The following is a 109,362-nucleotide window of genomic DNA, read 5'->3' as shown; positions in this document are numbered from 1 at the left end:
GCTAAAGCACCCGAACTTTATGTTGGACCGTCACATCCGGGTCGCCCTGTGTTGCCGCTACGCTCCATGCTCGCTGGTTTTTGCGGGGCGACAATTCCGGCTGTGATGGTCAACTAAATAGTTAGCCCTTGCTTAACAATCGCTACGGAGCATTCATGAATTCAAATGCCCTCAAGGTTTCCCGTTTCAACCATATGGTTTCGAAACCAGACGGAACAGCACTTGGATATAACTTCCTCTGGCGATCACTTGTACTTCTGGATAAGAATGAATCCCCCGCATTTGAGAAGCTGATTCGAAGTCAAAACGACTTTGATGTTGAGTCGCTGAACACGGTGTTGGACTTTTCTCTACTTAAGAAATTGCGCTTTCTAATTCCTTCCACTTTTGACGAAATAGAGTTCTTCAAAAAGAGCTATGAGAAAAGCATAGCTCGTCCAGTGTTAACGACAATGATTCTGCCGACACTTAGGTGTAACTTTGATTGTCCGTATTGCTTTGAGTTCAAACATGATGTTGATCTTTCCGACGAAACCTCCGATGCAATCAAGTCATGGGTGCGCTCTCGATTGCATGACAAACGGCATTTTCATATTACATGGTTCGGCGGAGAGCCGCTGCTTGCCAAATCGCGTATTGAAGAGCTTTCAACTTTTGGAATAGATCAAGCGCACCGTTTGGGAATTAAATTTAGCTCATCAATAACAACAAACGGATACCTACTTGATCCTGAAACGGTGGGCCTTTTGCAGAGGCTCCAGGTCAACAACGTCCACATAACCCTTGACGGAGATGAAGATGCTCACAACACGACTCGGTATCTCATTGGGGGTGGGCCGAGTTTCGATCGCCTTGTGGAAAACATTGAAATGTATTGCCGTGTCTCAAAAAGCCATTTACCTCTAAGTATTCGAGTGAACGTCACAGACAATAACTTCGACGGGATTTCTAAACTGCTGAAGCGTTTCAGCCAAACCGTCAAACGTGGCAGTAGGGTGTACTTCAGATGGGTGTGGGCGAATGAGGCGAGTGGATTTCAACAGTTTGTTGTTAAGCAAAAGAGGCCTTTCGAAAAGCTCGCCCTTCTATATGGATTGGCCGCAGATGAGGGATTCATAATTGATAACCCGGTCGACGATACTCAGTTCAACTACTGCGAAGTGGATTTTGAGCATCACTTCACGATCGACCCACGTGGGTATATCTATCTCTGTAGCCATAAGTTCGATCCATCCGAGGCTATTGGTCACGTAATTGACGATCCAAACGTAGAGTCAGATCAATTCTTCGAGAAATGGATTTCCGCTAATCCATTTGGAGATTCAAGATGCTTGGACTGTAAGTGTTTACCGATATGTAAAGGTGGATGCCGCAAGGCGCGTGTCTTTGGTTCGAAGGCCTGTATTGAAGAGCGTTTTTCAATGGACAAGTATGTCGAGTCCCAGTATTCGAAGCACAAAGTGCAAACGTTGTACAGTGGTCTAACCAAGAGTGAAAGGAGCGATGGAAATGCAAGTGCTATCTGAGGGCTATAAACCCACACTGGAACTGGTTGACGCAAATTTGGTAGCCGTCGCCATTTCCGATGATTATTCGGTCATTGGATCGGGGAACGATGCTGATTGTGGAAAATGCGGTGACTGCGGTAAGTGTGGTGACTGTAGCAATTGTGGGTGCGGCTGAGCCACATCAAATATTCTATTGACAGCTTTTGTAATCGAGGAGATTTGAGAATGGAGATACTAAACGTCGGCGTATTCTGTAACGACAACCTTAGTATGGACAGTGTTGACGAGCTCATGTCCAGTCATGTGGAGTCCATGTCAGCATACGATGGGGATTGCGGTAGATGTGCTGATTGTGGCAAATGTGACAACTGTGGTCGTTGCAGTTGCGTAGAAACGTAGTTTCGTCAGGGCTAACCCGGCGGTGCAGGGGACGCTACGCGATAAAGCCGCGCAGCGCCCCTGACCTTGAACGTTAGGCCTTAAATTTCTTGAGAGATTTTCCATGCCATATGAACTCGAAACCGCAATTGCAACCGCCGTCTCCGCCGCAATTTCTGGCGCCTCGGTTATTATCGCAACTTGGCAACTGGCAATCCAGCGCCGACATAATCAACAAGGAGTCACTCCACGACTTGCAGGAGAGAAAGAATCATTCCAGCACAGCATTTTCAAATGGGAGTTGGTTAACCGCGGCGTGGGGCCTGCCGTCATCAAGTCATTCTCATTTGAATGCGAGGGGGCTCGTTTTGATGCACCAACCACTGAAGCGATTGAAAAGCAGCTTTCCAACCATGGCTACTCCGATATCGTAGGTAGCGGCGATTTATCCCCAGGCGATTTTATTAGTCCCGGGGAGGTTTTTCGACTGCTCGAAATCCCACGAGAAAATGCAGCAAAGGTAAAAAACTTGTTGAAAAACACAAAGTGGACCGTGACTTACAAGTGCATCTACGGAAAGGAATACACGACGGAGCTTCGTGTTTAAAGCCACGCACAAGGCAACCACTTCACTTATCCGTGTTCTCAACGCCCTCTACTACGCGCGGCACGCCTAACTGTACTACAAGGACTTCCCCATAAGTCAACTTGAGTTCAACCCTCAAGACGAATTCAATCATCGATCAAACGGGTGCGATGGTTTCAGCACCAGCACAGAGAACAGACTGCACATCGATAAACGGCCTTGTTGCACCTTTCTTCGGCGCGGGCCCAGATTCGAACCGATCAGCAGGACTCCATTCGTTCGTCGTCAGAGATCCCCTTCGGGATAGCCTCTGACATCGGGTTAGTCGAGCTCACCTGCTGCCGGTCTGACCTGTGTGATGGATCTCCATTCGCACGTCTTCGAGAGATGCTTGTCTTCGCCCAACGGCTTCAAGCCGGACTATTTGGCGTGGGCGTCAAGACCGTTGGCGCTGGTTGATCGGCCACCCAATTCGCATCAAACCGATCCCCTCGCGCCAACACGGCCCACAAAATGCGGGCGTTCTTGTTGGCCAGCGCAACCACCGCTTTTTGCCATCCCACTGCGAGATGCAGTCACTGCGCTTATGCATCGCCCCGGGAATAGAGGAGGCTCAAACTCTTGAGAAGAGAGAGCCATGAACAAGTCCACCAAGTTCTCACCCGAGGTCCGTGAGCGAGCCGTGCGGATGGTGCATGTCCTCAAGTCGCGTACACCGCATACCTTTCAATACTCCAACCGATCCGGTCGAATCTTGTTGAGGAAGATGGTGGCGACGTCTCCGACGCCTTCGCGTTGCATCAGGCGTTCAGCGTCGTTCGTTTTCTGCGGCAGCGATCTGCTTTTATGAGGCGGTGAGGCAGGACTGGTCGTAGGGCTGAGGTTCGTGGATGGAGGGTTCTGTGGCGGCTTGAAGGGATTGGTTCAGGATGCGAGCCAAGATGGCGGGGACTTCGAAGACGGCGCGGTTGTTGTAGCGGTGTACGTTGGCGCGGAGTTCGTCAAGGCGGATCAGCATGTTATCGACGGCTGGGCGCATTGCGCCAAAACGCTTGCAAACCAAGCCGAAGCCGTTTTCGAGCACCCAGTCGGTGTTGTAACGTTCTTGGGGCATGGTCCAAGCGTTGCGGACCACGATCACCGGTAGGCCGAGGTGCACGGCTTCGCTGAGACTGCCTGGGCCGGGTTTGCCGATGAAGAAATCGGCCATGTGCATGATGTCTGGGATGTCACGCCTGAAACCCAGGACCAGCTTGGGGGCGGTGCTGGGCAAGGCTTGCAGTTGTTGGGCCAAGGCTAAGTTGTGACCGCAGACAAAGATCAGTTGATGGTTGGGGAGTTGCCGGGCGATTTGCAGCATCGTTGAAGAGCCGTGCCCCCCGAACATCACCAAGCCGGTTGGGCGCTTCGGGTCGAGACCGTGGTGTCGGCGCGCATCGGCCCGATTCACCGTGGGAGGCTGGTAAAAATCGGGCCGCAAAATCATGCCCGAGGTGGGGTGGATGCGGCTCCAACTGTGGCCCATCTCGCGGGCCTGCACCACCGCCTTGGGGGTGCCGCAGATGAAATGCTGGGCCTGATCGGGCTCGATCCAGAAATGCGGTGGATGGTCGGCCAAATCGGTGAGCAAGGTGACATAAGGGACCCCCGGCAGGGTGGTGCTCACGCTCTCAAACAAAGCCCGGTTGAAATTGGGGATGAGTGAGACGACCAGATCGGGTTCGGTCTTGAGCCAATGTTGTTGCAAGCGCCTGACCAGTGTCGGGTGAGCCAGCCGGATCATGCTTTGCAGGATTTTCAACTCTTGGGCCAAACCCAGCGTCCAGCCGCGTTTGAGCCGCTGGTTGTAGAGATCCTCGGGGGCAAAGCCTGTGATGCGCTGAAAGCTGTGATTCGGGTCCATGACATCGAAAAGATGCACCAGCCGTATGCGCCAGCCCGGGCGCTCTTTGTGCAGCACAGCTTGCAAGGCCTCGGCAGAGGCGCGGTGCCCCCCACCGGCGTTGAAATACACAAAGTCGATGGTTTTCACAGGGAGTATGGATTGAGAGGATCTCCTCAACCCGAATCAGTTGCGCCAGCGCCGAGCATAAGTTTCGATATGTGACAACGGTGTGACGCTGGTGCTCTTTTTAACCTGTCATCGCTTTGACATTTAACGGTTATGTAATGGCTGTTGGCATATGCCAATCCGAATATTGTTGAAAGTGGCCGATGAAAATAGCCATCGTGACAGATGCGTGGGAACCTCAGGTCAATGGCGTGGTGGTGACTTTAAAAATGACCTGCCGCGAACTTGAGGCCATGGGTCATGAGGTCGTGATGATCACGCCGGCTGATTTTAAAAGTCTGCCTTGTCCGACGTACCCAGATATTCGTTTGGCCATGGCTTCTCGGCATGCCGTGGAGCAAAGACTCGATGCCATGAAGCCTGATGGTTTGCATCTTGCGACCGAAGGCCCCTTGGGTTGGGCCGCTCGGGCGGTGGCCATCCATCGTGGGTGGTTGTTCACAACGGCGTATCACAGCCGGTTTCCAGAATATCTGCATCTGCGCACTCGGGTGCCGCTTTCTTGGAGCTACGCCGCTTTACGGCATTTCCATCATGCGGGTCATGCCACCTTGGTGACGACGAACAGCATGATCGACGATCTGGTGGAGCGCGGTTTTGATCGTTGCCATGTCTGGACCCGGGGGGTCGATTTGGATGCTTTTTCGCCCCATGGTGCACGCTTGGATCGTGGCAAGGCGCCCGTTTTTCTCTATGTGGGTCGTTTGGCCGTGGAGAAAAACATCGATGCTTTTCTCAAACTGGATCTTCCCGGCGAGAAATGGGTGGCTGGCATCGGCCCAGAAGAAGCGCGCCTGAAACGCTGTTATCCGGGTGTCCGTTGGTTTGGCGTGCTACGCGGGGATGACTTAGCAACCTTGTATCGAACGGCCGATGTGGTGGTGTTTCCCAGCCTCACCGATACCTTTGGCTTGGTGATGGTGGAAGCCATGGCCTGCGGCACGCCTGTCGCCGCCTTTCCCGTCACGGGCCCGAAGGACGTGGTGGATGACCAAGGCCTTGGCGGTATTTTGGATCCCGATTTATGGCGGGCCTGCATTCACGCGCTGGGCTGTGACCGTGACAAGGTGCGAGCCCACGCTGAGCAATATCACTGGCGCCGAGCCACGGAGCAATTCATGGCGCATTTGCCGCTGATTGTCCATGGTGGCTCGAAGGTCTCGGTCGACAGGGCGATGCAGGCCACGTTCAACTGAGCTTGACGGCGGGTTGGTTCAGTTTGGACCACTCGATGATCTCCAGCTTGCCGTCTTGATGTTCGACCAGCGCTGTCAGACTCTCGACCCAATCACCATCATTGGCGTAAATAAAGCCGTCGATTTCGCGCAGTTCAGCGTGGTGAATATGACCGCAGACGACGCCATGCACGTTTCTTTTGCGGGCCTCTCGGACGACGGCCAACTCAAAGTCACTGATGAAGCTGACCGCACGTTTGACTTTGAATTTCAGATAACGCGAGAGTGACCAATACGGCAAACCCATCCGAGCGCGGATGCTGTTCAGGTGGCGGTTGAGTCGCAGCGTGAATTCGTAGAGGCGATCACCCACATGGGCGAGCCAGTTGGCGCACTGGATCACGCCATCGAACAAATCGCCATGCAGAACCCACAAGCGCTTGCCATCGATGGTGTGGTGGATGTGATCTTCGGTGATTTCAATGCCACCAAAGCTGTGGCCGGCATAACGACGGGCAAATTCATCATGGTTGCCAGGAACCAGAACCACCCGCGTGCCTTTGCGGGCTTTGCGAAGGATTTTTTGCACCACGTCGTTGTGCGACTGGGGCCAATGCCAGCGGCGCTGAAGTTGCCAGCCATCCACGATGTCACCGATGAGGATGAGGCATTCGCATTCCACTTTTTTCAAGAAATCAAGCAGCGCTACCGCTTGGCACTCAGGCGTACCCAAGTGCAGATCAGAAATGAACACGGTGCGCACTTGGAGGTGCGGTGTGTCGTTCCAAGGATTGGTCGATGTGGGGGGTAGCTCGGATGGGTTGGGCGGCAAAGGATTCATCGGCGCATCGTCGCGTCCTTTCGTGACCGCATCGTGACCCCCCCAAAAACCTCACCAGAGGAGTTGGTGTTCCACCGGGCATGAACCACGGCAGAGCAAGGTAAAGACCTCGTCTTGGCCGGTTGCCATCATCACGACATAGCCTTTTTGGTCCTTGATCAGGATTTGTTCAAGCTCACCGCGTAAAAGCGCATGGGCAGTTCGCTCACCCAGCGATTGAACAGCGGCACTCATGGCTCCAATTTCATCTTCCCGGTGATGACTGGGCAGCGATGACAAATAAGATTTGTCCATCCAAGGAAAATATAGCGGAAGCTTCTATTTCAACAGTTAATGGCGGTATATCTTGTGTAAGAGCGGCCTGAGAATTGATCATGATTGAATACCCTTTCATAGATTTGATATGAATTCAGTCTATGAATGCGATATGTCAATCATGTGACAATGATGTTTGTGCTACGGATGGTTTCATGCAAGGCCATGAAATACGTGCCGTATTTAACACCTCTTCAGAAGTGATGTATAAAAAAGACATCACATACCAGTCCATCAATACTCCAACCGATCCGGTCGAATCTCATTGAGGATGGTGGTGGCGATTTCTTCGATGGATTTGTGGGTGGATGAGAGCCAGGCGATGCCTTCGCGTTTCATCAGGCGTTCAGCTTCGTTGATTTCCATGCGGCAGTTGGCCAAGGCGGCGTATTTGCTGCCGGGGCGGCGTTCGTTGCGGATTTGGCTGAGGCGGTCGGGGTCGATGGTCAGGCCGAAGCATTTGCGTTTATAGGGTGCAAGCATCGAGGGCAGGTTGCCGCGTTCGAAGTCGTCGGGGATGAGCGGGTAGTTGGCGGCCTTGATGCCGTGCTGCATCGCCAAGTAAAGCGAAGTCGGTGTTTTGCCGCTGCGCGAAACGCCCACCAAGATCACGTCGGCCACGCTCAGGTTGCGTGAGGATTGGCCGTCGTCATGGGCCAACGAGAAATTGATTGCCTCGATGCGGTCGTGATACTGCTGGCTGCGCGTGACGTCGGAAAAACGGCCCACGCGGTGATTGGACTTGATGCCGAACTCGGCTTCGAGCGGCTCGATAAAGCGCTGAAACATATCCATCACCAAGGCGTTGGCTTGGTTGCTCAGGATCTGGCGCACGGTTTCGTTGATCAACGTGAGGAAAACGATGGGCCGGCGGCCTTCATCGTTGGCCATGGCGTTGATCTCGCGCACCACCTGCTCAGCCTTCTCGATGGTGTCGATGAAAGGGCGGCGCACGTGGCGATGTTCGATGGCGAATTGCGCCAGGATCGAGTTGCCAAAAGTCTCTGCGGTGATGCCAGTGCCATCGGAGACAAAGAAGACGGTGTGATTGGGCATGGGACTGCTGCCGGGTTGTTGCCAAAAAGGCTGTGGATGTCGATCAACGGGCAAGAACTATGACAGGAAACGGCAGGTTTGCCCCCGTAGAATGGTGCCGATTCAGGTGCCTCGCTGCGCCGCACAGGTTTTCTTTTCTTCATGGAGTTTGTGATGTCCCAGGTTGATTTGGCGACCGCCTTGGTGGCGCCGTTTGAGCAGTTGCGCATGAGTGATGTCGAGACGGTCGGCGGCAAGAACGCCTCGCTCGGCGAGATGATTTCGCAACTGGCCGCCTCAGGCGTGCGTGTTCCCGGCGGCTTTGCCACCACCGCTCACGCGTTTCGGCGCTTTCTGACCGAAAGCGGTTTGACCGATCGCATCAATGCCCGTTTGGCCGCACTCGACATTGAAGACGTGCGCGCGCTGGCTGAGGCCGGTGCGGAGATCCGGGGTTGGGTCGAGCACGCTGTGTTCCCCGCCGATTTCGAAGCGGCCATTCGTGGCGAATTTGCTCGCCTGACTGCGGGCAATCCGGGGGCTTCGTTTGCGGTGCGCTCGTCAGCCACGGCCGAAGACTTGCCGGACGCCTCGTTCGCCGGTCAGCAGGAAACTTTCCTGAATGTGGTCGGCATCGACGACATCCTGCACAAGATCCGCGAAGTGTTTGCCTCCCTCTACAACGACCGCGCCATCAGCTACCGCGTGCACAAGGGCTTTGCCCATGCCGACGTGGCCTTGTCGGCCGGCATTCAGCGCATGGTGCGTTCGGACTTGGGCGCAGCCGGTGTGATGTTCACCATCGACACCGAAAGCGGTTTCCAAGACGTGGTCTTCATCACCTCCAGCTACGGGCTGGGCGAAACGGTGGTGCAGGGCGCTGTGAACCCTGACGAGTTCTACGTCCACAAGCACGCTTTGCGCGCGGGCAAGCAAGCGGTGATCCGCCGCAGCTTGGGCTCGAAGCTGATCCGCATGGAATTCGCTTCGCCCGAAGAGAAAGCGGCTTCCGGCAAGCTGGTCAAGATCACCGACACCCCGACCGAACTGCGCAACCGCTACTCGCTCAGCGACGAGGACGTGACGGAGCTGGCGCGCTACGCCTTGATCATCGAGCAGCACTACGGTCGCGCGATGGACATCGAGTGGGGCAAGGACGGCGGCGACGGCTTGCTCTACATCTTGCAAGCCCGGCCTGAAACGGTGAAGAGCCAAGCCGCTGGCAAGGTCGAGCACCGCTACAAGCTCAAGGGCGGCGCGGACCGTGTGGTGCTGGCTGAAGGCCGCGCCATCGGGCAAAAGATCGGCACCGGCCCGGTGCGCTTGGTCGATTCGATCGCCGAGATGGACCGCGTGCAGCCCGGCGACGTGCTGGTCACCGACATGACCGACCCGAACTGGGAGCCGGTGATGAAGCGCGCCAGCGCCATCGTCACCAACCGGGGTGGCCGTACCTGCCACGCCGCCATCATTGCGCGTGAACTGGGCATCCCGGCCGTGGTGGGTTGCGGCGATGCGACCGAAACGCTCAAGGACGGTCAGCTCGTCACGGTGGTTTGCTCGGAAGGCGACACCGGCCGCATCTATGACGGCTTGCTGGACATGGACATCAGCGAAGTCAGCCGAGGCGAGATGCCTGCGAGTCCCGTCAAGGTGATGATGAACGTCGGTAACCCGCAGCTGGCCTTCGATTTCTGCCAAATGCCCAACAGCGGTGTGGGTCTGGCGCGCCTTGAATTCATCATCAACAACAACATCGGCGTGCATCCGCGCGTCATCCTCGACTATCCGAATGTCGATCCCGACCTGAAAAAGGCGGTCGAATCGGTGGCTCGTGGTCACGCCAGCCCGCGCGCGTTCTACGTCGATAAGCTCGCCGAAGGCATCGCCACCATCGCCGCAGCCTTCTGGCCCAAGCCGGTGATCGTGCGTTTGTCCGACTTCAAGTCGAACGAGTACCGCAAGCTCATCGGTGGTAGCCGCTACGAGCCCGAGGAAGAGAATCCCATGCTGGGTTTCCGGGGCGCGGCGCGTTACCTGAGCGAAGACTTCGCCGAAGCTTTTGCCATGGAGTGCAAGGCCTTGAAGCGCGTGCGCAACGACATGGGTCTGACCAATGTCGAAGTGATGGTGCCGTTTGTGCGCACCTTGAAGCAAGGCGAGCGCGTGGTGGGCATGCTGGCCGAGCAGGGCTTGAAGCGCGCGGCTGACGGCGGCACCGACGGTTTGCGCGTCATCATGATGTGCGAGATCCCGAGCAACGCCATCTTGGCCGACGACTACCTGAAGTTCTTCGACGGCATGTCGATCGGTTCGAACGATCTGACCCAGCTCACTTTGGGGCTGGACCGGGACTCAGGCCTAGAGCTGCTGGCGCACGATTTCGACGAGCGTGATCCTGCCGTCAAGGCGCTGATCTCGAAGGCCATTGCCGCTTGCCGTGCCCAGGACAAGTACATCGGTATTTGCGGCCAAGGCCCCAGCGACCATCCCGACTTTGCCCAATGGCTCATGCAAGAAGGCATCGTCTCGATCTCGCTCAACCCCGACACGGTGGTTGAGACATGGCAGCTGCTGGCCCGGACGTGATGCTCGGCCGATGCCTTTGACCGCAACCCCTTCGGTGCGCTACTGGGCCCGTGTTCGACGGGCCACGTGGGGTTTGTTGGGGTTGTGGCTCACCGTCACCGTGGCTTTGCCGTGGTTTGCCCGTGATCTGGACGCGTGGCACGTGGGCGGTTTTCCGCTGGGATATTGGATGTCGGCCCACGGCGCGATTCTTTTCTTTCTGATGGTTCTGGTGATCGATGTGCTTTTGATGGAGCACATTGACCGCCTCGAACGGCGCGATCGGCAGCGCGCCTCGGCTGCCTCCGGTGAACATGCGTAATCAACCGCCCTTGCGCGTGGGTGTGTTGCACTGGCGCTATGCCTTGTTCACGCTGGGGGTGGGCTTCTTTGTGGTGGCCTTGACGGCCCTTGAAGAAATGGGCTGGTCGCGCAACAGCATCGGCGGCCTGTTCATGACCGCCACGGTGGTGGTTTATGCCGCCATTGGCTTGGCCTGCCGCACCACCGACGAAGCCGAGTACTACGTGGCCGGGCGTTCCGTCCCTGCCTTCTACAACGGCATGGCCATCGCGGCGGACTGGATGTCGGCGGCATCCTTTATCGGCACAGCTGGTGTGATCTACCTCCAAGGCTTCGACGGCCTCGCCTACATCTTGGGCTGGACAGGGGGGTTTTGCATGGTGGCAATGTTGCTGGCGCCCTATTTGCGACGCTTGCGCATTTACACCATTCCCGATTTTTTGGGCCACCGCTACGGCGGCCAAGGGCCGCGTTTGATGGGGGCGGCCGCTGCGGTTTTGGTGTCCTTTGTTTACTTGGTGGTGCAGATCTATAGCGTCGGTCTGATCACGTCGCACTTGACGGGCTTCAATTTCGAGATGGGCGTGTTCGTGGGCCTCGGTGGGGTGCTGATTTGCTCCTTCTTGGGGGGCATGCGGGCTGTGACTTGGACACAGGTGGCGCAATACATCATCTTGATCATTGCTTATCTGACCCCGGTGGTTTGGTTATCCATCCAGCAAACCGACAGCATCCTGCCCCTGCTGAGCTACAGCCAGCCGTTGCAAAACGTGACGGCGCGGGAGAAGGTTCTGCGCGATGACCCGGCGGAGCGTTCCGCGCGGCAGCACTATCAACAGCGAGCTGAGCAAGCCGAGCGCAAGTTGCAAAACGTGCCTTTGGCCATGCAGGAGGATGCGCTTCGTTGGGCTGAACAAGCCAACGTTTTGCGCGAACAAGATGCACCGCAGGTGCAGGTACAGCACGCCGAGCGCCTCTACGCCAATCGTCCCCGCACCGAAGCGGAAGCACGGGCACGCTATGAGCGCGAGCGTGATAGCGCCCGAACCCATGCTCAACCCTTGGCCGGCATGCCGCCCCAAGCTCAGCCTTATGCCGTCTCTGGGGACCCTGCGTCGCAGACCGACGTTGATCAGCACGCTTATGAGGTGAAACGACGCAACTTTGTGGCGCTGATGTTGTGCTTGATGCTAGGCACTGCGGCCATGCCGCATGTGTTGACCCGTTTTCTGACCACCCCCACGGTGTCGGAGGCGCGGCGTTCAGTGGCGTGGTCGTTGTTTTTCATTGCCTTGCTTTATCTGGCGACACCGGTGTTGGCGGTGATGATCAAGGCTGAAGTCTTCACCCATCTGGTGGGCACGCCTTTTGAAGACTTGCCGAGCTGGATCAGGCGCTGGGCGCGCATTGATCCGAGCTTGGTGTCGGTTGAGGACATCAACGGCGATGGCCTCTTGCAGTTGGCGGAGCTGCATCTGGGGGGCGATCTGATCGTGCTGGCGGCACCCGAGATTGGTGGTTTACCGTTGGTGGTGACCTATTTGGTCGCGGCGGGCGCGTTGGCCGCCGCCCTCTCCACGGCCGATGGATTGCTACTCAGTATCTCGAATGTGCTTTCGCACGACATCTATCACCGCTTGATTCACCCGCATGCACCGCCCTTGCGACGGGTGATGCTTTCCAAGTTCTTGGTGTTGGTGGTCGCGCTTTTTGCGGCGTTCATTGCCTCGTTGCACTTTGCCGACATCTTGCAATTTGTGGCCGCCGCCTTCTCGATCGCAGCCTCGGCCTTCTTCCCGGCGTTGGTGGTGGGCATTTTCTGGGCCCGAGCCACCCGTCGAGGGGCCTCCGCAGCCATGGCTGCCGGTTTGGTGACCTGTTTCTATTACATGGCCACCACCCACGAGGCTTTGCGCACTTTGTTGGGCATCACCCGCCCGGTGGCTGACTGTCGCTGGTGGGATGTCGAACCCATGGCGGCAGCGATCTTTGGGGTGCCGGTGGGGTGCTTGGTGCTGGTGCTGGTGAGCTGGTGGGATCACCCACCGGGGCGGCACGAGCTGGCGGTGCTGGCGCGGCTGCGTCAACCCTCCGAAGGGTTGCGCTATCAAGAGCCGCCCGCCGATGCGTCCTGAACAGTGAACGGCGATGCTCACATCCCTTTGAATCGTCCGGTGTAGAGCCGACTGACGGCCAGTTTTTCGGGACGTTGGCGCAGGCTCAGGATCAGTCGGCCTGATTCATCCCGCACCGCTTGAGCGATCTGGCTGGCGCGCACCACCGTGCCACGATGCACCTGCCAAAACAGCGCGGGATCAAGCTGGGCCAAGAGATCACGCAAAGCGGTGCGGATCAGCCATTCGCGTTCGGCCGTGATCACCCGGATGTATTTGTCGGCGGCTTCGAAATAGATCACCTCATCCACTGGCACCAAATGAATGGCGTTGCCGCTGCTGACTTGGATCACGCTCAGACGCTCGCTGGCCGGGGCCGGTTGGGTCAGCAGCTGGCGCAGCTGTTGCAGCAAAGCATCCTCCCCCACACCACCCCCACGTTGGCTCAGAAGATGGCGCAAGCGCTGGCACGTGGTGGCCAGTCGGGCGGGTTGCACGGGCTTCAACACATAGTCCACCGCGCTGGCTTCAAAAGCCTGCACCGCGTATTGGTCGTAGGCGGTGACAAAGACGATCAGCGGCAGAACAGCGGCGGTGGGCCAATCTTCCACGATCGTCTGAGCCACCTCCAGCCCGCTGCGACCGGGCATGCGGATGTCGAGAAAAAGCACATCGGGCTGCTGCGTCAAAGCGCGCTCCAAGGCTTCGTCGCCGTCGTGGGCTGGGGCCAAGAGCCGTAGCTCGGGCCAAGTGCCCAGCAAATCCATGGCAAGGGCTTGAGCGAGCAGAGGTTCGTCTTCTGCGATCAAGGCGGTGGGGTGCGTTGTCGTCATGGTGTCATGGCATGGCATGGGCTGGTCCGGGCGACTCAAGGGGCAAAGTCACCGTGGCTCGGGTGCGGGCTTCATGGGGGTGGCCCTCGGTCGCGTGCACCCGCTGCAATTCAAAATGGGCTTGATCGCCATAAAGGGTTTGCAGTCGCTCACGGACCAAGGTGGTGCCAAAGCCGCCGTCGGTGGTGCTGGAGCCTCGGCCTAAACCTTGGCCGGTATCTTCCACGCATAAGTGCAGCTGATCGTTGACGATCTGGGCGCTTAGACCAATGTGGCCGCCTCGGCGTTGGGGCTCCAAGCCGTGTTTGATGGCGTTTTCCACCAAGGGTTGCAGCAACAACGGCGGTACAGGCTGCGTGGCCAGTTCAGGGGGCAAGTCCAGCGTCACGCTCAGGCGTGAGCCCATGCGCACCTGCATCAGGGCGAGGTAATCGGCCACCCGGTCAAATTCGGCTTGGAGGGGATGCAGGCTGGCTTGGCTGGCGCTGAGGGTGGCGCGCAGAAAGTCGATGAGCTGATCCAGCATCTGCTGAGCGCGTTCGGCATCCACCCCGATCAAGGCGCGCAAATTGGCCAAGGTATTGAACAGCATGTGCGGCTCAAGCTGACTTTGCAGCAGGCGCAGCTGCGTTTGGGCGGCCGTGCGGGCGGCGGCTTCGGCAGCGGCTTGGCTGGCTGCCATGCTGGCTCGGGTAAAAAACAGCCATGTCACGCCGAGCGACGCGCCGGTCGAAATGAGCAAAATCGCCAACCAGCCTTGCCAGCTCTGGCCGGTGGGCATGTCGCCGACGTGATCGGTGAGTTCTGCGGCCAGCCAACTGCCGAGCGCATAGCCCAGCAAACTGCCGACCACCACCAAGGGAATCACCCAGCGCCAGCCCGGCCAGCCGTTGATCAGCTCGGCCTGCGGCGTGTGCTTCTTGCCATGCAAAAGCCACATGGAGACGCCCCAGCGTCCACCGTTGATGAACAGCGAACTCAGGTTGCCGATGATGAGCGAGTAGATCAAGTTGATCCAACCATCACCACCGATCAAGCTGAGCAAAAGGGCGATCGCCAAGCAGATCAGCTCGGTGATGACAATCATCTTGCCGAGGGCCAAGGGTCTCATCAAGGTGGGTATGTTCATCGGAACCATCGTCACATTCAAACCCATCCCAACGTGTGATGCCAGAGTAAGTTGCCCAAGTAACGCCCGGGCAGCAGGGTGAAGGCGCCAGCACCGATGCAGCCGCTCAGGTAGACACGCCACATGGTTTGGCGGTGTGCGGTGATTCGCCGTTGTCGGATGTGCCACAACCCACTGCTGACACCCACCAAGGTCAGCACGGTCAGTACATGGATGGGGGTGTAGCCCGCGATGTTGGGCAGATGGCGATCGCGGATGAAGGCGCTTGATAGCGCGGCTCCCAACATCAACATGATCCAAACGTAGCCTGAGCTGCGGTGTAGGCCCGAGCCCTTGCGAGCGCGCAAAGTGAAGGGCCCGAGCAACAGAGCGCCAACAGCCAACATCAGATGAACAAGGATCACCCAAGGAAGGTCAAGGGGACTGATCACAGAGGGGTTGTGCATAGGAGGTCACTCTTAAAAAGCCCGGGTCAGCGCCAGCAAGCCGAGGTGTTGGCTCGGTTGCTGGAGAACCACCGCGCCGGTGGGTCCGCCGTAGTGTCGCCAAGCGAGGTTCACTTTCCACATGTTGCCCTGCCATTGAAGGCCGGCGCTGGTGATGAGGCTGCGGTCCGCAGTTTGCTGGAGGGCGTCGAGGCTGAGTTGCCAGTCTTCGACTTGCCAAGCGAGCCGGGCGTAAAAGTTGTCCCTGGCTTGCAGGACGTCGGGGGCCGTGCCGTCATGCCAAGCTTCGACCAGCAGGCTTTGCTGCTGATCGCCGGTCCACTGTGCGCCCACCAGCACCTGTGTGGTGGCATGGGATGGCAAGGAGGGCGGGGGGCCGACCAGCACATCAAAGCGTTCTAACCAGCGACCACTGGCGTGCAGTTCCAAGGTGTCGGTGGCGATCCAAGCGGCCGCAGCGCCCAAGCTCGTGCCGGTGTGCTGGCCTAGACGCGCAAAGCCATGCAGATCCAGTGCGCCTTGGTGCAGGTAATGGTGCAGGGCCAAGGCACTTTCTTGGGGGCCGCGTTGGCGCTCTGGGGGTTCGTGGAGCTGTTGGGGCTGCACCCACACCATGCTGGTCGATTGTTCAGCTCCAAAGTGTTCGGCTTGCAGGAGCGGGCGGCCTTCGAGGGTGGTGATCAACAGGCTGCGGCGCACTTCCTGCTGCACCACATCGTTGGGTCGAAAGCCGTAGCCCACGTCCCAGCTGACGATTTTTTTGCCCGCACTCAGCTGCCATGCCCCCAGATCAGCGCCAGCGTGCAGTTCGTTGAACCGCGCCCTGGAGTCACTCACAAGTGCATTGGCATGCATCCAGCGCCAGCTGGCGCGCAGCTCGGCCTCGCCCACGGTGCGGGTGTCATGGGGGTCATGACTGTCGGTGGTGGTGTGCAGCACGCGTAGCTCACCGCCGATGTCTTTGAAATCCGGGGTGGTCTGCGCATGGGCGGGGATGAACCCACCCAGAAGGCCCCATCCGATCCCCATCCCGAGGCCCATCCTCTGAATCCAGCCAAAGTGCCATCGCATGGTTGCTTACTCTTCAAGGCTGGGGTTGTGGGCCAAGAACATGGGGTTGAGCCACGTTGCCGGCACCTGTTTGCCCCGGCGTTCTAGGTACTGGATGCGGGTGAGCTTGTGGGTGCTTAAGCGGTCTTGTAGCTGCATTTCGTCCACTTCGGTGCCGGCTTTGTTCAGCACAAAACGGGCTTGCTTGGCCAGTTTTTCACTTTGCACATAGAGGTCGGCGCGCACCGGCTCATGCTTGATCTTTCCCAGCCACAGCTCGATGCGCTGGTAGCTCACCCCTTTGCGGATGGCGCTGAGCGTGAGGTGCTGGCAACCGCGCGGCGGGGTGCTTTCGACGGGGCTGGCCTCGCAAGGCTCTTCACCCACCAAGGTGCCGCCGTAGTCCTCGGACCAGTTGAGGGTGGCGATGTCGCCGGTGGAGGCATCGCCCAACAGTTTTTGCGACGGCGTGATGCGCATCGGCCGTTGGCTGCCGGGCATCAGCAGCCAAAAGTCATCGCCCAGCATCAGCACTTTTTGACCGGCCTCGGCGGGCGAGCGCATCAGCACCAGCGAACGGTGCTGATCTTGCACAAACACGGTGTAGCGGCGTTCTTTGTCGGTGCTGCCGTCGGATTTTTGGGTGGTGACCAGCGTTTCGACTTGCACATGGCTTTGGCCGGTGCGGAAACGGTCAGCGGCTTTGAGCAGGGGGGTGATATCGATCTCGGCGGCTTGAGCTGCTGTGAGCATCAAGGTGCCAAGACCGACACAGCTCAGGAGGAAGGTGCGTTTGTTCATGTCAGGATCCTTGAGAGCTTGGGGCTCAAACATGCGCTAGGGCATCCACCACCGGGCGGCCCACGGTGCGCCGCGCGACCAAGGCCGAGGTCAGCATGGCCAGCAGCACCATGGCGATGAGGGTTCCGGCATAGAGCCCAGCGTCCATGGTGATCAGGAGCGGATAGCCTTCGCTGCGCCCAGGGGGCGGCGGCATTTGCATCGGAAAAAGGATCAAGCCCACCGAGACGGTCAGCGCCAGCAGCGCACCCAGCAAGGTGCCCACGCCGCCCAGCACCATGCCTTCCAAAGCGAAGCTGCCCACCAACTGGCCGGGCAGGGCGCCCAAGGCGCGCAAGGTGCCGATTTCGCGGGTGCGTTCGATGATGGCCATGGCCATGGCATTGGTGACCACAAAGACCACGATCACACCGATGATCAGGCCCAGCGCGCCAAAGATACGGTTGTACAGATCCTTCACGCTGCGATAGAACACCGCCTCTTCCACCCACGTGCGCACTTTGAGCGTGGGCAGGGCGGCTTGCAGGCGTTGCCGGGCGGCGTCGGTGGCGTCCATCTCGTTCAGGTACACGCCGAGGCTGGAAACCCGCTCGGTCACCAGCAGTTTTTGGGCGGTGGTGACATCGATGTAGACCAAGCGCTGGTCCATCTCGGGGGTGCCGGTCGAGAAGGTGCCTTTGACCGTCACATCCAGCGCGTTCAAAGCCCCTTCGGTGGTGCTGGCCAGCAAGGTCAGGCTGCTGCCCGGTGTGGCTTTGAGACTCCGGGCCAAGGCTTCGCCCAGCATCACCATGCCGTGCTTATCGCTGCTGAGGACATGGCCGGCCTTCACGCTGAGGAAAGGGCCCTTGACCGCCCATTCAGCGTCCGGATCGATGCCGGTGGCCATCATCACGGTGGATTTCTCGCCGTTGCTGATCAAGCCGCTGAATTCGACGCGCGGCAAGATGCTGCGCACTTGGGCATCTGCCAGCAACTGGGCCCGCAGCTCGGGGTAGCCATCTAGGCCATGTTGCAGGGGCGTGTCCTCATCTTTTTCAAACTGTTCAGGCTTGGCCACGATCAGGTGGCCGGTGGTGCGCGCCGACATCTGTGCCAGTCCCTCATAAGTGGAGAGGGCAAAGCCTCCAGCCAGCAACATGGCGGCGGTCCCTAGGGCTGCGATGCTGACCGTGACGGCTGAGCGCCGACGGTTGCGCAAGGTGTTGAGCCACGCAAAACGCAGCCAAGCCAAGGGGAAGAATGAGGCGGCATTCATGCGGTCTGGCCCTCGGTGGTGTGGATATTTGCAACCAGCAAGCCATCTTCCAAGGTGATGACACGGTCGCAGCGGCGCACGGCGCGAGCGTCGTGGGTGGCCATCAAAAAGGCCGCACCTTGGGCGTGGCACAGCTCGCGCATCAAGCCCAGCACTTGATCGGCGGTGTGGCTGTCAAGGCTGGCGGTGGGCTCATCGGCGATCACCAGCTTGGGCCATTTCACCAAGGCGCGGGCAATGGCCACGCGCTGGCGCTGACCGCCGGAGAGCGCGTCGGGCAGATGCTCGGCGTGCGCTTGCAAGCCCACGCGCTCCAAGGCTTGGCGCACCCGCTCGCGGCGCTGGGCGGCGGGCACCTTGGCCAGAAAGAGCGGGTAGTCCACGTTGTCGGCCACCGTCATCACCGGCACGAGGTTGAAGCTCTGGAAGATAAAACCGATGGCGTCGCGGCGCAGCAAGGTGCGAGCGGTGTCGTTCAGTCCGGTCATGGCTTGGCCGTTGAAGGTGATCTGACCCGCATCGGGTGTGTCGATCAATCCGGCCAAGTTCAGCAGGGTGCTCTTACCACTGCCCGAAGGGCCGGTGAGCGCGAGCATTTCGCCGGGGAACACATCCAAGTCAACGCCTTGCAGTGCTGGCACGGTGTGTCGGCCCAAGCGATAGGTTTTGTGCAGGCCACGCAGGCTCAGAACGGCATCCATGCTCACTTCCCTTGCATGCGTTGTTGGGTTGTGAGCACCGCAGCTTGAAAAGGTGGCGGTGAGCTCTTGAGCAGCGGACTGGACGCGACTTCTGCGAGCAGTTTGAGGCCCCGATTTTTGCGGTTGAAAAAGCCTGGCAGGGCCAAGAAGGTGTTGGCGGCGGTGAACTTGACGTCCAGCACAGCCGGTGTGCCCCGGTAGATGGGTGCTGCATGGGCCGGGGTGAGCAGGGCCAGTGATTTGTCCAGCATGGCCAAGCCTTCGTCGGCAAAGGCCATTTTTTTCCACGGCCAGAAGGTGGTGGTGGCGCGCATGGCGGTGGCCGAGCCGGCATAAGCCATCAAGACCACATCGCTCGGGTATTTCTGACTGAGTTGCCTCAAAGCGTGGGCGGTCGGCTCAATGAGCGCTGAATCACCTTCTGAAGCACGCACAAAGTCGGCCAAGAGCGCCTCCGTGGATGACGTCACGGCTTGCGGTTCAGCGGCATGGGTGCGTGGGGGGGCTGTGCTCAGCAGCAGACTACTGCCAAGCAGTGCTGCGGTGATCACGAGACGGCGAGGTCCAATCAGGATCGGGCGATGGGTTTTCACGCTGGGGCTCCTTGCGTCGAAGCTTAAAGGGCTAAGGACATGGCCTTGATGATCTCCGTCGCCTCGCTTGGGGTCCAGACCGATGCGACCACCTGCATCCGGATGTCGCCAACGGCCATCTGGAGGGTGTGAGTGGCCCGGGTTGAAGCGCCGAGTCCAAGCGGGAACATCGTGGATTTGGCACCAAGCTATAATCGCCGGTTTTCCATTGCCGCACCTGTCAGTGTGATGCGACAGGGTGGCTTCTCGATCGGAATGTTCCGCTCGGGAAACCGTAAGGAGTGTTTATGCGTCATTACGAAATCATTCTTCTGGTTCATCCGGATCAGAGCGAACAAGTGCCGGCCATGCTGGAGCGCTACAAGGGCTTGATCACGACGGCGGGCGGTCAAGTCCATCGCGTGGAAGATTGGGGCCGCCTGCAATTGGCTTACCTGATCAACAAGCTGGCCAAGGCGCACTACTTGCTGGTCAACATCGAATGCACCAAGGAAACCTTGGCTGAACTCGAAACCGGCTTCCGTTTCAATGACGCCGTGTTGCGCCATTTGACGGTCAAGAAGGACAAGGCCGAGACCGGTCCGTCCGTCATGATGCGCCGCGTCGAGAAGGAAGACGCTCGCAAAGTGCCCCAAGAAGCCAACGCTTGATGGCGTGGTGATGACGTGATGCGCATCACTTGGCCGTGAGTCGTCCCGCCTGTAAACCTGTGAATCAGGTGGTGTTGACGGCTCAATTGGTCGAGCGCGCGTCCTTGCGCTACACCCCGGCAGGCTTGCCTGCGCTGGATGTCAAGCTGGCCCATAGCGGGCCCACCGAGCACAACGGTGTTTTGCGAACGGTCTCCTTTGAGCTCCACGCAACCGCCCTTGGTGACACCGTAACCACCCTCCATCGGATGGAAATCGGTGCCGCAGCCCGGTTCAGTGGCTTCTTGGCCAAGCAGCGCAACGGTCGCGGAGTGATGTTGCATGTGCGTCAGATCGACGGTATCGACAACGTTCCAGTTCTCTCAGATTCGAATTAACGAGGTCCCACATGGCACCCCCACGTTCCCGGTTCTCCAAAGATCGCAAGAACAAGCGCACACCGCGCAATCAGCAATCGCTGCTGTTCAAGCGCAAGCGCTTCTGCCGCTTCACCGTCGCTGGCGTCGAACAAATCGACTACAAAGACATCGACACCTTGCGTGATTTCGTCGGCGAAAACGGCAAGATCACCCCGGCTCGTCTGACCGGCACCCGTGCGATCTTCCAGCGTCAGCTGACGGTCGCGATCAAGCGCGCGCGCTTCCTGGCCATGCTGCCGTATTCCGACCAGCACAAGGTCTGAGGAGAAACACGATGCAAGTGATCCTGCTCGAAAAAGTTGCCAACCTCGGCAACCTCGGTGATGTCGTCAAGGTCAAGGACGGCTACGCTCGCAACTTCCTGATCCCGACCCGTGCCGCTCGTCGCGCCACGGCCGCTGCGATCCAGGAATTCGAAGCCAAGCGCGCTGAAATCGAACGCGTCCAAGCTGAGCGCATCGCTGCTGCTCAAGCGCTGGGCGAAAAGATTGCCGGCCTGCGCGTGGTCATCACGCAAAAGGCGGGTGTGGATGGCCGTTTGTTCGGTTCCGTCACCACCGCTGACGTGGCAGCCTCCCTCAAGGCCCAGGGCTTTGACGTGGCCAAGACCCAAGTGCGTCTGGCCAATGCTCACCTGAAGACCGTGGGTGAATCCACCGCTTCGGTGGTGTTGCATACCGATGTCGTTGTGGACATCACTTTGGCAGTGGTCGGCGAAACCGCCTGATCGCTTCCGATGGATCGATCAACGATCTCGATCCGCTGAAAGGCCGACGCAAGTCGGCCTTTTTTCTTCTCGGCTTTGTTGTGTGGGGTTGCTTGGCTCATGGACTCTGATCTTCCCGATCTACCTGCGGCGTACTCCGCACAGGGGCCACAGGGGCGTCAGAAAGACGCTGATGTCGCCCGCTTGAGGGTGCCGCCCCAATCGATTGAGGCTGAGCAAAGTGTGCTGGGCGGCCTGCTGATCGACAACAGCGCTTGGGACCGGGCCGGTGATCTGCTCAGTGATCACGATTTCTATCGCTACGAGCACAAGCTGATTTATGCCGCCATTGGCGCTTTGGTGGGTGCCAGTAAGCCAGCCGACGTCATCACGGTGCACGAGCAGCTGCAAAACCTTGGCAAGGCCGATGCGGTGGGCGGTTTGCCCTATCTCAACGCGCTGGCGCAGAGTGTGCCGAGTGCTGCCAACCTGCGCCGCTACGCTGAAATCGTGCGTGAGCGCTCGATCCTGCGCAAACTTGTCGAAGCCAGCGACGAAATTGCGACCAACGCCTTCAATCCCCAAGGCCGGACGGTCTCCACCATCCTCGACGAGGCCGAAGGCAAGATTTTTCGCATCGGTGAAGAGGGCTCGCGCAACAAGCAGGGCTTCCAGTCGATGGATAACTTGGTGGTTCAGCTGATCGACCGGGTTCAAGAATTGGCTGAAAACGGCGCGGGCGACGTCACCGGCGTGCCCTGTGGCTTTTTCGACCTCGACCGCATGACCGCCGGACTCCAACCCGGCGACCTGATCATCTTGGCCGCTCGGCCGTCGATGGGGAAAGCACAGCCTTTGGATGCCCGTGTTCGGACTTTGACCGGATGGAAGGCCATGGGTGAGTTGGCGGTGGGCGATGCTCTGGCCTCTGTGGATGGCCGCTCGTCCATCGTGGCGGGTGTTTATCCACAAGGTGAGCGTCAGGTTTATCGCATCACTTTCTCTGATGGGCGCAGCACGGAATGTTGCGCCGAGCATCTGTGGCGCATCCATTCACGGCACTGGAAAACCGCCCGCGTTGTCTCGACGACTGCACTGATGCAGCTTTTGCAGTGCCAGCGCCATCAAGGGCGTCTTTGGATTGATCGTGCCAGCGGTGATTTTGGTCACCATGAGCCGTTGCCGGTGGACCCTTGGGTTTTGGGGGCCTTGCTCGGAGATGGTTGTTTGACAGGTACAGGGAGCGTGCGGTTCTCGACCGCAGCCCCCCAACTACTGGCTGAACTGGAAGCGAGGGTCGGTGACGGTATGGCTGTGACCCATGCTGATCGCTATGACTACCGCATTGTTCGAGAAGACAGGGGGCATGTTCTCGGTGTACGAGGGACTCAAGCGAATCCGCTGCGCACAGCACTGGAGACCTTGCAAATTTCCGGTCTGGCCAGTGATGAAAAGTTCGTTCCCAAGCTCTATCTGCATGCCCATAAAGCCGCACGGCTTGATGTGTTACGCGGGCTGCTCGATACCGATGGTTGGGTTGAGAGCTGGGGGAGCGTTCGTTTTTCAACGGCAAGTCGCCAGTTGGCAGCGGATGTGACCGAGCTGGTGCGTTCGTTGGGTGGATGGTGCTCAACTTCTGTCAAGCAGCCGCACTACCGCGATGTTGCTGGGATGCGTCTTGCTGGCCTTCCCGCTTATGTTTGCCATATTTCGCACCCTGAGCCGCGCAGTTTGTTTCTCCTGTCTGAGAAACAGGCTAGGGCACCGGAGATATGGGAGCGTCAAAAACGTCTGACTATCACGTCGATTGAGCCGACCCGCCGCACAGCGTGCCAGTGCATCGCGGTGAGTCATCCGGATCGGCTTTACATCACCGATCAAGATGTGGTGACGCACAACACGGCCTTTGCGTTGAACATCGGTGAGCACGTGGCGGTCAAGGAGCAGTTGCCGGTGGTGGTGTTCTCGATGGAAATGGGGGCGTCGCAGTTGGCGCTGCGGGTGGTCGGCTCGTTGGGGCGGATTGACCAACAGCACTTGCGCACCGGGGCTTTGCGTGACGACGAGTGGGGGCGCTTGTCGGAGGCGGTGGATCAGCTGCGCAACGCCAGCATCTTTATTGACGAGACCCCCGCTTTGAATCCGGCTGAACTGCGGGCTCGGGCGCGGCGGCAGGCGCGCCAGTGCGGCAAGTTGGGTCTGATCATCGTGGACTACTTGCAGTTGATGAGCGGCACCAACAGCAGCAACGGTGAAAACCGTGCAACCGAAATCAGTGAAATCTCGCGCGGCCTGAAGGCCTTGGCCAAAGAATTGCAATGCCCGGTGATGGCGCTTTCGCAGCTCAATCGCTCGGTCGAAACCCGCACCGACAAGCGGCCGATGATGAGTGACTTGCGCGAATCGGGCGCGATTGAGCAGGATGCAGACGTCATCATGTTCATCTACCGTGACGACTACTACAACAAGGAGTCGAAGGAGCCGGGCGTGGCGGAGATCATCATTGGCAAGCAGCGTAACGGCCCAGTCGGGACCGTCAAACTGGCGTTCATGAAGCCACTGACCAAGTTTGAAAACTTGGCACCCGGCAGCTATGACGACCCTGGTTTTTAAGTGAACAGCATGAAAAAGGGCCCCGCGGGGCCCTTTTTGTTGAACGTGGCAGAGATGAGATCAGTCGCGTTCACCGCCGAACACACCCAACAAGGCCAGCAGGTTCTGGAAGATGTTGAAGATGTCGAGATAGATCGCGGTGGTGGCTGCGATGTAATTGGTTTCGCCGCCATCGACCACTCGTTTGATCTCAAACAGCAAGAAGCCCGAGAAGATGGCCACAGCCATCACTGACAGGGCGATCATCATGGCGCTGGACTGAACGAAGATGTTCACCAAGCCGGCAGCCAAAAGGACGATCGTGCCGATGAACAGGAACTTGCCCATGTTCGACAGGTCGCGCTTGATGACCGAAGCCAAAGAAGCCATCGCAAAGAAGACCCCCGCCGTGCCCCCAAAGGCCAGCATGATCAGCGAGCCACCGTTCTTAAAGCCCAGTACCGCCGAAAGCAGGCGCGACAGCATCAGGCCCATGAAGAAGGTGAAAGCCAGCAGCACCGCCACGCCTGTGCCAGATTCCTTGGTTTTTTCGATGGCATACATGAAGGCAAAGGAGCCGGCCATGAAAAATACCAGCGACATCATCATGCCCATGGCGGCGATCACCCCAGTGGTGACACCGATCCAAGCCCCGAGGGCGGTGGGGATGAGGGACACTGCCAGCAGCAAATAGGTGTTGCGCAGCACACGGTTGCGCTCAGCGAGGCTGGGAACACTGAAGCCATAGTCGGCTTGGACGGCTTGGTAGTTGTCGTTCATGAGGGTCTCCGAAAGCAAGGTTGCAATGCACCAGAAGAAACAGGGGGGGCAGAACCCGTGAGCGCGATTCTAAGTTCCGTCGCCTTAGGCTGCCATGAGGGTTCCCGCAAGGGGTACGGATGCCGCCCATATGTGGGGCATCTGGTGCGGCTTCAATGGCTAAGCGCAAGCGTCCGACTATAATTAACGGGTTTACCCCAAAAATACGCCACCTAGCGAACTTCTCACTGTCTCATGCTGGGCAACGCTCGACACGTGCGAGCCGAGTTGAGCTAGGTGCGCATCCAATATCGGAGTCCACCCGTGCTGCCAGTCTTGCCTCCTGCTCTTCTCGCTCTTGCAGACGGCACGGTCTTTCAAGGCATCTCGATCGGCGCTGCCGGTCAAACGGTCGGGGAAGTGGTGTTCAACACCGCCCTGACCGGCTACCAAGAAATCCTCACTGACCCGAGCTATTGCCGGCAGATCGTGACCCTCACGTATCCGCACATCGGCAACTACGGTGTCAATGCTCAGGATGTCGAGGCTTTGAAAGTCCATGCCGCTGGTTTGATCATCAAAGATCTGCCTATCCGTTCTTCCAACTTCCGCCAGACCCAGACCCTGTCTGAGTACTTGGTGCAAGCCGGGACTGTGGCCATTGCGGATATCGATACCCGCAAGCTGACACGTTTGCTGCGTACCACCGGAGCACAGAACGGTTGCATCGTTGCCTTCCCTGTCGGCACGGTGATCACCCAAGTGCAGATTGACGAAGCGATCGCCTTGGCCCGTCAAGCACCCAACATGGCCGGCCAAGATCTGGCCCAAGTCGTGACACGCACAGCCCCGGAAGTGTGGCTTGAGACAGAGTGGCAGCTTTTCGCCAGCGACGGCAAGCCGGGTTTCGGCCAAGTCACGCATCCTGTTTTCCATGTGGTGGCGTATGACTTTGGCGTCAAGCGCAACATTTTGCGCATGCTGGCCGAGCGCGGCTGCAAGGTCACCGTGGTGCCCGCCAAGACCCCGGCCGCTGATGTGCTCGCTCTGACGCCGGACGGCATTTTCTTGAGCAACGGCCCAGGCGATCCGCAGCCTTGCGACTACGCCATCAAGGCGGCTGCTGAGCTGATTGAAACCGGTATTCCGACCTTTGGCATCTGCTTGGGGCACCAGATCATGGCACTTGCCAGTGGTGCCAAAACCTTCAAGATGAAGTTCGGCCATCACGGTGCGAACCATCCGGTGAAGGATCTGGATAACGGGCGGGTGTCGATCACCAGCCAGAACCACGGTTTTGCGGTGGATGCTGATTCGCTCCCCGCCAACCTGCGCCCGACGCACATCAGCTTGTTTGATGGCACCTTGCAAGGCTTGGCCCGCACCGACAAGCCGGCGTTTTGCTTCCAAGGTCACCCGGAAGCCTCGCCGGGACCGCACGACATCGCCTACCTGTTTGACCGTTTCACTGCGCTCATGACCCAGAAGAAAGCGGAGAAGAAGAATGCCTAAGCGCAGCGACCTGAAATCCATCCTCATCATTGGTGCCGGCCCGATCATCATTGGCCAAGCCTGCGAGTTCGACTATTCGGGTGCCCAAGCCTGCAAGGCGCTGCGCGAAGAAGGCTACAAGGTCATCTTGGTCAATTCGAACCCGGCCACGATCATGACCGACCCGGCCACGGCCGATGTGACGTACATCGAGCCGATCACTTGGCAGGTGGTCGAGAAGATCATCGCCAAGGAGCGTCCCGATGCCGTGTTGCCCACCATGGGCGGGCAGACGGCGCTCAACTGCGCGCTCGACCTGCACAAGCACGGCGTGTTGGCCAAGTACGGCGTTGAGATGATCGGGGCCAACGAGCATGCGATCGAAAAGGCCGAAGACCGTCTGAAGTTCAAGGACGCGATGACCAGCATCGGGCTGGGCTCGGCCAAGTCGGGCATCGCGCATACGCTCGAAGAAGCTTGGGCCGTGCAAAAAAGCATCCAAGCCGATATCGGTGGCTCCGGCTTTCCGATGGTGATTCGTCCCAGCTTCACGCTCGGTGGCACCGGGGGTGGTATCGCCTACAACCCGGAAGAGTTCGAAGAAATCTGCAAGCGCGGTATCGATCTTTCGCCCACCAACGAGTTGCTGATTGAAGAATCGCTGATTGGCTGGAAAGAGTACGAGATGGAAGTGGTTCGCGACAAGGCGGACAACTGCATCATCGTTTGCTCGATCGAAAATCTCGACCCGATGGGCATTCACACGGGTGACTCGATCACCGTGGCCCCGGCTCAGACGCTGACCGATCGCGAATACCAGCTGCTGCGCAATGCCTCGATCGCCATCTTGCGCGAAATCGGCGTCGATACGGGCGGCTCGAATGTGCAGTTCTCGATCAACCCGAAGGACGGCCGCATGGTCGTCATCGAGATGAATCCGCGCGTGTCGCGCTCATCGGCCTTGGCTTCCAAGGCCACGGGTTTCCCGATTGCCAAGATCGCCGCCAAACTGGCCGTGGGCTACACGCTCGACGAGTTGAAGAACGACATCACCGGCGGCGCCACGCCCGCGTCGTTCGAGCCGTCGATCGACTATGTCGTGACCAAGATTCCGCGTTTCGCCTTCGAGAAGTTCCGCGAGGCCGATCCGCACCTGACGACGCAGATGAAGTCGGTGGGCGAAGTGATGGCCATGGGCCGCACTTTCCAAGAGTCGTTCCAAAAGGCTCTGCGTGGTTTGGAAACCGGCATCGATGGCTTGACCGAACGTTCGACCGATCGAGATGAAATCATCGAAGAGATCGGCGAAGCGGGTCCCGAGCGCATCTTGTTCGTGGGCGACGCCTTCCGCATCGGCATGACGCTGGATGAAATCTTCGAAGAAACCGCGATTGATCCGTGGTTCTTGGCGCAGATTGAAGACCTCATCGCCACCGAAACTCAGCTCAAGGGCCGCACGATCGCGACCTTGTCTGCCACCGAGATGCGCTATCTGAAGAAGAAGGGCTTCTCGGATCGCCGTTTGGCCAAACTGATGGGCACCAATCAGCACGATGTGCGCCGTGCGCGCCACGCATTAGGCGTGCGACCGGTTTACAAGCGGGTCGATACCTGCGCGGCTGAGTTCTCGACCCAGACGGCGTATCTGTACTCGTGCTACGAGAACGCAGACGGTGAATGCGAAGCTGAACCGACCACCAAGAAAAAGATCATGGTGCTGGGCGGTGGTCCGAACCGTATCGGCCAAGGCATTGAGTTCGACTACTGCTGCGTCCACGCTGCACTCGCCATGCGCGAGGATGGTTTTGAGACCATCATGGTCAACTGCAACCCGGAAACGGTTTCGACCGACTACGACACCTCCGATCGCCTCTACTTTGAGCCGGTGACGCTCGAAGACGTGCTGGAGATCGTCGATAAGGAGCGTCCGGTTGGTGTGATCGTGCAGTACGGTGGTCAAACGCCGCTCAAGCTGGCGCTGGACTTGGAAGCCAATGGCGTGCCGATCATCGGCACCAGCCCCGATTCGATCGACATCGCTGAAGACCGCGAGCGTTTCCAGCAATTGCTGCACACGCTGGGTCTTAAGCAGCCGCCGAATCGCACGGCCCGAACCGAAGACGCCGCCCTTGCGCTGGCCAACGAAATCGGCTATCCGCTGGTGGTGCGCCCGAGCTACGTGTTGGGCGGCCGGGCGATGGAAATCGTCCACGGCGACAAGGATCTGGAGCGCTACATGCGCGAAGCGGTGCGCGTCAGCGAGAAGTCGCCCGTGTTGTTGGACCGCTTCTTGGACGACGCCGTTGAAGTCGATATGGACTGCATCAGCGACGGCAGCGATCGCGAAGACGGCGTCATGATCGGCGGGATCATGGAGCACATCGAGCAAGCTGGCGTTCACTCGGGTGACTCGGCCTGCTCACTGCCGCCCTACACCTTGTCCAAGGTGCTGCAAGACGAGCTGCGTCGCCAGACCATCCTCATGGCCAAGGCCTTGAAGGTGGTGGGGTTGATGAACGTGCAGTTCGCCATCCAAGGCGATGTGACCGGCTCGCTGGATGCGTGCACGGTCTACGTGCTTGAAGTGAACCCACGTGCCTCGCGCACGGTGCCGTTTGTTTCCAAGGCGACGGGTCAGCCGCTGGCCAAGATCGCAGCGCGTTGCATGGCCGGGCAGCTGCTTTCTGAGCAACGTGGTCTCGATGGCAAGCCGCCGCACGAAGTGATTCCGCCCTATTTCAGCGTCAAGGAAGCCGTCTTTCCGTTCAACAAGTTCCCTGGCGTGGATCCGATCCTTGGCCCGGAAATGCGTTCCACGGGCGAAGTGATGGGCGCGGGCCGTACTTTCGGCGAGGCGATGCTCAAGAGCCAGCTTGGTGCGGGTTCCCGTTTGCCGACCAAGGGTACGGTGGTGATCACGGTCAAGGCCAGCGATCACGAACGCGCCGTGGGTGTGGCGCGTGATCTGCATGCGTTGGGCTTCACCATCGTGGCGACCAAGGGTACGGCCGCAGCCATCGCTGCGGGTGGGGTGCCGGTCAAGGTGGTGCACAAGATCAAGGAAGGGCGACCGCATATCGCTGACCTGATCAAGGCGGGCGAAATTCAGTTGGTTTTCACCACTGTGGATGAAACCCGTATGGCCATTGCGGATTCGCGCTACATCCGTACGGCTGCGCTGGCCAATCGGGTGACCTACTACACCACCATGGCAGGCTGTGAAGCGGCCACGGAGGCTCTGAAGCACCAAGCGGGTCTGTCGGTCCTGTCCTTGCAAGAAATGCACGCTGAGCTGATCTAAACTGCGCGCTTTTTTGGCGGCAACCCACCGCCGCTGGCTCCATCGAGATCGTTGGAGCCGGTGGCGGTTCTTTTTATTCCACGCATTCGAACCTCGATCCGAACCGGATTCCTCATTCCATCATGGCAACCATTCCCCTGACCAAACGTGGCGCCGAGTCGCTCAAGCAAGAGTTGCACCGACTCAAGACAGTCGAGCGTCCTTGGGTGATCAATGCGATTGCCGAGGCGCGGGCCCAAGGGGATCTGTCCGAAAACGCGGAGTACGAAGCCGCCAAAGATAAACAAGGTTTCATCGAAGGACGGATTCTCGAAGTCGAAAGCAAGCTGGCGATGGCTCAGATCATTGATCCGAGCACCTTGGATGCCGGTGGTCGCGTGGTGTTTGGCTCCACGGTAGACCTTGAAGAAGAGGAAACCGGCGAGGCCGTCACCTACCAAATCGTCGGTGAAGACGAAGCTGATCTGAAAGTGCTGCGTATTTCGATTGGCTCACCCATTGCCCGGGCTTTGATCGGCAAAGAGGCTGGTGATGTGGCGGAAGTTCGTGCTCCTGGGGGCATCAAGCGCTACGAAATCATCAACGTTCGCTATATCTGAGGCTGAAGGCGTGTTGCCCGTGTTGTTGTTGCGTTTCCAAGCTGTGTTGGCGGCTCTTTGGTTTGGCTTGGTCCTGATTTTGGCGCTGATGGTCGCACCCATGCTGTTTGCCATGCTGGAGCGTCCGTTGGCCGGCCAAGTGGCGGGCGCCTTGTTTCGGATCGAGGCGTATGCTGCTTTGGGTGTGGCTGTGGCGCTTTTTCTGATTGAGCGCCGTCAGGCCAATATGCGTGCTGTCTGGGGACGCAGTTCCCGTTTTTCAATCGAACTCGGGCTGATCCTTGCAGCCCTTTTCTGCACGATCTTCGGTTATTTTGGGCTTCAACCCATGATGGAAGAGGCGCGTGCGGGGCAGGGATCGTTCAGCTTTGGGCTGTTGCACGGGGTTTCCAGTGCATTTTTCGCCGTCAAAGGACTGATCTTGGTCGTCCTGACTTGGCGCCTCATCACCCGACTCGGTCGCCGGGGTTGAGTCGAGCCGCCCGTGCAGGCCTAGGCCAGCAGGCGGCTATTGACGCATCAGGTCGAGCCGAGGGCGCGCTTTTTCTGACTGATTTGATGGGGTTTGGCGCGCTTGACGCTGCCGCTCGAAGTCAGGCGCTCGTTGCCGAGCACCGTCAGCTTCTTGACTTGGGGGCGGTGAGTCGGTGTTTTGGCGGGTTTGACGACGCGCACGACCCGGGGTCCGGGCATGCGGTGCGTGGGCTCGGCTTTTTCTTTCTCAACCGTTGGGCGCCAGAGCACCAGCAATTTACCGATGTGCTGAATCGGTGCAGCGTTGAGCTGATCGGCCAAGGCTTCCAAAAACGCACCGCGTTCGGTGCGGTCGTCACTGAAGACGCGGATCTTGATCAAGCCGTGGGCGCTCAAGGCGGCTTCAGCCTCCTTGAGAACCGCTGGCGTCAGGCCTTCGGCCCCGATCATGACGACGGGGTTAAGGTGGTGGGCCGCAGCGCGATGATCTTTGCGTTGGGCCGGAGTCAAATGAATGGCAGGCATCCCTCTATTATCCGTCCATCATGAAAATCAAGACAAAAAGCAAGAAGCTCAATAAGGCGTGGTTGCACGATCACATCAGCGATCCGTACGTGCGATTGGCCCAAAAAGAGGGTTTTCGCGCTCGTGCTGCGTACAAGTTGAAGGAAATCAACGAGACCCTTGGGCTGCTCAAGCCCGGTCAAGTGGTGGTCGATTTGGGGGCCTCGCCAGGCGCTTGGAGCCAATATGTACGGCGCCAATTTGCGCCCAAATCCGCCGGTAGCGGCGGTGCGGCGGTGGGTGAGTTGGTTGGAACCATCATCGCCTTGGATCTGCTCGAATGCGAGCCCATTGAGGGGGTGATCTTTTTGCAGGGTGACTTTCGCGAAGCGGCTGTGGTGGCTCGGCTTGAAGAGGCCTTGGGTGGGCGGCCCGTCGATGTGGTGATTTCGGACATGGCGCCCAATTTGTCCGGGGTTGGCAGTGCCGATGCAGCCCGGGTGGCTCACTTGGTTGAATTAGCCGTGGATTTCGCCCAAACGCACCTTCGTCCCGAAGGGGCGTTGGTGTGCAAAGTGTTCCATGGCACCAGTTACAACGAGGGTGTGGATCTGTTCAAGAAGACCTTCAGGGTGGTCAAACCGATCAAACCCAAGGCGTCACGCGATCGATCCTCAGAGACTTTTCTGGTTGGGATGGGGCTGAGATCGGTGCCTGCGCCTCAAAGGGGTTGACTCGACTAAAATCGTCCCCATCTACTGCGACGGTATCGATGGCACATTGGGTGCGGTCGGGGTTCCCTGAGCGGGGACGCGTTGAGATTACAAAAGGAGCTGCGGTGAACAATCAATGGTTCTCCAAGGTCGCTGTCTGGCTGGTGATCGCCCTGGTTTTGTTCACTGTCTTTAAACAGTTCGACCGTGTTACGGTGGGTGGTAACCAAATCGGTTACTCCGAGTTTTTGGAAGAGGTTCGTGCCAAGCGCATCCGTGAGGTGGTTCTTCAAGAGAACCCCGGTGGCGCTGAGATCGAGGCCCTGACCACCGACGACAAAAAAATCCGCACCACCGCGACCTATTTGGATCGCGGCTTGGTCGGTGACTTGATCAACAACGGCATTCGTTTTCGCGTCAAGCCGCGCGATGAACCGTCCATGTTGACCAGTTTGCTGATCTCGTGGGGGCCGATGGTGCTTCTGATCGGCGTCTGGGTCTATTTCATGCGCCAGATGCAAGGTGGCGGCAAGGGCGGTGCATTCAGCTTTGGCAAGTCCAAGGCCCGCATGCTCGATGAAGCCAACAATTCGACCACCTTTGCCGATGTCGCTGGTTGCGATGAAGCCAAGGAAGAGGTCAAGGAGCTGGTGGATTTCTTGAAGGATCCGCAGAAGTTCCAGAAGCTCGGCGGGCGTATTCCGCGTGGCGTGTTGCTGGTGGGTCCTCCGGGGACCGGTAAGACCTTGCTGGCCAAGGCCATTGCGGGCGAAGCCAAAGTGCCGTTCTTCTCGATTTCAGGTTCTGATTTCGTCGAAATGTTCGTCGGTGTCGGTGCGGCCCGTGTGCGTGACATGTTCGAGCAAGCCAAGAAGAGCGCGCCTTGCATCATCTTTATCGATGAAATCGACGCGGTCGGTCGTCATCGTGGGGCCGGTGTGGGCGGCGGCAACGATGAGCGCGAACAAACCTTGAACCAGATGCTGGTCGAGATGGATGGTTTTGAAACCAATCTCGGCGTCATCGTGATGGCCGCCACCAACCGGCCTGACATCCTTGATCCCGCGCTGTTGCGTCCGGGCCGTTTCGACCGGCAGGTCTACGTCACGCTGCCCGATGTGCGCGGTCGCGAACAGATTCTTAACGTGCATGCGCGCAAGGTGCCGATTGGTCAAGATGTCCGTGCCGATATCTTGGCTCGGGGCACACCAGGGTTCTCGGGGGCTGATTTGGCCAACTTGGTCAACGAAGCCGCGCTTTTCGCTGCCCGGCGCAATGGCCGGTTGGTGGAAATGCAGGACTTCGAGAAGGCCAAAGACAAGATCATGATGGGGCCGGAGCGCAAGTCGATGGTCATGCCCGAAGAGGAGCGTCGCAACACGGCGTATCACGAATCAGGGCATGCCTTGGTGGCTCGTCTTCTTCCTAAAACGGATCCGGTTCACAAGGTCACCATCATTCCGCGCGGCCGGGCTCTGGGCCTGACCATGCAGTTGCCGGAGGGTGATCGCTACAGCATGGACAAGGATCGGATGCTATCGACGATCTCCGTCTTGTTTGGTGGCCGGATCGCTGAAGAAGTGTTCATGAACCAGATGACCACCGGGGCCAGCAACGATTTCGAACGCGCGACGCATATCGCGCGTGACATGGTGACCCGTTATGGCATGACCGAGGCTTTGGGGCCGATGGTCTACGCTGAAAACGAAGGTGAGGTTTTCCTGGGCCGTTCCGTGACCAAAACCACCAGCATGAGCGAGCAGACCATGCAGAAGGTGGATGCGGAAGTGCGTCGGATCATTGATCTGCAATACGCAGCCGCCCGTCGGTTGATCGAAGATCATCAAGACAAGATGCACATCATGGCGCAGGCTTTGCTTGAGTGGGAAACGATCGATGCTGAGCAGATCGAAGACATCATGAATGGTCGCGCCCCGCGGCCACCGAAGGATGGCAGTCCCTTGACAGTGAAAAACAACCCTGGAAGCACGAATCCGCCCGTGGCTCCGGGTGGTGCTGCGGCCACCCCTGTGTAAGGGTGTGCTTTGAGCGTGATTTGGCAAGCCGGGCGTTTTGCCCTTGATTTGACGAGGCCCCGCATCATGGGGATCGTCAACGCCACGCCCGACTCCTTTTCAGATGGGGGTCGGAGCTTGGCTGAGACGCTCGCTCACTGCGATCGTTTGGTGGCTGAAGGTGCCGATATCCTCGATATCGGTGCCGAATCCAGTCGGCCCGGTGCGCAAGAAATTTCAAGCGCTCAAGAGCTTGATCGTTTGATGCCGGTGCTCGAAGCTGCGCTCAAACTGGGTGTTCCGATTTCTATCGATACGGCCAAGACCGAGGTGATGCGTGTGGCCTTGACCATGGGTGCCGATGTCATCAACGATATCGGCGCGTTGCGCGCTCCGGGCGCCTTGGACGTGGTGGCGGCTCATCCGTCTTGTGGCGTTTGTTTGATGCATATGCGTGGGGAGCCACGTTCCATGCAACAAGCGCCGCTCTATGACGATGTGGTCTTTGATGTGCGCGAGTTTTTGCGCGATCGCACCACTCAGTTGTTGCAGCGAGGGGTAGACGCCTCGCGCATCGTCTTGGATCCAGGCATTGGTTTTGGTAAATCGGTGGCGCACAACTTTGCATTGCTGCCGGGTCAGCAAGCCTTGTTGGCCTTGGGGCGACCGATTTTGGCCGGGTGGTCACGGAAATCTTCCTTGGGTGCCATCACGGGCCGAGCCGTGGCCGAACGTTTGCCTGCTAGTCTGGCCGCAGGCTTGGCTGCGGTGATCTGGGGTGCGCGGGTGTTGCGTGTCCATGACGTCGCTGCCCATGTGGATGCCTTGAAAGTCTGGAAACAAGCTGGATTGCTCGAAAAAGCCCCGTCTGTGTCGCTTTCTGTTGCACCTGTGTGAAGCCGTTGCGAGCCGTTGCTCACAAGAGCTCGACGATTCATCGCCGTCCAAGGGACAATCACCCTCCTTGATCAAGATGAGGGTTGATGCATGAGCAGGCGCTATTTCGGCACGGATGGCATTCGAGGTTTGGTGGGGCGCGAGCCGATCACCCCCGATTTTTTCCTACGGTTGGGCCATGCCGTCGGCCATGTGTTGCGCGCGGAAACCGACCGACCGACGGTTCTTATTGGCAAAGACACCCGTATTTCTGGCTACACCCTGGAGTCAGCCTTGGAGGCTGGGCTCAATTCCGCCGGTGTGGATGTGGTCTTGACGGGGCCTTTGCCGACACCAGGGGTCGCCTATCTGACCCGGGCTTTGCGGCTGAATCTGGGTGTGGTCATCAGCGCTTCGCACAACCCATTTGCCGATAACGGTATCAAGTTTTTCTCCGCACGCGGTGAGAAGTTGCCGGATGCGTGGGAAATCGAGGTCGAGAAAGCTCTGGAGCAGCCCCCACGTTGGACCGACTCACGGGCGCTGGGGCGCGCACGGCGCTTGGATGATGCACCGGGGCGATACATCGAGTTCTGCAAGTCCACCTTCTCGCATGATTTGTCCCTCAAGGGACTGAAAATCGTGGTGGATGCCGCTCATGGTGCGGCGTATCACGTCGCCCCGGATGTGTTTCATGAACTGGGGGCCGATGTGATCCGCATTGGTTGTCAGCCAGATGGGCTGAACATCAACGATGGTGTGGGCGCAACTTCGCCAGACTTGCTGGTGCGCACGGTGAAGGAACATGGGGCCGATTTTGGGATCGCCTTGGACGGGGATGCCGATCGGCTGCAACTGGTGGATCGCCAAGGCCGGCTTTACAACGGTGATGAACTGTTGTTTGTGATGGCCCAAGATCGCCTAGACCGTGGTGAAAGCATTCCCGGGGTGGTGGGGACGCTCATGACCAACATGGGTGTGGAAGTGGCCTTGCAGCAGCGCGGCGTTGGTTTTGTGCGCGCCAAGGTGGGCGATCGTTATGTGCTTGAAGAGCTGACTCGACTCGGTTGGCAGCTGGGTGGCGAAGGCTCCGGGCACTTGCTGGCACTGGATCGTCACACCACCGGTGATGGCATTGTCAGTGCTTTGCAAGTCCTGCAAGCGCAGCAGCGCAGCGGTCGTTCGCTCTCCGAGTTGCTGGCTGATGTGGTGTTGTATCCGCAGACCATGATCAATGTGCGTCTAGCTGCTGGTAGCGATTGGCGGCAGAACACTCGGCTGGCCGCAAAGCAAGAGCGCATGGGCCGTGAGTTGGGTTCCAACGGCCGGATCTTGATTCGTGCCAGCGGCACCGAGCCGCTGCTGCGTGTGATGGTGGAAGCGCGAGACGCTGCCATGGCGAAGCACTACGCTGAGGTGTTGGCTGACGTGGTGCGCGCCGGATAAACCGTGGTGGGCAAGTCGCTGAAAAGTTGGTAGCGATTCTTGCCCGACTCTTTGGCCCGGTACATGGCTTGATCGGCGTGACGCAGCAGGGTATCGGGGTCGGAGTCATCTTGGGGAAAGATGGTGACACCGATGCTGGCTGAGATAGAAACCTCGGTTTGGCCCAATTGAACAGGGCGCGTCACCGCTGACAAGGCCCGCTGGATCACCTCGTGGTAATCGTGCTGCTGCTCCATCTCATTGAGCAGCAGCACAAATTCATCGCCACCAAGGCGGGCGACTGTATCGCCATGTCGCAGGACTTGCTGCAAGTGGGTGGTGACGGCGACCAAGAGTTGGTCGCCTTTTTCATGGCCCATGTGATCGTTGACGGTCTTAAATCCGTCCAGATCAAGGTAGCAAATGGCCAAAGAGCGGCCACTTCGGCGGGATTGTTGGACGGCTTGGTCCAGATGACGCGAGAGCAAGCGGCGGTTGGGGATGCCGGTCAGTGGATCGAAATGAGCGATCCGTTCCAGCTCGGACTGATGTTCTTTCAAACGACTGATGTCGGAAAACACGCCGACATAGCGCAACACTTGGTGCCGATCGTTCAACACGCGTGCAATCGAGATCAGTGCCGGGTAGGTCTCACCGTTCTTGCGTTGATTCCAGACCTCGCCGCGCCACGCCCCGACCGAATTCAAAGCCGCCCACATCTTTTCAAAGGTGCTTCGGTCCTGTCGGTTTGAACCCAGACAGCGTGGATTGCGGTGCAGCACATCGTGACGCTCATAGCCGGTGATGGCGGTGAATGCCGGATTGATGTCGATGATCCGATGCTCAGCGTCGGTCACCATGATGGCCTCCAGACTGGTTTCAAACACGCTGGCAGAGAGTCGAATCTGTTCGTCAGCTTGTTTGAGCGTCGTGATGTCAGAGACCAAGACGCACAGTCCTTGGATCTCGCCATCCACCACGTCCGGCGTGTAGTGCACCAGCACATGCCTGGATTCACGGGTGGACGCGGCGGGGATCACGCGTTCAAAGATTTGAGGCTCTCCAGCCAAGGCGCTCTCAAGGTGTGGCATGTTGCGTTCATACATGACCTCGCCCAAGACTTCGCGAATATGGACGCCTTCGAGAGCAGACGGGTTCACATCCCACCACGTTCGATAAGCGGCATTGCAAAACCGGTTGCGTAGCGATCGATCCCAGTAACCGATGGTTGAAGGAAGTTGATCCAACAAGGCCTGAAGGTCATGTTCTCGGCGGCGTAAGTTGACCAAGGTCTGTGCTTGGTCGGACAAAGCATTCTGGGCCTGGACCAGCGCTGCTTTGAGCCGAGTGTTTTCTTCTTGAAGAGCGATCAGCAGCAAGGGGTCCGCAGGAAGATGCTTGGCCATGGTGGGGGGAGAGAATGTGCCTCAAATTATCCCTGCTTGAGATGTCATCAAAATGTCATATGGCCCACCTACATTGCTCGCTGTTTCAATTTGTAGACAACCTGGATCATTCCCATGACGGCTTTTGTGCGTTCTTCCCTCGCTTTGTTCTCTCTGACTTCATTGACTGTTTGGACGGCTTGTGCACACGCCGAGGACGTCACAGGTGCGGGTGCCACATTCCCCGCTCCGATTTATGCCAAGTGGGCTGACGCGTTCCACAAGGAAACAGGCGCTCGGGTCAATTACCAATCGGTGGGCTCAGGCGCAGGTTTGAAGCAAATCAAAGCCAAGACGGTGGATTTCGGCGCTTCGGACATGCCTTTGAAAGATGAAGATCTGAACAAGGATGGCCTGATTCAGTTCCCGACAGTGATCGGTGGCGTGGTGCCGGTGGTCAACATCAAGGGTATTCAGCCTGGGCAAATCAAGCTGACCGGAACGTTGTTGGCCGACATTTACTTGGGCAAGATCACCAAGTGGAATGACCCAGCGATCATGACCTTGAACCCGGGTTTGGCCTTGCCGGATGCCGCCATTGCCGTGGTGCGTCGTGCCGATGGTTCGGGCACCAGCTTCTTGTTCACCAACTATCTCTCCAAGGTGAGCCCGGAATGGAAGGCCAAGGTGGGTGAAGGTACCGCTGTCGAATGGCCGATGGGCTCGGGTGGTAAGGGCAATGAAGGCGTGGCTGCTTTTGTGCAGCGCCTGCCCAACTCGATCGGCTACGTTGAGTACGCCTACGTCAAACAAAACAAGATGAACTACGTGCAGTTGCGGAATGCTGACGGTCAGTTTGTTGAGCCGGATGATGTCAATTTCAAGGCTGCGGCCGCCACGGCCGATTGGACACGTAGCTTCTATCAAGTCCTGACCAATCAGCCGGGCAAGGCAGCTTGGCCGCTCACAGGCGCCACCTTCGTTTTGATGCACAAATTGGCGGAAAAGCCCGCCAACTCGGCTTCGGTGCTGAAGTTTGTTGATTGGGCTTACAAGCCGACTGGTGACAAGATGGCCACCGAACTGGAATACGTGCCCTTGCCGGACAGCGTCAAGGACTTGGTTCGTAAGCAGTGGGCTTCGGTCAAGGGCGCTGATGGCAAGAGCGTGCGCTGATGAAGGCATCGAGCTCTGGAGAAAGTTGACCGATGGCCGATACACTGCACGCTTTGCGACTTGAGGATTTGCCGATGGATCGTGCGCCATCCCGCACCGGAGCTCTGACCCGCCGGCGGTTTTCACGCTGGCCGGACCGGGTCTTTGCTGTTTTCAGCACAGGCGCAGCGTGGCTCACGTTGGCCATGCTGGCCGCCATCATCATTTCGTTGGTGATCGGGGCCATGCCGGCCATCCGTGAATACGGTTTAGGGTTCTTGATCCGGGCAGAGTGGGATCCGGTCAACGAGCACTTTGGTGGCTTGGTGATGATCATCGGCACCTTGGTGACCTCGGCCATTGCTTTGCTGATTGCTGTGCCGGTGAGTTTTGGCATTGCTCTGTTTTTGACCGAGTTGTCGCCGTCTTGGTTGCGTCGTCCCTTGGGCATCGCCATCGAGTTGCTTGCGGCGGTGCCGTCGATCGTCTACGGCATGTGGGGTCTGTTGGTTTTTGGCCCCTTGCTGGCGCAGTACGTCCAGCAGCCCTTGCAAGCCAGCTTGGGCAAAGTGCCCGGGCTGGGGACGCTCTTTCAAGGACCGCCAGTGGGGTTGGGGTTGCTGGCTGCGGGCATCTTGCTGGCCATCATGATCATTCCGTTCATCGCTTCGGTGATGCGCGATGTTTTCGAAGTCACGCCGGCGATGCTCAAAGAGTCGGCCTACGGTTTGGGTTCGACCACGTGGGAAGTGATTTGGCGGGTGGTTCTGCCTTACACCAAGAGCGGTGTGCTCGGCGGCATCATGCTCGGTTTGGGGCGCGCCTTGGGTGAGACGATGGCCGTGACCTTTGTGATCGGCAACATGAATCAACTCAACTCGATCTCGCTCTTTGAAGCCGCCAACAGCATCACCTCCGCTTTGGCCAACGAATTTGCAGAAGCCAACGAGGGGCTGCATCAAGCCTCGCTGATCTATCTGGGGCTGATCCTGTTCTTTATCACCTTTGTGGTGTTGATCGCTTCCAAGCTGCTGCTGCGTCAACTCAAGAAAGGGGAGGGCCTGTGATGCGTGCTTCATCGCAGAATCCGGCCTTGGCCGCTCGCTTGGCCATGCACCGGCGTCGCAAATGGGTCAATGCGCTGGCGCTGAGCCTATCGGTGGGTGCCATGGTCTTTGGGGTGTTTTGGTTGGTTTGGATCCTGTTGGAAACGTTCCAACTGGGTATTGAAGGGTTGAATCTGGCCGTCTTTACCGAGATGACCCCACCGCCCCAAGCGGAGGTTGGTGGCTTGGCCAATGCCATCTTCGGCTCACTCAGCATCGTGGCCTTGGCCACATTGATTGGCACGCCGATTGGGTTGTTGGCCGGTATTTACTTGGCGGAATATGGTCGCCGCAGTCTCATTGGCCGCCTGACGCGCTTCATCAATGAAATCCTGCTTTCGGCACCATCGATCGTGATTGGCCTGTTTGTCTACACCGTTTGGGTGGCGCGCGCCAAGAGCTTCTCGGGCTTTGCGGGGGTTTTTGCCTTGGCATTGATCGTGATTCCAGTGGTGATTCGCACCACCGAGAACATGCTTAACCTGATTCCAAACGCCTTGCGCGAGGCGGCGTATGCCTTGGGCACGCCGAAGTGGAAGGTGATTTTGTCGATCACGCTCAAATCAGCGCGGGCCGGCGTTTTGACCGGTGTGTTGCTGGCGGTGGCCCGGATCTCGGGTGAAACAGCGCCCTTGCTCTTCACGGCGTTGTCAAATCAGTTTTGGACCACCAATTTGGCCGAGCCGATCGCGACCTTGCCCGTGACCATCTTCAAGTTCGCCATGAGTCCCTACGAAAATTGGCAAAAACTCGCTTGGGCGGGAGTGTTGCTGATCACCATGGGGGTGCTGCTGCTGAACATCTTGGCGCGTACCTTGTTGCGTAATAAACACTGAGTTGGGCAACCAGCTCTGACCACTGCATAAAGACATGACCGTGAGCAACGAATCGGCCCAAAACGGGGATCGGACCAAGATCAAGGTCCGCGATCTGAACTTCTATTACGGCCACTTTCATGCCCTGAAGAACATTCAGCTGGATATTCCCGAGAAGAAAGTGACCGCCTTCATCGGTCCTTCGGGTTGCGGCAAGTCCACCTTGCTGCGCACCTTCAACCGCATGTTCGAGCTGTACCCCGAGCAGCGTGCCGAAGGGCAAATTCTGCTCGACGACCAAGATATTTTGAGCAGTCGTGACGACGTGTCCCTGATTCGGGCTCGGGTCGGCATGGTGTTTCAAAAACCCACACCGTTTCCGATGTCGATCTACGACAACATCGCTTTTGGCGTGCGTTTGTTTGAAAACCTGCCGCGCGTCGAGATGGATGAGCGCGTCGAGTGGGCGCTCAAGAAAGCGGCGCTGTGGAACGAAGTGAAGGACAAGCTCGGCCAAAGTGGGGCCGGTTTGTCGGGCGGGCAGCAACAGCGCCTGTGCATTGCGCGCGGTATTGCGATCAAACCGGAAGTTTTGCTCCTTGATGAGCCCTGCTCAGCGCTGGACCCGATTTCAACCGGCAAGATTGAGGAGCTGATCGACGAGCTCAAGAGCGATTACACCGTGGTGATCGTGACCCACAACATGCAGCAAGCGGCGCGTTCATCCGATTACACCGCCTACATGTACTTGGGGGACTTGATCGAGTTCGGGCCGACGAACGATTTGTTCATGAAGCCGCAGCGCAAAGAAACCGAAGACTACATCACCGGCCGTTTTGGCTGAGCCCCGTCCCTTACCGACCACCATGAGCGATAAACATCTTTCCACCCAGTTCGATAGCGAGCTCAGTGCCATCTCGACCCGCGTGCTTGAAATGGGCGGCTTGGTTGAATCCCAGGTGAATCAAGCGATCCATGCCTTGACCGAGTTCAGTCAGGAAGTAGCTTCCCAAGTCCTTCAAGGTGAGGTGCGCGTCAATCAGTTGGAAATTGAGATTGATCGGGATCTCCAGACCATCATTGCCCGCCGCCAACCCACGGCCCGCGATCTGCGTTTGCTGATCGCCATTTCCAAGACCGTGGGTAACTTGGAGCGAGTCGGCGACGAAGCGGCCCGCATTGCGCACACCGTGCAGCGCCTCATCGATGTTGGCGTGATTGGTCGCATGCGCATGCCCATCACCGATTTGTCCTTCGAAGCGAGTTTGGCCACCGCTTTGTTGCATCGGGCTTTGGATGCCTTTGCCCGTCTCGACACGCAGCAAGCGTTGCAAGTGCTCAAGCAAGATCACGAGATCGATCAGGAGTTTGAGGGACTGATGCGCAAGCTCATCACTTACATGATGGAAGATCCGCGCACCATTTCAGCCAGCATCGACTTGGTGTTTGTGGCCAAGGCGATTGAGCGCATTGGGGATCACGCCAAAAATCTTGCCGAGCAGATCATCTACATCGTCAAAGGCAAGGACGTGCGCCACAACTCACCCGATGCGGTTGAGTCCTTGGTCCGTTGAGGGCATGGCGGAGACCACCGCATGAGTAGTCGCATCCTCGTCGTCGAAGACGAGTACGCCATTGCCGCTTTGATTGCGATCAATCTGCGGCATGCCGGTTTTGAGGTGCTTTTGGCGCGCGATGAGGTGGAGGCCCGAGGGCATCTGGACACGGTCTTGCCGGATCTCATCTTGTTGGATTGGATGTTGCCCGGCCAAAGTGGACTGTCCTTGGCCAAGCGTTGGCGCACCGAAGTGCGTACACGGCATCTACCGATCATCATGCTGACGGCCCGCTCAGAAGAAAGCGACAAGATTGCTGGGCTTGACGCTGGGGCTGATGACTATTTGGTCAAACCCTTCTCGATCAACGAGCTGCTGGCCCGTATTCGTGCTGTGCTGCGCCGCCGTGCACCCGAAACGGCCGAGATGGCCTTGGAAGTGGCTGGCCTGCGCCTTGATCCGGCCTTGGTTCGGGTCACCCGAGGCGGGCAAGAGCTCAAGTTAGGTCCGACCGAATTTCGGTTGTTGCGCTACCTCATGAGCCACCCCGAGCGGGTGCACAGTCGTGCACAGTTGCTTGATCGGGTTTGGGGCGATCAGGTGGACATTGAAGAGCGCACCGTCGATGTCCATATCAAGCGTTTGAGAGAAGCCTTGGCCGTGGCGGACTGTGCCGCGTTGATCGATACCGTGCGGGGCGTGGGCTATCGATTTTTGCGTGTTCTCCCTCCTTCTACGGCCGGGTAACGATGGGCATGACACGCTTGGTACGTGCCGTGCTGCTGATGACGGCCAGTGCGGCTTTGGGGTATCTCTTGGGGTATTGGGCGGGCTATCCGCTCTTGGGCACGTGGTGTGGCGCAGCCTTGGCCGTGGTGGTGCAGGGTGCCCGCGAGCTCCTTGGTGCCGGGCGCCTGATCCATTGGTTGCAGCGCATGCAAGAAGAGGGCTTGGGCGGTGGGGCTGCCACCGCACCACGCGATCGGGGTCTGTGGGGTGAACTTGGCTACCGCGTCGAAAGACTCTTGCGCCAGCATCAATCCGCACTCATCTTGGAAAAAGCCCGGTTGGCTGATTTTCTGAATGCGATCGAGGCCTCGCCCAACGGGGTCATGCTGATCAATGCGGACGACCAAATTGTGTGGTGTAGTCGAGTTTCGGCGCAGCATTTCGGACTCGATCCCGAACGAGATTTGTATCAGCGGGTCACCAATTTGGTGCGCAATCCGGTTTTTGTGGCCACCTTGCAGGCCGCGTCCCCAACGGATGGCGCTGAACCGATGTCTTTGCTCGCACCAGCGGGCGGCGTGATTTCTGTGTTGGTGCGCGCATATGGGGGGCAAGGCCAACGGTTGGTGCTCTCTCAAGACATCACTGAGCGGCAGCGTATGGAGACGATGCGGCGCGATTTTGTCGCCAATGTTTCGCACGAAATCCGCACACCCTTGACCGTCTTGGCCGGTTTTGTCGAAACCATGGCTTCTGTGCCGTTGCCTCATGACGAGCAGCAAAAGGTGTTGGGATTGATGAGTCAACAAGCGCAGCGCATGCAGTCCTTGGTGGCTGATTTGCTGACTTTGGCCCAACTTGAAGGCAGCCCCCGGCCTACGGTCGATCGTTGGGTGCCGCTTGTGCAGCTTTTGCAGCAAGTGGAAGTGGAGGCCCGTGGGCTTTCGGGCGGGCATCATCAATTCGAGTTTCCTGATCTGGCGGATTCGTCGGTGCAGGGCTTGGAGATTGCCGGTCATCCGAGCGAGTTGTTGTCGGCCCTGACGAATTTGGTCAGCAATGCGGTGCGCTATACGCCACCGGCCGGTCGCATCAGCGTGACTTGGCATTTCCAAGCCGATGGACGGGGTGTTTTTGGGGTCAAGGACACCGGGATTGGCATCGGACGTGAGCATCTGCCTCGATTGACCGAGCGTTTTTACCGGGTGGATGGCAGTCGCTCGCGTGAAACCGGGGGCACGGGACTGGGGCTATCCATCGTCAAGCATGTGGCGCAGCGCCATGACGGCGAATTGCAGCTCGACAGCGAATTGGGTAAAGGATCGCAATTCCGGTTGGTCTTGCCAGCCGTCCGGCTGCGGCGGGTTTGAGTTCAGGCGCGATTTGATCGCGTATCATCCGCCGCCTTACCTGTCGTTACCGGTGTTGGCCTACCGCGCTGGTGCGGTGGTGCCTTGCCAAACTGCCCTGTGTCGATTCCGACGGACCTCTGCCGCTCCCATCTCTCCGATGCCCCGATGTTGATCGCCGAGTTTGCTCGACGGTGGCTGGGGTCCGTGTTGGGAGGGCTGCTGGTGATCGGATGGTTGTGGACCTTGGGTTCACGCAGTTTGTTTTCGCCCGATGAGGGGCGTTATGCCGTGCTCGCTTTGGCCATGGCAGAGAGCGGTGACTGGGTCACACCGCGACTCAACGGTCTGCTTTATTTCGAAAAACCGCCGCTGCAATATTGGCTGGGGGCCGTGGCCTTCAAGCTGTTTGGCGTCAGTGCGTTCAGTGCACGCCTTTGGCCAGGGCTCTCTGGTTTACTCACTGTGGCTTTGCTGGGCGGAACGGCTTGGCGCTTGTGGGGGCGTGAGGCTGGCCTGCGGGCCGGGTGGATGGCTGTGGGGACCACGTGGATCGTGGTGAACAGCCATTTCCTATCGTTGGACGCCGGGTTGATGGCGATGCTGACGTGGGTGCTGTGCAGCGTTTTGCTGGCGGAGCAGCCCGGGATCTCACCGCAGCAACAGCGGCGGTGGATGTGTCTGGCGTGGTTCGGACTGGCGTTGGCCGTGCTGAGCAAGGGCTTGATTGGTTTGATCGTGCCTGGGGCCATGCTGGTGTTGGGCAGCGTGCTGCTGCGTGATGCCTCGATCTGGCGTCGTTTGCAATGGGGTTGGGGTGGGCTGATCTTCTTGGGCTTGGTGGTGCCTTGGTTCGTCTTGATGGCACAACGGCACCCTGACTTTGCGCACTTCTTCTTCATCCATGAGCACGTTGAGCGTTACCTGAGCAGCAGCCATCGCCGCGAAGGTGCTTGGTGGTATTTCATCCCGGTGTTGCTGCTCGGATTCATGCCGTGGACCAGCGCCTTGCTGGGGTTGTTGCGTCGGACCGGGCCGCAGCCTAAGGCGACTGCGCGAGCGTTGATATGGCTGCGAGTCTGGGCGCTGTTCATCTTGGTCTTTTTCAGTTGCTCGGGCTCCAAACTGCCGTCTTACATCCTGCCCATGTTTCCAGCGCTGGTCTTGCTGATGGCTGAGCGACTGCAACTGGTTTCTCCCTCAAGCTGGCGCTGGCATGTGCTGCTACCAGGCCTTGGCGGGCTGGTGGTGCTGCTGGCGAGTTTCTGGCTGGAGCGCCATGGTTTGGGCCGCTTGGGTCAAGCGACGGCCTTGTCCGCTGAAACGCTTGCCCATTTGGCGGCGGGTGCGCGTTGGGCGGGTGCCCTCTTGATGGCGGCGGCGATCGGCGCTTGGTGGGCGCTTGGGCGCCAACAACTGACCGTGGCGCTGGCGATGTTGGCACTGGGGCAGTTCTGTGCCGTCTCGGTGCTGCTGGATCGCTACGAAGCCTATGGTCAATTCAAAAGCGCGGCTCGAATGGCTCAAACCCCGGCGGTCCAAGCGGTGCTGCAAGCGGACCCCACCGTGTACGCCGTGCGGCTCTATGACCAATCGCTGCCCTTTTATCTGCGTCGCAACGTGGTGTTGGTCGATTACGTCAGCGAGTTTGAATTTGGTCAGCAGCAAGAGCCGCAGCGTTGGATACCGAGCTTAGAGACCTTCGTTGATCGGTGGCGTGGCACAGATGCCGCTGCGCTGGCTTTCATGGCGCCTTCGACTTTGCAGCTTTTGCAGCAAAGACAGGTGCCGCTGCGGGTCCTTTTTGACGATGGCTTGCGGGTGCTCGTGACCAAACCTGTTCCTTGAGAGAAGGTGAATCCACCATGTCTTCGTTGCCCTACGACCTGTCTTATGCCGTGCCAGAAGCTGACGAATCGCCACGTGCCCTCATGCCGGTACTGAGTGTGGTGATCCCGGTTTACAACGAAGAAGCCAGTCTGGCGAGCTTGTTTGCGCGTCTGTATCCCGCCTTGGACGCGCTGGGCCTGCGCTACGAGGTCATCTTCATCAACGATGGCAGTCGCGATCGTTCGGCGCATATCTTGGCTGAGCAGTTCAAGCAACGTCCGGCCGTGACGCGGGTGATTTTGTTCAATGGCAACTTTGGCCAGCACCGCGCCATCTTGGCCGGGTTTGCCCATGCGCGCGGCGAGCGCATCGTGACTTTGGACGCTGACTTGCAAAACCCGCCGGAAGACATCGCGTTGTTGCTGGCGGCGATGGATCAGGGGCATGACTATGTGGGCTCGATCCGGCGCACGCGCCAAGACTCGGCTTGGCGCCGCTGGGCCAGCCAAGCCATGAATCGTTTGCGGGCCCGCCTGACGCGCATCGAGATGACCGATCAGGGCTGCATGATGCGGGCGTACAGCCGCAACGTGGTCCATCTGATCAATCAGTGCGGTGAGATGAATACCTTCATTCCAGCCTTGGCCTATCAGTTCTCGCGCCAGCCGACCGAAGTGGTGGTGGGGCACGAAGAGCGCCATGCGGGCACATCGAAATATTCGCTCTACAGCCTGATCCGGCTCAACTTCGACTTGGTCACCGGCTTTTCGGTGCTGCCGTTGCAGTTTTTCTCGCTGCTCGGGATGTTGGTTTCCTTGGGGGCCGGTTTGTTGGTCGTGGTGCTGCTTGGCCGCCGGTTGATCATGGGTCCGGAAGAAGGCGGTTTGTTCACTCTTTTTGCGCTGGCCTTTTTCTTGATCGGGCTGGCGCTGTTTGGCATCGGTTTGTTGGGCGAATACGTGGGGCGGATCTACCAAGAAGTGCGTTCTCGGCCCCGCTATGTCATCAGTGCGGTGTTGGAGCAGCAGCCATGAGTCGTCATGCACGCGCCGTGGTGTTTGCCTATCACGACGTGGGGGTGCGTTGCCTCAAGGTCTTGCTGGAAGCAGGGGTGGAGATCGGTCTGGTCGTGACGCATCAAGATGCGCCCCACGAAAACATCTGGTTTGAAAGCGTGGCTGAGACCGCCGCCCTTTATGGCTTGCCGTGCATCACGCCCGAAGATCCCAACACCGAGTCGGTGCTTGAACGCTGCCGGCAGGTGCAGCCAGATCTGATTTTTTCGTTCTATTACCGGCAGATGCTCAAGGAGCCCTTGTTGGTTTTGGCGCGGCTGGGCGCTTACAACATGCACGGCTCGCTCTTGCCGAAGTACCGTGGCCGGGTACCGATCAACTGGGCGGTGTTGCACGGTGAGCACGAAACCGGGGCGACGCTGCATCTCATGCAGCTCAAGCCGGATTGCGGCCCGATCGTCGATCAGATGGCGGTTCCTATCCTGAGGGATGACACCGCGCATCAAGTCTTTACCAAAGTGGTGGTGGCGGCCGAGATGGTGCTGATGCGCGCTTTACCGGCCTTGCTCGACGGGACTGCTGTGCTGACGCCCCAAGACCTGCGCCAAGGGGCGTACTTCGGTGGGCGCCGTCCGGAAGACGGTCGTCTGCCTGTGGATGCGGGCACGCAGGTTTTGCATAACTGGGTGCGTGCGGTGGCTCCGCCGTATCCCGGAGCGTTCTTGGATCTTTGGGACCCCGTGAGCAGTCAGTCCCGGCGCCTCACGGTGTTGCGCACGCATATCCTTGCGCCAGCCGGTGCTGGGCCTCGCCAAGTGACGTTGTCGATGGGCTGTGTCACGGATGCTTCGGGCCTAAGCCTGATCTTGGATGCCACCGATGGTGGGCGGTTGCAAGTTTTGGGGTGCACGCTCGACGGCCATCCTTGGGATGCACCGCAATGGCAGCAACGCTGGGGCGCCCAGCGGTTGAGCGCTTTGGCAGGATAGATAATCACGCATGCTCAAAATTCTGATTCTGGGGGTCAATGGTTTTATCGGACACCATTTGACCCGGCGCATCATCGAAACCACGGACTGGCATGTGTATGGCATGGATATGCAATCAGACCGCGTCACGCCGTGGCTGAATCATCCGCAATTTCATTTCTTCGAAGGTGATCTGACGATCAACAAGGAGTGGATTGAATATCACGTCAACAAATGCGATGTGGTTTTGCCTTTGGTGGCAATCGCCACACCAGCGACGTATGTGCGAGAGCCGTTGAAGGTGTTTGAACTGGATTTCGAAGCCAATTTGCCAGTGGTTCGCCAGTGCGTGAAATACAAAAAAAGATTGGTTTTTCCGAGTACCAGTGAAGTTTATGGCATGTGCGAAGACGAGGCTTTCGATCCAGAAACCTCCGCTTTGGTGTGTGGACCGATCAACAAACCCCGCTGGATTTATGCTTCTGCCAAGCAATTGATGGATCGGGTGATCCATGCTTATGGTCAGCAAGAGGGGTTGAATTACACCTTGTTCCGACCCTTTAATTGGATCGGCCCTGGCCTAGACAGTCTGCATGCGGCCAAGGAAGGCTCAAGCCGTGTCATCACTCAGTTTTTGGGCCACATCGTGCGTGGCGAACCGATTCGCTTGGTGGATGGGGGCGGGCAGCAGCGTTGCTTTACCTACATCGATGACGGCATCGATGCTTTGATGACCATCCTGCACAACCCCGAGAACAAAGCGGCCGCGCAGATCTACAACATTGGTCATCCGGGTAACAACTATTCGGTGCGCGAATTGGCCGAAATGATGCTGGCCTTGGCGGCGCAGCGTCCTGAATATCAAGCGCAGGCGTCGCGAGTCGCGTTGATCGACATTGCCTCCGGCGACTACTACGGCGATGGCTACCAAGACGTCACACGTCGGGTGCCCAAGATCGATAACACCTGCGCTGATCTGGACTGGGTGCCCAAGGTCTCGATGGCTGAGGCCTTGGTGCGAATCTTCGATCACTATCGCGATCAGATCGAGGTTGCCTCGCATTTGAACGACTGAGGCAGAGAGAAGAGGGGAGCGGCGGCATGGCACGGATCGCACTCAAGATCGATGTGGATACGTGGCGTGGCACGCGCGAAGGCATGCCGGCCTTGGCGCAGTGGCTGGAGCGTCGAGGTATCCAGGCCACCTTCTTGTTCAGCCTTGGGCCTGATCACACCGGGCGGGCTTTGCGGCGGGTGTTCAGACCTGGTTTTTTTAGCAAGGTGGCACGTACCTCGGTGGTTGAACACTATGGGTGGCGGACCTTGATGCATGGCACGCTGCTGCCGGGCCCAGACATCGGTCGCCGCGAAGTGGCCTTGCTGCGCAGCGTGGCTCGTGCGGGTTTCGAGACCGGCATCCACACATGGGATCACGTGCGTTGGCAGGATGGCGTAGCGACGGCCCATGAAGCTTGGACGCGCCGTGAAATGGGTGCGGCCGCTCAGCGCTATGCCGAAATCTTTGGTCAATCGGCGCACATCCATGGCGCAGCGGGTTGGCAAATGAACGAAGCAGCGTATCGGCTGGAGACGCACTTTGGGATCACGTTGGCTTCCGATACCCGAGGTTCAGCCCCCTTCATGCCGGTGGATGCCACCGGTCAAGGGATCGGACCGATGCAGTTGCCGACCACCTTGCCCACGTTGGACGAATTGATCGGCCGAGATGGCTGGGATGTCAGCAACGTTGAGCAAGCCCTGCTGAGCCTGACCCAAGAGCAGGACTTCGATCAGGTCTATACCCTGCACGCTGAGTTGGAAGGGCAGAAGTGGCTGCCGATTTTTGTCCGCCTGATTGAAGGATGGCAGGCGCAAGGCCATCGGTTGACCTCGCTCGGTGAGCTTGCTTCGGTCCTTGATCCCAAGACCTTATTGCGTTCCCGGGTGGGTCAAGGTCAGGTGCCGGGGCGCAGTGGTGCGCTTGCAGTGCCTGTTTGCTTCAGCGATTTGTGCGTTGATAAAGAACCAACGATTCCTCGTCATCGGTCGGCCGACGTTCACGACTGATCAAGCGCCAACCTGTTGGCGCAGGTGTCAAGACCTGACGCATCGACAGGTTTTGAAGCTGCCATGGGCACGTTTGGGCCTCGTTGCTGCTGCGAGTCACCACATGCCAGTCAGGCCGAAAGAAGCGTAGCGCTGCCGTTTGACTGCGTGTCAGATCGGCGGCCACGACGCAGCTTTGTGCTGGCAGGTGTTGAGCGACCCGATCGATCAGCATGCGGTAGCTGCGCGCATGGTCCAGCAGTGGCAGCCACAAGGTCATCAGGAGCAGCCAGCTCAGCGCCACACCGGAAGCCGGCAAGACCAAGGATTTCCACAGTGCTTCCTGATGTCGGCCTGTGCGCCAACGGACCAACCAAAGCCACGTTGCTGTGGCCAAGGCGGCCCAAACCAGAGCCCATGGCTCAAAGTGACTCACAAAATCGGGCGCCAATCGAGCCACATTCGCGGCAGGTTGCTTCGGGATGCCGATCTGGATGGCGATGTAGATGACCCAGATGGTCAGGGCACAAAAACTGAAGAAGAAAACTGAAAACCAGTCAATCGCGGCTGAAAAGCTCCGTTGTAGCGTCGGCAAAGCAAAAGCTGCCAAGACTGCCATGCCGGGCAAGGCGAGCATCAAGGCCCGGTCTGAGTTGCCCATACCGAGACTGATGGTCAACATGATCGACACCACGATCAAGGGCAGGGCGATATGGCGGCGATTCAGTTGTAAACGCCAGCGCCACAGGGTCCATGCTGCCAGCGGCCAGACGGGCCACGCAAACCACACGAGCAGTTTTGGAAACAGCATCATGGTGTTGGGTGTCAGTGCAAGTCGCGTGATCCACGCGCCGCACAGCGTGGCGACGCCGGCAGAAGTCAACCCTGCAATGGCGACCCAAGGCAGGAGTTGACGCAAAGGGGGTGCGCTGGATTTCCACGCGATCACCGCACAGCCGAGGGCCAACAGCAATGCCGTGGAGGCTGCGCCACTGGCTGCAAGGATGACGGGTGCGGCAACCACCGTGACCCTCGCCGTGTTGGGCCGATAGGGGCTGATGGCCAAGCTAAAGAGCAGCAGGGCGACCGCAAAAAGCTGCATCAACTCCGGTGTGGTCTCGTGACCCAATTGCAGCAGGCCCAAAGACGCCATCAAGGCCAAGATGGAGCCGTCAGCAATCGCTCGGGCGTAATCGATGGGATGGGCTTCACCGCCAAAGGCGTAAGCCACGGGTTGAGCCGCTTCGGAGCGTGCGAGGTAGTACGTGGCGTACCAGGTGAGTGTCAGTGTTGCCAGCAGCAACAGTGCGAAAGGCAGTCGTGCCGCAAACGCTTCACCCAGCACGGGTCCGAGCCATTGGATCGACAAGGCGCCCAAGCCATACGGCAACACACTGCCGTCGGACGCAAAGCCAACGAGTGCCGGGAAAAGCCATGAGGTTTCACCGCGTACCAGGGCCAGCATGTGTCCCACCGCACTGATTTCTGCGGCTTTCCACGGATCTCGGCCGACAAGGCCGGGAACGATATAAGCCAGACACAAAAGGTACAGCGCCAAGCGGGGGAGTTGACGTGCGGCTCGTTGTCCAACAACGGCGGGATTGGGACGGGTGTTCACGCTTTTGAGGGCACTCAATGAAAAAGGCAGCCACGGAGGCTGCCTTTGGAAGCAATCGCCAGACAGCGCCAGAATTACTTCTTGATGCTGATACGGGCAAACTTGTTGCGGAACTTCTCGACGCGACCGCCCAAGCTGTCCACGCTCTTTTGCGTGCCCGTGTAGAACGGGTGAGTTTCGCTGGTGGTTTCCAGCTTGAACAGCGGCAGTTCGCGGCCGTCTTCCATCGTGGTGGTTTCACGGGTTTGGGCGCAAGAACGCGTCACAAACTTGAAGCCGTTGGACAGATCGACGAAGCAAACGTCGCGGTAATTAGGATGAATTCCGTCTTTCATGGGGTCGCCTCACGCTGAATTAGCCAACAGCCACGATGCCCAATGCATCGCACTTGCCGATAGCGGAAAACCGCGCATTATACGCGGTCAAGAAATTAGCCACCACGGCGCATCATGTCGAAGAAATCGTGGTTCGTTTTGGTCGAGCGCATCTTGTCGAGGATGAACTCCATCGCCGCGATCTCATCCATCGGGTAGAGCAGTTTGCGCAAGATCCACGTCTTTTGCAGGATCTCTGCTTTTAGCAGCAGTTCTTCGCGGCGGGTGCCCGACTTGTTCAACAGAATCGACGGATAGACGCGTTTTTCGGCCATGCGACGATCCAAATGGATTTCGCAGTTGCCGGTGCCCTTGAACTCTTCATAGATGACTTCATCCATGCGACTGCCGGTATCCACCAAGGCCGTGCCAATGATCGTCAGCGAACCACCTTCTTCGATATTGCGGGCTGCGCCGAAGAAACGCTTCGGGCGTTGCAAGGCGTTGGCATCAACACCGCCCGTCAACACCTTGCCCGATGAGGGCAAAACGTTGTTGTAGGCACGAGCCAGACGCGTGATCGAGTCCAACAAAATGATCACGTCTTTTTTGAGTTCGACCAGACGCTTGGCGCGTTCAATCACCATCTCGGCCACTTGAACATGGCGCGCTGCAGGTTCATCAAAGGTCGAACTGATGACTTCGCCGCGCACCGTGCGCTGCATTTCAGTCACTTCTTCTGGGCGTTCATCGACCAGAAGCACGATCATGTGTGCGTCCGGATGATTGGCCGTGATGGCATGTGCCAACTGCTGCATCATCACCGTCTTGCCGCTCTTCGGGGGGGCGACGAGCAAGGCACGTTGGCCTTTGCCAATCGGTGCAATCAAATCAATGATGCGGCTGGTGATGTTTTCGTCATTGCGAATTTCACGTTCCAGTCTGAACTGCTCTTTGGGAAAGAGCGGGGTCAGGTTTTCGAACATGATTTTGTTTTTGCTTTCCTCGGGTGTCAAACCATTGACACGGTCCACTTTGACCAAAGCAAAATACCGCTCCCCATCCTTGGGAACCCTGACTTCACCTTCAATCATGTCTCCAGTGTGGAGATTGAATCGGCGAATCTGACTGGGTGAGAGGTAAATGTCATCTGTGCTTGCCAAGAAACTTGTTTCTGGTGAGCGCAGAAAACCAAAACCATCGGGTAAGACTTCAAGAACACCATCACCAAAAATCTGCTCGCCTTGTTTGGCGCGCTTCTTCATGATGGCAAACATCAGCTCTTGCTTGCGAAGACGGCTTGTATTTTCTATCTCCAAAGGCTCAGCAATTCTGACCAGTTCGGAGATATGTTTGACCTTGAGTTCGGAAAGATGCATAGACTGTCAATGCCCAAAGATCGCAACTGGATTCAGTTGGAAAATCTAGGCTAATAGGTGACGAAGAATCTGATCTATCAAGATCAGATAGTGAATCTAAAAAAGAGATTTATATATGTAACCTCTCGACTTTGGGTCGAGAGGTATGGATAGCCAATGAAATTACAAATTGCTATCGACAAATGCGGTCAGTTGAGCCTTTGTGACGGCGCCAACCTTGGTTGCCGCAAGCTTACCATCCTTGAAAATCATCAAAGTGGGAATGCCGCGAATACCGTATTTCGACGGAACGACCCGATTTTCATCGACGTTCATCTTGGCAACAACAACACGACCCTTGTAGGCTGCATCCTCAGCGAGCTCATCGAGAAGCGGAGAAATTTGCTTGCAGGGACCGCACCACACGGCCCAGTAATCTACCAGCACGGGCTGTGCAGACTGGAGGACTTCGCCTTCAAAGGTGGCGTCGGTGACGTTTTTGATGAGAGCACTGCTCATATGTTTAATTTCCGTGAATAAACACAGGCCGCAAGACGCAGCAGCCCCTGTGCGTACTTGATTGTGGCACGAACCAAATAGACTCTGATGAAACTCAGCGCATGCGGTTCGAAGCAGGCTGAAAAACATACGCAGTTTGGTAAAACTGCTCAGAACCAATCTGAGTGCTGTACAAACGGTGCATTTTGGAGGTGACGAGCCTTTGCCTCGGCACTGGCGACTAACGGTTAGGGCTGCTTCGTTCCCGACCTGACCCGATTGGCCGGGTCCCCATGCGAGGGGGCTCGTCACCTTCTATTGTAGCGCCAAAACAAATCACCTTGATTTAGCGGGCAAAATAAAAGCAGCCGAAGCTGCTTTTTAAATTTGGCTCCCCGACCTGGACTCGAACCAGGGACCTGCGGATTAACAGTCCGTCGCTCTACCGACTGAGCTATCAGGGATCAACTAAGAATTGAATTGTATATGCATAAAAGCGTAGACGTCAAGCGATTTTGATGTTTTTATCAATCTGTCGATGTGATGCCGAGTCGCTTGTGAAGTTGAGGGCTCGACGTGGTGTACAGCAAAGGGCATGGCGCTTGACCCGGTTGGATGTAACGCATGGCCGCAAACGCAGCTAAGGTGGCTTCGTGAAAGCCACATAAGATCAGCTTTTTCTTGCCTGGATAGGTGTTGATATCACCGATAGCGAACAGTCCAGCGGTGCTGCTTTCGAAGTGTTCGGTGTTCACTGCGATCTGTTTGCGTTCTAGGGCGATGCCCCAGTCAGCGATGGGACCCAGCTTGGGCGATCGGCCCAACCTGACCAGCAAGGCATCCGTGGGTAGATGTTCATCCACCCCATCTGCAACGCGGCTAACGATGAGCGCTTGTAGCCCATGCGCATCTTCAACAAGCCCTGTGATTTGTCCTGCGATGAAGCGAACCTGCTGCTTCGCGCATAGGCCGTGCAACCTATCAAGATGGGCTGGTGTGGTGGTGCTGATATCCGTACGTCGGTGAATCAGCGTGACCGATGCGGCTTGTTCGGGGCCTTCTTGGGTAAAACGAAAGACACAGTCGAGGGCTTCATCATCCCCGCCGACGACCACCAAATGTTGGTTGGCGAAGCACGAGCCCTTCTCAGCGGGAACTTGATAAAAAAGCTGTGATCCTGTGTAGGGGGTCAGTTCTTCTAGAGGGACTTTGCGGGGCTCGAAGGCGCCAACGCCTGCGGCCACAAACAAGGTTCGGCTCAGAAATTGCGTGCCCCGACGGGTTGCAACCAAGAACTGACCATCCGGCTGTTGCGCGACAGAAACCACGGTTTCACCAAGGTGAAAAGGGGTTTGAAAGGGCCGGATCTGCTCAAGGAGACGGGCCACCAGTTCCCGCCCTGTGCACGACGGGATGCCAGGAATGTCATAGATGGGCTTATCGGGGTACAGCTCTAGGCATTGGCCCCCAGGCTGTTCGAGGGCATCAAGCACATGCGCTTGGATGCCGAGGAGTCCCAGTTCGAAGGCCTGGAACAGCCCCACCGGACCCGCACCGATGATCACAGCATCGGTTTCGATGATCGAGCGGGCTGATTCCACGTGAACTGAATCTCGATCAGCGAATCAATTCTTTGAGCTTGTCGGTCTTGTCTTTCCACGCCTCTGCGTCAGGCAAAGCGGCCTTACGTTTCGTGATGCTCGGCCATCCTTGCGCCAGTTCGGCATTGAGTTTGATGTAAGGCTTTTGGGCGCTTGTCACATCTTCTTCGGGGACGATGGCGTTGACCGGACACTCCGGAATGCACACCGCGCAATCGATGCACTCGTCCGGATCAATGGCAAGAAAATTCGGGCCTTCCCGGAAGCAATCGACGGGGCAAACATCTACGCAGTCGGTGTATTTGCAGCGGATACATGCTTCGGTGACAACGTGAGTCATGAAAGGGCTCTCAAAGAATAAGCAAGTGCGAATACATGGGCTTCGCACTTGTGCAAATAAAGAAGGACGCCATTCTACGAGCTAAGGCCCCGTAGATTGATTTGATATACGTCAAGCGACCAGCAAAGCGCCACTGGTGCGGTTGGTGGTGGGATCCACCACGATCAACGATCCCCCGACACGGTTGTTCGTATAAGCCTCGATGGGCAAGGCTTGCTGGGTCTGGATGGATACCAGCCCGATTTCATTGACGCCCAATTGGTGGGCTTCGACTTCTTCGAGCGTATGGATGTTCAAGCGGTGCTCAATCGCTGTGATTCGCGCTTGAACCCAGCGGTTACCGTGGCGTACCCAATATTTGCGACCCGGTACGGCAGGTTCGGTGTCGAGCCAAGCGAGTGTTGCGCGGAATTCCTGCTTGGTGCCTTGGCCGTTGCCCGCACTTCCCGGTGTGAAGATCCAGTCACCGCGCGAAACATCGACCTGTCGATCCAGCACGATGCCTGCGGACTGACCGGCTTCGCAGCCATCCACGTCGCTGCCAGCATGGCGCACAGCAGCCACCACAGCGGTTTCACCGCTTGGGAAAATCTGCACCGTATCACCGGGTTTGACGGTTCCGTGAGCAATGCGGCCCCACATCACACGATGTTGGTACCCCGTGCCCTCGCCATCATCACGGGCGACGTATTGCACCGGGATGAGCAGATTGCCGTCATGCGCTTCGTCCGTGACGGGCAGGGTTTCGAGCAGCTGTAGCAGCGTCGGGCCACTGTACCAAGGCCAATTGGCCGAGGGTGTCGCAACGTTGTCGCCGCGCAGTGCTGAGACCGGCACAATGCCGCGTACGTTGATGCCGGCGTTTTCGGCGAATTTTGTCAGCGCTTTGGCCACGGCATCGAAAGCCACCTCGGTGTCTTCTTCCACCGCATCCAGCTTGTTGACTGCGAACACGATGCTCGGTACGCGCAATAAGCGGGCCAGCAGACTGTGGCGACGTGTTTGCGGCAGCAGCACGACTTCCGGTGCAGATGTGTCGAGTTTGGTGATGTCCACCAGCACCACGGCGGCATCTGAACCCGCCGCCGCAGTCACCATGTTGCGGGTGTATTGCTCGTGTCCAGGCGCGTCAGCGATGATGAACTTGCGTTTGGGGGTGGCGAAATACTGGTACGCGACATCGATGGTGATGCCTTGTTCTCGCTCAGCTTCTAAGCCATCCGTGAGCAGGGACAGGTCAATCGGTGCGCCTGCTGCGCGCTTTTCCAAAGCGTCTAGTTTGTCCGCCAAGATGCCACGGCTGTCGAAGAGCAAACGACCAATGAGCGTGCTTTTACCGTCATCCACGCTGCCGGCTGTGAGGAAGCGCAGAGCCTTGTGGGCCTGTTCTTCACTTGCTTCAAGGTGTTGAGTTGCAGTGCTCATATCAAAAATACCCTTCTTTTTTGCGGCGCTCCATCGAGGCTTCTGATGTGCGGTCATCCATGCGGGTGGCACCTCGCTCGGAGACCGTGACTTGCAGGGTCTCGGCGACGATATCAGCCGTCGTGCTGGCCAAGCTTTCGACCGGGCAGGTGCAGGTCATGTCACCGACGGTGCGGAAACGCACATCCACGGTTTCGACCACATCGCTGGCGTCCGGTGGTGTGACGTCGGTGACCGGCACCAGAAGTCCTTTGCGGCGGTAGATGTCGCGCTTGTGGGTGTAGTAGATGCCGGGCAGGGGGATTTGCTCACGTTGGATGTAGAGCCAAACGTCGAGTTCAGTCCAGTTGCTGATCGGGAAGGCGCGGAAGTGTTCACCGGGTTTGATGCGGGTGTTGAACAGGTTCCAGAGTTCGGGACGCTGCTCTTTCGGTTGCCATTGGCCAAAGCTGTCGCGGTGCGAAAAAATGCGCTCTTTGGCACGGGCCTTCTCTTCATCGCGCCGTGCGCCGCCGATCATGCAGTCGAAGCGATGTTCTTCGATGGTTTCCAGCAGCGTCACGGTTTGATGGCCGTTGCGCGATTCCAGCGGGTGCGCCAAGCGAATCGTGCCCTTGGTCATCGAATCTTCAAGGTGACCGACGATCAGACGCTCACCCATCTCCTTGATACGCTCATCGCGGAACTGGATGACTTCGGGGAAGTTGTGGCCGGTGTCCACATGCACCAGCGGGAAGGGCAGCTTGCCAGCAAAGCGGGGGCGCTCGCCAAGACCGCTCACTTGGCGCTTGAACGCTTTCTCGGCCAAGTGCAGCACCACGCATGAGTCCTTGCCACTCGAGAACAGGAGGCCTGGCCGCTCAAAGGCGCCAGCCACTTCGCGCAGGATGAAAATGGCCTCTTCTTCCAAGGCGTCGAGGTGCCGATCAGCAACCTTGCTGAGGGTGGTGGCGTGACTCAAGGAGCCGAGTTGGGGAAGATCAGGCAGAAGCTGATGCAAATTCATAGGTGCATTCATGGTTCTCTCAAGCCTCTTGTTGCTCTTGGGGATGGTCGTCTCTGACGTGCAAGCCACATTCCTTGGCCTTTTCGTCCTCCCACCACCAGCGCCCGGCGCGAAAGTCCTCGCCGACAGCGATGGCTCGGGTGCAGGGGGCGCAGCCGATGCTGGGCATGAAGTGGTCGTGCAGTGGGTTGTAGGGCACGTTGTTCTGGGCGATGTAGTGCCAGACATCGTTCCAGCTCCAGTCCACCAAGGGATTGATCTTGGCTCGGCCTTGGTCATCCGATTCAATCGGATTGACTTCGCCGCGTGCGCTCGATTGCTCGCGACGTAACCCGGTCACCCACGCTTGGCGATGGGCCAGCATGCGTGATAAGGGCTCCAGTTTGCGGATCCCACAACACGTCTTGCGCAGCGCGATACTTTCGTACATGGCCTGGGTGCCGTGGTTTTGCACGAATTCAATCACAGCAGTTTCGATCGGGCGGTAAACCTCGACGTGGCGGCCGTAATGTGCTTCGATGCGACCGATCAGTGCCACAGTTTCGCTGTGCAGGGCCCCGGTTTCGAGCGTGCCCAGCGCGATGGGTAGCGCATGGCGGGCAATCAGATCGGTGATGACCATGTCCTCTGCTCCCAAGCTGGTGGCTTGGACGATGCCGTCCGGATAGGTCTCCGCAGCTTGTTTGAGCGTTGCCACTGCTGCGGTAACGCGTTCTTCAAAGCCGGGTGTCGCGTGGGCGTACAAATCGATGGCACTCATGCGTGGGCCACTTGGGGTGTGAACGCTGTGGCGTGAGACCACGCATCGTTCTGGTAGTGCTGTGGGTAGTACTCGCTGTAGAGAGAGAGGGTCCGTTGAGCAGCGGCTTCGTCGCTTTCACGGTGCAACTTCACCGCGTTGAAGCCGGTGCGATGCAGCATGGGGAGCATGTCGATCAACACCTCGCCGGTGGCGCGGAGTTCGCCTTGGTAACCAAGTCGAGTACGCAGCAAATAGGCTTGGCTGTAAGCGCGACCATCCATCCACTTGGGAAAGTGCAGGGCGATCATGGCGATGCGATGGATGTCATCGGCCAAGTCGAGTACCTCGGTCGTGTTGGTCAGACTGAGCCCGACATGCACATCAAGCGGCCAATGTTCGCGTACGGCATGCCATTGAGCGAGACTGAGCAGCTGATACGGCGCTGGGGCGGGTTGATGTTGAGGCCCGTCCTCACCGCAGGAGAGGGACCAAGCGTCTGTGGCATGATGGATGTATTTCATGGTGCTTCTGTTCAAAGAGCCTGAGCTGCTGTGGTCAGGGTCCGAACAGCATGGGCTCGGGTCTTGAAGGCGTCGGCACCGATGCGGTGCAACGTGTCGATGAACGATTCGCCGGCTTGGCGCTGCTCTTGGTAAACGTCAATCAAAGCCTCGATCACATCTGGAACTTCTTCGGCAGCAAAGGACGGGCCGATCACCTTGCCGGGTCTTGATGCGCCTGACAAGGCTGAACCATCTGAGCCGCCCAGCGTGATCTGATACCACTCGCTGCCATCTTTATCGATCCCCAAGATGCCGATGTGACCGGTGTGATGGTGGCCGCAGGAGTTCATGCAACCGCTGATGTGTAGGTCGATGTCACCGATGTCGAAAAGAGCATCGAGATCCTCGAAGCGTTCGGTGATGCTCTTGGCCACGGGGAGTGAGCGGGCATTGGCCAGCGCGCAGAAGTCGCCGCCTGGGCACGTGATCATGTCGGTGAGTAGACCAATATTGGGCTGTGCCAAGCGTTGCGCGCGGGCTTGTTCGTGCAGCTCGGCCAGATCTGCGCATCGGACCCACGGCAGAAGCAGGTTTTGGTCGTGGGTGATGCGCAGTTCACCGTGGCTGAAGCGGTCTGCCAAATCGGCCGCAGCGCACATCTGCTCGGCCGTGATGTCCCCAGGGGCTTGGCCGGGGTACTTGAGCGACAGGGTGACAGCGCGGTAGCCGATGTGTTTGTGGGGGTGTACGTTGCGGCTCAGCCAACGGGTCAAGGCCTGAGGAGTGCTGGTCGGAAAGTGAACTTCTTGGCTCGTGCGCAGCGCTGCGGGTGGGGTAAAGGACGCGCTAACGCGATCCAAGGCCTCTTGGCTGAGCAGGTGTGAAGGCTGGTGAACCAGCAGTTGCTGAAATTCCTTCTCGACGGCTTGCGTAAACGCCGCACCCTCCGCCTTCACCAAGATTTTGATGCGTGCTTTGTAGGCGTTGTCGCGCCGTCCAAACAGGTTGTAGACCCGGACGATGGCTTCCATGAAGACCAAGATCTGCTGCCAAGGAATGAAAGCGCTGATTTCACTGGCGATGATGGGTGTGCGGCCCATACCGCCACCCACCAGCACGCGAAAACCGACGGCGCCCTGTTCGTTTTTGAGCAACTGCAAGCCAATGTCGTGCCAAGCGATGGCGGCACGGTCTTCGGTGGCACCAATGATGGCGACCTTGAATTTGCGAGGCAGGAAGGCGAATTCTGGATGGAGCGTGCTCCATTGGCGCAGCAGCTCGGCATAAGGTCGTGGATCGATGACTTCGTCCACAGCGATGCCGGCCAAAGCGTCGCTGGTGGTGTTGCGGATGCAATTGCCCGAGGTTTGAATGCCGTGCATGTCCGCTCCCACCAAGCGGTCCATCACATCGGCGGCACGGTTCAGCGGGATCCAGTTGAACTGAACGTTTTGTCGGGTGGTTAGGTGCGCAAAACCACGGTCAAAATCACTCGCAATGGAGGCGAGAGTGCGTAACTGCGAACTGGAAATTTCGCCGTAGGGCACGGCGACACGCAGCATCGGCGCGTGACGTTGAACGTACCAACCGTTCTGGAGTCGAAGCGGGCGAAACTCGTCGTCAGACAGCTCGCCCTTCAGATTGCGCTCAAGCTGATCGCGGAACTGAGCGGCGCGAGCACGAATAAAGCGGCGATCGAAGTCGGTGTAGGAATACATCTGGCGGGCACTGTGTGGGGAGTGCTGCCAATGTATGAACTCCTGTTATGTTTGCAAAATACAGATTTATGCGATCTATATTCTTTCATGGCATAAAGACGGTGCCTGCAAGTTGATCGCCCGCTTTAAAGCCTTTGCGCTTGAACCATCCTTGATTCATTTCTAGTGCGAAGTGAACCGCCTGTTTGGGGCAGTGGGATGTTTCATCTTGAGGCTGCATGTCGGCAATGTTGATGATCGTGCCGTTCGAGCTGAGGAATGCGATGGACAGGGGGATCAAGGTGTTTTTCATCCAAAAGCAATGCAACCCATCGAACTCAAAGGCGAAGAGCATGCCGCTGTTGGGGGCAAGGCGCTGTCGATGCATCAAGCCAGTTTGCCGCTCGTTGGGAGATTGAGCCACTTCAGCATGGATCAGGTGCATGCCTGCCTGCAGTTCGATCACCTTTAGGGATGTGTTTTGAGCGGGGGCAGCCAGAGCGACCGCCCACAAGATTGTTGCAACAATGCAACGGAATGGGTTCGTATTGATCCGCATCATCCTGAATCGTAAGAAATTACCAAAGAATACCGATCTCGGGTGGACCGCGTGGGGCGGATCCTGCCGCTTCCATGACGATACAAGGTTGCACTCCAGATCGCACAACGACCATCTCGCCTGAGTCGCTCACGCCCACCCAAGTGGCGGCGTTGGATGACGCAGCGAGCTTGGAAGCCTACACCCAATGGCATACCGCCGAAAATGGCGAGCGTGTTGGCAAGTCTCGGTTGCTGGTAAGCGGCATGCATTGTGCTGCCTGTGCTGGTTTGATCGAGTCGGCGCTGATGCGGCTTCCGGGTGTTGTCGCAGCAGAGGTCAGTGGGTCCGCACAACGTGCTGTCGTGACTTGGGTGGCATCGCAGGTTCAGCCTTCTGCCTTGGTGGAGGCAGTTCGCGCGGCTGGTTATGGCGCGTTTCCCGACACGGGGGCCGAGGCTGTTTCGTTGGCGATGCGCGAATCTCGTCAAGCCATTTGGCGTTTGTTTGTCGCTTCGTTCTGCATGATGCAGGTGATGATGTACGCCGCGCCCTTTTACGTGGGTGGGGTGGATGAAATCGCGCCGGATACCACCAAATTGCTCCATTGGGCGAGTTGGGTGTTGACCTTGCCCGTCATGTTGTTTGCTGCCGGCCCTTACTTTCAGGGGGCTTGGCGTGCATTGCGGCAGTGGCATATCAGCATGGATGTGCCCGTGGCTATCGGTATCGCCGTCACTTTTGTTGCCAGCTCTGTCGCGACGTTCGATCCCCAAGGTGTGATGGGTCGGGAGGTTTACTTCGACTCTTTGGCGATGTTTGTGGCTTTTTTGCTTGGGGCGCGTGTGCTTGAAACTCGGGCTCGCCACAAGGCCGCGCAATCGTTGGACGCCGTGATGCGGCGTTTGCCAGATTCGGTAGAACGGTTGGACGGCGATGGGCACAGTGAATTGGTGGCTGCCAATCGCTTGATGATTGGGGATCGTTTGCGCATTCAAGTTGGGCAAGCCTTTGTGGCGGATGGTCTTGTCCTTGAGGGGCGCACCCAAGTGGATGAGTCCATGCTGACCGGGGAGTCCGTGCCTGTGGAGCGTGGTCCCGGTCAGACTGTGGCGGCCGGCTGCTTGAATTTGGGGTCACCGGTCCTGATGCGTGTTGAGGCTTTGGGGACGAACACGCGGTACCAACAAATTGTCGAATTGGTTGAGCGCGCTTTGATGCAGCGCCCAGCTTTTATTCAAAGTACCGAGCGTTTGGCTGCCCCGTTTTTATGGGGCGTGCTGTTGACGGCCATCTTGGCTTGGGCCGTTTGGCACGCCATTGACCCCACGAAGGCTGTTTGGGTGGCTGTGGCTGTGTTGGTCGTCACATGTCCTTGCGCACTGTCTTTGGGCGCGCCGGTGGCTTTGCTTGCGGCTACGGGTGAATTGGCACGACGCGGTGTTTTGGTCCAGAGACTGGATGCCTTGGAAGTCTTGTCGCGAGCCAGTCATCTGGTGATTGATAAGACAGGCACATTGACTGAAGACCGGTTCGCGCTCGAACACGTGGAGTTATTGCAGTCCGACGTTGACCGTGCGGAAGTGATCTTTTTGGCCACAGGCTTGGCTGCGCATTCTCATCACCCTCTTTCTCGTGCCTTGCGTGAGGCTGCTGTCGATCAGACCGCGTCGGTGCCTTCATCGGCTTGGATGCATGTTTCTGAAGAGCCTGGTTGCGGATTGCAGGCTACTTTGGAGGCAGGGCGGTACTGGCGCTTAGGCTCCATGGCTTGGTGCGGGGGCGCAGTTGGCCGATCTCTTGAACGGCCCTCTGTTTGGCTTGCGTACAGTGTGGACCCGGCCCAAAACACGTGGATTCCTGTGGCATTTTTCGAATTTGAAGAGGTTTTGCGGCCAGATGCCGTTGAGTTGGTTCAGCGGGCGGCCCAAGCGGGGCTGGAAGTGCACGTGCTGTCTGGCGACCAAAAAGGTAGTGTGGATGCGATGGCTGTTAAGCTTGGCATCAGTGAAGCTGATCGCGTGCGTTCGTTGTGTACGCCGCAGGCCAAGTTAGAGCGTGTTGAGCAGCTCCAAGCTGCGGGTGCTGTGGTCGTCATGGTGGGTGATGGGATCAACGATGCGCCGGTCTTGGCGCGTTCGAATGTCTCTGTCGCCATGGGGTCCGGTGCTGCCTTGGCTCAAGCTCGGGCTGATGTGGTGGTGTTGTCCAATCGGCTTATGGATGTCTTGGTTTTGGTGAGCGCGGGAAGAAAAACGCTTCGCGTCGTGAACCAAAACCTACGTTGGGCCTTGGCTTACAACCTGATTGGTGTGCCTCTTGCCATGTTGGGGTGGTTGTCACCCTTTTTGGCCGGTGTTGGTATGGCGCTCAGCTCTTTGGGTGTGGTGCTGAATGCCCTCCGATTAGCGCGGCGGTCTGTTTTTGACGCTGATGCGTCTCTTCCGTCATTTCAACAAGATGTCGATGTTGGTGGCCTATCCCGGCCTCAATCGGTGTGAGAGGTTCTGATGGATATTTTGTTTTTACTCATTCCACTCTCAGTTTTGCTCGTCTTGGCAGTCATGGGTGTTTTCGCGTGGGCCGTCAAAAGCGGCCAGTTCGATGATCTCGAGCGCGAAGGTGAGCGAATTTTGTGGAGTAATGACGGCGGAGTTGATGGGAATCAACCTCGCTTATAAGGGGCTGAAGAAAATTCGGCCGCACAAGGATGGAGAACCTTCCGAGGAGTAGATTGATGGCGAGTAACACACTGCCGACCACAGAGTCGGTTTATAGCGACACAACAGTCCGGCTCTTTGCCGTGGCTGCTGTGTTCTGGGGCATCATTGGGATGACGGTTGGAGCTTTTGCGGCTTCGATGCTCGTCTGGCCCGAGCTCACGCTCGGTATCCCATGGTTGTCATTCGGTCGGATTCGACCCTTACATACCAACGCGGTGATTTTTGCCTTTGGTGGTTGTGCGTTGTTCGCAACGAGCTACCACGTGGTTCAACGGACCTGCCACACACGTTTGTTCATGCCCAAGCTGGCCATGTTCACCTTCATCGGGTGGAATCTGGCGCTGGTTTTGGCTGTCATCACCTTGCCGCTGGGGATCACCCAAGGTAAGGAATACGCTGAGCTGGAATGGCCGATCGACTTGCTGATCGAAGTCGTTTGGATCTGCTATGCCGTGGTGTTCTTTGGCACCATCGGTACACGCAAAGTGCGTCACATCTATGTGGCGAACTGGTTCTTTGCAGCGTTCATCTTGGCTGTGGCATTGCTCCACACCTTCAACAGTGCTGCCATTCCTGTCAGCCTGACGAAGAGCTACTCGGTGTATGCCGGTGTGCAAGACGCCATGGTGCAATGGTGGTACGGCCACAATGCTGTGGGCTTCTTCCTGACTGCTGCTTTCTTGGGCATGGTGTATTACTACATCCCCAAGCAAGCTCAGCGTCCGGTGTACTCGTATCGCCTGTCGATCGTGCACTACTGGGCTCTGATTTTCACGTACATGTGGGCTGGTTCGCACCACCTGCACTATACGGCTCTGCCTGACTGGACCCAATCGCTGGGTATGGTTCTGTCGCTGATTCTGTTGGCTCCCTCTTGGGGCGGCATGATCAACGGGATCATGACGTTGTCGGGTGCTTGGCACAAGCTGCGCGACGATCCCATCCTGAAGTTCATGATTGTGGCCATGTCGTTCTACGGTATGTCCACTTTTGAAGGCCCGATGATGGCCATCAAGACCGTGAACGCTTTGTCGCATTTCACCGACTGGACCGTGGGTCACGTGCACTCTGGCGCTTTGGGCTGGGTGGGCATGATCTCGATTGGCTCGCTGTATTACCTGATTCCGCGCATGTTTGGCCGTACCGAGATGTACAGCGTTCGTGCGATTGAATTGCACTTCTGGATCGCGACCATTGGTGTGGTGATTTACATCGCCGCCTTGTGGATTTCGGGTGTGATGCAAGGTCTGATGTGGCGCGCTATCAATCCTGACGGCACGCTGGTTTACAGCTTCGTCGAAGGTGTGAAGGCAACGGTTCCGTTCCACGCTCTGCGTTTGGTGGGCGGTCTGATGTATGTCTTTGGTATGTGCATCATGGGCTGGAATACCGTGATGACCATCCGTAACGGTAAGGCTGAGCCTGTGCGTATTTCGCCGGTCGCAGCTCACGCCTGAACCGAAGGAGCAAATAAAAATGGCTGATCACAGTTCTCCCAAGGGGTACGAGCGGATTGAAACCAGCAATTTCTTGCTGATCATCCTGACCCTGTTCACGATCTCGTTTGGCGGTTTGGTGGAAATTGTTCCGCTGTTCTTCCAACACTCCACCACAACGCCGATCGAGGGTGTCAAGCCCTACACCGCGTTGCAACTGGCTGGTCGTGACGTGTACATCCGTGAAGGTTGCTTCAACTGCCACTCGCAGATGATTCGTCCCTTCCGCGCTGAAGTGCTGCGTTACGGTCCGCCGTCGTTGGCGGGTGAGTTCGTTTACGACCATCCGTTCCAATGGGGTTCGAAGCGGACCGGTCCGGACTTGCATCGTGTGGGCGGTCGTTATAGCGACGACTGGCATTACATCCACTTGATGAATCCGCGTAACGTGGTGCCTGAGTCGGTGATGCCTGCCTATCCTTGGTTGGAAAAGGCTGTGCTTGATCCGGCAGATCTGGCACCGAAGATGACTGCGCTCCGCAAGGTTGGCGTGCCCTATACCGATGACGAAATCGCCAAGGCTGGCGACGAAGTCAAGGGCCATACCGAAATGGAAGCTGTCATTGCGTACCTGCAAATTTTGGGTACGGCTCGGAAGTAATCAAGGAGTGCTTCGATGGATATCAATACGGCTCGAAGCATATTCACAGTGGCAACCTTCATGGCATTCGTTGGTATTGTCATGTGGGCGTACTCGCGCTCGAATCGGCATGATTTGGAGGATGCTGGCAAGCTTCCCTTCGATGATGAGGAATTGAGCGTGGGTCAAAGCAAGAAAGTTGGAGGCTCTAATGAGTGATTTCATCTCCACAGGATGGGAAATGTATGAAGTAGCGATTGCGGTATGGGCAATCATCTTCTGCTCCGGCGTCCTGTATCTGAATTTCAAAATGAAACCGCATACGTCCGAGGATGGCACCACAGGCCATGTTTGGGACGAAACATTGCGCGAGTTCAATAACCCACTGCCGCGTTGGTGGGTCGGCCTGTACATCATCACGATCATTTTCGGGATCTTGTACTGGACGCTCTATCCTGGCATTGGCACCTACAAGGGTTTGCTGGGTTGGACCAGCAAGGGCCAATTGGAAGCTGAACAAGAAAAGGCCAAGGTTGAAGAAGCCAAGATCTATGCTCGTTTCGCTTCCATGTCTGCTGAAGACATGGCCAAGGACCAGCAAGCCATGGGTATTGGTCAGCGCATCTTCTTGAACAACTGCACCGTGTGCCACGGTTCAGATGCCAAGGGTAGCAAGGGCTTCCCCAATCTGACCGACGATGACTGGCTCTATGGTGGCTCCCACGAAACCATCATCGAAACCATCACCGGTGGTCGTGTTGGGGTGATGCCGCCGATGGCTGCTGCCGTGGGTACACCGGAAGATGTGAAGGACGTGGCCAACTACGTTCTGAGCTTGTCCGGCAGCCCCCATGACGATGCCGCTGCTCAGCGTGGTAAGCCCAAGTTTGAAAACGCTGGTTGCACGGGCTGTCATGGTGCCGATGCCAAGGGTACTCAAGCGATGGGCGCACCTAACTTGACCGACAAGATCTGGCTGCATGGCTTTGGTGAAGCCGCCATCATTGAGCGTATCAATAATGGCAAGACCAACACCATGCCTTCTTGGAGCTACAAGTTCTCTAAGGATCAGATCCGCGTTTTGGCTGCCTACATCTGGAGCTTGTCGCACAAGCAAGCTACAGCTGATGCCGCTAAGAAGTCCTGAGACTTTGGTGTGAGACGACGAACAGGGCTGGTGACTGATTCGTCCATCAGAGGGAGGGGGGTGACCCCCTCCTTTTCTAGTTGAATTAAATCAACGATTGCTTATATATCATCATGACTACCAAAGAACGCCCAACAGCAACGCTATATGCACCCCATAAAAAAATATATGCTAAGGAGGTTTCTGGTTATTTTTCCAAAATTCGGTGGCTGATGGTATGGATCACGCAGCTTGTTTTTTATGGTGTTCCTTGGTTGATGTGGAATAACCGGCCTGCAGTGATATTTAATCTTGAGTCACGCCGTTTCTATATATTCGATCTTGTGTTGTACCCACAAGACTTTATTTTCCTTACTGCCGTTCTGATGATCTCGGCATATGCACTATTTCTGTTCACTGCGGTGGCTGGACGTTTGTGGTGTGGATATACATGTCCGCAAACGGTCTATACAGAAATGTTCATGTGGATTGAAAATAGATTCGAAGGTGATCGCAATGCGCGGATGAAACGCGATGCATCGCCGTGGACTCAAGATAAGTTACTCAGAAAAACGGGTAAACAAACAGCATGGATTTTGCTGTCGTTGTGGACTGGCTTCACTTTTGTATCCTATTTCACCCCAATGCGTAGTCTGATCAATGAGGCCATGAATTTGGATTTTGGTGCTTGGGAATGGTTTTGGATCTTTTTCTATGGTGCTGCGACTTATGGTTTTGCAGGATCCATGCGCGAACAAATTTGCAAATACCTTTGCCCATACGCTCGATTCCAAGGAGCCATGTTTGATCACGATACATTGATCATTACCTATGATAATAAGCGTGGTGATCCACGCGGATCACGCGGCAAAAAAGTTGATCCGAAAGCGGCTGGCTTGGGTGATTGTATTGATTGCAATCTGTGTGTTCAGGTTTGCCCAACAGGTATTGATATCCGTGATGGGCAGCAGTACGAGTGTATTGGCTGCGCCGCATGTATCGATGTTTGTAATGGGGTGATGGATAAAATGGGCTATCCACAAGGCTTGGTTCGTTATGCCACGCAACATGGGATGGAGCAAAAACTCACCGATAAGCAATCACTCATGCGGATTTTCCGTCCACGAGTCATTATTTACACGGCCATCTTGGGGGCCATTGTCTTTGCTTTGGGGTATGCCATTTGGACGCGTGATCCCTTTAAAGTGGATATTGTTCGAGATCGCACAACCTTGGCTCGTGTGAATGGCGAGGGTGGAGTTGAAAACGTCTATCGACTGCAGATCATGAATGCTACCGAAGAAAAGCAGGTTTATCGTGTCACGGCGTCCGGCATTCATGGGTATAAGATTGTTCCGGATGAATTGATCAAGGTTGCTGCCACTGAAGCAGAATGGGTCACGTTGACGGTTGAGCTTCCTTTTGAAATCGCCAAAAATGAAGGTCCTGGTATTAAAGCTGTGCATTTTGATGTGCATCGTGTGAATAACTCAGGTGTTGGTGAGGAAGTTGTGGTGCATGAAAAATCAACCTTCATGATTCCACGTTAAAAAGTAAATTTTCAATTTCAGGTATAGCCATGAATCAGCAAAATGCAAAAACCCCCAGTGATCAAACTACCAGCAAAGAAGGGGCTGAAAAGCCCCTCGCTTGGTGGCAGGTAAAGATGGTTTGGCTGGTGATTGCTGGGCCTTTGATTGTTGTGATTGCGGCAGTGTCTACCGCCGTCGTTGCTATTCGTGGCCAAGACCCTGTCTTGGTGACAGGGCCTGAAGATCTGCAAGTTGATCCAGGCAAGAAAAACCATCCTTCTTATCGATCTGCGATGGAGGGACGTAATCACGCAACAACTGGTGGTGTGAAGCCGTGATGCTTCTTTAAATTGCAGCAAAACATAGAAAAAGGGGCTTCAAATGAAGCCCCTTTTTCTATGAAGTCAAAAACTAGCACTGTGCACTGTTAACAACTTGCTGCAAGGCCTCTTGATCAAGAATACGAATGTCACGCTGCTTCACTTCGAGAATCTGATCATCCTGGAATTTAGAAAATGTGCGACTTACTGTCTCTAGTTTAAGTCCTAGATAGCTCCCAATTTCTTCTCTTGTCATGCGCAAAACAAGCGCAGATGGTGAGAAACCTCGAGCCTGAAGACGTTGGGTTAAATTAAGCAAAAAAGCAGCTAAGCGTTCTTCTGCCCGCATACTTCCTAGAAGAAGCATCACCCCATGATCACGCACGATTTCCCGGCTCATGATCTTATGAAATTGATGCTGCAACAACGTGAACTCTCGTGAAAGAGTTTCAAGATGAGAATAAGGAATCATGCAGACTTGCGAGTCTTCAAGGGCAACAGCGTCGCAGGAATGTTTATCAGTGCTGATGCCATCAAGTCCAATCAACTCTCCGGCCATCTGAAAGCCGGTGACCTGTTCCCGGCCATCAACCGCCGAGACAATGGTTTTGAAAAAACCGGTTCGAACCGCATAAAGCGCTGTAAAAGGATCACCCGCATGGAAGAGTACTTCGCCACGTCGCACAACACGTCGATTGCTGACCAAGTTGTCTAACGTCGTTAGCTCTTGTTCTGACATGCCGACTGGTAAGCAGAGCTCCCTTAGGTTGCACGCAGAGCAGGCAACTTTGAGCGTGTCAATTCGAGAAGATGGGGGCAGGGAGGTGGTGTCTTGCATGATGTGACGGATTATCGACGTAGTCCGCCCCAGCATCAACCAGCGTCATGTGGTCTTTGTTGCAGCATGAGAGGCAACGCGAATGCATGAATCATAATTGGTAAGGCTCAAAGCTTGAGCTATGTCAAGGACGATGGTCGCATGCAAGGCAAAGTCTCGGGATGAACGCACCTATGAACGCTGATGCCATTTTGGGCACACCCGCCGACGTTTTACCCGTCGGCATTGATGAGCCGATCGTTTTTGGTGAGGATTTGTTGCATAAGATGGACATTCCTGGCCCGCGATATACCTCCTACCCAACTGCAGATCGCTTTGTAGAGGCTGTGACTGACGAGTTCCATGCGTTGGCACTGAAGCAGCGCCGTGTGAGTGCTGGTACGGCGGTGTTGCCACTCTCCATCTATATTCATATTCCATTCTGTGAGTCAGTATGCTACTACTGTGCTTGCAATAAAATTGTTACGAAAGATCGTTCAAAGAGTGATGCTTATCTCAAAGCACTCGAAAGTGAGGTGAGTCTCATCTCTTCTCACCTCGGTGTGCGCGAAGTTGTCAGTCAGCTTCATTTTGGTGGTGGAACGCCAACATTTCTTACGGATGCAGAAATATCAAAAGTTTTTGAAATGCTCAAGATGCATTTCGACTTGGCTCCGGATGGCGAGTATTCCATTGAAATTGATCCAAGAACTGTTAATGAAGAGAGGCTAACCAATTTGAAGTCAATAGGCTTCAATAGAATTAGTTTTGGTGTTCAGGATTTTGATCAAAAGGTTCAAGTAGCTGTTCACCGAGTTCAGCCGTTTGAACAAGTGGCTGATTTGATGAAGATTGCGCGACGTCTTGGTTATTCATCCATCAATGTTGATTTGATTTATGGATTGCCGCTTCAAACACCTGAAAGTTTTTCTAAAACAGTTGAATTGGTTTCATCTATTCGACCAGATAGAATTGCTATGTATGGCTATGCACATTTGCCATCTAGATTCAAACCGCAAAGACGTATCAATAATGATGATTTGCCAAGCGGAACTGATCGACTTGGCATGCTTTCAACGGCGTTAAGTGGTTTTGTTTCCAAAGGCTATCGGTACATTGGTATGGATCATTTTGCACTGCCTGATGATCCTCTGGCCGTGGCAAAGAGGCAGGGACTTCTGCACAGAAATTTCCAAGGCTACAGCACGCAACCCGACTGTGATTTGATTGGCCTTGGTGTTTCTGCAATCAGTAAAGTTGGTGCGACATATACACAAAATGCCAAAACACTCGATGAGTACTATGATTATATTTCGAGAAATACACTCCCGACTATTCGAGGATTTAACTTGAGTCGAGATGATGTGCTTCGTCGCTCAGTAATCATGGCGATCATGTGTCATGGGCGTCTAAATTTTGAGTCAGTTCAGATTTCTCATTTGATTGAATTTAAATCATATTTCAAGAATGAGTTGATAGAGTTGGGTAAATTGTCGCAGGATGGTCTTTTGACTATTCAGGCTGATGGCTTCCAATTGACGGATCTTGGGTGGTACTTTGTCCGATATGTTGCGATGGTCTTCGATAAGTATTTGCAAATTGACAGAGGCCGGGGCAATTTTTCCAAGGTGATTTGATATGGCATATGGCTTGTATATGAGTGCGGCTGTCGTTGGTCTGGTCGCATCACCACATTGCATGACCATGTGTGGAGCCATATGCGAAAAGTCGGCCAGTACGTGTGAAACTGATCGTGAATCGATCGCACGTAGATTTTTATCATATTTGCCTGTTTTGCTCGGCAGGCTTTTTTCATACGCAACGGCTGGAGCCTTGATTGGCTTATTCACATCAGCGTCGATCACTTATTTTATGGGTATAAGTTGGTTGCGTCCAATTTGGGTATTGTTTCAGTTTTTTATATTTATAACTGGCGTATGGATGCTGATTGTTGGTCGGCTACCCGATCGAGTCATATTTTTTGTAGGTGCCACAAAAAATATGACTTTTTTTAAAATAAATTCCAAGCCTGATGAGAATCATGACAAGCCAAGGTATTATTATTTGGCGAGATCATTTGGATTGGGTTCACTGTGGTCTTTACTGCCATGTGGTGTTTTGCACTCTGCTTTTTTGATCGCCTCGCTTGTCAATAGTCCTCTTGAAGGGGCTCTTGTGATGCTTTCATTTGGTGTAGCCAGTTCGGTTGCCCTTTTGTCAGGTGGATGGCTATGGGGCTATCTCATGAAGACAGTACCATCCCATGACACTTTAGGGGGAGCGCCTCAAGGCTCTGTGGTCGTGATGCCGTCAGCGCGTCCTGAGGTGGCAGCGGCAGCAGCAGCATCTTCATCCGCATGGTCACGCGGCACGTTCTCCTACCGCCTAGCCGGTTTGGCTGTGACGGTTGCTGGTGCTTGGTCTATGTATCGATTGCTTTTTTCCATGGCTAATTCTGGTGTTCAGTGTGGCTGAGTTAATTTGCAGCAGAGAGGGCTGCGATCTGTGAGTCCTACGATGAATTTTGAAAGTTAGGTGACAGGACTGCTCACGTAGAATATGCTCTCCAATCTTGTTCTCAATGTAGAAACACGGAGTCGGCTACATGTACCAGCACATCAAAGTTCCTCACGAAGGACAAAAGATTTCTGTCAATTCTGACAATTCGCTAAACGTACCTGATCAACCGATCATTCCATATATTGAAGGGGATGGAACTGGATATGACATTACACCTGTGATGATTCAGGTGGTTGATGCAGCTGTTCAGAAATCTTATGGTGGACGCAGAAAAATTCATTGGATGGAAATATATGCGGGTGAAAAGTCAACCCGTATATATGGCCCAGATGTTTGGTTGCCTGAAGAAACTTTACATGCTTTGAAAGATTACGTTGTCTCGATCAAGGGGCCGTTGACCACGCCCGTCGGGGGTGGTATTCGTTCTTTGAATGTGGCGCTTCGTCAAGAACTTGATTTATACGTTTGTTTGCGCCCAGTTCACTATTTTAAGGGCGTGCCATCGCCCGTCAAAGAACCAGAGAAAACTGAGATGGTTATCTTCAGAGAAAATTCTGAGGATATCTATGCCGGCATTGAGTATGAAGCCGAATCAGACAAAGCAAAGAAGCTCATCAAATTTTTGATTGAAGAGTTTGGTGTCACGAAGATTAGATTCCCTTTGACATCTGGAATTGGCATTAAGCCAGTTTCTAAGGATGGTACGGAACGATTGGTTCGTAAAGCTATTCAGTATGCTATCGACAATGATAAGCCAAGTGTGACGATCGTTCACAAGGGTAATATCATGAAATATACTGAGGGTGGCTTCAGGGATTGGTCGTATGCGCTCGCCAAGAATGAATTTGGTGCGGAACTTATCGATGGTGGACCATGGTCGAAGATTGTTAATCCGAAGAACGGAAAGACAATCATCATTAAAGATTCCATCGCTGATGCATTCTTACAGCAGATTCTTCTCCGGCCTGCAGAGTATTCTGTGATCGCCACTTTGAATCTTAATGGCGATTATATTTCTGATGCATTGGCTGCACAGATTGGAGGCATTGGCATTGCTCCAGGCGCTAATTTATCAGATTCGATCGCAATGTTTGAAGCGACGCATGGAACTGCCCCAAAATATGCGGGTAAGGACTATGTTAATCCAGGATCAGAGATTTTGTCTGCTGAAATGATGTTGCGTCATATGGGCTGGATTGAGGCTGCGGATATGATCATTTCATCGATGGAGAAATCGATTCTTTCGAAGAAAGTGACATACGACTTTGCACGCCTCATGGACGGTGCAACGCAAGTTTCGTGCTCTGGTTTCGGTCAAGTTATGATCGAAAACATGTAATGCATTTGATGCACGTCTAAAAAATCGACCCTTAGGGGTCGATTTTTTTATGGGTGATCAATTATTTTTGCACTAATTCTTCCGCGTAAGAAATCTGTTGGGCTAGCCTACCTTTAGGACCATCTGTGATTTCAAAAGAAACCCTTGCCCCTTGTTTGAGGGTTTTATATCCCTCCATTTGGATCGCGGAGAAATGTGCGAACACATCTTCACCGCCATCATCAGGTTGAATGAAGCCGAAACCTTTGACATCATTGAACCATTTCACGTTTCCAAGTGGCATCTCACTGTCTCCTGTTACCCATGTCTTCAACGTGGATTTTCTAAACAAGAGAGATATCCTGTCAATGATGAAGACACCAATAGGCAAATGACGTGATAATCGTTCTAGAATGCCTAGCATGACAGAACAGACATCTTCACAGATCAATGATTTACTACTCTCACAGATTGCTGAGAGTCGATGGCGCGCTATCGCTTCTGCCGTTCATTCGACTGCTGCCCATGAGAAAAATGGACATTCTGTCAAAACAGCACAAGAAGCTGAATTTCTTATGCTTGCGGCAGATCCACCACCTGTCTATAAAGTTGTATTGATCAACGATGACTTTACTCCAATGGAGTTTGTTATCTTGATATTGCAGCATTTTTTTCATTTGAATTTAGATGAATCAACGAGAATCATGCTAAAAATTCATCATGAAGGCCGTGGTATTTGTGGTGTCTATTCTAAAGATGTCGCTTTAACCAAGGTTGATCAAGTATCAATGACAGCTAAAAATGCTGGACATCCATTGCAGTGCATTATGGAGGCAGAATGATTGCTCAAGAACTTGAAGTTAGCCTTCATCTGGCGTTTGTCGAGGCACGGCAGCAGCGGCATGAATTTATTACCGTCGAGCATTTGCTTTTGGCTTTACTTGATAATCCGTCGGCTTCAGATGTTTTAAAGGCCTGTTCTGCAAATATTGATGATCTTCGCAGAAGTGTTGTTCAATTTATTGCAGATAATACGCCTGTCGTCTCTGGAACAGAGGAGGTCGATACTCAGCCAACTCTTGGATTTCAGCGTGTCATTCAGCGCGCTATTATGCACGTTCAATCTACGGGTAGTGGGAAGAAAGAGGTGAATGGCGCCAATGTATTGGTTGCAATCTTCGGTGAGAAAGATTCCCATGCTGTTTATTATTTGCATCAACAGGGTGTTACTCGTTTAGATGTTGTTAATTATATAGCGCATGGCATTAAGAAATCAGATGCGTCTGAGTCTAAAGTACAAGATGATTCGGTTCGTCAAGATTCTGAAAAATCACTTGATCATGATTCTAAGAATTCGCCTCTTGATCAATATACAATTAACTTGAATATATCGGCAAGAGATGGAAATATTGATCCATTGATTGGCCGTGATGTTGAAGTTGATCGTGTGATTCAAATTCTTTGTCGGCGTAGAAAAAATAACCCGCTTTTGGTGGGTGAGGCTGGAGTTGGGAAAACAGCGATTGCCGAAGGATTGGCTTGGAGAATTGTCAATGGGCAAGTTCCTGATGTTTTAGTTGATGCGGTGGTTTTTTCTCTTGATATGGGGTCATTGTTGGCTGGCACCAAGTACAGAGGTGATTTCGAACAACGGCTTAAAATGGTCATCAAGCAATTAAAAGAGCATACGCATGCTGTTTTATTTATTGATGAAATTCACACATTGATTGGTGCTGGTGCTGCATCTGGGGGGACTTTGGATGCAAGTAATCTTTTGAAGCCTGCGCTCAGTTCTGGTTTGGTGAAGTGTATTGGTGCCACAACTTTTTCAGAATATCGAGGTATTTTTGAGAAAGATGCTGCGCTTTCAAGACGATTTCAGAAAATTGATGTGATGGAGCCATCGATTGATCAAACGGTGGAAATACTGAAGGGTCTTAAGGCTCGGTTTGAAGAACATCATCATGTCAAGTACGCTCTCAGTGCTCTTCAAGCTGCGGCAGAACTATCGTCAAAATACATCAACGATCGACATCTTCCAGACAAAGCCATCGATGTGATTGATGAGGCTGGAGCTGCCCAGCGTGTTCTGCCCAAGAGTCGTCAAAAGAAAACGATCACACGCACAGAAGTCGAAGAAATTGTGGCAAAGATTGCCAGAATTCCACCGTCCACAGTTTCTAGTGATGATCGAGGTAAGCTCAAGAGCTTGGATCGCGACTTGAAAAATGTTGTTTTTGGACAGGATAAAGCCATCGATGCTATTACCGGTGCGATCAAAATGGCGCGATCGGGGCTTGGCAAACCAGATAAACCCATCGGTGCGTATCTTTTCACCGGCCCTACGGGGGTTGGAAAGACAGAGGTCGCTCGTCAATTGGCGATAATCTTGGGGATTGAGTTGATTCGATTTGACATGTCTGAGTATATGGAAAGACATACAGTGAGTCGTCTCATCGGTGCTCCTCCAGGATATGTTGGATTTGATCAAGGCGGTCTTCTGACGGAAGTTGTTAATAAAAAACCGTACAGTGTTTTATTGCTGGACGAAATAGAAAAAGCACATCCAGATGTGTTTAATATTCTTCTCCAAGTCATGGATCATGGCACATTGACAGATAACAGCGGCAGAAAAACTGATTTCAGAAATGTGATTCTAATCATGACCACCAATGCGGGCGCAGAAACCATGCAAAGGCCGATGATTGGTTTTACGGGTGGGCGTGAATCTAGCGATGAGATAATTGATATTAAGAAAATGTTCGCGCCAGAATTCCGTAATCGGCTTGATGCTATTGTGGGTTTCAAGTCGCTCGATATGGAAATTATCGTTAGAGTGGTCGATAAATTTCTGTTGCAGTTAGAAGCTCAGTTGACGGACAAAAAAGTTGATGTGAGCTTCACCGATCGACTGCGGGCCTTTCTTGCGAGAAGTGGTTTTGATCCCTTGATGGGCGCACGACCGATGCAGAGAATCATTCAGGACACAATTCGCCGTGTTCTTGCTGATGAACTTTTATTTGGCCGCCTTAGTGACGGTGGTCGGGTCACTATTGATGTCGATGATCATGATCATGTGAATCTTAGTTTTGAGCTCAAGAAAAGTGATAAATCAAAACCAGAATCAAGTTTGGTTTGATGATGAATGAAAGTATGAAATGACGATTATTGATTTCAGAATCATCGATCAACGTATGGCGGAATATTTGCCATCATACGCAACGATTGGCTCTGCTGGGCTAGACTTGCGGGCCTGTTTGAGTGAGCCGATCAAGATTCATCCAGGTCAGACTGAGCTCATTCCAACAGGGATATCTATTCATATAGGCGACCCAAGACTCGCTGGAATAATTTTACCTCGTTCAGGTTTAGGCCATAAGAATGGCATCGTCCTTGGTAACTTGGTTGGCCTGATTGATAGTGATTATCAAGGGCCCTTGATGGTGAGTTGTTGGAATCGTAGCCAAACAGTATTCACGATGCAGCCCATGGAGCGCATGGCACAATTGGTCATCGTTCCTGTGGTGCAGGCTGAGTTTCGCCTCGTCAATGACTTTATGGCGTCAAGCGAAAGAGGTGAGGGTGGATTTGGCTCGACGGGGAAGCATTGACCGTCGAGCGAGGTGGATTGATCAGTGAAGTGTCGTGCCCGGCGGTGCCAAGCTGATCATGCTGAAGCCAGTGTCTCCGACGCTGCGCTGTTCGATTTCCTCGGCGGTAGCCTCTCGAACGTCCTTGACCTCCAGTTGGAGGACCAGCGCAATGCCTGCCAAGGGATGATTACCATCAAGGACGACATAGCTGTCGTACACCTCTGTGATGGTGTAGAGCATGTCGGTAGGCATGTTGGGGGTGATGCTTCCCTTGGGGAGGCCCTCGAATTGCATGCCGGCCTCCATGATTTCTGGAAAGAGATGACGCTCTTCGAAAAACACCAAGTTGGCGTCGTAGTCCCCAAAAGCGTGTTCGGGTTCTAAGTGCAGCGTGGTTGTGAATCCGGGATGCTGCCCTAGCAGAACTTCCTCCACTTTGGCGAGCAAATCCTCGCCTCCATAGAAAAAGTCCAAAGGCTCAGGAAGTTCGTCGATCAGCTGTCCGTGGGCGTCTTCGAGTCGCCAGATCAGCGTGACGACACAGGGATCATGAATATGCATGGCTGTAATTTTCGCATGCACACGAGCACTCCCGCACAATGCGAGGATGCTAAATACTTCCTCTTCTTCTGTGTTGTCTGATCCAGAGCCGATTTTGAGTGTTCCACCATTGAATAAGCCCTGTGCGCAATTGGGGGGGCTGAGCCCTGATGAGTTCATGGAGCAATATTGGCAGCGCAAACCATGGCTGGTGCGTCAAGCATTCGCAGGCATTCAGCCACCCGTATCACGTGCTGAACTCTTTCAACTTCTGGCCTCAGAAGAGGTGGAGTCGCGGTTGGTGTGCCGATCGGGTCCTGAAGCTGATGCTGACTGGACCCTGAAACGTGGCCCGATGTCCCGCCGAAGTTTGCCTGCCTTGCATCAATCTGGATGGACCGTGTTGGTGCAAGGTTTGAACGTGCATGTACCTGCAGCGGCGCAGCTTCTAGAACAGTTTCGCTTTGTCCCACAAGCCCGATTGGATGATCTGATGATTTCATGGGCGAGTGACGGCGGTGGTGTTGGACCGCACTTTGACTCTTATGACGTCTTCTTGATTCAAGTTCATGGACGCCGGCGCTGGCGCATTGGACGTATGGATGACGCAGTGTTGCGCCCGAGTCTGCCGGTCAAGATTATTGCGAACTTTCGGTTTGAAGAGGAGTGGGTCCTTGAGCCTGGTGACATGCTTTATCTACCGCCAGGCTGGGCCCACGATGGTGATGCTGTAGGTGGTGAATGCATGACCTGTTCTGTGGGTTTTCGCTCACCGTTTCGCACTGAATTGACCCGTGAAACACTGCTGAGATTGGCCGATGCTGTCGGCGATGACGATCCGCAGGATATCTATCGTGATCCCGATCAGCAGGCAACGATGCAGCCGGGGCGTATGCCGAAGGCGATGGTCGATTTTGCGGCTCAAGGACTGAAGCAATTGCTTGATGAACCAGGTGCTTTGGCGCGTGCGTTGGGTGAATACTTGAGCGAACCCAAGGCCAATGTGCAATACATTGCGGGTCAGGCTTGGCACTTGGGCTTAGGGATTGAGCTTGATCCTGGAAGCTGCATGATCTACGACGAAGATCATGTGTATCTGAACGGGGAATCTTGGCTGATGGGCGGGCAGGACGCCGTGTTGTTGCGACGGTTGGCCGATGCCCGTCGTTTGACGTCGACGGAGCTGCTGAGTGCGGGTAAAGACCTCGAATCACAGATGCAGCAATGGGTCGAGGATGGTTGGCTACGTGCTACCACGACTTGACTTCGTAGACATTTAGCCCTCGAATGGAGGGTTGTTCCAGTTTACGGTCATTGTCTATGTATAATCATGGGCTAGGCTTGGAAGTGCTCGAGCCTTCCGTGTCTTCGCTGGGGCTGATCGGCGAGCCGTTTCTTACAAGGAAGCGCAGATTGTGCGGTGTCGCACATGTCACGTACGTCGTGGAGGCCCTTCAATTACCGGTAATTGTCTGACTCTCTTTGACTTGAGGATAACCATGAAAAACTCGCTCCTGATCGCTTCCCTGATCGCTGTTGCTGCTTTGGCCGCTTGTGGCAAAAAGCCGGAAGCCGCTCCTGCTGCTCCGGCCGCTGTGGTCGCTTCTGCTCCTGCTGCCCCCGCTTCGGCTGCTTCGGCTGACGCCGCTGCTTCTGGCGCTGCTGTGGCCGCCTCTGGCGCTGCTGTGGCTGCTTCTGCTGCTGCTTCGAAGTAATTCGGATCATTCGACAGCAGCCAAGTGCTGCTGTCGTGCGAGCAATAAAAAAACCGCCTTTGGGCGGTTTTTTTATTGCAAGAAAGACGTTTTCAAACCGCCTGCTTTGCGTGATCAACGCATCTCATTGACCAGCATGGTGATGATATTGTGCGCATTGTCATCGTTCTGCGGTGATCCTTGTGGATCATAAATACTCACGATACTGGATGTGGCGCTGAGTTCTTTCAGGATCAGCCGATAGCGCGTGCCGCTATAACCTTCCGACTTGGTCTCCGTGAATATCTTGCTCAAGAAGCCGGGTTCTTCTTTGCCGGCCAACTTGGGATCGACATAGCGAACGTCGTAAATACCTTGACTGCGGTCGCGATCTTCAACGGTGAAGCCACTGCGATCCAAAGCTACGCCAAGCCGCCGCCAAGCACGATCAGGTGCCTCATCCATTTGCATGGATGCTGCGGGTTTGCCAGGAAGAATGCGTGCACGGGGAGCCGTCGTAGGCGTCGCATTGCGTACGGCGGCTGAGGCTTGGGAGGCGAGTGCGGTGCCCGATGGTTGTGCGACAGTATCCAAATTGGCCAAACGCAACATCAAACGTGAAAGCATCTCAGCTTCAAGGCTGGGATCGTTCTGGCGGGATTGAAACCGACCCGCGCCTGCGCCCGCGCCGACATCAGCGATGCCACGATGGCTGACATAAATTTCAGTGCCTCCGCCGGGGATGCGTTCGATACGGGTGTGATACCGATCTCGTTCTCCCGTGTCATAACTATCTTCGGCAATCTTGGAGAGCACCGCACGGCGTATAAAATCTTGCGGCAACTTCGCTCTGTTTTCAGCCCAATCGGTGTCCATGATCCCAATTTCAGGCCGTTCGAAGCTGATCTTGAAACCGTTCTCACTCCAGAAGCTATGCAAAATGGGCCAGATGTCTTCCGGCTGTTTGGGTGAGACCAACCACCGTTGATTGCCATCCCGTTCTACACGTACGCCACTGCGACTCAAGCTTGCAGTGGTACGTACAGACGTCGAGTCTGTGACACCACTCGCTGCCTTGCCCGCCGCGTTCGCACTGATCGCCTCACCGCCGCCACCCATCGGTTGATAGCGGGGGTCGTTATTCAACTGGGTCAGATCAGGCGGAATTTCGATGATCGGACCATGCACGGTGACGGTGCGATAGTCCAGTTTGGACGTGATCGGCGTGTCAGAGGCACAACCCGCCAAACCCACCAGTCCCAAGCTCAGGGCGGTCACACACCACCCTCTTGTATTTAGCAGTGATGGCGAGAAAGTCAGTGGGGTAGAGATCATGCGCTTCAGGGTCATGGGCAAATCAAGCTTTGGGCAGCAAACCAACATCCACCAAGGCGTTATCCATCGCGGCCGCTAGGCCTGCTGACATGGGAACCAAGGGCAAGCGCATGGTGCCGCCACAGTGGCCCAAGCGTTGCATGGCCCACTTGACCGGGATCGGGTTGGGTTCGACGAAAAGTTGCCGGTGGATCGGCAGCAGACCGAGATGGATCTCGCGAGCAGTCCGGGCATCACCCGCCAAAGCGGCGCGGCACAGATCGGCCATGGCGCGTGGGGCGACATTGGCCGTGACGCTGATGTTGCCGTGACCGCCCAGAAGCATCAACGCGACAGCCGTACCGTCGTCACCTGAATAAATGGCGAAGTCGGCCGGGGCTTCACGGATCAGCCAGCATGCGCGCTCAATGTTGCCCGTGGCTTCCTTGATGCCGACGATGCCTGGGATTTGCGCCAAGCGCATCGCAGTCTCTGGCAGCATGTCAGCACCGCATCGGCCTGGCACGTTGTAGAGCACCATCGGGATATCCACCGCTGCGGCGATCGCCCGGAAGTGCTGGTACATGCCTTCTTGGGTCGGCTTGTTGTAGTAGGGCACGACCGAGAGGGTGCATGTGGCACCGACGTCTTTGGCAAATCGACTCAGCTCAATCGCTTCTTGGGTCGAATTGGCACCTGTGCCGGCCATCACGGGCACGCGGCCAGCGGCTTGTTCGACCGCAACGCGGATGATGTCGCAGTGTTCCTCGACTGACACGGTGGGCGATTCGCCCGTGGTACCAACCACGCCGATGCAGGCGGTGCCTTCAGCGATGTGCCAGTCGATCAAACGACGCAAGGCGTCAAAATCGACGCTACCGTCTTCGTGCATGGGCGTCACAAGCGCCACGATGCTGCCAACAATGGGTGTCATGATGGGTTCAGTCCTCAGAATCGGGCGATTCTAACTGTGACACCCGACACATCTCGTGCTGGGCTTCACCGTTACCCGCAGCCCCATAGGCGATTGCCCAGATCAATGACCAGATCGGAGCGGAGGTAACTGAGAAAAACCCCCGCCAAAAGACCGACGATCAACAGATAACGCAGGATTTGTTGAATCATGGCCGCGCCTGTTTGCCGGTGGGTGTTTCATGCACGGCCGTGTTGAACAAGGCGGCAACCACGCCCAAAGCGATGCTGATCCACCAAACGATCTCATAGCTGCCACTGAGATCGTGCAGTCGCCCACCGAGCCATACCCCCAAGAAGCTGCCGAGCTGATGGCTCAGGAAGATCACGCCCCCGAGCATCGAGAGATGTTTGACCCCAAAGATCTGGGCGACCAAGGCGTTGGTGGGCGGCACGGTAGAAAGCCAAAGTAAACCGATCACCGCTGAGAAGATCTCTACCGATAGCGCTGTGATGGGTAGCGCCAAAAAGACACTGATGGCAACGGCTCGGCTGGCATAGATCCCTGAAAGTAAGCGGTTTTTGGGCCAATGCTGGCCGAGCAGTCCCACGCCATAGGTGCCAAAAATGTTGAATAAGCCAATCAAAGCCAAGGATGTGGTGGCGACCTCGGGGGACAACCCTTGGTCTTTGAGAAAGCTTGGCATGTGCACGCCAATGAACACCACTTGGAAGCCACAGACGAAATAGCCTGCACTGAGCCAGAGAAAACTGGGTGTGCCAAGTGCTTCGAGCAGCGCTTCTTTCGTGCTTTGTGGACCTGTCGGTGGCGCGATGACGACGGGTTTCATGGGATCGATGCCAAGGACAGAAGTCTTGGGCTGACGTAGGCCCGTGGCAAAGGGCAGGATGAGCAAGGCGCATAAGCTCAACGCCCAGAGCGCACCTTGCCAATCGAGTTGATGGATGAACTGGTTCGAGACCGGCACCATCAAAAATTGACCGAAAGAACCGGCAGCAGCGGTTAACCCCATGGCCCAAGAGCGTCGATGGGGCGGGATGTTACGGCCGATGACACCGTAGACTACCGCATAGGTGGTGCACGACTGGGCCAGACCGATCAGCAACCCACTACCGAGCACGAAGCTGAAGGGTGTGTCAGCAAGGGCCATCCAACCCAAGCCAGCGGCGTAAAGCAAGCCTCCGACCATCAACACCCGTGGTGCGCCTTGGCGATCGGCCCACATGCCGGTGAACGGTCCGCTCAGGCCCCAGACCAAGTTTTGCAAGGCCAGCGCCAAGGCGAAGCTTTCTACGCTCCAGCCATGGGCACTGGTGATCGGGGCCAGCCACAAGCCAAAACCATGGCGAACCCCCATCGATAAGGTCACGATCAGGCCGCTGAATAACAAGACTTGGGTGATCGGCAGCAAAGGGATGGAGGGTGACGTTGGCTTAGACATAGCGCTGTATTGTGATTAATAGCAAGCTGCTTCGGGCGCAGTCATTGGCCGCACCGTCTCGCGTGCGCCGCCCATGGTGGTCGGCCGGTACCCCCAAGTATGTGCATTCAGGCGGCGTTATTTCTCTTGATGGAGCGCCATCATGAAGACTTCAGGGATCAACAAGCTGGCCCATGTGTTGGCTGTGTCTTTGGCATTGACGGCTGGAACGGTTGTTGTTGCCGAACCTCATAACGACACCGAAGAGGCGGTTTACTTTGCACCCACCGCTGCGCCTTATGGCACCTCGTTTCCCGAGTGGACCGCTCAGTGGTGGCAGTTCGTCGCTTCCATGCCACCAGCCATTCATCCGCTGCTTGACCCGAGCGGCGAGGCGTGTGCCATCGGTCAACGCGGACCAGTGTGGTTTTTGTTTGGAAACTTTGGAGGGGTGACTCAACGTGCATGCACCATTCCGGCGAATAAGGCTTTGTTCTTTCCGCTGCTGAATGCCTTCGCGTTTGATTCACCGGGCGTCTGTGGTCAAGACGCCGTCCATGTCTCAGTCACTGATTTGCGCACCCTCGTGGCCCCGTGGGTCACGGGAGCGCAGTTGAGCGCGCAAGTCGACGGTGTGCCGATTCGACATTTGGAACGTTTCCGCCATCAGTCGGTTGTTTTCAGTATCAGTACGCCCAACGGTGACCTGTTTTGCAACTTGCCACAAGCGACCTACGGGCCGGCGGTCGATGACGGCTATTACGTCATGCTCAAGCCCTTACCACCCGGTGATCATGTGGTTCATTTCCAAGGTGCGCAGGGGACATTCAGCCTAGATGTGACCTATCAGATCAAGGTATTGCCCATGTAAGCTGGGCCAGCACAGACCTTTTCATGTGCTGGCCTTTTCATGCGCACTTTTGATCGCAAACTCAGAAGCGCACACCCAGCTTGATGCCGTAGCTGGTGTTGCTGCCGGTCTTGTCGCCCTCAATCGCCAAATTCAACAGCATGAAGTTCATGTTCAGGCCGACAAAGGTCTTGGGTTGGGTGAAGCTTTCAGCTTGCAGTGAGGCCACGCCGTTCGGGGTCGATTTGACTTGCACGATACCGACACCGGCATAGGGCTTGAGGAACAAGAAGCCCTTGGAGATGGAGACATCCAAGCTGGTGGTGTTGACGTCGAGTTGCGAGACGCCTGACATGCTCGAATAAGCCCCACGCACCGCCACCGCTGGCGTCACCATGCTGCCCGGCAAGAAGGCCCAGCGCAGTTCAGCGCCCTTGGTGCTGACGCCGGTGCCCGGCAACGTGCCCAGCGCCACGCCCACGTCGATGTTCATCGGCAAGCCCTTGTGCGCGCGGACCATGGCAAAGGGCAGGGTGCTGAGATCGATCGAGCCTCCGGAGGCTTGGTTCAAAACGTTTGTGCTTTGCAACTTGGTGGCCCCCAAGCCCACACCGACGTCAAAGCCGATGATGCCAAGGCTTTCGGCGGGGACCAAAGGCTTGTAAGACACCGCTGCGCCCAAGTCTTCGCTGAGCAGGCGGAAGTCAGACTGCGACAGCGCGTTGAGGGCGTTGATGGAACCCGCATGGGCGCCAAAAGCGCTCAGGGTGGTGGCAGCGGCGAGGAGGAGAGGGCGCATCTTCATGGCAATGATCCTGATCTTGGTTGGCAGGTAAACGGTTCAGAACGGTCAAAGTGACCATTTGCATAGGCTAACACCGGATCGATCTCTCTTTGCTGAAGCGCATCCCTACAATCCGCGCCCATATGTCTAGTCAAGTACCTGTGAAAGCCACCGTTCCCCCCAGCGCTGCCGCCTATGGCGAGGCCTCGATCCGTGTTCTGAAAGGGCTGGAGCCCGTCAAGCAGCGGCCGGGCATGTACACCCGCACCGACAACCCGCTGCACATCGTCCAAGAGGTGATCGATAACGCCGCCGACGAAGCCTTGGCGGGTTTTGGCAGCCGCATCGCGGTGAGCCTGCACCTTGACGGCTCCATCAGTGTTGAAGATGACGGCCGGGGCATTCCTTTCGGCCTGCATCCCGAAGAAGGTGTGCCGGTGATTGAGATCGTCTATACCCGGCTGCACGCGGGCGGCAAGTTCGACAAAGGCTCGGGCGGTGCTTACAGCTTCTCGGGCGGCTTACACGGTGTGGGCGTCAGCGTGACCAACGCCTTAGCGACGCGTCTCGCCGTGACGGTCTGGCGCGAGAAGCAAGTCGCACAGCTGGTTTTCTCGGGCGGCGACGTGATTGAGCCGTTGACCCTGCGTCCGGCTGAGCGCGCTGAGCGTAAGAGCGGTACGGCGGTGCGCGTTTGGCCCGACGCCCAATATTTTGAAAGCGCCGAGCTGCCGCGTGCCGAGCTGATCCATCTGCTGCGTAGCAAGGCGGTGTTGATGCCGGGGGTGACGGTCACGCTCAGCACCGAAAAAACCGGCGAGACCCTCACGTGGCTCTACAAGGGCGGCCTGCGCGATTACCTGCAACAAAGCCTGTTGGCCGAGCCGTTGGTGCCGCTTTTTGAGGGCGCGCATCACGCCAGCAGCCATGAGAGCGAGAACTTTGCCGAAGGCGAAGGCGCGGCGTGGTGCGTGGCCTTTGCCGAGCAGGGTCAAAGTCTGCGTGAAAGCTACGTCAATTTGATCCCCACGGTGGCGGGGGGCACGCACGAGGCCGGGCTGAAAGAAGGTCTCTTCAACGCCATCAAAGCCTTCATCGACATGCACTCGCTCTTGCCCAAGGGCGTCAAGCTCATGCCGGACGATGTGTTTGGCCGTGCCAGCTTTGTGCTGAGCGCCAAGGTGCTCGATCCGCAGTTCCAAGGCCAGACCAAAGAGCGCCTGAACAGCCGTGACGCGCTGCGCTTGGTCAGTGCCTACGTCAAGCCGGCTTTTGATCTGTGGTTGGGCCAGCATGTTGAGCACGGCAAGAAGCTGGCGGAATTGGTGATTCGCCAAGCGCAGGCGCGTCAAAAGGCCGGGCAGAAGATTGAAAAGCGCAAGGGCTCAGGTGTGGCGGTGTTGCCGGGCAAGCTCACCGACTGCGAAAGCCGCGACCTCGCCGACAACGAGCTGTTCTTGGTCGAAGGGGATTCGGCCGGGGGCAGCGCCAAGATGGGGCGCAACAAGGAAACCCAAGCCATCCTGCCGTTGCGCGGCAAGGTGCTCAACACGTGGGAAGTGGAGCGTGACCGGCTCTTTGCCAACAACGAAATCCACGACATTGCGGTGGCCATCGGCGTCGATCCGCACGGGGCGGGCGACACGCCCGATTTGAGCAACTTGCGCTACGGCAAGATCTGCATCCTCAGCGACGCTGACGTGGACGGCTCACACATCCAAGTGCTGCTGCTCACGCTCTTTTTCCGCCACTTCCCCAAGCTCATCGAGACCGGCCACATTTATGTCGCCAAGCCGCCACTCTTTCGGGTCGATGCCCCGGCGCGGGGCAAAAAGCCGGCCACCAAGATTTACGCCTTGGACGCTGCTGAGCTGCAAGCCGTCACCGACAAGCTTAAAAAAGAAGGCGTGCGTGACCCGGCCAGTTTGAGCATCAGCCGCTTCAAGGGCTTGGGCGAAATGAGCGCCGAGCAGCTCTGGGACACCACCCTCAACCCCGATACCCGCCGCTTGTTGCGCGTCGATCATGGCGCGCTCGACGTGGACGCCACCACCGCGTCGCTCACCAAGCTCATGGGCAAGGGTGAAGCCGCCGCCCGCCGTGAGCTGATGGAGCTGCACGGCGATGCGGTGGAGATCGATATCTGATCAGCGGTGGCGGTCTTGGCGCGGCCGCCCGCCCGTTCTCGATTGCCACAGCGGTTTGTGGCTCTTGATCTGGCGCTCAATGCCGTCGTTCAGGCGATGGCGCAGGTCGATGACGTCGGCGACGTCGGCGTAAACGCCGGGGAAGCGCAGGTCCAGCCAGAGCCACAGGGCGCAAGCGCGCAGGGCCTGTTCCATGCGGTCGAGGCGGCTGTATTCGTCCACTTCGTGCAGGAACCACGGGCTGGCGACCATGCCGGTTTCGGCGTGGCTGCGCGCCCAGCTCAAGAAGGCCTGCACTTGCGCTTCGGTGCGGGTATCGACCGGCGCTTGGGCGTAGGTGAAACGCTGGCGCAGATTCAAGCTGGCGGCGTTTTGGTCGAGCTGCTCGGCCAAGGTCAGCATTTGTTCGAGTTCGGCCACGGCAAAGTGGGCGCTGTCGAGCTGGAGCTGATCCATGAAGACCTTGAGCACGTCGTGCAGGCCGGTCTTGCCCAAGCGTGCCGAGATGGTGTCGATGTGCCAGCCATTCGGAGCCACCGGCGCTTTGAACTGGCGCGGCGCACGCGGCGTTTGCGGCAGGAGCTGACGCAAGGTTTTGGCGGCCGACGGTTCAGCTTCCTTCAAAACACCCGTGAAGCCTTCTTCGTGCAGACCGAAGCGCCCGGCGCGGCCAGCGATTTGATGCACTTCCGAGTCCGTCAGCAGCCGATCACCTTGGCCGTCGAACTTGGTCATGGTGCTGAACAGCACACGGCGGATCGGCAGGTTCAGGCCCATGCCGATGGCGTCGGTGGCCACCAGCACCGAGACCGCGCCTTGGGCAAAGCGTTCGGCTTCGCGGCGACGCACTTCGGGCGGCAGCGCGCCGTAGATCACCGCCACCGAATGGCCGTGGGCGGAGATCTGATCGCGCAGCATCAAGACATCGCGCCGACTGAAGGCCACCACTGCGTCGCCCTTGTGCAAGGCGTTGAGCGGCACGGGCGCGGGCAGCAACTGCACCGCTTGCTTGCGCTCAAAGCGCTGGATGGTGCAGCTTTCGCCGCACAAGCCCAGCAGGCCTTCGAGGGTTTCGACGGCGTATTCGGAGGCGATGATGAACAGCTCGCGCGCAGGCACGGCCACGATGGCCTGCGTCCATGCCCAGCCCCGGCTGGGGTCGAAGATCATCTGCGCTTCGTCGATCACGGCCACGTCGATGATCTCGCGCGTGCCGACCATCTCGATGGTGCTGGAGGTGATGCGTGCGCCTTCAACCGGCACGTTTTCTTCGCCGGTACGCAGCGAACACAGCACGCCGCGTTCTTGCAAGCGATCACGCCCTTCCAGAGCCAGCAGGCGCAGCGGGGCCAAATAAGCGCCGCTTTCGGCCTTGGCGAGACGCTCAAAGGCTTGGTAGGTTTTGCCGCTGTTGGGCGGCCCGATCAGCAACGTGACCTTGCGCTCTAGGTGTCTAGCGCGCTCAAAGGTGTCCGGGTAGCCCTGAAAAGCCAGCTCGCTGTTCAGGTCTTCGAGGGTGTTGATTTCATGGGCGCGGTGCTCCCAGCGTTCCAAGGCGCGCAGGCAGGCGTGCTTGAGCGAGGCAAAGTCCTGCATCAAGGCGCACTCGGATTGCAGCGCGGGCAGCAAGGAGCTCAAGTGTTCGGGATTGCGGCTGCCGGCGCGCTCGACCAAGGTTTCGAGGTGAGCGCTGAGTTCTTGGGCATGCGGATACGCCGGTGCGCTGCCGAAGGAGGCTTGCAAGGCGGCCAGATCGCCGTGGCGGAAAAAGGCCCAGATCGCGCTTTCATCCAATCGAACCGTGAACGCCACGGCGATGCGCCAGCCTTGGGCTTGGAGCTGCAAGGACTGGCGCGCACGCCGCTCCCAATGCAAACCGTTGCGCTGCACCCCCAAGGCTTCGAGGGTGGCGCTGCGGTTTTGCATCAGCGCGTGGGTCTGCGGATTGAGGTTCAAGCCCTCAAGGTGCGCCAGGGCAGCGTCCATCTGCTCGGGCGCAATCCAGCGGCTCGGGCGCACGCCCGGCATGGCTTTTTGCAGCAGGATCAGACCGAGCTGGTCCAGGTCGGTGTCGCAGAAGGTGGCTGGCTCGCTGAGAAAGTCCTCAGCGGTGACCGCTTGGGGCAACTGAAACGCCGCTTGGCGCAAGCGCTGGACCTGCTCGGGGCTCAGGTGCTTGGGCAGCCGATCCTGATGACGCGCATTGGCGAGGTTGAAGGCACGCGGGCGGGGGGCTGCGCCAGAGGCAGCGGGAGACTTGGGCAGAGAAGAAGGCAAATGAATCTCGGTACGAAGCAGAAAAAGGGAACGAAGGAAGGGTTGGGACGCGCGTCAGCGGGGTGTGGGGGCGTTGCAGGCGTGGATCACGCCGCCGCCCAGACAGACGTCGCCGTCATAGAGCACGGCCGATTGTCCCGGCGTCACAGCCCATTGGGCCACAGGAAAGACCAGCCGCATGCTTGTTGCATCTTCACCCGCGCTTAATTCACAGGTGGCGTCGCTTTGGCGATAGCGCGTTTTGGCGCTGAGCAACCCAGATGATCCAGCGGATGGCGGGCTGCCGGCCACCCAACTGGTGTCGCTGGCGCTGAGGGTGGTGGCTTGCAGCCAAGGGTGATCGTGGCCTTGAACGACGTAGAGCACGTTGCGCGCCAAGTCTTTGTGCGCCACAAACCAAGGATCGTGCTCGCCGCCACCGCGCACCGCGCCGCGCTCTTTGACGCCCCCAATCCCGAGGCCCTTGCGTTGTCCCAAGGTGTAAAAGCTCAAGCCCACGTGCTCGCCCAAGACACGGCCTCGGTCGTCCTTGATCAGACCGGGCTGATTAGCGAGGTAGCGGCCGAGGAACTCACGGAACGGCCGCTCGCCGATGAAGCAGATGCCGGTCGAATCCTTTTTGGTGGCGTTGGGCAGCTTGATCTCGGCGGCAAGTCGGCGCACTTCGGTTTTGGGCAACTCACCGACTGGGAAAAGCGTCTTGGCCAGTTGGGCTTGGTTGAGGCGGTGCAGGAAGTAGCTTTGGTCCTTGAGCGGATCCAAACCCTTGAGCAATTCAACCTGATCCAGCACGGGGTTGTGGCGTACCCGGGCGTAATGGCCGGTGGCGATGCGATCAGCGCCCAGGCGCATGGCGTGATCAAGGAACGCCTTGAACTTGATTTCGGCGTTGCAGAGCACGTCCGGGTTCGGCGTGCGGCCGCTCTGGTACTCCTTGAGGAAGGTGGCGAAAACGCGGTCCTTGTACTCGGCGGCAAAATTGACGTGCTCAATGTCGATGCCGATCACATCGGCCACACAGGCGGCGTCGATCCAGTCCTGACGCGACGAGCAGTACTCGGAGTCATCGTCGTCCTCCCAGTTCTTCATGAACAGGCCGACCACTTCATGGCCTTGCTGTTTCAGCAGCCACGCACTCACGGCGGAATCGACCCCGCCACTCAAACCCACGACAACACGAGATGTAGACATATGGGTATTCTATTTTTCAGCAAGGCCAAGGGTGTCGGAACTTATACTCTCAAGGCTATGCAGACCAAGTTGGGTCGCGCTGAATTTGACGTGTTTTATCAAGAGGATCGCCAGTCATGGGGACGAAACTGAAGGTTGCGAGTTGGGTGGCGCTGGGTGCTGTGGCCGGGGCGCTGACGACGCTGCAATTTCAGGCCACGGCACGCAGTGCAAGCACGCCGCTGCCGCTGGAAGAAATGCAACAGCTCGCGGCTGTTTTCGATCTGGTCAAGCGTTCGTACGTTGAAACGGTCGATGAAAAAAAGCTCATCCGTGACGCCATCAGCGGCATGGTGTCGGGGCTGGATCCGCATTCGCAGTATTTCGATGGCCAGAGCTTCAAAGAATTCCGCGAAGGGATCAGCGGTAAGTTCACCGGCGTGGGCATCCAGATCGAGATGGAAGAAGGTCTTGTGAAGGTGGTGTCGCCCATCGAGGGTTCACCCGCTTTCCGCGCTGGGCTGGTCAGTGGCGACTTGATCACCCGCATTGATGAAACCGTGGTCAAAGGCTTGACCATGGATCAAGCCATCAAGCGTATGCGTGGCCCCAGTGGCACCAAGGTGAGCCTGACGATCTTCCGCAAGAGCGAGAACCGCACCTTCCCTGTGTCGATCATCCGCGAAGAAATCAAGACCAAGAGCGTGCGCTCCAAGGTGATGGAGCCCGGCTATGCATGGGTGCGGATCAATCAATTCCAAGAGCCCACGCTGCGTGACTTCTCTGAACAGATGAAGGAAATCTTCCGCCAAGAACCCAATCTGAAGGGCTTGGTGTTGGATTTGCGCAACGATCCGGGCGGTTTGTTGGATTGCGCCGTGGGTATTTCTGCGGCCTTCTTGCCCAAGGATGCGGTGGTGGTGTCCACCAACGGCCAGATCCCCGAATCCAAGAGCTTGCTCAAGGCCACGCCAGCGTTTTATTCCCGCGATGGCTTCGATCCCTTGGGTGGCATGCCGGCGTTGATCAAATCGGTGCCGATCGTGGTGCTGGTCAACGAAGGCTCGGCCTCGGCCAGCGAGATCGTGGCTGGTGCGCTGAAGGATCACAAGCGCGCCGTCATCATGGGCTCGCAAACCTTCGGTAAGGGCTCGGTGCAGAGCGAAATGACGCGTCTGCCGCTGCCCAACACCTCGCTCAAGATCACCACGGCGCGCTACTACACGCCATCGGGTCAGTCGATCCAAGCCAAGGGCATCGTGCCCGATGTTTTGGTGGACGAAACCGCGCAGGGCAATCTGTTCTCGGCGCTGCGTGTGCGTGAAGCGGATCTCGACCACCATCTGACCGCCTCTGGCGAAGCCGACAAGGGCGAGAAGAAAGATGAAGCGCGGGAGAAAGCGCGCGAAGAAGCGCTGAAGAAGATGGAAGAAGCCAACGCTGCCAAGGGTACCGACAAGGCTTTGCCGCGTCTGCCGGAGTACGGCACGGCTGAAGACTTCCCGCTGGCCCAAGCGCTCAATCAGCTTAAAGGCCGTCCGGTCATGGTCAGCAAGACCCAGACCGAGCGCAAGGTTGAAGAGCCGCGTTCCAACTGACGAGTCCAGTGACGAGCCCAGTGCCGATGAGCTTGGATGATCGCCAGCTGTTGCGTTACAGCCGTCATATCTTGCTGGATGACATTGGCGTGGAAGGGCAAGAAGCGGTTTCTGCCGCGCATGTCTTGGTCATCGGTGCCGGTGGGTTGGGCTCAGCGGCGCTGATGTATTTGGCCTCGGCCGGGGTTGGTACGTTGACGGTGGTCGATCACGACAGCGTCGATCTGACCAACTTGCAGCGCCAGATCGTGCATCGCCAAGCCAGCATTGGCCAGCTCAAGGCCGAGTCGGCGCGGGACACGCTCTTGGCGCTCAACCCCGAGATCACGATCCATAGCGTGACCGAACGGATGGACGCCGTCTCGATCCGCGCCTTGGTGGCGCGTGCGGATCTGGTCTTGGACTGCACCGACAACTTCACTGCTCGCCAAGCCATCAACGCGGCTTGCGTGATGCATCGCAAGCCGCTGGTCTCCGGGGCTGCCGTGGGCTGGGATGGTCAGGTGGCGGTGTGGGGCCAACCGGGTCAAGCCTGCTATGCCTGCCTTTTCCCCCCGGACGCCTCGGTGCCGGCGCTGCATTGCGCCACGATGGGGGTGTTCGCGCCGTTGGTCGGGATCATCGGTGCGATGCAGGCGGCTGAAGCACTCAAGACCTTGATTCACGCCCCCAAGCTCTCCACGCTCGGTGGGCGGTTGCTGATGTTGGATGGACGCGCCATGCAGTGGCGCGAAATTCGCGTCATGGCTGATCCGCACTGTCCGGTCTGTCACGCTCTGGGATAAGCTGGGCGTCGCCTTCCAACAGATGCGACGTCCATGAGCAAACCGAACAAACAGAGCAAGCCCCATCGTCGGCTTCCGCAAAGTCGTCTGACAGAGCGGAACTTTCCCAGCGCGCAAGAAGATGCTGCTCAGCCCAAGCCCGCTTCGCGCTATGACGGGCCCGGTAGTTCTTACAAGCTGGCCTTTGCCGACTCAGACTTTCTTCTGAGGGATGAATTGCGCCCGGTGCGTGTGCAGCTGGAGCTGCTCAAACCTGATCTGGTCCAGCAAGCGCATGGCATCGAATCGACCATCGTTATTTTTGGCAGTGCTCGTATTCTTGCGCCGGAACAAGCGCGGGCACGGTTGCAAGCCGCTGAAGCTCAGGGCGATGAGCAAGCCCTGCGTCGGGCGCAGCAACAAGTCGAGATGTCGCGCTACTACGAGCAGGCGCGCCGATTTGCCGAAATGGTGACCACTGCGTCCGCCCGACTGGCCTCGCCCATTCACGTGGTCACCGGGGGGGGGCCGGGGGTGATGGAGGCGGGCAATCGGGGTGCGTTTGAATCCGGTGGCAAGAGCATCGGTCTCAACATCGTGCTGCCGCACGAGCAAGAACCGAATCCCTACATCACGCCCGAGTTGTGTTTCCAGTTCCACTACTTCGCGCTGCGCAAGATGCATTTTCTGATGCGTAGCATCGCGTTGGTCTGCTTCCCGGGGGGCTTTGGCACCTTGGATGAACTTTTCGAAGCCCTGACCTTGATTCAGACGGGCAAGTGTCGCCGCCGCCCGATCTATCTTTTTGGCCGTGATTTCTGGGACAAGCTGATCAATCTGGAGCATCTCGTCGAGACCGGCATGATCAGTCCGAATGATGTTCACTTGGTCCATTTCGTCGAAACCGCCGAAGAGGCTTGGGCCGCCATCGTGGCCGAATACGACTTGGACGGCTCACAGTGCGACGAAGGTGGTGGCGAGTTTGCCGTGGATGTCTGAGGACGCATGAGGTGTTTGGACCATGCCGACCATCCTTGATCTGATCGGTGCACCCACCGATATCGGCGCTTCGGTCCGTGGCGCGTTGATGGGCCCAGAAGCTTTGCGGGTGGCCGGTTTGATCGAACGGCTTCGGGCTCGGGGCTTGTCGGTGCAAGACATCGGCAACGTCACCGGCCCCGCCAATCCTTGGCAAGCCGCCCAAAGCGGCTATCGTCATCTGCCCGAGGTGCTGGCTTGGTGTCGGCGCCTGCATGAGGCCACGTTGGCGTCTTTGGCGGCGGGCCATCTGCCCGTGTTGCTGGGCGGGGATCACAGCTTAGCGATGGGTTCGATTAGCGCGGTGGCGCGGCACGTTCATGCCCAAGGTCGCCAATTACGGGTGATTTGGCTGGATGCCCATGCGGACTTCAACACGGCCATGATCACGCCCAGTGGCAATTTGCATGGCATGCCGGTGGCGGTGCTGGCCGGCTTTGGGCCTGAGGCCTTGGTGCAGCTTGCCGGGCACGTGCCAGCGGTGGACGGGGCGGCCTTTCGGCAAGTGGGGGTGCGCAGCGTGGACCCAGAGGAAAAACGCTTTGTGCATGCCCAGCGGCTGGATGTGCATGACATGCGCACCGTGGACGAGATCGGCATGCGGGCCGTGATGCAGCGGGTCTTGGCCGATGTGGATGCCGATACCCATCTTCACGTGAGCTTTGACGTTGATTTTCTCGATCCCGACATCGCACCCGGCGTGGGCACGCCGGTGCCCGGTGGACCCACCTACCGCGAAGCGCAGTTGTGCATGGAGATGATCGCCGATACCGGCCGGCTTGCTTCGCTGGACATCATGGAGCTGAATCCCGCGCTGGACGTGCGCAATCGCACCGCCGAGCTGGTGGTCGATCTGGTCGAGAGCTTGTTTGGAAAGAGCACACTGATACGCACAGACCCTTGAAAAGCCCGGCGGGAGCCTCAGTTTCAAGTCCAACCTGAAGACCACTGAAGGACTCTCTCATGCGTATCGACAAGTTCACCACCTTGCTGCAACAGGCCCTTGGCGAAGCCCAGAGTTTGGCTTTGGCGGCCGATCATCCCTACATCGAACCCGCGCATCTGCTCAAAGCGCTTTTGCAACAAGACGATGGTCCGCGCTCGCTTTTGCAACGTGCTGGCGTGGCGCTGCGTGCTTTGGAGGAGGCGGTGAATGTGGCGCTGGGCAAGATCGCTGCGGTGCAAGGTGCGCAGCTTCAACCCGGGCGTGAGCTGATTGCCCTGCTGCAAACGGCCGAGAAGGAAGCCGGCAAACAGGGTGATCAGTTCATCGCCAGCGAGATGGTGTTGCTGGCGCTGGCCGAGGCCAAAACTGATTTCGCCCAAGCCTTGCGTGGCACGGGCCTGACCCGCAAAGCCTTGGAAAGCGCGATTCAATCGGTGCGTGGTGGGGCCAAGGTCGATTCAGCCGAAGCTGAAGGCCAGCGCGAAGCCTTGAAAAAATACACCTTGGACCTGACCGAACGCGCCCGTCTTGGCAAGCTCGACCCGGTGATTGGCCGCGATGACGAGATCCGCCGTGCGATCCAAGTCTTGCAGCGCCGTACCAAGAACAATCCCGTGTTGATCGGTGAGCCCGGTGTCGGCAAAACGGCCATCGTGGAGGGTTTGGCGCAGCGCATCGTCAACGGTGAAGTGCCTGAAAGCCTCAAGAACAAACGCGTCTTGGTGCTCGATATGGCGGGCCTTTTGGCGGGGGCCAAATTTCGCGGCGAATTTGAGGAACGCCTCAAGGCGGTGCTGAAAGAAGTGGCCATGGACGAAGGCCGCATCATCTTGTTCATCGACGAGCTGCACACCATGGTCGGTGCGGGCAAGGCCGAAGGGGCGATGGACGCTGGCAACATGCTCAAGCCCGCCTTGGCGCGCGGCGAGTTGCACTGCATCGGTGCCACCACGCTGAATGAATACCGCAAGTACGTCGAGAAGGACGCTGCGCTGGAGCGCCGCTTCCAGAAAGTGTTGGTCGATGAGCCCACGGTCGAAGCCACCATCGCCATCCTGCGCGGCTTGCAGGAAAAGTACGAGGTGCATCACGGGGTGGAGATCACCGACCCGGCCATCGTGGCAGCGGCGGAACTCAGCCACCGTTACATCACCGATCGCTTCTTACCGGACAAGGCCATCGACCTGATCGACGAAGCCGCAGCCAAGATCAAGATCGAAATCGACTCCAAGCCGGAGGTGATGGACAAGCTCGATCGCCGCATCATTCAGCTCAAGATTGAACGTGAGGCCGTGCGCAAGGAAAAGGATGAAGCCTCGAAAAAGCGCATGGGCTTGATCGAAGACGAGATCGGTAAGCTGGAGCGCGAAGCAGCTGACTTGGAGGAGATCTGGAAAGCCGAAAAGGCTACGGCGCAGGGTTCTGCGCAGGTCAAGGAAGAGATCGACCGTCTCAAGTTCCAGATCGAGGAGTGGACCCGCAAGGGTGACTTCAACAAGGTGGCCGAGTTGCAATACGGTAAGTTGCCGGAACTCGACAAGCGCCTCAAGGAAGCTCAAGCCAAGGAAGCCAGCAAAGCCGCCGGCGGCCTTGGCAAAGGTCCGCAGTTGCTGCGCACCATGGTGGGGGCTGAAGAAATCGCTGAAGTGGTGTCCCGTGCGACAGGCATTCCCGTGGCCAAGCTGATGCAGGGCGAGCGCGACAAGTTGCTCAAGATGGAAGCCAAGTTGCACGAACGAGTGGTGGGCCAAAGCGAAGCGATCGTGGCGGTGAGCGACGCCATTCGCCGCTCGCGGGCGGGGCTCTCTGATCCGAACCGGCCGCTGGGATCGTTCCTCTTCCTTGGCCCCACGGGCGTGGGCAAGACCGAGTTGTGCAAGGCGCTGGCAGGTTTTCTGTTTGACAGCGAAGAGCACATGATTCGCATCGACATGAGCGAGTTCATGGAGAAGCACTCGGTGAGCCGCCTGATCGGCGCGCCGCCGGGCTACGTCGGCTACGACGAGGGCGGCTACCTGACCGAGGCGGTGCGGCGCAGACCCTATTCGGTGCTCTTGCTCGACGAGGTCGAAAAAGCGCACCCGGACGTCTTCAACGTGCTGTTGCAAGTGCTTGATGATGGCCGGCTCACCGACGGCCAAGGGCGCACGGTGGATTTCAAGAACACGGTGATCGTCATGACCAGCAACCTAGGCTCTCACCTGATCATGGCCATGGCCGGACAGCGCAGCGAGTTGATTCGCGATGCCGTCTGGGGCGAGGTCAAGCAGCACTTCCGGCCCGAGTTTTTGAACCGCATCGACGAAACCGTGGTGTTCCATGCGTTGGATGCGCAGCACATCGCCTCGATTGCCAAGATTCAACTCAAGGGGTTGGAAGCCAGGTTGGCGAAGATGGATATGGGGCTCGATGTGTCCGCCGAAGCGCTGGCTGCCTTGGCCAAGGTGGGTTTCGACCCGGTTTTTGGAGCTCGGCCGTTGAAGCGTGCGATTCAGAGTCGGATCGAAAATCCGGTGGCCAAGTTGATTTTGGAAGGCCGATTTGGGCCGAAGGATGTGATTCCGGTGCGTTTGAGCGAGGACGGTGGCTTCGACTTCGGCTGCCCCATGACCACGGTGCATTGAGGCGCCTCTGTGCCACGCTTGCTCAGATCACTGGGCTGCGTGGCAGATCTGCATCGAGCTTGTGGATGCGTTGGCTCAATGTTTGCCAATGGGTTTCGGCGGGGGTGTAGATCAGGTGTACGGCCAAGTCACGCTGCGATTGCAGGGTGCGCAGACCCAAGGCTTGTGTGCCACCGGTGATCACAACCTCATCCACCGGAGCGCTCAAACCCAGTTGTCGGCGTCCGCTTTGTGCGGCCGCCAGCAGCAAGGTGCCGCGCCGCGCCATATCGGGGCCGCTATGCATGGTTCCTGCGGCGGCCATCACGCGACTGGATTCGATCTCAAACAGGCAGCAACTGATCACCCCGGGTTGAGACGATAAATCTTGCACCATCCGATCCATCGGATTGACCACCATGCGCGCGACGGGGCGGGCATGGCCCGGTGCGAGGGGCGTCACGCTGATCATGCCGTCGTTCTGGGTGTCAAGCCAGATACCGCGCAGCGCTTCGGGCAGCGAGGCCTGACGTTTATTCCAAGCGGCACTCAGGATCGGCCAGACATCGACTGGGCGTTTGACAGGGGCTGTGACGGTGGCTTGCACACAGGTACCGGCAGTCAGCTCATTGACGATGTCTTGAAGCGCAGGGTTCACCACCAACGGCATGACCAGCATGTCCCGACAGCGCCAATTGGAGGGGTTGGATCCTTGGGCCAAGTGATCGCGCAACGTGCGCAGCTCTTCTGCGATGGCATGTGTGGGCAGATTGCCGACCACCACCACGCAAAACGCGGCATGTCGAAACAAGGTTCGCGTCAGATGCACGCGGGTCAGGGTGTCGGCATCGATGGCGGTGGAATACAACCGCAAACCGCGCATATCCCCCTCCACCGGGCAATCCAGATAATCAATGCTGGCCAAGGTGGTGCCGAAACCTTGCCGACGGATCACCAAGTGCGCGCCCATGCGCTCCACGGCGGCTGCCACGCCGGCCAGCATTTTGAGGGATGCTTTGGCTGCCACATCATGGATCACGATGTAGACCGGTTTGCGGTGATCAAACTGGATTTCTAGCGCTTCAGCGGCATCGGTCGAAACGAAGAGTTCGCGGGTGTGGTTACCAACATCCCGGCCAATATCTTCTTCGGATTCCTGCAAATAATCATCCGCATTGCGCACAAACTGGGTCGCGTAGCTCCCGTCCTCTTCAAGGCGCTTGGGTGTACCGATGGAAGAGTCAGTTCGGTCCGTCAGCGTTGGTACGCTGGGACGGCTGTTCAGGTCGAAACGTCGGTCCATGCGATTTCCAAGGGTTGCAGCGAGGGGCATGGGGCAATGGGAGGTCGAACCATCCTATCATCCGCAACTTGCCGACGTGCGATAAGACCATGACTTCGATTGATGCAATGCATTTTCCCGTGAGTGCTTCCCAGAACGACCCGTCTGTAGCCCCCTTGCCCGTGGTGGTGATTGGGGCTGGTTTGGCGGGATTGACGGTCGCGCTGCAACTCGCGGCGGAGCGCCGGGTGATTGTTTTGGCCAAGCGCAATTTGGACGAGGCCGCGACGGCGTGGGCTCAAGGCGGCATCGTTGGCGTCTTTGATGGCGATGATGACAGCGTGGAGAGCCATGTCCGCGACACCCAAGATGCCGGTGCTGGACTGGTGGATGAACATACCGCTCGTTTCATCGCTGAGCGCAGCGCTGAAGCGGTGGCTTGGTTGGTGGGGCGGGGTGTGCCGTTTTCACCCGATCCGGCGGGGCCTTTGGGCTTGCATCTGACGCGGGAAGGGGGTCACACCGTGCGGCGTATCGCTCACGCGGCTGATGCTACGGGCCGGGCGATTCATCAAGCCTTGCTGTCTGAGGTGGCTCAGCATCCCAACATCGAGGTGCGCCATCCTTGGATGGCCGTGGATCTGATCACGTCAAGGCATGTGCGGCGTCAAGAGCGTCCTCATTGCTATGGGGTCTACGCCCTCGATATTCGCAGCGGGCGGGTTGAAACCTTGCCGGCTAGCGCGGTGGTGCTTGCCAGCGGCGGGGTGGGCAAGGTGTATCGCTACACCAGCAATCCGGATACCGCCACTGGTGATGGCATCGCGATGGCGTGGCGCGCGGGCTGCCGGGTGGGCAACATGGAGTTCATCCAGTTCCATCCGACCTGCCTCTACCACCCGCAAGACCGCAGCTTTTTGATCACCGAGGCCTTGCGCGGGGAGGGGGCTTATTTGCGCTTGCCCGATGGCACCCGGTTCATGCCGGCACATGATCCGCGGGCTGAGCTGGCGCCGCGCGATATCACCGCCCGGGCGATTGACTTCGAGATGAAGAAGCACGGTATCGATCACGTTTGGCTTGATGCGACCCATCTTGGCGAAGACTTTCTCAAGTCGCATTTCCCCACCATCCACGCGCGTTGCTTGGCATTAGGTATCGACATTGCCAAACGTCCCATTCCGGTGGTGCCGGCGGCGCACTACACCTGCGGTGGGGTGGTGACCGACTTGCATGGGCGTACCGATTTGCCGGGTCTTTATGCGGTGGGTGAAACAACCTATACCGGTTTGCATGGGGCCAACCGGCTGGCGAGCAATTCGCTTTTGGAATGCGTGGTTTTGGGTCAGACCTGCGCTAAGCACATCTTGGAACGGTCGGCATGTGATCGACCGATGTTGCCCGTTTGGGATGAAAGCCAAGTGGATGACGGTGACGAGCAAGTTGTCATCTCGCACAACTGGGATGAGTTGCGCTTGGTGATGTGGAACTATGTGGGCATCGTGCGCACCACCCGGCGCTTGGAGCGTGCCTTGCACCGCATTCACTTGTTGCGCGGCGAGATTGACGAGTACTACGCCAACTTCCGCGTCAATCGCGACTTGCTGGAATTGCGCAACTTGCTCGAATGCGCTGAGCTGATCGTGCGCTCAGCCCTGATGCGCCATGAAAGTCGGGGCCTGCATTTCAGCCGCGATTTTCCGGACACCCTGCCAGTGAGTTTCCCCACGGTTTTGATGCGTGAGGCCCGCAGCGCGCGGTTGGGTGACGCTGAAACCCTGCGGGTTTGGCCGATCGGTAAGGGCTCTTGAGCTTCTCGGGCTGGGCAAGACTTAAGCGGCTCCGATACCCCTGACGAGGCCGGTGGTGGGTTGGGTGGCTGCTGCTGTGAAGCCCAGCATCCGGTCGATGCAGCGCAAGGCGTCGCGGCCAAGGGCCGGGTCGATCTCAACGGCTCCGGTGCTGCGTTCAAGGCAATCCACCAGCCCTTGCAAACCATTCATGGCCATCCAAGGGCAATGGGCGCAGCTCTTGCAGGTGGCGCTGTTGCCGGCGGTGGGCGCTTCGAGCAAGACCTTGTTGGGTGCAGCTTGGCGCATGCGGTGAAACATACCGTTGTCGGTGGCAACGATGAACTCAGGCGCGTCGAGCTCCATCACGGCCTTGAGCAGCGCCGCTGTCGAGCCGACCACATCGGCCTGCGCCACCACCGCAGCGGGTGACTCGGGATGCACCAACACCTTGGCCAACGGGTGGTCTTGGCGCAGTAGCTCCAGCTCGCCGCCCTTGAATTCGTCATGGACGATGCACGCACCGTTCCACATCAGCATGTCAGCGCCGGTTTGTTCTTGGATATAGCGCCCGAGGTGACGGTCCGGGGCCCAGAGGATCTTTTGGCCTTGGGCATGCAAATGGCTCACGATGGCCAAGGCGCAGGAGCTGGTCACCATCCAATCGGCCCGCGCTTTGACAGCTGCACTGGTGTTGGCGTAGACCACCACGGTGCGATCAGGGTGGGCGTCACAAAAAGCCGTGAAGTCGTCCGTTGGACAGCCGAGATCGAGTGAACAGGTGGCGTCCAGATCGGGCATCAGCACGGTCTTGTGGGGCGACAGAATTTTGGCGCTTTCCCCCATAAACCGTACGCCTGCGACCACCAAGGTCTGGGCCTTGTGATCGCGGCCGAAGCGGGCCATCTCTAGAGAGTCGGAGACGCAGCCGCCGGTTTCGAGGGCCAGGTCCTGCAAATCGCCATCCACGTAGTAGTGGGCGACCAAGACCGCTTGGCGGTCTTGCAGCAACTGGCGTGCCCGGTCTTTGAGGGCAAGGCGTTCAGCCGGTGTAAGGGGCGCAGGCACCTTGGCCCAAGCGTGGGCGGTGCAAGTGGCGCCCGAAGCAGAGGGGCGGTCGTAGTCGAAGGCGGCGATGTGGCTCATCCCGCCATCGTACTAGCTAGCCCAGCGCTTGGATGGTTTCCATGACCCGAAAACGTGTGATGGCCAGATTGCTTCGGAGCTTATCGAGCACCGCCAGCAGGAAGTATTCGGGGTGGGCCGGCAGCACGCGCAGGATGTGATAACGCGTGCCGGCGGTGACGAGGATCTCTTCGACCGGCTCATTGGGTTTCCAATGCCCCAATGAACGCAACGATTCGCGATGGGCGCGCAGGATGTCACTGCCTGCCTGCACGGCACGGTCGATGTCTGGGCCATAGCCACTGCCGGCAAAAACATGCCCACGTCGAACATCGGCGATGGCGACATAAATCAGGCCGTCAACCTGCATCAGGTCTTGGATCAGCGCCTCCGTGCGGAGCAACTCAGGCAGATCATTGGCTGCGGCGACCGGAGGTGGCGGCGTGTTATCCGGTGAGATCAACGTGAGCGGGCCGGGCTGCGTGTTGGTGCCTCGCGGTTGTTGCGCCAAGTGCCCGGCTGCTGTTGTGGGTGCAGCAGACGCCGCTACATGGGGTGTGAGCGACGCAGTTGCGGACAACGGGTGCGACGACGCCGACAGCGACGATGGCGACTGTGATTGCACTGGGCTGGCTGCTGCTGCCAAGCAAACATGCTGCCAGTGCCCAAGAAGCTTGTTCCAGACGCCGCTGGCGCTGCTGATGGACTCACTGACCGTCTGAATCTGGATATGGCGTGGCCAAACGGTGCGTTCGATCTTGGTGACGATCCAATGGGCCCCTGTTGGCAACAGAAACAGCAAGTGTTGGCAGCGCCACTCAGCGCTTGCGGTGACGGTTTGCAGCATGCGCAGCATCTCATCGACCGAAGACGGGTGCATCTGGTGATCAACCACCACGGCCCCCAAATCGGAGCGCTCCATCAGCGTGAGCGGGATGCTGGCAATGTCACTGCTGCGCCCCGGGACATCCGCGTGATAGATGCGCAGCATCTCATCACTGTTGCGTGGCAAGCTGGTCCGTTCAATGGTTGCCAAGGACTTAAAGGTGCCTTGATCGCGCACATGCATCCGGTCCACCGGTTGACCTGTGGCATCCGATAGCGTTCTCACCACCGCACCGGCCCAGACCCGTGCCGGGTCAAACAGCGTGATCATGCGTTGCCGGGTGGTGGTTTGGGTTTGATCGGCGTGGGTTTGAGCCAGATGCAGGCGCAGAGTCTGCGCCGGTGAGCCATTGACGAACAAGTCATAGACCTGCTGGGGCTGAATGCCTCCCGGTGTCTCATGGACCGCTCGAACCGCTTCTTCAAGAATCGCGGTGGAGGCAAAGCCGCTCCCTGAGGCCAGTGACGACTTGGGGTCGTATCCGGCGCCATTGCTGAGTCCACCCGGCGGCGGTGCCGAGGGGGCAAAGCCACCCGTCTCACCCGGCTGGGGGCGATGCAATTCCCGGTTGTGCGGGGTCAGCTCTGCGAGCAGGGTTTTCAGCAGCATCTCAGGTCATTCCAACTCAAAAGACATCTTGCCGGCCAAAAGCTTGATGCAAGGTAGCGAGGTATTCAGTCGATCCCATGGCTTAGGCGAATGTAAAAGCCTATGGTGATTCATGGGTTACATCGGGACATGATTTAAGCAAGAACGTGGGGCTATTTGTTGTTATAGAACCACGTATGCACTGCCAACAGATCACGACCATGGATGGTAGCGAGATGGCTTGATTTCGCCATCCACCGATCAGCAATTCTTCATGGTTGGACGGAACAATCGGCGTGGTTTCAGTTCGACGCCACTCCACTCCTCTGACCCATGCATACATTGATCACGTCTTTTTGGCAGCGCCGTTGTTCAGCGCATTCTGCGGCTTTGGCGTTAGCGATTTTGGCGAGTTGGGGTGGTGCTGCATCGGCGCAAAGCGTTTCGAGCGGGCAAGCTCTTTATGCTGGGTGCGCGGGCTGCCATGGCGCGACGCCTGCTACGGGTGCGGCCAAGATCCAACTTGGTACCAGTGCGGCGGTGATTCAGAACGCCACAGCCAATGTGGCGGCGATGCGAGGCATCAGTTTGAATGCCACCCAAGCGGCTGATTTGGCGGCGTTTATTGCAGCGAGTGTGGCTGGCGGTGGCGTGTCACCAACGACCGGCACCACCACGGCTCCATCCGCCGGTGTCGCCAATGGTCAAGCCTTGTACGCGATGTGCTCGGGTTGTCACGGTGCGGCGGCCAATGGCTCTAGCGGTATTGGCAAAGCGACCAGCGCCTCCGCCATCCTGAATGCGATTGCCCGGGTGGGTGCGATGCGTGGCATCAGTTTGAATACCACCCAAGCTGCGGATCTCGCGACCTACATCAGTAGCCAACGTGGGGGTGTCACCTCCGGCGGTGGGTATGGCGGCGGGGAAAGTGGTGGCGATGGTGGTGGCGATGGCGGCGGTGCCTATGGCGGCCGTGAAAGTACCCATGGTTTCGGCAATCAGCAAGCTTTGATGGCTTCAGGAGGGTGCACCGTGGCGCGTTCTGACCAAGGAGCAGATCCTCTGTGGCTTTGGATGCTTGTGGGTGCCGGTTGGGTGGTGCGTACCCGTCGGACGGTCAAGGCGTGAACTTCTCGGTGTGAACGGTTAGCATGGATGTCTCATTCGCCTGTGGTCGATAAGGGAACGCTCAGGCAATAAATCGGGCTGGCATAGACACTTCGGGCGTTCTTCGCGGACGTCAAACCGATTTTTCTAGGCTATTCACCATGTTGCACCTCCCTCTCGTCAGCTCCATTCGCCATTTTCTGACTGCAAGCGTGGCGGTTTTGGGCTTGTCACTGGGTGGTGCGGGTGTGGCTCAGGCTCAGGTGGTGAGCAACGGCGCCACGCTTTACGCCAATAACTGCGCCATGTGTCACGGCGCATCCCCCGCGACGGGCGCGACGCGCATTCAATTGGGAGTGAGTGCTGTTGTTCTTCAAAACGCCATCGCATCTTTCCCTGTGATGCGTGGATCGAATCTTCTCGCGTTGACGTCAACCGATTTGGGGGATGTGGCCGCTTTCATTGCAGCGGATATTGCCGGTGGCGGTACGACCACGCCGGTAGCGCCGACGACGCTCACCACGGCTGTGGATCGGGGTCAAGCGCTCTATGCCATGTGCGTGGCTTGCCACGGCGCAACCCCCGCGACGGGTTATCAGGGCATTCGTAAAGCTACCAGTAGCACCAAGATTCTGAGTGCCATTGCTCAGGTGCGCATGATGCGTACGCTAAGTTTGAATGCTACCCAAGCCTCGGATCTTGCGGCTTATGTGGTTGCCAGCGTCTCAGGCACCGTGACGAGTACCCCAGCTGCTGGCACCACGGGTACGACTGGCACGACGGGGAGCAATCTGGGAACTTCATCGACACAATCCACCACGGCTGGAGCCGCTGCTACGCAGTATCCCGCCTTGACGGTAGCCGGCGGGTGCACTCTTGGTCGTGCCGATCAAACCGCTGATCCGCTGTGGCTGCTGCTATTGGCTGGAGCCGGCTTGGTGCTTGGGATCCGTCGTCGGACTCTTTGAATCGTTGCTGGGGTCGTACGTTGTGAATATTCGGTTTCTTATGGGTGCCGCTGTTGCTGCATGCAGTCTGCTGGTCAGTGGGCTTGCTTTGGCTCAAATGGCGACGGGTGTTGGCAATGCCCTGACCGGCCAAGGGTTGTTCGATGCCAACTGCAAGGCGTGCCACGGCAACACCAACCCGGCGGTGGGCACCTTGAATGTGCAAAAGGCGAACACCGCTGCTGCGCTGCAAGCCGCCATCACCACGACCAGCCCGACGATGAGCAGCACGCCCAGTCTGCAAGGGCTCTCGTTGGTGCAGTTGGCGGACATCGCGGCCTATGTGGCGGCTGATGTGAATGCGGCTGCGACCGGCAATGTGGCCAATGGTCGCCTGATTTACGCCGGCAGTTGTGCGGCCTGCCATGGCCCGGTACCCGCCACCGGCAATGCCCGTGTCTATCTGGGGATGAGTGCAGCGGTGTTGCAAAACGCCATCGCCAAGTTCCCTTCGGCCATGGGTCCTTCCGCTTCTTATGGTCCGTTGCGCTTCAACTGGAGCCCCACGGAGCTGAATGACGTGGCGGCTTTCATCGGCACCGATGTGGCTGCGGCAACACCCTCGACGCCGATCGATCGTGGGCAGGTGCTCTACACCACGATGTGTTCGAGTTGTCACGGTGGGGCGGCTCGTGGGGGCGAGCGCATGGTCAAGGCCACGCATCCGGATAAGACCTTGCACGCCATTGCCAGCGATAAAGGAGGCATGGGTTCTTTGTCTTTTGTGACAAATGAACAAGCCACCGATATCGCGCTCTACATTGGTGCTGCGGGCCCCACGGGTGGCTTGAAGGGTTGGCTCGGTGGCGGATGCACCCTTGGGGCGGCCGATGAACCGGCGGATCCGCTGTGGCTCTTGATGCTGATGACGGCTATGGGCGTTCTGGGACTGAGACGCTCGGTCAAAGTGTGATTTGTTTGTGATGTGCTTAGGGCGCACGCCGCCGCTAAGGGAAGGATCAGGAAGGTGACGGGGTTGACGCGGACACTTCACTCCGTTGTCTTTTACATGCTCCTCACCAGAGTTTTCTTCCCATGTCGTACCTTGCCCGTCTTACCGCACCGCGTCGCATCTTTTGTGCTGTTGCTGCTGCCCTGAGCTTGTTGGGGTGTGTAGCGGGCTATGCGCAGACCACGACTGGGGGTAATGCCCTCACAGGGCAAGGACTGTTTGATGCCAATTGCAAGGCATGCCACGGCAATACCAACCCTGCTGTGGGTATCTTGAATGTGCAAAAAGCCACCACGGCCACGGCGCTGCAAGCCGCGATCACGACGAATAGCCCGACCATGAAGCTGATGCCTTCTCTGGCGGGTTTGTCTTCGGTGCAGTTGGCGGATATTGCTGCGTACGTGGCGGCCGATGTGGCTGCGAGTGCGACGGGTAATGTTGCTAATGGGCGGGCTTTGTATGCTGGCACTTGCGCAGCCTGTCATGGACCTGCACCTGCAAGTGGTAATGCCCGAGTCAATTTGGGGGTCAGTGCCGCGGTGATTCAGAACGCCATGGTCAAGTTCCCTGTGGCGATGAGCCCAACGGCAGGGTATGACCTTCGGTTTAACCTCTCGGCAACGCAGTTGGATGACGTGGCCGCCTTCATTGCTGCTGACGTCACTGCAGGCACGGCGTCAACGTCCGTCGATCGTGGTTCTGTGCTCTATACCGCCATGTGTTCGCGCTGCCACGGTGGTGCTGCGAACGGTGGAGAGCATGTTGCTAAAGCCACGAACTCCGGCAGCACCTTGAGCGCCATTGCTCGCAACAAGGGCCACATGGGTTCCTTGGCCTTTGTCACGAACGAACAAGCTTCCGATATCGCGGCTTACATTGCGGCGGCCGGTCCTTCAGGGGGGTTGGCTGGCTTGATGGGAGGGTGCACCTTGGGTCGATCGAATCAACCGATGGATCCGTTGTGGCTGTTGCTCTTGATCGGTTCGGTGTGGGTCTTGCGGGCCCGTCGCGCAGTCAAGGTTTGAGTCGCACGGGTGGATGGGTAACATGCCGTCTACCCATTTCGCTGGAAGTTGTTTCATGCCCCCAGTTCATCGTCTATTGCCCAGTTCACTGCTGCTCTCCCAAGCCTTGCTGGCGGTCATCTTGAGCGCATCAAGCCATGGGGTTTGCGCGCAAAGTGCCTCTAACGGGGCTGTTTTGTATGCTGCTTTGCAGTGTGGAAGTTGTCACGGTGGAAACACCGTTCAAACCAACGCGGGGCACATTCAACTGGGTGTTGATGCGGCCAACATCAAGAACGCAACATACGGGCTTGTGGGCATCAATATTGGGACCCAAATGTCGCCGTACAAAGGCATTGCCGACAGCAACTACAACGATTTGGCCGCTTTCATCGCCCAGCAAGTGGGCGGTGGTGTCGTGGCTACATGTACTTCTGCCGGGGTCCCGACGGCGTCGTCTTTAGCGACAGCTGTGGTCTGCCCACCGTCCAGCGGGACTGGGACTGGAAGTGGTGCTTCAGGCGCTGCCGCCAGCAGTAGCAGTGGTGGCGGTTGCACTTTGGGTCGTACGGATGCGTCGACCGATCCTCTGTGGATGGTGTTGCTTGGCTCGGCGGCCATGGTGTTGCGCCGTCGCCGTCAAGGCCGTAAGCAGCTCGGTTGATCTGACGCATGCGCTGAAGTTGTACCGGTAAGCAACACTTCAGCTAAATCTTTCCTGCGATCCGCAAAATAACCGATGGGAATCCTTCCCATTTATAGAAAATGGATCGCATCCCACCATGCCGGCTTTGGCCGGGTGTTTTCGTTTAACGGCCTGTCAAGCCCATGCTGATCTACTCCCAACTGCTGTCTCGGCCTGCTTTCTTCCGAGGACTGCTCATATCCAGCGCCTTCGTCGTCTTCGGAGCTTGGACGGGCGTCGCTTCGGCGCAGAGTGCTACCAACGGCGCTGCGTTGTACCCAGGATGCAGCGGCTGCCATGGCATGGCACCGTTCACGGCTAACGCATCGAAAATCAAAAATGGGGTGAGCGCTGCGAACATCAAGAACGCTGCGTATGGTCTGCTTGGTAAGGGTGGCGGGTCGATGGGGGGCTATACCTCCCTGACCGATACCCAGTACAACGATTTAGCGGCTTATATTGCCAGCTCAATCGGTGGAACGTCCACTTGCGTGTCCTCTGGCGTGCCTACAGCCAGTACTCCTGCGACAGTGGTGGCCTGTCCCTCAACTACTGCGCCGGCTGTAACGCTCTCATCCACGGCTGCCCAAGCCTTCGGCAGCGTGACCACCGGCACGACCAGCACGGCACATAGCATCACGCTGACCAATTCGGGCACGGCGGCCCTCAGCATCACTTCGATTTCAACGACCAACGCCGCTTTTGCGGTGAGCCATACCTGTGGCACCAGCGTGGCTGCTGGCTTGGGCTGCACGCTCAACATCACCTACGCCCCTCAAGTGGTGGGGGCCGCGTCGGGCAATTTGAGCATCGTGACCAACGCGGGTACGAACACGGTCGCGTTGAGTGGCACCGGTGTTGCACCGGTGGTGACGGCGCCGACGGTGTCGTTGTCCACGGCTTCGCAGGCCTTTGGGAGCGTGACGACAGGGACAACCAGTGCTGCGCAGACCATCACGCTGACCAACACGGGGACAGCAGCGCTCAATATCACATCGATTGGCACGA

At 57.3% G+C, this 109,362-nt stretch carries 100 protein-coding genes, 1 tRNA gene, 1 other RNA gene and 1 pseudogene (1 of these 103 cut by a window edge); 61 read left to right on the top strand and 42 right to left on the bottom strand.

What is annotated here, in order from left to right; translation table 11 throughout:
* The first annotated feature begins 155 nt into the window (after positions 1–155).
* Both AB3X39_RS07405 and AB3X39_RS07400 read left to right on the top strand, forming a co-directional pair.
* Positions 156–1,526 (top strand): radical SAM/SPASM domain-containing protein, encoded by a 1,371-nt coding sequence (locus AB3X39_RS07405; protein ID WP_369416716.1) that lies wholly within the window; start codon positions 156–158, stop codon positions 1,524–1,526.
* A 484-nt stretch (positions 1,527–2,010) separates the two neighbouring features.
* A complete protein-coding gene (locus tag AB3X39_RS07400) occupies positions 2,011–2,493 on the top strand; it encodes a hypothetical protein (RefSeq protein ID WP_369416715.1) in 483 nt (160 codons plus the stop codon).
* Positions 2,494–2,882: 389 nt separating this feature from the next.
* Here the strand turns inward: AB3X39_RS07400 and AB3X39_RS07395 are convergent.
* Positions 2,883–3,032, bottom strand: a pseudogene (locus AB3X39_RS07395) (IS110 family transposase); the annotation flags it as partial.
* A gap of 284 nt (positions 3,033–3,316) precedes the next feature.
* Positions 3,317–4,504: a glycosyltransferase gene (locus AB3X39_RS07390; RefSeq protein ID WP_369416714.1), complete on the bottom strand. Its 1,188-nt coding sequence runs from the start codon at positions 4,502–4,504 to the stop codon at positions 3,317–3,319.
* A 182-nt stretch (positions 4,505–4,686) separates the two neighbouring features.
* On the opposite strand from AB3X39_RS07390, the gene AB3X39_RS07385 reads away from it, so the two are divergent.
* On the top strand, positions 4,687–5,739 hold the full coding sequence (locus tag AB3X39_RS07385; protein WP_369416713.1) for a glycosyltransferase family 4 protein: 1,053 nt from the start codon (positions 4,687–4,689) through the stop codon (positions 5,737–5,739).
* Here the strand turns inward: AB3X39_RS07385 and AB3X39_RS07380 are convergent.
* The 3 genes from AB3X39_RS07380 to ppsR all read right to left on the bottom strand — a co-directional run bounded on the left by AB3X39_RS07380 (position 5,732) and on the right by ppsR (position 7,930).
* Positions 5,732–6,559, bottom strand: a complete 828-nt coding sequence (locus AB3X39_RS07380; protein ID WP_369416712.1) for a UDP-2,3-diacylglucosamine diphosphatase — start codon at positions 6,557–6,559, stop codon at positions 5,732–5,734. The genes AB3X39_RS07385 and AB3X39_RS07380 overlap by 8 nt on opposite strands.
* A 51-nt stretch (positions 6,560–6,610) precedes the next feature.
* Complete coding sequence (locus tag AB3X39_RS07375; protein WP_369416711.1) at positions 6,611–6,853, bottom strand: roadblock/LC7 domain-containing protein; 243 nt, start codon at positions 6,851–6,853, stop codon at positions 6,611–6,613.
* Positions 6,854–7,108: 255 nt separating this feature from the next.
* Complete coding sequence (ppsR, locus tag AB3X39_RS07370; RefSeq protein WP_369416710.1) at positions 7,109–7,930, bottom strand: posphoenolpyruvate synthetase regulatory kinase/phosphorylase PpsR; 822 nt, start codon at positions 7,928–7,930, stop codon at positions 7,109–7,111.
* Between the two features lie 153 nt (positions 7,931–8,083).
* Here ppsR and ppsA point away from each other — a divergent pair, with 153 nt between their 5' ends.
* The 3 genes from ppsA to AB3X39_RS07355 are packed head-to-tail and all read left to right on the top strand — an operon-like array spanning position 8,084 to position 12,915.
* A complete protein-coding gene (ppsA, locus tag AB3X39_RS07365; protein ID WP_369416709.1) occupies positions 8,084–10,498 on the top strand; it encodes a phosphoenolpyruvate synthase in 2,415 nt (804 codons plus the stop codon).
* Positions 10,499–10,508: 10 nt separating this feature from the next.
* Complete coding sequence (locus tag AB3X39_RS07360) at positions 10,509–10,799, top strand: DUF4212 domain-containing protein (protein ID WP_369416708.1); 291 nt, start codon at positions 10,509–10,511, stop codon at positions 10,797–10,799.
* Complete coding sequence (locus AB3X39_RS07355; protein ID WP_369416707.1) at positions 10,792–12,915, top strand: VC_2705 family sodium/solute symporter; 2,124 nt, start codon at positions 10,792–10,794, stop codon at positions 12,913–12,915. The genes AB3X39_RS07360 and AB3X39_RS07355 overlap by 8 nt, the downstream gene beginning before the upstream one ends.
* Positions 12,916–12,932: 17 nt before the next feature.
* Here the strand turns inward: AB3X39_RS07355 and AB3X39_RS07350 are convergent, their stop codons facing one another.
* Genes AB3X39_RS07350 through AB3X39_RS07315 form a run of 8 tightly spaced genes read right to left on the bottom strand, consistent with a single transcriptional unit; the run spans position 12,933 to position 19,705 of the window.
* On the bottom strand, positions 12,933–13,727 hold the full coding sequence (locus AB3X39_RS07350; RefSeq protein WP_369416706.1) for a LytR/AlgR family response regulator transcription factor: 795 nt from the start codon (positions 13,725–13,727) through the stop codon (positions 12,933–12,935).
* 4 nt (positions 13,728–13,731) lie between these two features.
* Positions 13,732–14,856, bottom strand: a complete 1,125-nt coding sequence (locus AB3X39_RS07345) for a sensor histidine kinase (RefSeq protein WP_369416705.1) — start codon at positions 14,854–14,856, stop codon at positions 13,732–13,734.
* A 17-nt stretch (positions 14,857–14,873) separates the two neighbouring features.
* Positions 14,874–15,302 (bottom strand): DUF2306 domain-containing protein, encoded by a 429-nt coding sequence (locus AB3X39_RS07340; RefSeq protein WP_369416704.1) that lies wholly within the window; start codon positions 15,300–15,302, stop codon positions 14,874–14,876.
* 12 nt (positions 15,303–15,314) lie between these two features.
* Positions 15,315–16,331, bottom strand: coding sequence for a hypothetical protein (locus tag AB3X39_RS07335; RefSeq protein WP_369416703.1), 1,017 nt, complete (start codon positions 16,329–16,331; stop codon positions 15,315–15,317).
* Positions 16,332–16,379: 48 nt separating this feature from the next.
* Complete coding sequence (locus tag AB3X39_RS07330; protein ID WP_369416702.1) at positions 16,380–17,153, bottom strand: outer membrane lipoprotein-sorting protein; 774 nt, start codon at positions 17,151–17,153, stop codon at positions 16,380–16,382.
* Positions 17,154–17,178: 25 nt separating this feature from the next.
* Entirely contained in the window at positions 17,179–18,411 is a 1,233-nt protein-coding gene (locus tag AB3X39_RS07325) for an ABC transporter permease (protein WP_369416701.1), read from the bottom strand.
* A complete protein-coding gene (locus AB3X39_RS07320) occupies positions 18,408–19,112 on the bottom strand; it encodes an ABC transporter ATP-binding protein (RefSeq protein WP_369416700.1) in 705 nt (234 codons plus the stop codon). The genes AB3X39_RS07325 and AB3X39_RS07320 overlap by 4 nt, the downstream gene beginning before the upstream one ends.
* Positions 19,113–19,114: 2 nt before the next feature.
* On the bottom strand, positions 19,115–19,705 hold the full coding sequence (locus AB3X39_RS07315) for a hypothetical protein (protein ID WP_369416699.1): 591 nt from the start codon (positions 19,703–19,705) through the stop codon (positions 19,115–19,117).
* A gap of 287 nt (positions 19,706–19,992) precedes the next feature.
* Here AB3X39_RS07315 and rpsF point away from each other — a divergent pair, with 287 nt between their 5' ends.
* The 5 genes from rpsF (at position 19,993) to dnaB (ending at position 24,093) form a co-directional block, all read left to right on the top strand.
* Positions 19,993–20,355, top strand: coding sequence for a 30S ribosomal protein S6 (rpsF, locus tag AB3X39_RS07310; protein WP_369416698.1), 363 nt, complete (start codon positions 19,993–19,995; stop codon positions 20,353–20,355).
* A 35-nt stretch (positions 20,356–20,390) separates the two neighbouring features.
* Positions 20,391–20,732 (top strand): primosomal replication protein N, encoded by a 342-nt coding sequence (gene priB / locus AB3X39_RS07305; protein ID WP_369416697.1) that lies wholly within the window; start codon positions 20,391–20,393, stop codon positions 20,730–20,732.
* A gap of 11 nt (positions 20,733–20,743) precedes the next feature.
* Positions 20,744–21,037, top strand: coding sequence for a 30S ribosomal protein S18 (gene rpsR, locus AB3X39_RS07300; protein WP_369416696.1), 294 nt, complete (start codon positions 20,744–20,746; stop codon positions 21,035–21,037).
* A gap of 11 nt (positions 21,038–21,048) precedes the next feature.
* Positions 21,049–21,501, top strand: a complete 453-nt coding sequence (gene rplI, locus AB3X39_RS07295; protein WP_369416695.1) for a 50S ribosomal protein L9 — start codon at positions 21,049–21,051, stop codon at positions 21,499–21,501.
* Between the two features lie 99 nt (positions 21,502–21,600).
* On the top strand, positions 21,601–24,093 hold the full coding sequence (gene dnaB / locus AB3X39_RS07290; RefSeq protein WP_369416694.1) for a replicative DNA helicase: 2,493 nt from the start codon (positions 21,601–21,603) through the stop codon (positions 24,091–24,093).
* A 60-nt stretch (positions 24,094–24,153) separates the two neighbouring features.
* Here the strand turns inward: dnaB and AB3X39_RS07285 are convergent, their stop codons facing one another.
* Positions 24,154–24,852 (bottom strand): Bax inhibitor-1 family protein, encoded by a 699-nt coding sequence (locus tag AB3X39_RS07285; RefSeq protein WP_369416693.1) that lies wholly within the window; start codon positions 24,850–24,852, stop codon positions 24,154–24,156.
* A gap of 303 nt (positions 24,853–25,155) precedes the next feature.
* Between AB3X39_RS07285 and carA the strand changes: the two genes are divergently transcribed.
* The 4 genes from carA to AB3X39_RS07265 all read left to right on the top strand — a co-directional run bounded on the left by carA (position 25,156) and on the right by AB3X39_RS07265 (position 30,694).
* Positions 25,156–26,343 carry a glutamine-hydrolyzing carbamoyl-phosphate synthase small subunit gene (carA, locus tag AB3X39_RS07280; RefSeq protein ID WP_369416692.1) on the top strand — a complete coding sequence of 396 codons (1,188 nt, stop codon included), beginning with the start codon at positions 25,156–25,158 and terminating at the stop codon, positions 26,341–26,343.
* Positions 26,336–29,623, top strand: coding sequence for a carbamoyl-phosphate synthase large subunit (carB, locus tag AB3X39_RS07275; protein ID WP_369416691.1), 3,288 nt, complete (start codon positions 26,336–26,338; stop codon positions 29,621–29,623). Before carA ends, carB begins: the two co-directional genes overlap by 8 nt.
* Before the next feature lie 122 nt (positions 29,624–29,745).
* Positions 29,746–30,222 (top strand): transcription elongation factor GreA, encoded by a 477-nt coding sequence (greA, locus tag AB3X39_RS07270; RefSeq protein ID WP_369416690.1) that lies wholly within the window; start codon positions 29,746–29,748, stop codon positions 30,220–30,222.
* A gap of 10 nt (positions 30,223–30,232) precedes the next feature.
* Positions 30,233–30,694 (top strand): DUF4149 domain-containing protein, encoded by a 462-nt coding sequence (locus AB3X39_RS07265; RefSeq protein ID WP_369416689.1) that lies wholly within the window; start codon positions 30,233–30,235, stop codon positions 30,692–30,694.
* Between the two features lie 47 nt (positions 30,695–30,741).
* Here AB3X39_RS07265 and AB3X39_RS07260 read toward each other — a convergent pair whose 3' ends face one another.
* The gene (locus AB3X39_RS07260) at positions 30,742–31,221 is read right to left on the bottom strand and encodes a YhbY family RNA-binding protein (RefSeq protein ID WP_369416688.1); all 480 of its coding nucleotides are present in this window, start codon (positions 31,219–31,221) and stop codon (positions 30,742–30,744) included.
* Between the two features lie 20 nt (positions 31,222–31,241).
* Here AB3X39_RS07260 and AB3X39_RS07255 point away from each other — a divergent pair, with 20 nt between their 5' ends.
* The 4 genes from AB3X39_RS07255 to glmM all read left to right on the top strand — a co-directional run bounded on the left by AB3X39_RS07255 (position 31,242) and on the right by glmM (position 36,250).
* Complete coding sequence (locus AB3X39_RS07255; RefSeq protein ID WP_369416687.1) at positions 31,242–31,934, top strand: RlmE family RNA methyltransferase; 693 nt, start codon at positions 31,242–31,244, stop codon at positions 31,932–31,934.
* Positions 31,935–32,038: 104 nt separating this feature from the next.
* Complete coding sequence (gene ftsH, locus AB3X39_RS07250) at positions 32,039–33,949, top strand: ATP-dependent zinc metalloprotease FtsH (protein ID WP_369416686.1); 1,911 nt, start codon at positions 32,039–32,041, stop codon at positions 33,947–33,949.
* Positions 33,950–34,015: 66 nt separating this feature from the next.
* Positions 34,016–34,825, top strand: coding sequence for a dihydropteroate synthase (gene folP, locus AB3X39_RS07245; protein ID WP_473964892.1), 810 nt, complete (start codon positions 34,016–34,018; stop codon positions 34,823–34,825).
* Between the two features lie 90 nt (positions 34,826–34,915).
* A complete protein-coding gene (gene glmM, locus AB3X39_RS07240; protein ID WP_369416684.1) occupies positions 34,916–36,250 on the top strand; it encodes a phosphoglucosamine mutase in 1,335 nt (444 codons plus the stop codon).
* On the opposite strand, the gene AB3X39_RS07235 is transcribed toward glmM, so the two are convergent.
* The gene (locus AB3X39_RS07235) at positions 36,211–37,635 is read right to left on the bottom strand and encodes a diguanylate cyclase domain-containing protein (RefSeq protein ID WP_369416683.1); all 1,425 of its coding nucleotides are present in this window, start codon (positions 37,633–37,635) and stop codon (positions 36,211–36,213) included. The genes glmM and AB3X39_RS07235 overlap by 40 nt on opposite strands.
* A gap of 114 nt (positions 37,636–37,749) precedes the next feature.
* Here AB3X39_RS07235 and pstS point away from each other — a divergent pair, with 114 nt between their 5' ends.
* The 12 genes from pstS (at position 37,750) to AB3X39_RS07175 (ending at position 50,205) form a co-directional block, all read left to right on the top strand.
* Positions 37,750–38,790 (top strand): phosphate ABC transporter substrate-binding protein PstS, encoded by a 1,041-nt coding sequence (gene pstS, locus AB3X39_RS07230; protein ID WP_369416682.1) that lies wholly within the window; start codon positions 37,750–37,752, stop codon positions 38,788–38,790.
* Between the two features lie 74 nt (positions 38,791–38,864).
* Positions 38,865–39,836: a phosphate ABC transporter permease subunit PstC gene (gene pstC / locus AB3X39_RS07225; RefSeq protein WP_369416719.1), complete on the top strand. Its 972-nt coding sequence runs from the start codon at positions 38,865–38,867 to the stop codon at positions 39,834–39,836.
* A complete protein-coding gene (gene pstA / locus AB3X39_RS07220; protein WP_369416681.1) occupies positions 39,836–40,711 on the top strand; it encodes a phosphate ABC transporter permease PstA in 876 nt (291 codons plus the stop codon). The genes pstC and pstA overlap by 1 nt, the downstream gene beginning before the upstream one ends.
* Positions 40,712–40,745: 34 nt before the next feature.
* On the top strand, positions 40,746–41,534 hold the full coding sequence (gene pstB / locus AB3X39_RS07215; RefSeq protein WP_369416680.1) for a phosphate ABC transporter ATP-binding protein PstB: 789 nt from the start codon (positions 40,746–40,748) through the stop codon (positions 41,532–41,534).
* Between the two features lie 22 nt (positions 41,535–41,556).
* Positions 41,557–42,264, top strand: a complete 708-nt coding sequence (gene phoU / locus AB3X39_RS07210) for a phosphate signaling complex protein PhoU (protein WP_369416679.1) — start codon at positions 41,557–41,559, stop codon at positions 42,262–42,264.
* Between the two features lie 21 nt (positions 42,265–42,285).
* Positions 42,286–42,993, top strand: a complete 708-nt coding sequence (gene phoB, locus AB3X39_RS07205; protein WP_369416678.1) for a phosphate regulon transcriptional regulator PhoB — start codon at positions 42,286–42,288, stop codon at positions 42,991–42,993.
* Between the two features lie 8 nt (positions 42,994–43,001).
* A complete protein-coding gene (phoR, locus tag AB3X39_RS07200) occupies positions 43,002–44,345 on the top strand; it encodes a phosphate regulon sensor histidine kinase PhoR (RefSeq protein ID WP_369416677.1) in 1,344 nt (447 codons plus the stop codon).
* 99 nt (positions 44,346–44,444) lie between these two features.
* A complete protein-coding gene (locus AB3X39_RS07195) occupies positions 44,445–46,172 on the top strand; it encodes a glycosyltransferase family 39 protein (protein ID WP_369416676.1) in 1,728 nt (575 codons plus the stop codon).
* Between the two features lie 83 nt (positions 46,173–46,255).
* Positions 46,256–47,188 (top strand): glycosyltransferase, encoded by a 933-nt coding sequence (locus AB3X39_RS07190; RefSeq protein ID WP_369416718.1) that lies wholly within the window; start codon positions 46,256–46,258, stop codon positions 47,186–47,188.
* Positions 47,185–48,159 carry a formyltransferase gene (locus AB3X39_RS07185; RefSeq protein WP_369416675.1) on the top strand — a complete coding sequence of 325 codons (975 nt, stop codon included), beginning with the start codon at positions 47,185–47,187 and terminating at the stop codon, positions 48,157–48,159. The genes AB3X39_RS07190 and AB3X39_RS07185 overlap by 4 nt, the downstream gene beginning before the upstream one ends.
* Before the next feature lie 10 nt (positions 48,160–48,169).
* Positions 48,170–49,213 (top strand): bifunctional UDP-4-keto-pentose/UDP-xylose synthase, encoded by a 1,044-nt coding sequence (locus tag AB3X39_RS07180; RefSeq protein WP_369416674.1) that lies wholly within the window; start codon positions 48,170–48,172, stop codon positions 49,211–49,213.
* A gap of 26 nt (positions 49,214–49,239) precedes the next feature.
* Positions 49,240–50,205, top strand: a complete 966-nt coding sequence (locus AB3X39_RS07175; protein ID WP_369416673.1) for a polysaccharide deacetylase family protein — start codon at positions 49,240–49,242, stop codon at positions 50,203–50,205.
* Here AB3X39_RS07175 and AB3X39_RS07170 read toward each other — a convergent pair.
* From AB3X39_RS07170 to AB3X39_RS07105, 14 genes are all read right to left on the bottom strand, one after another.
* The gene (locus tag AB3X39_RS07170) at positions 50,138–51,802 is read right to left on the bottom strand and encodes a hypothetical protein (protein WP_369416672.1); all 1,665 of its coding nucleotides are present in this window, start codon (positions 51,800–51,802) and stop codon (positions 50,138–50,140) included. The genes AB3X39_RS07175 and AB3X39_RS07170 overlap by 68 nt on opposite strands.
* A 74-nt stretch (positions 51,803–51,876) precedes the next feature.
* Positions 51,877–52,137, bottom strand: a complete 261-nt coding sequence (locus tag AB3X39_RS07165; protein WP_009453490.1) for a type B 50S ribosomal protein L31 — start codon at positions 52,135–52,137, stop codon at positions 51,877–51,879.
* A 95-nt stretch (positions 52,138–52,232) separates the two neighbouring features.
* Complete coding sequence (gene rho, locus AB3X39_RS07160) at positions 52,233–53,495, bottom strand: transcription termination factor Rho (RefSeq protein WP_009453489.1); 1,263 nt, start codon at positions 53,493–53,495, stop codon at positions 52,233–52,235.
* 162 nt (positions 53,496–53,657) lie between these two features.
* A complete protein-coding gene (gene trxA / locus AB3X39_RS07155) occupies positions 53,658–53,993 on the bottom strand; it encodes a thioredoxin (protein WP_369416671.1) in 336 nt (111 codons plus the stop codon).
* 190 nt (positions 53,994–54,183) lie between these two features.
* Positions 54,184–54,282: signal recognition particle sRNA small type (gene ffs / locus AB3X39_RS07150), an RNA gene on the bottom strand.
* Positions 54,283–54,360: 78 nt separating this feature from the next.
* Positions 54,361–54,436: transfer RNA gene (locus tag AB3X39_RS07145), tRNA-Asn, on the bottom strand.
* A 63-nt stretch (positions 54,437–54,499) separates the two neighbouring features.
* Complete coding sequence (locus AB3X39_RS07140) at positions 54,500–55,573, bottom strand: NAD(P)/FAD-dependent oxidoreductase (RefSeq protein ID WP_369416670.1); 1,074 nt, start codon at positions 55,571–55,573, stop codon at positions 54,500–54,502.
* Between the two features lie 16 nt (positions 55,574–55,589).
* A complete protein-coding gene (fdxA, locus tag AB3X39_RS07135; protein WP_009453486.1) occupies positions 55,590–55,913 on the bottom strand; it encodes a ferredoxin FdxA in 324 nt (107 codons plus the stop codon).
* A 111-nt stretch (positions 55,914–56,024) separates the two neighbouring features.
* Positions 56,025–57,338: a sulfate adenylyltransferase subunit 1 gene (locus AB3X39_RS07130; protein ID WP_369416669.1), complete on the bottom strand. Its 1,314-nt coding sequence runs from the start codon at positions 57,336–57,338 to the stop codon at positions 56,025–56,027.
* A 1-nt stretch (position 57,339) separates the two neighbouring features.
* Positions 57,340–58,356: a sulfate adenylyltransferase subunit CysD gene (gene cysD, locus AB3X39_RS07125; RefSeq protein ID WP_369416668.1), complete on the bottom strand. Its 1,017-nt coding sequence runs from the start codon at positions 58,354–58,356 to the stop codon at positions 57,340–57,342.
* A 7-nt stretch (positions 58,357–58,363) separates the two neighbouring features.
* Positions 58,364–59,104 (bottom strand): phosphoadenylyl-sulfate reductase, encoded by a 741-nt coding sequence (locus AB3X39_RS07120; RefSeq protein ID WP_369416667.1) that lies wholly within the window; start codon positions 59,102–59,104, stop codon positions 58,364–58,366.
* Positions 59,101–59,607 (bottom strand): DUF934 domain-containing protein, encoded by a 507-nt coding sequence (locus tag AB3X39_RS07115; RefSeq protein ID WP_369416666.1) that lies wholly within the window; start codon positions 59,605–59,607, stop codon positions 59,101–59,103. The genes AB3X39_RS07120 and AB3X39_RS07115 overlap by 4 nt, the downstream gene beginning before the upstream one ends.
* Positions 59,608–59,618: 11 nt before the next feature.
* Entirely contained in the window at positions 59,619–61,307 is a 1,689-nt protein-coding gene (locus AB3X39_RS07110) for a nitrite/sulfite reductase (protein ID WP_369416665.1), read from the bottom strand.
* An 85-nt stretch (positions 61,308–61,392) separates the two neighbouring features.
* Positions 61,393–61,848, bottom strand: a complete 456-nt coding sequence (locus AB3X39_RS07105) for a DUF192 domain-containing protein (RefSeq protein ID WP_369416664.1) — start codon at positions 61,846–61,848, stop codon at positions 61,393–61,395.
* A 71-nt stretch (positions 61,849–61,919) separates the two neighbouring features.
* On the opposite strand from AB3X39_RS07105, the gene AB3X39_RS07100 reads away from it, so the two are divergent.
* From AB3X39_RS07100 to AB3X39_RS07065, 8 genes are all read left to right on the top strand, one after another.
* Complete coding sequence (locus AB3X39_RS07100) at positions 61,920–64,325, top strand: heavy metal translocating P-type ATPase (protein WP_369416663.1); 2,406 nt, start codon at positions 61,920–61,922, stop codon at positions 64,323–64,325.
* 9 nt (positions 64,326–64,334) lie between these two features.
* Positions 64,335–64,505 (top strand): cbb3-type cytochrome oxidase assembly protein CcoS, encoded by a 171-nt coding sequence (gene ccoS, locus AB3X39_RS07095; RefSeq protein WP_009453407.1) that lies wholly within the window; start codon positions 64,335–64,337, stop codon positions 64,503–64,505.
* A 56-nt stretch (positions 64,506–64,561) separates the two neighbouring features.
* Positions 64,562–66,004 (top strand): cytochrome-c oxidase, cbb3-type subunit I, encoded by a 1,443-nt coding sequence (gene ccoN, locus AB3X39_RS07090; protein ID WP_009453408.1) that lies wholly within the window; start codon positions 64,562–64,564, stop codon positions 66,002–66,004.
* 19 nt (positions 66,005–66,023) lie between these two features.
* A complete protein-coding gene (gene ccoO, locus AB3X39_RS07085) occupies positions 66,024–66,644 on the top strand; it encodes a cytochrome-c oxidase, cbb3-type subunit II (protein ID WP_009453409.1) in 621 nt (206 codons plus the stop codon).
* Positions 66,645–66,659: 15 nt separating this feature from the next.
* The gene (locus AB3X39_RS07080; protein ID WP_369416661.1) at positions 66,660–66,842 is read left to right on the top strand and encodes a cbb3-type cytochrome oxidase subunit 3; all 183 of its coding nucleotides are present in this window, start codon (positions 66,660–66,662) and stop codon (positions 66,840–66,842) included.
* Positions 66,835–67,770, top strand: a complete 936-nt coding sequence (ccoP, locus tag AB3X39_RS07075; RefSeq protein WP_369416660.1) for a cytochrome-c oxidase, cbb3-type subunit III — start codon at positions 66,835–66,837, stop codon at positions 67,768–67,770. The genes AB3X39_RS07080 and ccoP overlap by 8 nt, the downstream gene beginning before the upstream one ends.
* Before the next feature lie 113 nt (positions 67,771–67,883).
* On the top strand, positions 67,884–69,299 hold the full coding sequence (ccoG, locus tag AB3X39_RS07070) for a cytochrome c oxidase accessory protein CcoG (RefSeq protein ID WP_369416659.1): 1,416 nt from the start codon (positions 67,884–67,886) through the stop codon (positions 69,297–69,299).
* A 29-nt stretch (positions 69,300–69,328) separates the two neighbouring features.
* Positions 69,329–69,619, top strand: coding sequence for a hypothetical protein (locus AB3X39_RS07065; protein ID WP_369416658.1), 291 nt, complete (start codon positions 69,329–69,331; stop codon positions 69,617–69,619).
* A 73-nt stretch (positions 69,620–69,692) separates the two neighbouring features.
* On the opposite strand, the gene fnr is transcribed toward AB3X39_RS07065, so the two are convergent.
* Positions 69,693–70,439: a fumarate/nitrate reduction transcriptional regulator Fnr gene (gene fnr / locus AB3X39_RS07060; protein ID WP_369416657.1), complete on the bottom strand. Its 747-nt coding sequence runs from the start codon at positions 70,437–70,439 to the stop codon at positions 69,693–69,695.
* Between the two features lie 173 nt (positions 70,440–70,612).
* Between fnr and hemN the strand changes: the two genes are divergently transcribed.
* From hemN to icd, 3 genes are all read left to right on the top strand, one after another.
* Positions 70,613–72,055 carry an oxygen-independent coproporphyrinogen III oxidase gene (gene hemN, locus AB3X39_RS07055; protein ID WP_369416656.1) on the top strand — a complete coding sequence of 481 codons (1,443 nt, stop codon included), beginning with the start codon at positions 70,613–70,615 and terminating at the stop codon, positions 72,053–72,055.
* A 19-nt stretch (positions 72,056–72,074) separates the two neighbouring features.
* A complete protein-coding gene (locus AB3X39_RS07050; RefSeq protein WP_369416655.1) occupies positions 72,075–72,893 on the top strand; it encodes a sulfite exporter TauE/SafE family protein in 819 nt (272 codons plus the stop codon).
* A gap of 130 nt (positions 72,894–73,023) precedes the next feature.
* Positions 73,024–74,277: an NADP-dependent isocitrate dehydrogenase gene (icd, locus tag AB3X39_RS07045; protein WP_369416654.1), complete on the top strand. Its 1,254-nt coding sequence runs from the start codon at positions 73,024–73,026 to the stop codon at positions 74,275–74,277.
* 61 nt (positions 74,278–74,338) lie between these two features.
* Here icd and AB3X39_RS07040 read toward each other — a convergent pair whose 3' ends face one another.
* Entirely contained in the window at positions 74,339–74,680 is a 342-nt protein-coding gene (locus AB3X39_RS07040; protein WP_369416653.1) for a cold-shock protein, read from the bottom strand.
* Positions 74,681–74,831: 151 nt separating this feature from the next.
* Between AB3X39_RS07040 and clpS the strand changes: the two genes are divergently transcribed.
* Genes clpS through dut form a run of 3 tightly spaced genes read left to right on the top strand, consistent with a single transcriptional unit; the run spans position 74,832 to position 77,867 of the window.
* On the top strand, positions 74,832–75,098 hold the full coding sequence (gene clpS / locus AB3X39_RS13560) for an ATP-dependent Clp protease adapter ClpS (protein ID WP_407069003.1): 267 nt from the start codon (positions 74,832–74,834) through the stop codon (positions 75,096–75,098).
* A complete protein-coding gene (gene clpA / locus AB3X39_RS07030; RefSeq protein ID WP_369416651.1) occupies positions 75,095–77,395 on the top strand; it encodes an ATP-dependent Clp protease ATP-binding subunit ClpA in 2,301 nt (766 codons plus the stop codon). Before clpS ends, clpA begins: the two co-directional genes overlap by 4 nt.
* Before the next feature lie 19 nt (positions 77,396–77,414).
* Positions 77,415–77,867 carry a dUTP diphosphatase gene (dut, locus tag AB3X39_RS07025; protein ID WP_369416650.1) on the top strand — a complete coding sequence of 151 codons (453 nt, stop codon included), beginning with the start codon at positions 77,415–77,417 and terminating at the stop codon, positions 77,865–77,867.
* Positions 77,868–77,888: 21 nt separating this feature from the next.
* On the opposite strand, the gene AB3X39_RS07020 is transcribed toward dut, so the two are convergent.
* The gene (locus AB3X39_RS07020) at positions 77,889–78,410 is read right to left on the bottom strand and encodes an FKBP-type peptidyl-prolyl cis-trans isomerase (RefSeq protein WP_369416649.1); all 522 of its coding nucleotides are present in this window, start codon (positions 78,408–78,410) and stop codon (positions 77,889–77,891) included.
* A 157-nt stretch (positions 78,411–78,567) separates the two neighbouring features.
* Here AB3X39_RS07020 and AB3X39_RS07015 point away from each other — a divergent pair, with 157 nt between their 5' ends.
* Complete coding sequence (locus tag AB3X39_RS07015) at positions 78,568–79,653, top strand: JmjC domain-containing protein (protein ID WP_407069718.1); 1,086 nt, start codon at positions 78,568–78,570, stop codon at positions 79,651–79,653.
* Between the two features lie 235 nt (positions 79,654–79,888).
* The gene (locus tag AB3X39_RS07010; protein ID WP_369416647.1) at positions 79,889–80,104 is read left to right on the top strand and encodes a hypothetical protein; all 216 of its coding nucleotides are present in this window, start codon (positions 79,889–79,891) and stop codon (positions 80,102–80,104) included.
* Positions 80,105–80,218: 114 nt separating this feature from the next.
* Here AB3X39_RS07010 and bamC read toward each other — a convergent pair whose 3' ends face one another.
* From bamC to AB3X39_RS06995, 3 genes are all read right to left on the bottom strand, one after another.
* The gene (gene bamC, locus AB3X39_RS07005; RefSeq protein WP_369416646.1) at positions 80,219–81,433 is read right to left on the bottom strand and encodes an outer membrane protein assembly factor BamC; all 1,215 of its coding nucleotides are present in this window, start codon (positions 81,431–81,433) and stop codon (positions 80,219–80,221) included.
* Positions 81,434–81,440: 7 nt separating this feature from the next.
* Positions 81,441–82,331: a 4-hydroxy-tetrahydrodipicolinate synthase gene (gene dapA / locus AB3X39_RS07000; RefSeq protein WP_369416645.1), complete on the bottom strand. Its 891-nt coding sequence runs from the start codon at positions 82,329–82,331 to the stop codon at positions 81,441–81,443.
* Positions 82,332–82,518: 187 nt separating this feature from the next.
* Positions 82,519–83,772, bottom strand: coding sequence for an MFS transporter (locus AB3X39_RS06995; RefSeq protein WP_369416644.1), 1,254 nt, complete (start codon positions 83,770–83,772; stop codon positions 82,519–82,521).
* Between the two features lie 142 nt (positions 83,773–83,914).
* On the opposite strand from AB3X39_RS06995, the gene AB3X39_RS06990 reads away from it, so the two are divergent.
* Complete coding sequence (locus AB3X39_RS06990; RefSeq protein ID WP_369416643.1) at positions 83,915–84,622, top strand: hypothetical protein; 708 nt, start codon at positions 83,915–83,917, stop codon at positions 84,620–84,622.
* A 61-nt stretch (positions 84,623–84,683) separates the two neighbouring features.
* Here AB3X39_RS06990 and AB3X39_RS06985 read toward each other — a convergent pair whose 3' ends face one another.
* Positions 84,684–85,406: a hypothetical protein gene (locus AB3X39_RS06985; RefSeq protein ID WP_369416642.1), complete on the bottom strand. Its 723-nt coding sequence runs from the start codon at positions 85,404–85,406 to the stop codon at positions 84,684–84,686.
* 122 nt (positions 85,407–85,528) lie between these two features.
* Between AB3X39_RS06985 and AB3X39_RS06980 the strand changes: the two genes are divergently transcribed.
* A complete protein-coding gene (locus AB3X39_RS06980; protein WP_369416641.1) occupies positions 85,529–87,532 on the top strand; it encodes a DNA topoisomerase IV subunit B in 2,004 nt (667 codons plus the stop codon).
* On the opposite strand, the gene AB3X39_RS06975 is transcribed toward AB3X39_RS06980, so the two are convergent.
* Both AB3X39_RS06975 and mnmA read right to left on the bottom strand, forming a co-directional pair.
* Positions 87,533–89,809, bottom strand: coding sequence for a helicase-related protein (locus tag AB3X39_RS06975; protein ID WP_369416640.1), 2,277 nt, complete (start codon positions 89,807–89,809; stop codon positions 87,533–87,535).
* Positions 89,810–89,863: 54 nt separating this feature from the next.
* Positions 89,864–91,000, bottom strand: a complete 1,137-nt coding sequence (gene mnmA / locus AB3X39_RS06970; protein ID WP_369416639.1) for a tRNA 2-thiouridine(34) synthase MnmA — start codon at positions 90,998–91,000, stop codon at positions 89,864–89,866.
* Positions 91,001–91,116: 116 nt separating this feature from the next.
* Between mnmA and AB3X39_RS06965 the strand changes: the two genes are divergently transcribed.
* The 5 genes from AB3X39_RS06965 to clpB are packed head-to-tail and all read left to right on the top strand — an operon-like array spanning position 91,117 to position 97,949.
* On the top strand, positions 91,117–92,577 hold the full coding sequence (locus AB3X39_RS06965; RefSeq protein ID WP_369416638.1) for a S41 family peptidase: 1,461 nt from the start codon (positions 91,117–91,119) through the stop codon (positions 92,575–92,577).
* A gap of 32 nt (positions 92,578–92,609) precedes the next feature.
* The gene (locus AB3X39_RS06960; RefSeq protein WP_369416717.1) at positions 92,610–93,362 is read left to right on the top strand and encodes a HesA/MoeB/ThiF family protein; all 753 of its coding nucleotides are present in this window, start codon (positions 92,610–92,612) and stop codon (positions 93,360–93,362) included.
* 33 nt (positions 93,363–93,395) lie between these two features.
* A complete protein-coding gene (locus tag AB3X39_RS06955) occupies positions 93,396–94,340 on the top strand; it encodes an LOG family protein (protein WP_369416637.1) in 945 nt (314 codons plus the stop codon).
* Between the two features lie 22 nt (positions 94,341–94,362).
* Positions 94,363–95,283, top strand: a complete 921-nt coding sequence (gene rocF, locus AB3X39_RS06950; RefSeq protein ID WP_369416636.1) for an arginase — start codon at positions 94,363–94,365, stop codon at positions 95,281–95,283.
* A 59-nt stretch (positions 95,284–95,342) separates the two neighbouring features.
* Complete coding sequence (gene clpB, locus AB3X39_RS06945; protein WP_369416635.1) at positions 95,343–97,949, top strand: ATP-dependent chaperone ClpB; 2,607 nt, start codon at positions 95,343–95,345, stop codon at positions 97,947–97,949.
* 22 nt (positions 97,950–97,971) lie between these two features.
* Here clpB and AB3X39_RS06940 read toward each other — a convergent pair whose 3' ends face one another.
* Positions 97,972–99,261 (bottom strand): hypothetical protein, encoded by a 1,290-nt coding sequence (locus AB3X39_RS06940; RefSeq protein ID WP_369416634.1) that lies wholly within the window; start codon positions 99,259–99,261, stop codon positions 97,972–97,974.
* Positions 99,262–99,350: 89 nt separating this feature from the next.
* Between AB3X39_RS06940 and nadB the strand changes: the two genes are divergently transcribed.
* Positions 99,351–101,021 carry an L-aspartate oxidase gene (gene nadB / locus AB3X39_RS06935; RefSeq protein ID WP_369416633.1) on the top strand — a complete coding sequence of 557 codons (1,671 nt, stop codon included), beginning with the start codon at positions 99,351–99,353 and terminating at the stop codon, positions 101,019–101,021.
* A 21-nt stretch (positions 101,022–101,042) separates the two neighbouring features.
* Here nadB and nadA read toward each other — a convergent pair whose 3' ends face one another.
* Together nadA and AB3X39_RS06925 are read right to left on the bottom strand one after the other, a co-directional pair.
* Entirely contained in the window at positions 101,043–102,146 is a 1,104-nt protein-coding gene (gene nadA / locus AB3X39_RS06930; protein WP_369416632.1) for a quinolinate synthase NadA, read from the bottom strand.
* A gap of 16 nt (positions 102,147–102,162) precedes the next feature.
* Positions 102,163–103,620, bottom strand: coding sequence for a roadblock/LC7 domain-containing protein (locus tag AB3X39_RS06925; RefSeq protein WP_369416631.1), 1,458 nt, complete (start codon positions 103,618–103,620; stop codon positions 102,163–102,165).
* 312 nt (positions 103,621–103,932) lie between these two features.
* Here AB3X39_RS06925 and AB3X39_RS06920 point away from each other — a divergent pair, with 312 nt between their 5' ends.
* The 6 genes from AB3X39_RS06920 to AB3X39_RS06895 all read left to right on the top strand — a co-directional run.
* On the top strand, positions 103,933–104,727 hold the full coding sequence (locus AB3X39_RS06920) for a c-type cytochrome (RefSeq protein ID WP_369416630.1): 795 nt from the start codon (positions 103,933–103,935) through the stop codon (positions 104,725–104,727).
* 140 nt (positions 104,728–104,867) lie between these two features.
* Complete coding sequence (locus tag AB3X39_RS06915; protein WP_369416629.1) at positions 104,868–105,674, top strand: JDVT-CTERM domain-containing protein; 807 nt, start codon at positions 104,868–104,870, stop codon at positions 105,672–105,674.
* 40 nt (positions 105,675–105,714) lie between these two features.
* Positions 105,715–106,626: a c-type cytochrome gene (locus AB3X39_RS06910; protein WP_369416628.1), complete on the top strand. Its 912-nt coding sequence runs from the start codon at positions 105,715–105,717 to the stop codon at positions 106,624–106,626.
* A 122-nt stretch (positions 106,627–106,748) separates the two neighbouring features.
* Complete coding sequence (locus AB3X39_RS06905; protein ID WP_369416627.1) at positions 106,749–107,690, top strand: c-type cytochrome; 942 nt, start codon at positions 106,749–106,751, stop codon at positions 107,688–107,690.
* Between the two features lie 316 nt (positions 107,691–108,006).
* Positions 108,007–108,333 carry a JDVT-CTERM domain-containing protein gene (locus tag AB3X39_RS06900; protein WP_369416626.1) on the top strand — a complete coding sequence of 109 codons (327 nt, stop codon included), beginning with the start codon at positions 108,007–108,009 and terminating at the stop codon, positions 108,331–108,333.
* Positions 108,334–108,497: 164 nt separating this feature from the next.
* Positions 108,498–109,362, top strand: partial view of a choice-of-anchor D domain-containing protein gene (locus AB3X39_RS06895; RefSeq protein WP_369416625.1) — the beginning only. It continues 1,025 nt past the right edge of the window; 865 of the gene's 1,890 nt are visible here — the first part of the coding sequence; it begins with the start codon at positions 108,498–108,500; the stop codon falls past the right edge of the window.

The sequence above is a fragment of the Leptothrix ochracea genome, assembly GCF_041083635.1.
Lineage (GTDB): Bacteria > Pseudomonadota > Gammaproteobacteria > Burkholderiales > Burkholderiaceae_C > Sphaerotilus > Sphaerotilus ochraceus.
This window is presented reverse-complemented; position numbering and strand designations above follow the sequence as displayed.

What these genes read in the sequence shown, in the direction of transcription:
- clpB (WP_369416635.1), top strand. Translation starts at nt 95,343, where the DNA reads ATGCGTATCGACAAGTTCACCACCTTGCTGCAACAGGCCCTTGGCGAA.
- AB3X39_RS07260 (WP_369416688.1), bottom strand. Translation starts at nt 31,221, where the DNA reads ATGCCTGCCATTCATTTGACTCCGGCCCAACGCAAAGATCATCGCGCT.
- AB3X39_RS06915 (WP_369416629.1), top strand. Translation starts at nt 104,868, where the DNA reads ATGTTGCACCTCCCTCTCGTCAGCTCCATTCGCCATTTTCTGACTGCA.
- ccoO (WP_009453409.1), top strand. Translation starts at nt 66,024, where the DNA reads ATGGCTGATCACAGTTCTCCCAAGGGGTACGAGCGGATTGAAACCAGC.
- AB3X39_RS07175 (WP_369416673.1), top strand. Translation starts at nt 49,240, where the DNA reads ATGGCACGGATCGCACTCAAGATCGATGTGGATACGTGGCGTGGCACG.
- AB3X39_RS06980 (WP_369416641.1), top strand. Translation starts at nt 85,529, where the DNA reads ATGTCTAGTCAAGTACCTGTGAAAGCCACCGTTCCCCCCAGCGCTGCC.
- AB3X39_RS07405 (WP_369416716.1), top strand. Translation starts at nt 156, where the DNA reads ATGAATTCAAATGCCCTCAAGGTTTCCCGTTTCAACCATATGGTTTCG.
- AB3X39_RS06900 (WP_369416626.1), top strand. Translation starts at nt 108,007, where the DNA reads ATGTCGCCGTACAAAGGCATTGCCGACAGCAACTACAACGATTTGGCC.
- rpsF (WP_369416698.1), top strand. Translation starts at nt 19,993, where the DNA reads ATGCGTCATTACGAAATCATTCTTCTGGTTCATCCGGATCAGAGCGAA.
- AB3X39_RS07180 (WP_369416674.1), top strand. Translation starts at nt 48,170, where the DNA reads ATGCTCAAAATTCTGATTCTGGGGGTCAATGGTTTTATCGGACACCAT.
- AB3X39_RS06920 (WP_369416630.1), top strand. Translation starts at nt 103,933, where the DNA reads ATGCATACATTGATCACGTCTTTTTGGCAGCGCCGTTGTTCAGCGCAT.
- icd (WP_369416654.1), top strand. Translation starts at nt 73,024, where the DNA reads ATGTACCAGCACATCAAAGTTCCTCACGAAGGACAAAAGATTTCTGTC.
- pstB (WP_369416680.1), top strand. Translation starts at nt 40,746, where the DNA reads ATGACCGTGAGCAACGAATCGGCCCAAAACGGGGATCGGACCAAGATC.
- carB (WP_369416691.1), top strand. Translation starts at nt 26,336, where the DNA reads ATGCCTAAGCGCAGCGACCTGAAATCCATCCTCATCATTGGTGCCGGC.
- rho (WP_009453489.1), bottom strand. Translation starts at nt 53,495, where the DNA reads ATGCATCTTTCCGAACTCAAGGTCAAACATATCTCCGAACTGGTCAGA.
- bamC (WP_369416646.1), bottom strand. Translation starts at nt 81,433, where the DNA reads ATGACCCTGAAGCGCATGATCTCTACCCCACTGACTTTCTCGCCATCA.
- dut (WP_369416650.1), top strand. Translation starts at nt 77,415, where the DNA reads ATGACGATTATTGATTTCAGAATCATCGATCAACGTATGGCGGAATAT.
- AB3X39_RS07110 (WP_369416665.1), bottom strand. Translation starts at nt 61,307, where the DNA reads ATGTATTCCTACACCGACTTCGATCGCCGCTTTATTCGTGCTCGCGCC.
- AB3X39_RS07050 (WP_369416655.1), top strand. Translation starts at nt 72,075, where the DNA reads ATGAGTGCGGCTGTCGTTGGTCTGGTCGCATCACCACATTGCATGACC.
- ccoN (WP_009453408.1), top strand. Translation starts at nt 64,562, where the DNA reads ATGGCGAGTAACACACTGCCGACCACAGAGTCGGTTTATAGCGACACA.
- AB3X39_RS07015 (WP_407069718.1), top strand. Translation starts at nt 78,568, where the DNA reads ATGGAGCAATATTGGCAGCGCAAACCATGGCTGGTGCGTCAAGCATTC.
- mnmA (WP_369416639.1), bottom strand. Translation starts at nt 91,000, where the DNA reads ATGTCTACATCTCGTGTTGTCGTGGGTTTGAGTGGCGGGGTCGATTCC.
- AB3X39_RS07350 (WP_369416706.1), bottom strand. Translation starts at nt 13,727, where the DNA reads ATGACGACAACGCACCCCACCGCCTTGATCGCAGAAGACGAACCTCTG.
- AB3X39_RS07325 (WP_369416701.1), bottom strand. Translation starts at nt 18,411, where the DNA reads ATGAATGCCGCCTCATTCTTCCCCTTGGCTTGGCTGCGTTTTGCGTGG.
- AB3X39_RS06955 (WP_369416637.1), top strand. Translation starts at nt 93,396, where the DNA reads ATGAGCAAACCGAACAAACAGAGCAAGCCCCATCGTCGGCTTCCGCAA.
- glmM (WP_369416684.1), top strand. Translation starts at nt 34,916, where the DNA reads ATGAGCAGGCGCTATTTCGGCACGGATGGCATTCGAGGTTTGGTGGGG.
- rocF (WP_369416636.1), top strand. Translation starts at nt 94,363, where the DNA reads ATGCCGACCATCCTTGATCTGATCGGTGCACCCACCGATATCGGCGCT.
- AB3X39_RS06965 (WP_369416638.1), top strand. Translation starts at nt 91,117, where the DNA reads ATGGGGACGAAACTGAAGGTTGCGAGTTGGGTGGCGCTGGGTGCTGTG.
- AB3X39_RS07320 (WP_369416700.1), bottom strand. Translation starts at nt 19,112, where the DNA reads ATGGATGCCGTTCTGAGCCTGCGTGGCCTGCACAAAACCTATCGCTTG.
- pstS (WP_369416682.1), top strand. Translation starts at nt 37,750, where the DNA reads ATGACGGCTTTTGTGCGTTCTTCCCTCGCTTTGTTCTCTCTGACTTCA.
- AB3X39_RS07380 (WP_369416712.1), bottom strand. Translation starts at nt 6,559, where the DNA reads ATGAATCCTTTGCCGCCCAACCCATCCGAGCTACCCCCCACATCGACC.
- ccoP (WP_369416660.1), top strand. Translation starts at nt 66,835, where the DNA reads ATGAGTGATTTCATCTCCACAGGATGGGAAATGTATGAAGTAGCGATT.
- clpS (WP_407069003.1), top strand. Translation starts at nt 74,832, where the DNA reads ATGCTTGCGGCAGATCCACCACCTGTCTATAAAGTTGTATTGATCAAC.
- trxA (WP_369416671.1), bottom strand. Translation starts at nt 53,993, where the DNA reads ATGAGCAGTGCTCTCATCAAAAACGTCACCGACGCCACCTTTGAAGGC.
- AB3X39_RS07360 (WP_369416708.1), top strand. Translation starts at nt 10,509, where the DNA reads ATGCCTTTGACCGCAACCCCTTCGGTGCGCTACTGGGCCCGTGTTCGA.
- AB3X39_RS07010 (WP_369416647.1), top strand. Translation starts at nt 79,889, where the DNA reads ATGAAAAACTCGCTCCTGATCGCTTCCCTGATCGCTGTTGCTGCTTTG.
- rpsR (WP_369416696.1), top strand. Translation starts at nt 20,744, where the DNA reads ATGGCACCCCCACGTTCCCGGTTCTCCAAAGATCGCAAGAACAAGCGC.
- greA (WP_369416690.1), top strand. Translation starts at nt 29,746, where the DNA reads ATGGCAACCATTCCCCTGACCAAACGTGGCGCCGAGTCGCTCAAGCAA.
- AB3X39_RS07165 (WP_009453490.1), bottom strand. Translation starts at nt 52,137, where the DNA reads ATGAAAGACGGAATTCATCCTAATTACCGCGACGTTTGCTTCGTCGAT.
- AB3X39_RS07105 (WP_369416664.1), bottom strand. Translation starts at nt 61,848, where the DNA reads ATGATGCGGATCAATACGAACCCATTCCGTTGCATTGTTGCAACAATC.
- AB3X39_RS07375 (WP_369416711.1), bottom strand. Translation starts at nt 6,853, where the DNA reads ATGGACAAATCTTATTTGTCATCGCTGCCCAGTCATCACCGGGAAGAT.
- AB3X39_RS07400 (WP_369416715.1), top strand. Translation starts at nt 2,011, where the DNA reads ATGCCATATGAACTCGAAACCGCAATTGCAACCGCCGTCTCCGCCGCA.
- AB3X39_RS06940 (WP_369416634.1), bottom strand. Translation starts at nt 99,261, where the DNA reads ATGCCCCTCGCTGCAACCCTTGGAAATCGCATGGACCGACGTTTCGAC.
- AB3X39_RS06995 (WP_369416644.1), bottom strand. Translation starts at nt 83,772, where the DNA reads ATGTCTAAGCCAACGTCACCCTCCATCCCTTTGCTGCCGATCACCCAA.
- dapA (WP_369416645.1), bottom strand. Translation starts at nt 82,331, where the DNA reads ATGACACCCATTGTTGGCAGCATCGTGGCGCTTGTGACGCCCATGCAC.
- AB3X39_RS07330 (WP_369416702.1), bottom strand. Translation starts at nt 17,153, where the DNA reads ATGAACAAACGCACCTTCCTCCTGAGCTGTGTCGGTCTTGGCACCTTG.
- AB3X39_RS07340 (WP_369416704.1), bottom strand. Translation starts at nt 15,302, where the DNA reads ATGCACAACCCCTCTGTGATCAGTCCCCTTGACCTTCCTTGGGTGATC.
- AB3X39_RS07020 (WP_369416649.1), bottom strand. Translation starts at nt 78,410, where the DNA reads ATGCATATTCATGATCCCTGTGTCGTCACGCTGATCTGGCGACTCGAA.
- cysD (WP_369416668.1), bottom strand. Translation starts at nt 58,356, where the DNA reads ATGAATGCACCTATGAATTTGCATCAGCTTCTGCCTGATCTTCCCCAA.
- fnr (WP_369416657.1), bottom strand. Translation starts at nt 70,439, where the DNA reads ATGCAAGACACCACCTCCCTGCCCCCATCTTCTCGAATTGACACGCTC.
- AB3X39_RS07065 (WP_369416658.1), top strand. Translation starts at nt 69,329, where the DNA reads ATGAATCAGCAAAATGCAAAAACCCCCAGTGATCAAACTACCAGCAAA.
- AB3X39_RS07100 (WP_369416663.1), top strand. Translation starts at nt 61,920, where the DNA reads ATGACGATACAAGGTTGCACTCCAGATCGCACAACGACCATCTCGCCT.
- AB3X39_RS06905 (WP_369416627.1), top strand. Translation starts at nt 106,749, where the DNA reads ATGTCGTACCTTGCCCGTCTTACCGCACCGCGTCGCATCTTTTGTGCT.
- AB3X39_RS07235 (WP_369416683.1), bottom strand. Translation starts at nt 37,635, where the DNA reads ATGGCCAAGCATCTTCCTGCGGACCCCTTGCTGCTGATCGCTCTTCAA.
- AB3X39_RS07255 (WP_369416687.1), top strand. Translation starts at nt 31,242, where the DNA reads ATGAAAATCAAGACAAAAAGCAAGAAGCTCAATAAGGCGTGGTTGCAC.
- dnaB (WP_369416694.1), top strand. Translation starts at nt 21,601, where the DNA reads ATGGACTCTGATCTTCCCGATCTACCTGCGGCGTACTCCGCACAGGGG.
- rplI (WP_369416695.1), top strand. Translation starts at nt 21,049, where the DNA reads ATGCAAGTGATCCTGCTCGAAAAAGTTGCCAACCTCGGCAACCTCGGT.
- pstA (WP_369416681.1), top strand. Translation starts at nt 39,836, where the DNA reads ATGCGTGCTTCATCGCAGAATCCGGCCTTGGCCGCTCGCTTGGCCATG.
- phoB (WP_369416678.1), top strand. Translation starts at nt 42,286, where the DNA reads ATGAGTAGTCGCATCCTCGTCGTCGAAGACGAGTACGCCATTGCCGCT.
- AB3X39_RS06910 (WP_369416628.1), top strand. Translation starts at nt 105,715, where the DNA reads ATGGGTGCCGCTGTTGCTGCATGCAGTCTGCTGGTCAGTGGGCTTGCT.
- AB3X39_RS07130 (WP_369416669.1), bottom strand. Translation starts at nt 57,338, where the DNA reads ATGAGCACTGCAACTCAACACCTTGAAGCAAGTGAAGAACAGGCCCAC.
- ccoS (WP_009453407.1), top strand. Translation starts at nt 64,335, where the DNA reads ATGGATATTTTGTTTTTACTCATTCCACTCTCAGTTTTGCTCGTCTTG.
- AB3X39_RS07115 (WP_369416666.1), bottom strand. Translation starts at nt 59,607, where the DNA reads ATGAAATACATCCATCATGCCACAGACGCTTGGTCCCTCTCCTGCGGT.
- AB3X39_RS07080 (WP_369416661.1), top strand. Translation starts at nt 66,660, where the DNA reads ATGGATATCAATACGGCTCGAAGCATATTCACAGTGGCAACCTTCATG.
- AB3X39_RS07190 (WP_369416718.1), top strand. Translation starts at nt 46,256, where the DNA reads ATGCCGGTACTGAGTGTGGTGATCCCGGTTTACAACGAAGAAGCCAGT.
- folP (WP_473964892.1), top strand. Translation starts at nt 34,016, where the DNA reads ATGGGGATCGTCAACGCCACGCCCGACTCCTTTTCAGATGGGGGTCGG.
- AB3X39_RS07335 (WP_369416703.1), bottom strand. Translation starts at nt 16,331, where the DNA reads ATGGGGATCGGATGGGGCCTTCTGGGTGGGTTCATCCCCGCCCATGCG.
- ppsR (WP_369416710.1), bottom strand. Translation starts at nt 7,930, where the DNA reads ATGCCCAATCACACCGTCTTCTTTGTCTCCGATGGCACTGGCATCACC.
- AB3X39_RS07345 (WP_369416705.1), bottom strand. Translation starts at nt 14,856, where the DNA reads ATGAACATACCCACCTTGATGAGACCCTTGGCCCTCGGCAAGATGATT.
- AB3X39_RS07120 (WP_369416667.1), bottom strand. Translation starts at nt 59,104, where the DNA reads ATGAGTGCCATCGATTTGTACGCCCACGCGACACCCGGCTTTGAAGAA.
- fdxA (WP_009453486.1), bottom strand. Translation starts at nt 55,913, where the DNA reads ATGACTCACGTTGTCACCGAAGCATGTATCCGCTGCAAATACACCGAC.
- phoU (WP_369416679.1), top strand. Translation starts at nt 41,557, where the DNA reads ATGAGCGATAAACATCTTTCCACCCAGTTCGATAGCGAGCTCAGTGCC.
- AB3X39_RS07285 (WP_369416693.1), bottom strand. Translation starts at nt 24,852, where the DNA reads ATGAACGACAACTACCAAGCCGTCCAAGCCGACTATGGCTTCAGTGTT.
- ccoG (WP_369416659.1), top strand. Translation starts at nt 67,884, where the DNA reads ATGACTACCAAAGAACGCCCAACAGCAACGCTATATGCACCCCATAAA.
- AB3X39_RS07040 (WP_369416653.1), bottom strand. Translation starts at nt 74,680, where the DNA reads ATGCTAGGCATTCTAGAACGATTATCACGTCATTTGCCTATTGGTGTC.
- AB3X39_RS06925 (WP_369416631.1), bottom strand. Translation starts at nt 103,620, where the DNA reads ATGCTGCTGAAAACCCTGCTCGCAGAGCTGACCCCGCACAACCGGGAA.
- ppsA (WP_369416709.1), top strand. Translation starts at nt 8,084, where the DNA reads ATGTCCCAGGTTGATTTGGCGACCGCCTTGGTGGCGCCGTTTGAGCAG.
- pstC (WP_369416719.1), top strand. Translation starts at nt 38,865, where the DNA reads ATGGATCGTGCGCCATCCCGCACCGGAGCTCTGACCCGCCGGCGGTTT.
- phoR (WP_369416677.1), top strand. Translation starts at nt 43,002, where the DNA reads ATGACACGCTTGGTACGTGCCGTGCTGCTGATGACGGCCAGTGCGGCT.
- AB3X39_RS06985 (WP_369416642.1), bottom strand. Translation starts at nt 85,406, where the DNA reads ATGAAGATGCGCCCTCTCCTCCTCGCCGCTGCCACCACCCTGAGCGCT.
- hemN (WP_369416656.1), top strand. Translation starts at nt 70,613, where the DNA reads ATGAACGCTGATGCCATTTTGGGCACACCCGCCGACGTTTTACCCGTC.
- AB3X39_RS07185 (WP_369416675.1), top strand. Translation starts at nt 47,185, where the DNA reads ATGAGTCGTCATGCACGCGCCGTGGTGTTTGCCTATCACGACGTGGGG.
- nadA (WP_369416632.1), bottom strand. Translation starts at nt 102,146, where the DNA reads ATGAGCCACATCGCCGCCTTCGACTACGACCGCCCCTCTGCTTCGGGC.
- AB3X39_RS06990 (WP_369416643.1), top strand. Translation starts at nt 83,915, where the DNA reads ATGAAGACTTCAGGGATCAACAAGCTGGCCCATGTGTTGGCTGTGTCT.
- AB3X39_RS07385 (WP_369416713.1), top strand. Translation starts at nt 4,687, where the DNA reads ATGAAAATAGCCATCGTGACAGATGCGTGGGAACCTCAGGTCAATGGC.
- AB3X39_RS07355 (WP_369416707.1), top strand. Translation starts at nt 10,792, where the DNA reads ATGCGTAATCAACCGCCCTTGCGCGTGGGTGTGTTGCACTGGCGCTAT.
- clpA (WP_369416651.1), top strand. Translation starts at nt 75,095, where the DNA reads ATGATTGCTCAAGAACTTGAAGTTAGCCTTCATCTGGCGTTTGTCGAG.